The sequence below is a fragment of the Mycolicibacterium tusciae genome (assembly GCF_002086795.1).
Classification (GTDB): domain Bacteria; phylum Actinomycetota; class Actinomycetes; order Mycobacteriales; family Mycobacteriaceae; genus Mycobacterium; species Mycobacterium tusciae.
In genome coordinates, this window is record NZ_MVIM01000012.1 from 1 (window position 1) to 114,036 (window position 114,036).

Sequence of the window (114,036 nt, forward strand, 5' to 3'; positions counted from 1 at the left end):
GATGCAGCCTCACCCGGCCCACCCGGGTCACAGCACAACGTAACAACACGAAGTAACTGCACCTACGAACTTAAGGAATCCGATGGCCGGACCGTTGGTGGGCGTCAGAGTCGTCGAACTCGGTGTGTGGGTCGCGGGACCCGCAGCCGGTGGGATCCTGGCGGACTGGGGCGCCGACGTCGTCAAGATCGAGCCGCCGGACGGTGACCCGGCGCGGATGTTCGGCCGAATGCTGGGCATCGAGGACGGCTCGAGTCCGCCCTTCGAAATGGACAACCGCGGAAAGCGCAGCATCGTGCTCGATGTCACGACCGAGGATGATCGTGCGACCGCGCGTGAGTTGTTATGCGGCGCGGACGTTTTCCTGACCAACGTCCGACCGGCGGCGCTGGCGCGGGTGGGGCTGGATTTCGAGGCGGTGGCCGCGGCCAACCCCGCGCTGGTGTACGGCCTGATCACCGGCTACGGCGAACGCGGCCCCGACGCCGACCGTGCCGCCTTCGACGTCGCCGCGTTCTGGGCACGATCGGGCCTTGCGCACCTGCTGACGCGGCCCGGTGACACGCCGCCGTTTCAGCGCGGCGGCATGGGGGACCACACTGCGGGGATGACCTTGGCGGCAGCGGTGTGCGCGGCGCTCGTGGCCCGCGGCCGCACCGGCAGGGGGCAGCTGGTCAGCACGTCGTTGTACCGGCAGGGCGCATACACCGTCAGCTTCGACCTCAACACGTTCTTGATGACGGGCAATCCCATCGCGATCGGCCAGCGTGAGTCGATGGGCAATCCCTGCATGAACAACTACGCCGCCGGTGACGGACGACGCTTCTGGATCGTGGGCCTGCAGGCGGGTCGGCACTGGCCGCCGCTGTGCCGGGCCGTCGGCCGGGCCGACTGGCTGACCGACCCTCGCTATGACACGCCGATGAACCGCGCCGTCAACTCGCGGGAACTGATCGCCGAGCTCGACGCGATCTTCGTAACCAAGCCGCTCGAGGATTGGGCCAAAATCTTTGCGGGCGAACCGGACTTCTTCTGGTCGCCGATCAACTCGCTCGAGGACGTCATGGCCGACGAGCAGTTCTACGCCTCGGGCGGTATCGTGAACGTGCCTGACGGCGAGGGCGGCATATCGATGGTGGCCTCGCCCGCCGACTTCCACGGCACACCGTGGGAACCGCGCTCGCCCGCACCGCAACTGGGGCAGCACACCGACGAGATCCTCGCCGAACTGGCGGACCGGCGCCCCTGATCGACGAGTCGGTCAATCGGTCTCGGGGGCATGGTGCTTGACGCGGGCGGCATGCCGAAGCTGGTTCAGGAAGTCGGCGTCGTCGTCGCTGTGCACGACGTAGTGCGAAATCGCCACGCGCACAGCCGTCGACACGGCCAGGCCGGGATCGGGGCCAGACGCGAGCCGCTCGAGCCGCTGCCGCATCAGCGGTATCACCCGCGACAGCCGTTTGATGACCTGTGCCGGTTCGATGTCGACCATGCGCAGCCCGGGGTAGGACTGCTGGTAGTCGACGATCACCCGCAGTGCCGCATCGAGCTTCTCGCACGCGGGCAGATCAGCGGTGGCCTCGGCCACCGCGGTTTCGTAGAACTGGCGTTCCCACACCACAAATGCCTCGAGTAGTTCCTTCTTGGAGGCGAACCATCGGTAGAGCGTGGGCCGCGACACCCCGGCCTGCGAGGCGACCTCTGACAGGCTGAGCTTGGTCATCCCGTTACGGCCCAGCACCTCCGCGGTAGCGGCAAGAATTCGTTGGCGCGTCGAGCTGTCGACCTCGACCCACGATTCCTGCATCGCCATAGCTTTACAAATTTTTGGCGAAGTGTCACGCTAAATCTGTGACAGCCCCACCTGTGCAGGCGCGTGAGTACAGCCGGTTCGACATCACGTCGCACGACTTCTGGAGTCGGCCCTTCGACGCTCGCGACGAAGTTTTCGCCCTGCTTCGTGCTGGTGACGGCCTCACCTGGCACCGGCCCTTCGATTCGTTGTTTCCGATGGAGGAGCCCGGTTTCTGGGCGTTGACACGTCGCGCCGATATCGCTTTCGTCAGTCAGCATCCGGAGCTGTTCACGTCGGCGCAGGGGGTGGCGCTGAATCCGATGCCTGCCGAGATCCAGCGCTTCGCATCGTTCTTCCTGAGCATGGATCCGCCGCAGCACACCGTGTACCGCAGACTCATCAGCTCGGCGTTCACGCCGCGCAACGTCCGACAGATCGAGGAGCAGATCCACCGCAACGCCGTCGCGATCGTCGACGAACTCGTCGGTGCCGGGAACGTCGACTTCGTGACCGCCTGTTCTGCACGGCTGCCGATGCTGACGATCATGGACATGCTCGGTGTGCCGACCGCCGATCAGCCGGAGGTGGCCTACGCCGCCGAGAAGCTGTTCGGCATGAGCGACGACGAGTACGCGACGGCCGAGGAGCGGGCGGAGGACCCGATAGCGCAGATCACCCTGCTGTCGAACACGGGCGTCGAGCTGGCGCAGTTCCGGCGCAAGAATCCCGGCGACGACCTGATGACGGGAATCGTCAACGCCGAGGTCGACGGCCACCGGCTGACCGACGAAGAGATCGGCGCATTCCTGATCTTGTTGGCGTCGGCAGGGAACGACACCACCAAACAGGCCACGACGCACGCGATGCTGGCCCTGACCGAGAACCCCGCCCAGCGGGACTGGCTGATGGCGGACTTCGACGGCCGGATCGGTTCGGCCGTCGAAGAATTCGTCCGCTGGTCCTCACCGGTACTGCAGTTCGCCCGTTTCGTGACCGAGGACACCGAGATCAACGGAGCGCCGGTACAGGCGGGCGACAAGGTCGGACTGTTCTACTGCTCGGCCAACCGGGACGAAGCGGCCTTCGCCGATCCTGGGGTTTTCGATCTATCGCGTTCACCCAACCCGCATCTCGGCTTCGGCGGCGGCGGGCCACACTTCTGCCTGGGCAGCCAGCTGGCGAAGGCCGAGCTGCGAAACCTGTTCCGGGAGTTGCTGACCCGGTTGACCACCGTCGAGTTCGGTGAGCCCGACCTGCTCTACAGCAATTTCGTCCACGGCGTCAAACGCCTGCCTGCGTTCGTTCGTTAGGAGTCACCATGCGGGTGGAAGTCGATCTGGACAAGTGCACCGGCCACGGCATCTGCGAATCGATCGCCGAGGACGTGTTCGAGGTGGCCGACGACGGCATCGTCATGATCCACGACAACGATCGGCCCGAATCCGACCGCGACCGGATGCAGCAGGCCGTGACCCAATGCCCCGTCGCGGCGCTGCGCCTGACCGACTGAGGACATTTCGCTCGCTGTAGGTCTATGTTTGGCCAATGAAGCCGAGTCGCCTCGCGGCCGTGCTGATCGCCGTCGGCCTGACAATCGGTCTGACCGGATGCAACACGTTCAGGCAGTCGATCGACGAGATCAACTACGTGGCTGAAGCCGCTCCCGCTTTCTCGGTGGTCAATGTTGCACGACCGGACGCCGCACTGGCGAGTGACGCGGTCGTCGCGCAGGCGGGGCACAGCGTCGTCAGGGTCAACAGCCTGGCCCACTCCTGCAACAAGGTCATGTCGGGTAGCGGTTTCGTAACCGCGCCGGGTCGGGTGATGACCAGCGCGCATGTGGTGGCGGGCGGGGATCGCGTCAGCGTCTCGCTGGACGGTCGGGAACTCACCGCCATGGTGGTGATGTTCGACCCGCTCAGCGATATCTCCATCCTCGACGTTCCCGGCCTACAGGCGCCGCCGCTGGACTTCTCTCAAGACACCGCGCCGACTGGCACCGACGCCGTGGTGTTGGGATATCCCAGTGGCGGACCGTTCGTCGCATATCCGGCCAGGGTTCGGGAAGTCGTCGAGATCAAGGTTTCAGACCTCTATCGGGTGCTGGCATTCAGCCGCGAGGTCTATGCAATCAGAGGCAGAGTCGGGCACGGCGATTCCGGCGGACCGCTGATCGACCGTGACGGACGGGTACTCGGCATGACTTTCGGTGCGGCGGTTCACGATCCGGAGATCGGCTTCGTACTCACCGCAAAGCTGATCTACCCACACGCCGTCGATTCCACGGCGATGGAGCCGGTTTCGACCGGCCCCTGTATCAACTGACTGGTCAGCGGACCGGCATCGGCCGGACCAGCACCGACTCCTGAATCGCGCCCACGGGTCCGGACTCGTCGAACAGCGTGCCGATCGTCGCGCCGATGCCGTCGGGGCCGTAGTTGGTCTCGGCGCGGATTCCGATCCACTCGCCCTGCGGAATCCGGTGTACATGCACGACCAGATCGGTGTTCATGAACGTCCACTTCCGGATGTCGAGCTTGGTGCCGATGCCGTTGGCATCGTCGGCGACGGCGAACAGGCGCTCCAGCGCGGTCATGGACTCACCCTTGACGAGGTCGACCTCCGGGCGGATCCAGGACTCGCCGGGCCCGTCGCTCATCGGCTGGGTCAACCACCGCCAATCGAGGCTGTGCACATAGTTGCGGTCCCAGTCCTTCTTCATGTCGCGGCTGTGCGCCTCCGAGAGCGGCCGCAACGGTGGCGCGGACGTGCGAACGACGTCCGCGGTGTCGATCGTCTTCAGCCGCCATCCGCTGGCGCGTGCGACCGGGCGAGGCTCGCCGTCACGACCGGGGGCCAGCATCTCGGCACTGACCAACTCGATCTGCTTGCCGGAGCGCTCGATTCGGGATCGCACCCACAGATCCCCTTCGGCAGGCACAGCACCCAGCAGGTCGATCATCACACGGCTCAGCCTGGTGTCGTCGCGGGCCTCGCATCTCTCCAAAGCGCGCGCCAACAGCGCTGAAACCGGTGCGCCGTGCTGTATCTCGGCCGTCCACGTGCTGCGAACCAGATCGGTCGCCGCAAACTTCTCACCGAGCGGGTCGGCGACATCGACCAACTCGTAGTAGGAATCGCTCACGGCAGCCCGGCTCCCGGGATGTCCACGGTCACCGCGTCGACGCGTGACTCCTTGGTCCCGACCAGCCGTTGCGGATAGGCGTCCGTACTGGACAGCAGGAACAGTGTGCGCCGCTCCGGGCCCCCGAGTGTGCAGGCGATCGCGATGCGTTCGTCCATCTCGATCCGGTCGGTGATGGCGCCGCCTTCCTCGATCCGCTCGAAGGCGTGGGCCAATGTCATCGCCACCCACACCCCGCCCCCAGCATCGAGACAGATGCCGTCCGGCGGGCCGTCGAGTCCCTCGGCGAACACCCTTCGGCCGCCCAGTGATCCGTCGGCCGCGACGGTGAACGCGGTCAGCCGCCGCCCGGTCGACTCGGCCACGATCAGCGTCGTGCGGTCTGCTGTGATCGCCATTCCGTTGGGGAAGTCGAGGTTCTCGGCGACAACGGCGATCGAGCCGTCGGGATCGACCCGTACGATCACCCCACCTTCCCGTGCCTGGGATCCGACGTAAGCGCGGCCCGCGTCGTCGATCACCATGTCGCCGAGCGCCGCGGGAACGAGGTCGGCCAGTTCGGCGACCGGTTCGACGGTGTACCCGTCGTAGCGCAGCAGCCGGCGCTGCTCACCCGAAACGATCAACAGCGTGCCGTCGGGCCGGAACCCCAATCCGGATGGGTGATGGCCGGGCAGCGGGAGGGTGGTCAGGTCGCCACGCAGGTTGACGGTGTGCACCGCCTCGCCCAGCATGTCGGAGAACCACAGCAATCCCTCGAACCACCGAGGACCCTCGCCGAAACAGAAACCTTTGGTCAGTGTCGTCAGCGTCTCGGCACCTTTACAAATCACGCCACAAGTGTCACGCTCGCAGGGTGCGACTGTCAACTAGGTGGCGGGTGTGAAGAAGTTCTACGGCCACACGCTCCTTTATCTCCACGAGACGATTGCGCTGGGTGAAGGCCTAAGCGAGCAGTTCACCGAGGTCTTCAGCGAGGTCTACCACCCGATGATGAAGGCGCTCGGCGCGCGCCTCTTCGCGATGTGGGAGACCACGCCGTACAACGGTCACTGGCCCCAGGCGACGATCATCTGGGAGATCGACGCGTTCGCCGACTACGCCCGCATCGGTAAAGCGCAGGCACCCGGCGGCAGCCATGCCGATGCCGCGGCGACGTGGCGGACGTTTATGTCCGAGATCCGAGCATCCGGTGAGGGCCGGATCATGTACGCCGGAAAGTTCAATAGAACACTCGCTGCGCTGACGGAGTCGAAGTTCTCGGCGGGTCTGGTGATCCAGGAGATCATGCAGACCAAGCCGGGACGGCAGGACGACTACATCCGCGAACTCGAGCGCCTCTACGTGCCGTGGTCGGAAGCCACCGGAAAACGATGGCTCGGATCGTTCATCACGACGTTCAGATTCAACGAGGTCATCCACTATTGGGCGTTGGACGGCGACTGGGACTGCTTCGAGAACCACTACCCGTCGTGGAAGGGCAGCCCGCCCGCCGAGATCGTCACGTGGATGAGCGTCGCGCCCGCGCTGCGCGACGGTTGGGAGGACTCGATTCTGCAGGCGCTGCCCCCGTCGCCGCTGCAATGAATTTCCAAGTGACGCAGCTGATGAAGAACTTCTTCTACGATCCGTTCGACCCCGCGGTGATGGCCGACCCGCTGCCGTACTACCGCGTCCTGCGCGACGACTATCCGGTGTACTACGTCGACAAGTGGGACACCTACGCGCTGTCGCGCTTCGACGACATCTGGCAGGTGCTGTCGATCAACGACGGGACGTTCGTCGCTTCGGAGGGAACTCTACCCGCGGCAACGGTTTTGGCGACGCGCAACGACGGCCCGGTGCCCGATCCGCCGCTTCATCCGCTGCCGTTCCACGCGAACTTCGACGCGCCGATCTACGATTCCGTCCGCCGTTGCACTTCGGGGCCGTTCCGGCCGAAAGCCGTTGCAGCACTGGCAGACCGAATCCGCGTCCTGGCCAACGAGCGGCTCGACGAATTGCTGGCGCGCGGCACCTTCGACCTGACCCAGGACTACGGCGGCATCGTCGCGGCATCGGTGGTCTGCGAATTGGTCGGACTTCCGACCGATCTGGCATCCGATGTGTTGGCCACCGTCAACGCCGGAAGCCTGGCCCAGCCGGGGAGCGGGGTGGAGGTGGCCAACGCGCGGCCCGGCTACCTGGAGTACCTGGTGCCGATCATCGAGCGCAGGCGTGCCGGCGACGGTCCCGAGTTGCCGATCGCCGACAGCCTCATCGGCTACCGCCTGCCGGACGGTTCGGCGCTGTCTGACACGGAGGCCGCCGTGCAGATGCTCGGCGTCTTCATCGGCGGCACGGAAACCGTGCCGAAGATCGTCGCGCACGGCCTCTGGGAACTGGGGCGGCGCCCAGACCAGTTGACCGCCGTACGTGCGGATCTCGACGCAAACGTCCCCGTCGCGCGAGAGGAGATGATCCGCTACTGCGCGCCCGCACAATGGTTCGCCCGCACCTTGCGCAAGCCGTTCACCGTGCACGGGACGACGATGATTCCGGGCCAGCGGGTCGTCACGCTGCTCGCATCGGCCGGTCGCGACGAGCGCGAGTATCCCGATCCCGACGAGTTCATCTGGGATCGCCGGATCGAGCGCCTGCTGGCGTTCGGCCGCGGACAACACTTCTGCCTCGGTGTGCACCTCGCCCGTCTCGAAATCGCGATCATGGTGACCGAATGGCTGAAACGGGTGCCGGACTGGCGCATCATCAGTGAGGGCGCGACGCGCCCGCCGTCCAGCTTCCAGTGGGGCTGGAACAGCGTTCCCGTCGAGGTCCATGTGGAGGTTGTGTGAGGTGTGGGCATACCGACTCGTTGCGCCGTACACCTTTGAACGGCTTGATGTTCCGCCGAAGACCGCCGACGACGTGAGCGACGGTCACGTGCTGCTGCGCTTCATGGCGGCGGGGGTCTGCGGCAGCGACCTGCCGCCGTTCCGCGGTGTGCGCGGCAAGATCGCAGGCGACATGGGGCTGAACGCGGCCGAGATGGTGGGCTTTCCGGTCCACGAGGTCGTCGGCGAAGTGGTGGCGAGCAGGCACAAGGACCACCGGGTGGGTGACCGGGTGGTGGGCTGGGCGTCCGGATTCGACGGGCTGATGGGGTTCGTGGTCGCCGACGGCGACGGCCTGGCACCCTACGATCCCGGCTTGAGCGCCTCACACGCCGTTGCGTTGCAGCCGTTGGCCTGCGTCTTGTACGCGCTCGAGCAGCTGGAGCTCGCGGGCCGACATGTCGCAGTCATAGGGCAGGGGTCGATCGGGCTGCTGTTCTCCTATGCGGCAAAGGCTCTGGGCGCGCGTCATGTGACCGGTATCGACCCCGTCGACCGCGACGGTGTCGGCAAAGAATTCGGTGTCGACACCATTGTCCGCGCCACCAGCGACAGATGGGTGAGCCATTTGGAGCCCGGCGATCAGCCCGACGTCGTCATCGAGGCGGTCGGCCACCAGGTCGCCACGCTCGGCCATGCGATAGACGCCGCGGCGCCGGGCGGCACCGTGCTGTACTTCGGCGTGCCCGACGACGACAGCTATCCGATCAACATGCGCGCCATGCTGCGTAAGAACCTCACGCTCAAGTCCGGTGTGACGCTTGACCGGCGGCGAGTCCTCGACGCGGCCACCGGGTTCGCCAAGGACCATCCGGAGCTGCTGGCCGCCTACGTCACGCACACGTTCGGTATCGACGACGTGCAATCGGCGTTCGACCTTGCCTGCCGGCCGGTGCCGGATCGGGTGAAGATCGCGATCACCGCATGAGAAGCCGGTTGCAGGAGGCGCTCGCCGCGAAGCCGTGTGTGTGGGGCGGATGGGTGGTGGGGCCGACCATCATCGGGCCCGAAGAGTTCGCCAGGGCGGGATATGACTACGTCGGATTCGACGTCCAGCACGGCTATCTCGACGATGCCGATGTCGCATTGCTGCTCCGGCGGCTCGAGCATGTTCCGATTGCGACCGCAGTGCGGTTGCCGTCGGCGGATCCCGCGCCGATCGGTCGTGTTCTCGATGCCGGGACCGACGCGGTGATCGTCGCGATGGTCGAATCGCCCGAAACAGCCGCCGCCGCAGTGGCCGCCACCCGGTACCCGCCGGCGGGGGTGCGCAGCTTCGGCCCGCTGCGTGCCGACATCGGGATCGACCCTGTTGCGCACGAAGACCGCACGAGTGTCTTCGCAATGATCGAGACCGCCCGAGGATTGTCGGCGCTCGACGAGATTTGCGCCGTGCCGGGTCTATCCGGCGTCTACGTCGGCCCGGCCGATCTGGCCATCTCGCTGGGGGAGAACCCGATCAGCGCGCTCAATGCTCCGACGGTGCTCGACGCGATCTCTCGGATCCATTCCGTCGCCTCCGGTGCGGGGCTGGTCCCCGGCATCCACGCCAACGCGGGTAAGCCTGGGAAAGCCATGGCCGAGTTGGGGTTTCGGATGATCACCCTGGCGTCGGAGTCCCAGGCGCTGCGGCGCGGCGCGGCGGCGCACCTCGAGGAGGCGCAGTGAGGTCGACCGAGCGCGTCGCGCTGGTCACCGGTGCGGCACGCGGGCAAGGGGCGGCGATCGTCAGGCGACTGCACACGGACGGCTTTCGGGTAGCCGCGTGCGATCTGCTGACGGATGAGCTCAAGGCCGGCACGAAGGCGTTGGGCGGCGGTGTGCTCGCCGTCGAACTCGACGTGACGTCCGAGCAGCAATGGGACAGCGCGGTGCGGCGGACCGTCGAGGAGTTCGGCGCACTGACCACCCTGGTCAACAACGCGGGTGTTCTGCACCGCGCCTCGTTCGCCGAGGAGACACCCGCAGGCTTCGAGGGGAGCTGGCGCGTCAACTGCCTGGGGCCCTTTCTCGGAATCCGGGCCGCGCTCGAACACCTGCGCCACGCAGATGGCGCCGCGATCGTCAACACGTGCAGCACCGGAGCGATTCGAGCGTTTCCCAACCACGCGGCCTACGGCTCCTCGAAGTGGGCGCTGCGCGGCCTCACCCAGATCGCCGCCGCTGAACTCGCCGACTCGGGCATTCGTGTCAACGCGGTCCTACCCGGACCGGTCGAGACGCCGATGCTCGACCCCGCGACGCAGGCCCGGCTCGCGGAGAAGGGGCGGCTCGGCACACCGATGGAGATCGCCGACGCCGTCGCGTTCCTGGTATCCGAGCATGCATCCTTCATCACCGGTTCCGAACTCGTCGTCGACGGCGGACAGACCCTGCAGATCGGATGACCCCATGACCAAAGCTGTCTCGGTCGGCATCATCGGGGCCGGCCCGGGCGGGCTGGCGCTCGCGATCTTTCTGAAAAAGAACGGTTTTCACGACTTCACGATCTTCGATCGGGAGGACGGCGTCGGCGGCACCTGGCGGATCAACACCTACCCGGGGCTCGCCTGCGACGTGAAGTCACACCTTTACTCGTATTCGTTCGACCTCAACGCCCGCTGGTCCCGGCTCTGGTCCGGGCAACCCGAGATCCTCGAATATTTCGAACGCTGCGCGCAGCGCTACCAACTTGCGCCGCACTTGAAACTGCACACCGAGATCACCTCGGCCCGTTGGCATTCCGACACCCAGACCTGGCAGTTGAGCACCGCGAAGGGCGAGCAGCACACGTTCGACGTGGTGGTATCGGCGATCGGACTGTTCACCCAGCCGGTGCTGCCCGATCTCGTCGAGGAAGAGCCGTTCACCGGAACGCTGATGCACACCGCGCGCTGGGACCACTCCGTCTACCTGACAGACAAGAGTATCGCGGTTCTCGGTACGGGATCGACGGCGGCACAACTGATTCCCGAGGTGGCGAAGGTGGCCAAGAAGGTCTACTCGGTGCAGCGGTCGCCGACGTGGATTCTCCCGAAGCCCGACCGCGCCTACACCGACCGCGAAAAGTGGCTGTTCGCCCGTGTTCCGTTTGCCAAGAAGATCTACCGGACGCGCCTGTGGCTGCGCAGCGAGTCGAACATCAGCGTGATCGAAAACGGCAGTGACAAGACGCACGAGTTCAAGGACATCGCGCTGCGCACTCTCGATGCCGTGGTGCACGATGACGAGTTGCGCCGCAGGCTGACTCCGCGACACCCGTTCGGATGCAAACGGCTGGTCTTCGCGACGGACTATCTGCAGACCTTGACCGAACCCCACGTCGAGGTGGTGTCGAGTCCGGCCCGGGCTTTGCGCGCTCGCTCGTTGGTGACCGGCGACGACCGCCGGCTCGACGTGGACGTGGTGTTGTGCGCGACGGGCTATGCCGCCGCGGACTACCTGGGCCAGATCGACGTCGTCGGCGAGAACCGGATCACGCTGCGGGAAACGTGGCGCGACGGGGCGTTCGCGTACCTCGGCATGTCGGTCCCCGGATTTCCGAACTTCTTCATGCTCTACGGCCCGAACACCAACGTCGGCTCCAACAGCGTCATCTTTATGCTGGAGGCGCAGGCCCACTACATCGTGCGCGCACTGAAGTACATGCGGCGCAAACGGAAAACCTACGTCGCGGTGCGCAGCACGACGATGTCGGACTTCATTGCCAGGATCGACGAGTGGATGCAGGGCACCGTGTGGCTCACCCGGTGCAGCAACTACTTTCGCGCACCCAACGGTCGCGTCGTGACTCAGTGGCCGCGTAGCGCACGCGTCTTCTGGGAGATGACGCGGCGGTTCCGCCCGGCCGAGTATGCCTTCGAACCGCCGACATGCCGGCCCACCGTGGAGGTGCGGTCACACACGACGGTGGCCGAATCGCCGGCGGCGACGTGACATGAACGCCGACGCGGACTTCGCACACCGGCTGGACCCCGCAATGAGCCATCTGGCGGCGGCCCGCTCCGATCTGTCACCGAGCGTGCTCGGCGTGGTCCGCGACTCGTTGAACCAGCGCCGCGCCGAGACCGCGAGAGCGGTCAACACCGCTGGGGTGGAGATCGAGCAGCGCGAAGTCGGCTCGATTCCAGTACGCATATATCGCGGTGCGGGCATCGCGTCGCCCGCGGTGATCTACTGTCACTCAGGGGCTTTCGTGCTCGGAAACCTGGACACCGATCACCGGCAGTGTGTCCAGTTCGCGAGGCAGGGCAGCTGCACCGTGTTCTCCGTCGACTACCGGCTGGCTCCCGAACATCCGCACCCCGCCGCGCTGGAGGACGCAATGGAGGTGCTGACCTGGGTGGCGGAGAACGCTTCCGAGCTAGGTGTGAACGCCGACCGGCTTGCGGTCGCGGGCAGCAGTGCAGGAGCGGCACTGGCCGCTCGGCTAGCGCAGTGCGCCGCCGACGGGGCAGCACCACCGGTCGTGTTCCAGCTTCTGCACCAACCTGTGCTCGACGATCGGCCGACGCCGTCCAAGGACGAGTTCACTGCCACGCCGGGGTTCGACGGACCCGCCGTCGAACAGATGTGGCGCCATTACGTCGGCGACGGTGCGGTCCCCGTCGACGCCGCTCCCGGGCGCATCCGCGAGTTATCAGGTGTCGCAGACGCATTGATCACCTGCTCGGAACTCGACCCGTTGCGCGACGAAGCGCTCGACTACGCGCTGCGGCTCATGTGGGCGGGCGTCGCCACCGAACTGCACGTCTTTCCCGGCACCTGTCACGGGTTCGACTCGCTGCTTCCGGAGTGGGAGACCAGCCAGCGCCTGTTCGAGCTACAGGGGGCTGCGCTACGTAAAGCGCTGTGGTGACCTACGCGCCCAGTTCCCGCGCGACCGCGGCGTGGTACGCGTCGATGTTCGCGGGGTTGACCGTGCGGAAGAAGCCGTCCGGCAGCGGGGCGTGCTTGTATGCCTCGATGGTCATGGTTCGAGCGAACAGCGTGACACCGTCTCCTGGCTGAGTGAAGTGGTACTGCACCGTGATCCGGCCCTCCATGCCTCCGTTGCCATCGCGGTCGTGGCCGAGGCGGCCTACCGAATTGAACATCCACAGCGTGGGGCGCATGGCGATGGCCAGATGCCACGTGAAGATCCGGTCACCGTCGGGTCCGGCCTCGGCCCAGGTATCGCCGACCTTGAGTGGGAGGGTTTGCGGCAACCCTTCGATATGTGCGCTGCCCGGATACGTCTTGGGCCAGTTGGCCGGATCGGTCACGAAGTCGTAGATCGCCTCGGGTGGTTGGCTGAAAGCCGTCTCCGAACGTGTGGTGACGATGCCCACGGGTCATGCTCCTTCGGTCTGCAGCTCGCTGATTCCCATGACCAGCAAGGTGATTCCGACCGCCAAGAGAATGACGGCCGTGACGAGTCCGCTGCGTCGGTGCAGCCACTCCTTGAATCGGTTGAGTTGGTCGTCGGCCCGCGCACCCACCGCCATGTACGCGAGCACCGGAACGGCGACCGTCGAGCTGGCGACCACGGAGTAGTACACGGTTGCCCCGCTCGCGGCGGCGACGCCGATCCCGGCGGTGCCGATCAGCAATCCGGCCGCGGCGGTGGCGGCCAGCATTTTCGGGTTGCCGAGCACGAGGAACATCCCGACCCCCGCGGCGCCGACAGGCGTGAGCCGGCTGAACTTGGCCAGCCATGGCGGTTCCTCGGTCATCCGGTCGCGCCTGAACCAGACCCATATGCCGATCGCGACGAGGATGCCGCCGAGGACGAGCAGAACCCGCGGCGAGACGGGCCGGTTCAGGCCGCCGATCAGCCGAGGTACCTGGAGGAACAGGGCGGTCACCGCGGCGAGGGCGAGCACTCGGCCAACCAGCAGCGCGACACCGTTGGCCAGGGGGCGGTCGGTGTGAAGCACGACGAAGATGGCGATGATGATCGAGAACGGCGATATCGCAACCACCATCGCCGGTGCCAGGAGTTGGCTCAGAACTGTCGACATCAGACGCGACTCTACAGCGGCTTTACAGATCGATCAGAAAGTGTCACGCTCGGAACGTGGACTTCTCCCGCGTCGAATTGTCTGCCGACGACCAGGCCTTCCAGGATGAGCTCCGGGCGCTGCTGAAGACCCTGGTGACCGATGAGGTGATCCGGCGGGACCGCGAGACGGGGGAGAACTTCGACGAAGGCGTTCATCTGGCGCTCGGTGAGGCCGGCTACCTGGCCGCTGAGTTCAACGATGAAGCGGACGGTGGGTTCAGCCGCCTGCGACGCCGGCTCTGGAACCTCGAGATCGGCCGTGCCCACACGCCGTGGTTCCACTGGGGCACGACGGCGATGGTCGCGCGTGCGGTGCGGGACTTCGGCTCCGACGAGCTCAAGGCGGAGGTGCTGGAGCGTGCTCTGTCGGGTCGGATCCGCCTGTGCCTGGGCTACACCGAACCCGAAGGCGGTTCCGATGTCGCCACCTGCAAGACGCGCGCAGTTCGCGACGGTGACGGCTGGATCATCAACGGTTCGAAGATGTTCACCTCCAATGCGCAGAACGCCGCGTACGTCTTCCTGATCACGAACACCGATCCGTCCGCGCCGAAACATCAGAGCCTCACCATGTTCCTGGTCCCATTGGACTCCCCGGGTGTGGAGATCCAGCCGCTGCGCACCGTGGATGGCGACCGCACGAACATCACGTACTACAGCGATGTGCGCGTCGACGACCGGTACCGCGTCGGTGAGGTCAACGGCGGCTGGACCGTGCTGCGGGATGCGCTCCACGACGAGCACGGCACCGTCGAACGCGGAGCCGACGGTCTGCAGAAGATCGCGGCCATGGCCGAGCACCTGGTGTTGCTCGCCGAGGCCATCGACAAGATCGCGCCGTTGGTCGGTGATGACGATGCGGTGAAATACCGGCTGGGACGCGGCATCGCGCGCATGGAGGCGGCGATGAGCACACCGGACATGTTCGGCCGGGTCGCCAACGCGCAAACCATGCGTGACGTGTCGCTGGACCTGATGGACATCCAGGGCACGGTGTCGACGCTGCCCGTCGACGCGCACGGCGCGGCGGCCGACGGGGGAGCCGAGTACGTCTTCCGACTGGCGGGGCCGACCGGTATCTACGGCGGAACGCTCGAGGTGTTCCGCAACATGATCGCCCAGCACGCCCTGGGCCTCGGTCGTCCCGCATACGCACCGCCGGCGAAGCGCTAGTTTTCGTGCGTTGAGTGTGGGCTTGACGCACACATTGGGGCGCAAAAGCGTGCGGGTAACCCACGTTCGGCGAGATGAAGTCAGAGCTTCGCGATCACCTCGGTGGCGAGCAGGTCGAGAGTCTCGTCGGACCCGCGGTCGTGGGTGAACAACACGATCTGGCCGAAACCCAATTCCTGAAGGTCGTGTAACCGGTCGACGATCGCCGGTGGCGTGCCGACGAGACCGCCTTCCTTGAGCCCGAACGCCGGTATGCCGAAACGCTTCTCAGCGAGCTCGCGCACACCGGGCAGAGACGTGTCATCGGCGGCCAGAGCCATCACCGCCTCGATCGACATCACGATCGTCGACGGGTCGCGGCCGATCGCGTCGCACAGCGCCCGCAACGCGGAGATCTTGTGCTCGAGTTCGCCCAACGCGTACGTCGGGACATTCCAGACATCGGCATAGCGCGCGACCAACGGCAGCGTGTACTTCTCGCCGACGCCGCCGACGACGATCGGCGGTCCGGGCTGTTGTGCCGGGCCGGGTTTGATCGGCATGTCCTTGACGACGAAATGCTCTCCGCTGAAATCGATCACCTCGTCGGCGAACGCCTGATGCAGTATCTGCAGCGTCTCGCCGAGGCGTTCGGACCGCTCGGCGAACGTGCCCCACGGCAACCCCAGGCGGGAATGCTCGTCCTCGATGGAACCGCTGCCGATGCCGAGCGCGAGCCTGCCCGCCGAGATCTGATCCAGGGTGGTCACCATCTTGGCCAGCACCGCGGGATGGCGAAATTGGTTGCATAACACCATGTGTCCGACCCGGATACGTTCGGTGCGGCTGAGCAGCGCAGTGGCCAGCGTCCACGCCTCCAACGACGGGTAATCCGGCATGCCGGGTGCGTACAGGTGGTCGTAGAGCCAGATCGAGTCGATTCCGAGTTGCTCACACCTCAGCGTCCGATGCAGCACCTGCTCGTAGGTGAAGCCCATCTGAGGCAGGTACACCCCGATCTCCGGCTTGTTCATGCCCGCAGCTCCAATCGTCCGTGGCTGATGGTCGTCGTGCCGTTCGCCTCTGCTTCGAACGCAAACGAATTGCCCGAGATGTCGAACGCGTTCACGTTCAGATCGCAATCGAGGGGAGTCGGCGACGCGAACCGTCCCGCGACGCGCCGAACCAGGCCCGGATCGTCGACCCCCAAAAGGCCGAGAACGCGGTGGGTGCAGATCGCCATCGTGCACAGCCCGTGGGCGAACACGAAGTCGAAACCTGCTGTGCGCGCGGCGTCGATGTCGAAGTGATGTGCCGACCAGTCGCCGGACACCTCGGCGTAGCGGTGCGCCACATCGGCACCGATGTGGTGGGTCACGGATCCGACCGGACGTGCCCGTGCGTCGTCGGGGAAGCGGTGATCGACGGGTGCGGCCCCGAGATCGACGACGCCGTCGAGGCCGAGCAGCACCATCGTCCACCACTGTTCGGCGGCGAGCGCGCCATCCACGCCCACTTGCTCGAAGTGCATCACGACTTGCGTGCCGGCCCGCGACGTCCGCACCGCCGAAATCTGCGACCACGTCTGCAGCGGCTCACCGGGGAGCAGCGGCCGGTGCAGCACGATGTCGTGTGCGCCGTGCACCCCGCCGCGAACGCGCTGCCAGATCGACTCCGGCAGGTCGCCCCTGGCCGCCTCGTTCGGGGTGAACACCAGGATCACCGGGAACATCGCGGGCGTCGCGAGGCCGTCCAGTACCGATGAGGTCCGGTCGACGGTGGCCGCGGCGTAGCGCGCGATCGTCTCAGGGTCGAGGCGGCCGGCGAACGGGCCGTGCCGGACCGGGGACACCGTCGTCTCGCTCATGCTCGATGACCCTTCTGCGGCCGTGAACCCTGTACATTCCGTGATTCGCATGGTAACGACATTCTCAGAAATCGAGAAGATTGTTCTAGTGTTGAATGCGCGGCTCGGCCGCGCGGAAGCGGAGCACTACATGCGGTTCACGTTCACCCACCCGATGCACAGCCATCCGTACAACCCGGAGTTGGTGACCGGTTCGGGCATCACCACCGTCGCGGCGGCGGCCGAGGCGGCAGGGTTCCACGGTTTCGGGTTCACCGATCACCCGGCGCCGTCGCAGCGATGGCTGGAGTCCGGCGGGCACGACGCGGTGGACCCTTTCGTGGCGATGGGCTACGCCGCGGCGCGGACGACGACGCTGCGGCTGATCCCGAACATCGTCGTGCTGCCGTACCGAAATCCGTTCGTGGTGGCCAAGGCAGGCGCGACGCTCGATCTGCTGTCCGACGGCCGGTTCACCCTCGGGGTCGGTGTCGGCTACCTCAAGCGGGAGTTCACCGCGCTGGGCGTGGACTTCGACGAACGCGCGGCCTTGTTCGAAGAGGCTCTCGAGGTGATCCGGGGCATCTGGACCACCGACGACTTCTTCTATGAGGGAAGACATTTCAGTGCCAAGGGCATCACCGCGCACCCGAGGCCGGTGAGCACACCGCACCCCCCCATCTGGATCGGTGGCAACACCGCTGCCGCGCGCAAGCGCGTCGTCCTGCACGGTGACGGCTGGTGCCCGTTCCCGGCGCCTGCGATGCTCGCGCAGACCGCGCGCACCGCCGTGATGGATGCCGAAGTTCTGGCCGAGGGGGTCGAGGATCTGCGCCGCCGGTTCGACGCCGCGGGCCGGGACTTCACCGGCATCGACATCACGTTCACGAACGCCGACGGCGGCAGCCCCGGCGGTGACGACTTCAACGCCGACGCGTATCTCACCGGTCTGGAAAAGCTTGCGGCGGTGGGTGTCACGTGGGTGCAGGTCGGCCTGCCGGGCGACAACCTGGCGCACGTGTTGGACACCATCGAACGCTTCGGCAGCTCGGTGATCAAGGCCGCGGGTTGAGTGGGGCCGGGCGGCGATCAGGCGGCGATCAGCCTGAGGGGTAGCCGTTCGTGTCGGCGGATGATGTTGTTGAGCGCCCACGTCGGCGGTCCCGACAATTCGATCCGTTCGACACGCTCGGCCAGCGCTCGCAGCATCGCCTGGGTCTCCAACCGCGCCAACCCTTGTCCCGCGCAGGCGTGGGTGCCGTGACCGAACCCGAGGTGGCGAGTGGCGTCGCGCCGGATGTCGAACGTGTCGGCGGCATCCCATTCGAGTTCGTCGCGATTGGCCGAGGAGAAGAGGACCAGGACCTGTGCACCCGCGGGGATCCGGTGTCCGGCGATGTCGGTGTCGACGGTGACGCGGCGGCCGAACGCCCGCAGCGGCGACTCGAAGCGGACGATCTCGTTGACCGCGGCGGGGATGATCCCAGGATCGTCCCTGAGCAGCTGCCACTGGTCGGGGTGCGAGGCGAACAGGTGCAGCGCATTGGAGATCGCGCTGATCGTGGTGTCGAGTGACGGGGCGATGTAGTCGATCATCAGCGGGGCGCACTCGGCGCGGGACACCTTGCCGGCGTCAGCCGCCAGCAGCACCTCGTGGCCGACGCTGCCCTCGATCAGGCTGCGGTCACGCACCACGCGTCGGGCGTAGGCGAGCATGCGAAGGCTTGCCGGTATCGACCTCAGCGCTCGCCTGTTCATCGGGCCGAGGACGTCGAAAGTAGCTGCACCCCAAGGCAGCAGGTCGGTGCGCTGTTCGCGCGGCCAGCCGATCAGGTCGGGTACCACCGCCATCGGTAGTGCGTACGCGAGGTCCTCGACACCGTCCACCTCGCCGCGTCTCAGCGCGGCGTCGACCACTCGGGCGGCCTGCGCCTGAACGTCGTCGTCGATGCCGCGCAGGGCACGGGGCAGTAGGCGGTGCGCGACCAGCTTGCGTCGCTGGTCGTGTTCGGCGCCGTCACTCACCAGCGTGGTGCCGCGGGACAGACGATTGGTCAGCGCGTTGAGCGCCACGCCCTTTTCGGAGGCGAAGGTCGTATCGTCGCGCAGCACCGCCTTGCATTCGGCGAACGTCGGCAACGCGTACACGCGGTGTCTGGACAGCCAGACGACGGGTCCGAGCCCGCGCAGGGCAGCGTAGTGCGGGTACGGGTCGACGATCGCATCGGTGGTGTAGATGTTCGACCCGTAGGTGGGGACGCCGCTGCGCGTTCTAGGCATGGGATCGGACCCTTTTGACGCTTGTGAAGGTCGGGAGCAAGCCATAGATCTGGCGCGCGTCGCGTGCGGCATACATGACCGTGCGGTCCGGCCGCACGATCGCCGCTGCAGCGCGACCGCGGCGAAGCCACTCGGCGAGTTCCGAGCCGGGCGAAGCGATGTGGACGGCGACGCCACGGGCGCCGAGCGTCGAATGCTGCGCGGCAGTCGGTGTCACCGACGTGATGACCGAGAACCCGTTGCCGAGCACGTCGTCGAGCCGGTGGCCGTCGTCGCTGCACACCGTATTCGGGCACAGTGTGCCCGCGAGGTGTCCCGGCACGCGCCTCGATCGCACATAGGCCGAACGACGTAGTGCGGGGGTGCGGCTACCGAGGATCTTGCCGCGCATACCGGGAACGAACCGCAGGCGGGTCACTAGCAGTCGCCGGGCGAGGTTGCCCCATTCCCCGCCTGCTGTCATGGCCCAGCCGACGGTCAACGCGAGCCGAATCATGTGCCGCGCGTGCGGTTGGCGTTCCTGCTCGTAACTGTCGAGCGTGGCCGGCGGAAGCTCGCCGGTGATGACGCCGGCGAGTTTCCACGCCAGGTTCATCGCGTCGCGCAGGCCGGCACCGAGGCCCTGGCCGACGAACGGCGGGGTGAGATGTGCGGCGTCGCCCAACAGGAAGATATTGCCACGTCGCCACCGGTCGGCGATCCGGGCACGAAAGGTGTATTCGGCGACGCGGATCAACTCGATGTCGTCGTCGGTGACGTTCGACGTCCACGGGGCGATCAGCGGACGCAGTGCATGGATGCTCCGGAAGTCGTCGGCCGATTCGCCGGGCAGGAGCCGAAATTCCCAGCGGTACCGCGAGGGTCCGATCCGCATGTACGTACCGGCCCGCATCGGATCGCACACCTGATGCACGCCGTCCCACTGGTCGAGATCGGCGTCGGTGGCCGCATCGACGACGAGCCAGCGCTGGTCGAACTTCATATCGTGCATGCAGCTGCCGATCTGGTTGCGCACGACGCTGTTTGCGCCGTCGCAACCCAGCAGGTAGTCGGTGTTGACGACATGGGTGGAGTCGTCGGTTCGGTCGATGTAGGTGACCCGGACGCGGCCGTCGTGTCGTTCGGCGACGGCGACGACCTCGACGTCGCCTCGCAGTTCGACGCCGGGGTAGCTTTTCAAGTTGGCGCGCAGCAGCGCCTCGAGGTCGGGCTGGTCGAACATGTTGGCCTGCGGAAAACCGTTGACCGACAGTGCGGTGTCGCGGCGGAACTCGGCGAGCACCCGCATCGAGGGGTCGAGCAGACGAAGACCTTGGGCCGGCCGTGAGATCGCGGAGAACTCGTCGGCGATTCCGAGACGCGCGACGATGCGGCAGATCTCGTCGTCGAGATGCACCGCACGCGGCTGTGGATAGACCGCGCCCCACCGTTCGAGGATCAGGCAGCGAATGCCGTACTGCGCCAACAGGGTGGCGACCGTCGCGCCGGTGGGCCCCGCTCCCACGACGACAACGGCAGGCGAATCCTCCGTCGTCACGCATACCTCACGGTGGTGCGCTGCACACCGAGGTCGATGGCGCCGTCGTCGGTCGCGACGCGCAGTTCCACCGAGTCGCCGTCCTTGAGGTATTTCGTGTTCTTGGCCTGCCGCTTGAAGAACACCTTCCACTTGACCGCGGGCGGAAGGAGCGATCCGATCACCTCGATCGGCTTCGGCGGGGCGCTCAACGCGGTCCCGACGGGCGTACCGGTCATCACCAGGTCACCCGCGGCCAGATCCTGGAATCGGGCCAGCGACTTCAGCGCCTGCACGGGCGGGTAGATCATGTCGCCCCCGACGACCATGTCCTGGCGGATCTCGCCGTTGACCCTCAGCTGCAGACGCAGATCGGTGAAGCGCTTGAGTTCGTCGGCGTCGAGCAGCACCAGCGCGGGCCCGACCGGTGTGAACGTCGGATAGGACTTGCCCTCATAGAACTGGGTTTGGGGGAGTTGGATGTCGCGGGCCGAAACATCGTTGGTGACAACGAGTCCGGCGATGTAATCGGACAGCTGGGATTCGGCGATCTCGGTGCCGACGGGGATGTCCCGTCCGATCACCAGACCGATTTCGACCTCGTAGTCCAGAAGCTTCACGTGCTCGGGCTTGACGATGTCGTCGAACGGACCGCTGATCGACGCCGAGGACTTCCGGAAGAAGGTGAGCGGGATCGAGGCGGGGTCCATGCCCGCGTCCTTGACGTGTGATGCGAAGTTCGTCATCTGCGCCACGACGCGGCAGGGCCGAGTCACGGGGGAGATCAGCGTCAATGAATCAACCGGCACGGTCTCGGTGCTGTGGCTCGCCCATTCGATCGCCTCCCGGTCCTGGAGCAGGTCACCGGTGGTGGTCGCGGTGGTGGAGATCCTCGCCGCACCGGTTGGGGTGTGGACCCACCAGGCGTCGGCGGTGCGCAATATGGACGTGGTCATGAGTTGGCTACTTTCATCAGGCCGCGGAGGCGGGTGAGGGTGAATTCGTTGTCGTCGCGCAGGGCGTTGAGGATCGAACGTGCTTCGTGGGGAAGCGCTTTGGGGTTGATGCCGAGGAAGTCCTTGGTGACGGCGGGACCCCACTGAGACAGCCCTGACGCCGTGAACGGAGCCCAGCCCGGCTCCAGGGTGTTGTCGAACATGTCGCCGTCGGCGAAGTGCTCTACAAGGAATCCGTCGGGGTCGCGCCAGTAGTCGAACAGCTGGCTGCCCTGGATGTGGCGCCCGATGCCCCATGAGCGGGAATAGCCACGCTCGCGCAGATATTCGCCGCCGGCGGCGAGCGCGTCGAGGTCACACACCTGGTAGGCCGAGTGCACGTACCGGTTGACCGGTCCCAGCGTCATCGCCAGGGTGTGATGGTCGGCGGGGGCCGTGCCCCGGTCGCAGCGCATGAAGCTCATCACCGGGCCGCGATCGCGTTGGCCCGGGTAGTAGAGGAAGTCACTGACGATCATGCCGAGGTTGTCGAGATACCAGTTCAACGCCTCGGTGTACCGGGTGGAGGAAATGACGACATGCCCGAGTCGCTGAACCCTGGCCGGCGCGCGGCTGGGGCGTTGGGTGGCGTTGGCGCGCGCGACCCGGTCGCCGAAGTTGAAGACGTGCGCCTGCTGGCGCGGCAGGGCGGGCAGCGGGTGCATGCCCGCGACCACCTTGACCGGAATTCCGCTCGGATCGACGAGATCGGTCGACACGCCTCCGATGGATTCGGGGAGTGCGTGGACGCCGATGCCGTTCGCATCGGCGAGGCGTAACACATCGACCTCGTCCTGAGCCGCGAACGCGGTGCCGACGAACCGCGAGCGGGCGCCTCTGCGCAGAATCACGCACGGCGCGCCGGGGTCGGTGCCGCGCAGTTGCACCTCGTCGTGGGTGCGCATCGCAGTGGTGAACCCGAAGGCCTGCGCGAACGCTTCGGCGCGCGAGAGGTCCGGTTTCTCGAACTCCAGCCACGCGATATCGGCGACTTTGATGACCGGATTTCGCGACCTCCCCGGATGCTCGCCGGCCCGGGCCCCGTGCTCGCTGTGCAGGTCGCTGTGGGTGCCGACGGTATCGCCCATGCTGCACCTCCCTCGTGTATCGACACTGACTGACGAAATCGTCACATACGACGCGACACTCAGTCAAGTGGTCCTGACGAAATCGTCAAAAGTGAAGGAACCTGCTACCGTGAGTGGGTGAGTGATCAACCGGACGCGTCGGTCAATCGGCTTGAACGGCGCAAACAGCGCACGCGCGCGGCATTGATCAAGGCGGCGCAGCGATTCATCGCCGCGGGCAAGGTCAACGTCCCAGTCCTGGAGATCACCCAGGCGGCCGATGTGGGAATGGGCTCGTTCTACAACCACTTCGAGAGCAAAGAGCAGCTCTTCGAGGCGGCGATAACCGATGTGCTCGACACCCATGGCGCCCTGCTCGACGAACTCACCTCGTCTATCGAGGACCCCGCCGAAACATTCGCTCGCAGCTACCGGCTGACGGGCCGGCTGTTCCGGCGTCGCCCGCAGGAGAGTCAGATCCTGCTGGCACACGGTATGCAGCTGCTCGCGTCGGAGAAGGGGTTGGCGCCACGCGCCCTGCGTGACATCCGGGAGGCCAATCGGGTCGGGCGATTCACCGTCAGCGATCCCGAACTCGCCTTGGCCATGGCCGGCGGCGCACTGCTGGGGTTGGGCAATCTGTTGCGCAATCAACCCGATCGTGACGACGCCGCGGCCACCGACGCTGTGACAGAGGATATTCTGCGATTGTTCGGTCTGCCCGCCGACGAGGCACGGGAAATCTGCAGTCGTCCGCTCTCGGAACTGGACGCGCTCACTGAACCGGACTCCGCGGCCTAGAACGCCGCCTCGGGCAGTCGCATGATCTCGTCGTCCATGGTTCCGACGATTTCGCGCACCGAGCTGACGATCGGCAGCCTCTGCGAGGCGAAGAACGTCGCAGTCGCGACCTTGCCCTGGTAGAACGCCTCATCACCGCGCGCCGGACCGGCCGTCAGCGCCGCTTGGGCGACGTCCGCGGCTACAAGCAGCCGCCACCCGATGAGCAGATCGCCGACTGCCATCAGGTAGCGCACCGAGGACAGGCCGATCTTGTAGATCTCCGAAGGCTCTTCCGATGCCGCCATCAGGTATCCGGTCAGGCTCGCCGTCATCGCCTGCACATCCTCGAGCGCGACCCGCAACTGATCGGCCTGTGACTTCAGCGCGTCGTCACAGCCGTCGATCGTCTTGCTGATCTGCGTCGCCACATGGGCCAACGCCGCGCCGTTGTCGCGGAAGATCTTGCGGAAGATGAAATCCAGCGCCTGGATCGCAGTCGTGCCCTCATACAGCGAGTCGATTTTCGCGTCGCGGATGTACTGCTCGATCGGATAGTCCTGCAAGAACCCCGACCCGCCGAGCGTCTGCAGCGATTCGGTCAGAATCTCGTAGGCACGTTCGGAGCCGACGCCTTTGACGACCGGCAGCAGCAGGTCGTCGACCCGGTGGGCCATATCGGGATCCGCACCCGAGACATGTTGGGCCACATCACTGTTCTGATGCGCCGCGGCGTACAGATAGAGCGCGCGCAGACCCTCGGCATACGCCTTCTGCGTCATCAGGCTGCGCCGGACATCGGGATGGGCGATGATCGCCACGCGCGGTGCCGTCTTGTCGGTCATCTGAGTCATATCGGCGCCCTGCAGGCGCTCCTTGGCGAAGGCCAGCGCGTTCAGGTACCCGGCCGACAGTGCGCCCGCGGACTTGACGCCGATGGTCATGCGCGCGTTCTCGATCACGGTGAACATCTGCGCGATGCCGTTGTGGATGTCGCCGACCAGATAGCCGACCGCCGGTATTCCGTCCGCGCCGAATGTCAGTTCACATGTCGGCGAGGACTTGATTCCCATCTTGTGCTCCAGGCCAGTCGCGAAAACCCCGTTGCGAGGGCCGAGTTCGAACGTCTCGGGATCGAACAGGAACTTCGGCACGTAGAACAGGCTCAACCCCTTGGTCCCCGGTCCAGCGCCCTCGGGTCTGGCCAGCACGAGGTGAACGATGTTCTCCGCGGTGTCACCGACGTCCCCGCCGGAGATGAAGCGCTTGACGCCTTCGATGTGCCAGGTGCCGTCGGGCTGAGCGATGGCCCTCGTGCGGCCGGCTCCGACATCGGAACCGGCATCGGGCTCGGTGAGCACCATGGTCGACGCCCACCCGCGCGCCACACCCTCTGCGGCCCATCGCTTCTGCTCGTCGGTGCCCTCGATGAACAGCGCGTTGGCCATGGTGGGACCCAGCGCCCACCAAAAGCCGGCGGACGGGTTGGCGGCCACCAGCATCTCGTTGACCGCCCACACCAATGGGGAGGGTGCCGGTACGCCGCCGATCTCCTCGGCGATGCCGATACGCCACCAGTCCGAATCCTTGATGGCCTGCACCGACTTGGCTAATTCCGTTGGCACGCTGACTGAGTGTGTCGCAGGGTCGAATACCGGCGGGTGGCGGTCGGCGGCGGCGAACGATTCCGCGACGGGTCCTTCGGCGAGCCGGGCCACTTCGTCGAGCATGGTGCGTGCGGTGTCTTCGTCAAGGTCGCCGTAGGCGCCGGAGTCCAGAACGGCGCCCAGCCCGAGCACCTCGAAGAGGTTGAACTCGAAATCGCGCACGTTTGCTTTGTAGTGCCCCACCGCTGTTTCCCTTCGCGTCGCGAAACCCATAGAAGTCTGGCTGAGCAGGGAAAACGTACGCAACCGTAACCTACGCCTCCGTAGGGGAACGAGGCCGGACACGGCCGGGACGTGGGCACCAGCCGGTCGGCCGGCTGTCTGATCAGGGTTGGGGCAGGTCGGCTTCCACGTCCAACTTCCCGGGATCGAAGCTGAAAAACCCTCTGATGGAAAGAGATTCGGGTAGCGGATCCTCGTAGCTCCACGCGACGTCGTCGAGGACTTCGCCGCTGCGAACCGCCGACCAGTAGGTCGCGTAACCCTTGTAGTTGCAGTAGCTGCTCGTCTCCGAGCGTCGCAACAGTTCGGTGCGCACGCGCGAAGGGGCGACATAGAGACGGGGCTCCAGCGCGGTTTCGAAGACGATGACGGTGTCGGAGGTGTCCACCAGGATGTCGCCATCGAGGGCGACCCGCAGCCTGCGGCCGGTGGGCCTGCAGTCGACGCGGTGATACGGATTCGGCGGGTAATGGACGAGGCGGCGGCCTTCCTCCAGCCACGCGTCGACCGCATCCCACGGCACCTGGAAGTAGCCCGGCGCCTCGGGCACCGCTTCGGTTGGAAGATCGCCGATCTCGTCGGCCGGGAACGCGTAGCTCAAGGGCCGGTCGGGCCGGTGCACCAACAGCGCCCGCTCGGTGTCGATCACCGCACGACCGTCGCGCAATGCCCGGATTCGCCGTGGGTGCGGTTCGACGAAAACAGTGCCAGCCGCCAACGGCGGTGAGAACCATCCGGCGGGATCCGTGCTCAACGGTCCACGCCCGGTGACCAGACTCATGAACCCAGCTTTACAAAGCTGCGACGAAGTGTCATTTCTTTGGCGAAGTCCTGTGACTTCGCCGATGAAGGAGTGTGATTGGGGCACGCGGGGAACCCGACGGGGGCAGCGACCGAGGGGGAATGTGAAGCGACTGAACGGCGTCGACGCCTTGATGCTGTACACCGAGACACCCGAGATCCACATGCACACGCTGAAGATCGGCGTGCTCGACGTGTCGGGTGTCGACGGTTTCAGCTTCGATCTTTTTCGCCAGGTGGCGTATCCGCGATTGATGGCCCTGAGCCCGCTGCGCTATCAGCTCGTCGACATCCCGATGAAGTTGCATCACCCAATGTGGGTGGAGAACGACGACATCGACCTCGACTATCACCTGCATCAGGTACGCGTGTCCGCACCCGGCGGCCGCCGGGAACTCGATGCGTTGATCGGTGAGATCGCCAGTACGCCTTTGGATCGCAGCCGTCCGCTCTGGGAGATGTACCTCGCCGAGGGACTGGCCGGGAACCGGATCGCGATCATTCACAAGGTGCACCACGTCCTCGCCGACGGTGTCGCATCGGCCAACCAGATGGCCAAGGCGATGGAGCCGCTCCTTTCCGCAACCCCGGCGGTACCGCCACTGGACGACATGCCTCGCACGAGGGGGCACCTGTTGGCCGAGGCAGGCCGCGACCACGTCAGCCTGATCCGGAAGCTGCCCCGACTGGTGAGCGAGACCGCCACCGGCATTTCAAAGGTTCGGCGGCGGTCCAAGGAACGCGGCGATCATCCGGACCTGGCCCGCAACTTCGCGCCACCGCCGAGCTTTGTCAACCACGTCGTGACCCCCACGCGACGGTTCGCCACGGCGCCGCTCGCGCTGTCGGACGTGAAGGAAACGGGGAAGCACCTGGGTGTCACGCTCAACGACGTCGTGCTGGCGACGGTCGCGGGGGCCCTGCGCCGTCTGCAGCTGCGCTACGACGGGCACGCCGAACTGCCTCTGATCGCGGGGGTTCCCGTGAGCACCAACCCGTCGCGGGAGCGATTGACCGGCAACGAATTCACCTACATCACCCCGTCGTTACCGGTCCACATCGACGATCCGCTCGAGCGGGTGCGGCTCACCGCGCTGTCCACGGGCATCGCCAAGGAGAATCACCAACTGCTCGGGCCGGCGGTGCTGCCCGCGTGGATGTCCTACCTTCCGCCGGCCATGGCGCCCGCGGTATTCCGCCGCCAGGCCCGGCGCGTCGAGTCGGCGAGCGTGTTCAATCTGACGGTCTCGAACGTGCCCGGTCCGCGCGAACGCGGCATCATCGAAGGCGCCACGGTCACCGAGATCTACTCCGTCGGGCCGGTGGCCGCCGGAAGCGGCATGAACATCACGGTGTGGAGTTACGTCGACCAGCTTGCGATCTCCGTGCTCACCGACGATGTCACCCTCACCGACCCGCACGAGGCCACCGACGCGATGATCGACGCGTTCGTCGAGATCCGCGAGGCGGCGGGCCTGACCGGCGGGCTGACGGAGGTGGGCGCCGCGATGCCGATGGCCGCCGCAGCGGTTTGAGCAGGGGCTACGTGCGATGACCCGTCGTCCTGGGTTTACAGATCTGCTGAAATCGTTATGCGGACCTGAAAAATGATCCTTTACAGATCCTCAGGAAAGTGTCACGCTTCGTAGGTGCCTTTGCCCCTCGACGAATCGAACGCCATCGGGAGCCGTCGCTATCAGCTGACCGTGGTGGCCGTGAGCACTGTCGACCTGGTCGGATCGGCCGGCGGATGGATGTGTGACAAGGCCAGAGCCGGGTGGGACGTGCGGGTGGTGCTCACCGACGACAGCGACACGCGGCCGCTCGCGATCCTGGGTGCCTCACCGCTGGGCGCTGACGCTGCGCTGCCCGACGTGATGAAGATGGCCTCGCTCGGCGGAGCCTTGGCGCTGAGCGCGGGTGTGCTCGCCGACGAGCGGATTCGTGCCGGCGTGCTCGGGATTTTGAAGCGCGGGTTGACGCAGGTGACGGTGTGGGGTCAGGACTGGCCCGCCGATTTCAGTCGTAAGCCTGACCCGGTCGAGCACAGGCTCAGTTCGGCCGCCCGGGCGTTCAAGGCCCACGCGCTGGGCGCGGCGACGGTATCGAAGATCGCAGGAACCGAGACGCTGTACAGCCTCAGCGCGAACGCACTGCGCCCGTTGCACTCGGTCTAGCCACCAGGTCTAGCGGATCCAGCCGCGGCGGCGCAGCCACCAGTCGCGGCCGACCAGGCCGAGGATCAGCAGCGCGAAGCCGATGAGGAATGCGTCCTCAACACGACCGACGTGGTTGCCGCGCAGCATCGCCAGCAGGAAAAGCGCTGCCACGATGCCGCCGAGGTGGATGGCCTTGTGGTTCTCCTTCGACCAGCCCCACTCAGCGGACGGCACTTCCTCGACATCGATATTGCGGCCGGTGTGTCGCTCGACCTCAGTGGTGGTCACGGCGGCTCCTCGCGGTGGGCGGACAACTGCCGACATTCTGGCATACGCGGTTGTCCGGGGTCTTCCGCGCGCCCGTATGGTCATGCGTCATGGCAGACCAGTTCGACGGACGAGTCGCTTTCATCACCGGCGCGGCGCGGGGTCAGGGTCGTGCGCACGCTGTGCGGTTCGCCGAGGAGGGTGCCGACATCATCGCGCTGGATCTGTGCGATCAGATCGACAGCGTCGCCTATCCGATGGCGACACCCGAGGATCTCGACGAGACGGTCAAGCTGGTCGAGAAGACCGGACGCCGAATCGTAGCCGAGCGCGCGGACGTCCGCGATCTCGAAGCGCTGAAGGCCGTTGTGGCCAATGGGGTTGCCGAGTTCGGTCGCATCGACTTCGTGCTCGCCAATGCGGGGATCCTGCCGGCCGCCGGTGAACCGGGTAGCCAGATCGGGGCGTTCGTCGACGCGGTGAACGTCATGCTCAACGGCGTCCACTTCACGATCGTCGCCGCGCTGCCCGCGATGCTCGAGCACGGGGACGGCGGCGCCATCGTGATCACCAGCTCAGCGGCGGGATTCCGGCCGGTCACGGTCGACTTCGGCACCGCCAGCCACGGTGCGGCGGGTTACACCGCCGCCAAGCACGGCGTGATCGGATTGATGCGACACTTCGCAATAGCGCTGGCCGAGAAGAACATTCGTGTCAATACGGTCCATCCCGGTGGGGTGGCGACGCCGATGATCTACAACGAGGCGATGGCACAGTGGTCTGTGGAGCACCCGAATTTCAGCCCGTCGCAGCAACCGCTGCTGGACAACCCGCCCGTAGAGCCTGAGGTCATCAGCGACACCATGGTCTACCTGTGCGGGGAGTCCGGTCGATACCTCACCGGGGTGGCGCTGCCGGTCGACGGCGGACAGATCATCAAGTGATCTCGCCGTAGCGGCGCAGCGCCTCGGCTCGTTCCTCCTTGTGATCGACGATCGGATCGGGGTAGTCCTCGTCGATTTCGGGAACCCACCGCCGCACGTATTCGCCGTCGGGATCGAACTTCTCGCCCTGCGTCGTCGGGTTGAACACCCGGAAATAGGGTGCCGCGTCGGTACCGCAGCCCGCGGCCCACTGCCAGCCGTGCTGGTTGTTCGCCATGTCCCCGTCGACCAATTGGTCGAGGAACCAGCGGGCCCCCCACTGCCAGGGCAGGTGCAGGTCCTTCACCAGAAACGACGCCACGATCATCCGCACGCGGTTGTGCATGAAGCCGGTTTCAGCGAGCTGCCGCATACCGGCGTCGACGATCGGGAACCCGGTGCGGCCGGCCTTCCATGCGTCGAACAGCTTGCGTGCGTTCTTGTCGTCGTCGACCTGAATCTCGTCGAACGCCTTGTTCCAGTTCCACCATGCGCTGTCCGGCCATTCGTTGAGCACCGCGGCGTAGAAGTCGCGGAACGCCAGCTCACGCAGATAGGCCTGGGCGCCTGCGCCTGCGCCTGCGCCATCGCCGAGGTCGGCGGCCATGGTGCGCGGGTGGATGGCGCCGAACTTCAGATGCGCCGACATGCGGCTGGTAGCGGGTAGGTCCGGCCGGTTGCGATCCTTGTCGTATCCCTCGAGTTGCTTGCGCACGAACGACTTCCACTGACGCCGGGCCGCGCCCTCTCCGGCGGGCAGCTCCAATTCGACACCCCCGTCGGGGATCTGAACCCTGCCGGGCACATCGCCGGGATCAATCCACTTCGCGGATTTGGGTCCGGACGACGCGGGTGGCCGCCAACCGTGCTTGCGCCACGCTGCGTAGAACGGGGTGAACACCTTGTAGGGCGTGCCGTCGTCCTTGGTGACGCGTCCCGGCGATACCAGGTAGGGCGACCCCGACTCTTCGAGGGAAACATCACCAAGGGCGTCGCGCACCGCATCGTCGCGTCGCCGCCCGAACGGCGTGTAGTCCCCGGACACGTGGACCGAGGACGCGCCGATCGCTTTCACCAATGCCGGAATGCGTTTCTCCGGGCGGCCGCGGCTTACGTGCAGGCGCCCGTCGAGGCTGTCGTGCAGATCGCGAAGCGCGTCATACAGGTACTGCAGCCGTCGTTGCCCGGCCGATGCCTTCAGCCGCGGGTCCAGCACGTAGCAGGCGAGGACGTCGCTGTCGGCGGCCACGGCGTCCAGCAGGGCCGGGTGGTCGTGCAGCCTTAGATCGCGCCTGAACCACAACAGTGTGGGCATGGCATTGATGCTGCCCGAATTTCCCGGTAGAGAAACAGGATGCAGTTTTGGTCGGGCACTCCGTTCATGAAAACGTCAGAAATCCTGCCGCTGGCACGCATGCTCGACGAGGCCGGTTACGACGGCATGGTGACTGCCGACCACCTCATCTATCCCCGTAACCTCTCCTCGCCCTACCCGGACCATCCCAGCGGAAAGCCTCCGTGGGAACCCGAGACGGCGTGGCCGGACTGCTGGGTGCAGATCGGCGCGATGGCGGCGGTCACGAGCCGGCTGCGCTTTTCCAACGCGGTGTACGTCGCTCCCGCACGGCCGCTGCTGGAGGTGGCCAAACAGGTCGCCACGGCCGCTGTGCTTTCACAGGGGCGGGTGTCGCTCGCCGTGGGTGTCGGGTGGATGCGCGAGGAGTACGAGATGCTGGGCCAGGATTTCACGACCCGCGGTAAACGGCTCAACGAGATGATCCCGGCATTGCGCGCACTGTGGGGTGGCGGCTGGGTGTCCTGGAGTGGGGAGTACTACCAGGTGCCCGAGATGATGATCGAGCCTCATCCGGAGACATCCGTCCCCATTCATTGCGGCGGTGAATCGGAAGCGGCGCTGCGGCGTGCGGCCCGGCTGTGCGACGGCTGGGTGGGCTACGCCTACGGGTGGGACGAAGCGGTCTCCTATGCGGACAAGATCACCAAGCTGCGCCATGAATATGGCAGGGCCAGTGAGCCTTTCGACATCATGCTGGCGTTGATGGAACCACCGTCGCCGGATCTCTACAAACGGGCGCAGGACGCAGGCATCACCGCTGTGATGTGCGCCCCGTGGATGGGCGCGGACCTGCCTGGTGACGGCGTCGAGCGCTACCGCGAGCCCATCGAGCGGTTTGCGGAGGAGATCATCGGAAAGGTGCGGTGAGCATGAGGGCCAGCGAGAAGCCGGAGGCGGATCGCGCATGAGTTTTGAAGGCAACGAGATCCGCGATCTCGTGCACTGCCTCTATGCGGCCATCGACCGAAATGACCGGGCGACGCTCGAGGCCGTGGTGTCGCAGCGGGTGGTCGTGGAGGTCGGCGGTGAGGGACCGGTCGGATGGCACGAATGGATCGGCCGCCTGGACGAATTCTTCACGGCCTTTCCCGACGGGCGCCACGAACTCGACGAGGTACTCGTGGACGGGTCCCACGGCGTATCCCGGTGCCGGTTCGTGGGCACTCATACCGGCCCGTTCCGTGGCATCGCGCCGACCGGGAAACCGGTAACGGTGGCCGGCATCCACATCGACCGGTTTCAGGGCGACATGCTCGTCACCCACCGCGGACAGCTCGACATGCACGGGCTTTATCAGCAGCTGCAGGGCGAATAGGCGCGGCGGGTCAGTCCTGCGGATCGAAGCGAAAGACCGCCAGTTCGCCCGCAAGAGCTTCGAATTCGTCCGGCGTGCCCTCGCGCACCAGTCCCGACCGCTTGGCGAATCCAACTCCGACCGGAACCTCGACGGCGAAGCTGCGCAGCACTGGAGCCGCATCGGCGGCGTTCAGTTCGACGATCTTGACCCGTCGGGATCGACGGCCCCGGGTGAGCGTTCCCGCCCCTGCCGCGCGCGCGTTGGCCGCCCAGTCGGCGCCGGGATAGCCCGCGACGGTGTAGAGACGGCCGTTGTGGGTGAACGGTGTCATCGGCGTGCTGCGCAACTTGCCCGACTTTCGGCCCGGCACCGTCAGAATCTGCGACGGGCCTGCCGGTATGCCCAGTTTCTGAATCGCCTTGACGAACCGATTCATCGGTTTGAGGTACCACGGTGGACGAAGTTCAGACATGTTCTTTGCCTTGACGATTCGTGAACTGATCTTGATTCGCCGAAACAGTATCGGCGAATGATTCGGCGGGACGGCCCAGGATCTTCTCGACTTCGTGGGTCACCAACGCAGGCGTGTCGACCGTCGCTGCCAGCAGCGCGATATAGGCGTCGGCGAATTCGGCCGCAAAACCCATGTCGACGAAGCGGTTCCGCACCTGGTCGGCCGGGACTTCGCGGTAAGACAGCCGGCGGCCGAGGACGCCGCCGATCACGTCGACCAGCTCGGCGTTCGTGAGGGCTTGTGGCCCGGTCAATGGAATCCGACGGCCGACAAGCTCATCGCTGAGTAGGGCGCGGGCTGCAACGGCGGACACGTCGCGGTCGGAGATCGGTGCGGTCGACGCGTGCGCGAACGGGCCGGTGACGACGTCGACCGCCTGAATCTGGGGAGCCCACATGCTGAAGAAGTTCGAAACGAACACAGTGGGACGCAGGCTCACCCACTCGAGGCCGGAGTCGACGGCGAGCTGTTCGACCTCCTTGTTGCGGTCTCCACGAAAGCGCGAGGGCTGCCGCGAGAAATCGTCGTCGGCGTTGATCGCCGACAGTGCCACCAGACGGGTGACGCCTGCCCCCTGGGTGGCCTGCACGACCGAAGCGAGTTCGTCGCCAAGCGCACGCGAGTTGAGAAACACCGCGGACGCCCCGTCGATGCCCGCGGTGGCAGAGGACACCACCTGGACCCCGTCCGGAAAGTGTGCGGCGCTCGGATCGCGGGTGACCGCGCGGACCACGGCTCCAGCGCTGACGAGTTGCGTGACAAGGGGGCGACCGACGTTGCCGGTTGCGCCCGTGACGAGAATTGGGTTCATGGCAGCTAGGACGGGGCGGCCACCGAAAAAGTTACGCCGTGTTGTGTCGGCGGCCCGTAACTTTCCGTCGTCGTGTCTCGTCCTTGAATCATGAGCGGTTCAGCGTCGATCGACGCCGCGTGGCGCGAACACCGTCCCTATCTGGTGAACCTCGCCTATCAGATGCTCGGCGACGTCGGCGGGGCCGAGGACATCGCGCAGGAGGCGTTCCTGCGGCTCGCGCGTGCCGATACCGCGCAGATCGACGACCTCCGTGCCTGGCTGACCGTCGTTGCCGGACGACTCTGCCTCGACCAGATCCGCTCGGCGCGCGCCCGCCGCGAATACCCCGACGCCTCCGGTGCGCTCGACACCGCGACCTCACCCGACCTCGATCCGGCCGACCGGGTCACCCTCGACGATGACATTCGTGCGGCGCTGCTGGAAGTGCTGCGTCGGCTCAGCCCAGGGGAGCGCGTCGCATTCGTACTCCACGACGTCTTCCAACTGCCGTTCGAGGAGGTCGCCGAGACGGTCGGCAGGCCCGTCGGTACCTGCAGGCAATTGGCCCGACGAGCCAGGGCGAAGTTCTCCGATGCATCGCCGCGGCTGGCCGAGGTCGGCGGCGTCGAACATCAGCTGGTCACCGAGAAGTTCATCACCGCATGCGCCAACGGAGACCTGCAGGGGCTTACGGCCATCCTGGATCCGTCGGTGTGGGGGGTCGGCACGATAATCGGCGAGGGGGCCCCGCCGCCTCAGATCAACCACGGTCCGGAGGAGGTCGCGGTCAATCTGCTGCGCTATGTCGGACGGGGAGCCACGCTGGTCACCGGACCGGTGGGGCAGGAGGCGGTTCTCGCATTCATGGAGCGCCGTCTGTTCGCCGTGCTGGTTTTCACGTTGCGGGACAGCAGGATTCTCAAGATCGAGGCATCTGTGGATCCTTCGGCCGCGCAACCCCGCTGAACGCACGGAAAGCAGCCCGGCCGGGGGTGCCGGGCTGCTCTCCTGATTAAACTGTGCCGCAACTCAATTCATCGGCGGCATCAGGACGGTGTCGATCATGTAGACGGTGGCGTTCGCCGTCTGCACCCCACCGCAGACCACGGATGCGTCGTTGACCCGCAGGTCGTTGCCCATGCCGGTGACGGTCACGTCGGCGCCCTGCACGGTCTTGTGGGTCCCGGCGACCTGCGCGGGACCAGCCTGACCGGGAACCACGTGGTAGGTCAGGATGCTGGTGAGCAGGGGAGCATCGGTCTTGAGCTTCTCGATGGTCGCCGGATCGATCTTCGCGAACGCAGCATCGGTGGGAGCGAACACCGTGAACTGGCCGCCGTTGAGGGTGTCGACGAGGTTCACCTGCGGATTCAATTGTCCGGAAATCGCTTTGGTAAGCGTGGTCAGCATCGGGTTGTTCGACGCGGCCACGGCTACCGGGTCCATTGCCATGCCCTGAACAGAGCCGGGACCCGTCGGCACCTGCTGCGCGTAGGCCGAACAGCCGGTCCCGACCATCTCGGCTTGCGCGCTCGTCGCCGTGCCGAGGGACAGTCCGATAGCGGCAATCGCGGCGAAGCCGACCCCCAAAGTTTTCCTTGCGTACATGTGATTCGCTTCCTTTCGTTGGGGACGGCTTATGCCGCCTCGTTTTTCACGTCATGAGGTATTCGGAACCGTGCGCGGTGCGGATGGGTCATCAGCCGTAGGTAAACGAAAAGATTTGCAATCCGGCGGGTACAGCGACGTCGAGTCGTCCGCGTCTGACGTCGGGATCAGCGGCGATCTGATGCAGTGTCGGCGGGCCGCTGACAGACACGGTGGATTTCGCGCCGTTGCGGGTGACGGTCAAGGTCCCGTTGCCGCCGGCCACGATGTAGACGTCTTTGGCGTGATAGTTCAGCGCGATACCGGAGTTGTCGCCCCGCGACGTCGCACCCTGGTAGTCGAGCGCCCAGTCGCCGGTCAGCGCAAAGCTGTCGTCGGGAAGTTGTTGTGGATAGCTGAAATTGAAGGATCCCTCGTCGTACGTGCCGGTGCCGCCGTAGTTGACCACCTTGCCGACACTGAGATACGTCTCGGGCGTCGTCTCCTCCGATGGAGTCATGTCTTGGGCGTCGACCGGTGGCGGCAACTGCGCCGAAGGGTTGGCCTCCGAGATCAGCTGGCGCATCAGGCGCTCGGTGACGTCGTAGTCGCCCTCTCCGAACTTGATATGGCGCACGGTCCCCGACGCGTCGATGAGGTACTTGGCCGGCCAGTAGCGGTTGCGGTAGTTCGTCCACGTCGAATAGCCGTTGTCCAACGCGACGGGATAGGTGATGCCCAGATCTTGTGCGCCAGAGGCCACGTTGCCTTCGACCCGTTCGAAGGCGTACTCCGGCGTGTGCACGCCGATCACCTCGAAACCGACGTCGCGATAGGTGTCGTACCAGTCGACGAGGTGCGGGGCGGCGCGCTGGCAGTTGATGCACGAGTACGCCCAGAAGTCGACGAGTACCACCTTGCCGCGCAAGGACTTCAGGTCCACCGCCGAGCCGTTCGGGGTGTTCAGCCACGCGGTGATGTTCTTGATGTCCGGTGCGGTGCCGCAGCTTTCCAGCTCAGGTGCGCCGTTGCTGCAGTTCGCCAGCTCTCTGTTCTGATCGTTGACCAGGCCTGCCAGGTTGAGCTTCTCGCGGATCTGCTCGTCGCCGCCGACGCGCTCCTGCAGCGTGCTGGTGTAGTCCGGGATCGCGCGCTGCAAGGCGGCGGGCACATTGAACGCGAGGGCCACGGCCAGCAGGATGGTCACAATGCCTGCGGTGACACGGATCTCGCGCTGGCGGCGCCGGAACGCCGCCACCCGCTCGGCGACACGACGGCCTGCCAGAGCGAAGAACAGCAGTGGAAGCGCCGCGCCGACGGCGAACGCCAGGGTCAGCACGATGGTGGGAAGGCCGATCGTTCCCGTCGCTCCCGCGATGACGATGGCTGCCAGCACCGGTCCGGCGCACGGTACGTACAGCACACCCAGCGCGAGGCCGAGACCGAAACCGCTACTGCCGGAGCCGAACTGCTTTTGCGGCAGTTTGGAGAACGGTTTCTCCAGCAGCGCCTCGAATTTCGGGAAGATCAAACCGGTGCCGATCATCACCAACGCGATCAGCGCGACCCACCGGATGGCATCCTGCGGCAGGCGCAGCAGCGAGAGCAGTGCGGAGCCCGCCAACGTGACCACGCTGAAACTCAAGACCAGCCCCGCGATCACCCGGTAGGGCCGCAACCGGTCAGACAGTGCGGGCTTGGTGGCGACCGCCACGGCGCCTGCACCGCCGGACTCGTCGGCACCTGTGCCTTGCGTGCCGGAGAAGAAGATCACCGGAAGGACGGGAAGGATGCACGGCGAGATGCCGGTGATCAATCCGCCCAAAAAGCCGATGAGTGCGAGCGTGAACATGGCCGTTTCCTAGATACGACGAGCTGGGCCCACCCGGAGTCGGGGGGCCCAGCTCGCGAGAAGAGGTGAGAAGGGGCCTAGCTGGCCGGGGGCATCAGCACGGTGTCGATCATGTAGACCGTCGCATTGGCGGTCTGCACACCTCCGCACACCAATCCGGCGTCATTGACCTTCAGTTCGGGACCGGCTCCGGTGACGTTCACCGATCCGCCCTCGAGGGTCTTGTGCTCACCGGCGACCGCCGAGGGGCTGGCCTGGCCCTCAACCACGTGATAGGTCAGGATGCTGGTCAGCAGATCCGAATCGGTCTTCAACGTCTCGAGAGTGGCCGCATCGATCTTGGCAAAGGCGTCGTCGGTCGGCGCGAACACCGTCAGCGCGGGATTGCTGTTCAGCGTTTCGACGAGGTTCACGTCGGGATTGAGCTGACCCGACAGCGCCTGTGTCAGCGTCTTGAGCATCGGGTTGTTGGACGCCGCGACCGCGACTGGATCCTGCGCCATGCCCGTCACCGATCCCGGGCCCTCCGGCACCTGCTCGGCGTACGCCGCACAGCCGTTCCCCACGAGGTTCGCGGCGGGATCGGCCATCGCGGTGGTGGGCGATGCGGGTGCCGACGATGTCATGGTCGCTGTAGCGGCCGACGTGGTGGACTCGGCCTCTGATGATGCCTCGGACGAACTGTCGCTGGAGCACGAGACTGCGCCGAAGATTGCGAGTGCGCCCAGGCCGGCAGCGGCGACCGTCTTACGGTGAAGTGTTCTCATGGGTTCCCATCCCTTGTGTCGGACGACGGTGTTGCCGTCCTTTGGTTGACGAGGGGGATTCGATGTGACGTGACGCACGGATTGCCGACTCGCCGAGTGGTCACATTTGCGTCACATTTGGCGCCGTCGAGCGGTCGCAGCCCCGGCGGACGGGACTGTGGCATACCCGGAGCGTCACAATGGTTCGGTGACCAACAGGCAGCGCGTGCTGATCCTCGGGAGTACCGGGTCGATCGGCACCCAGGCGCTGGAGGTCATCGCCGCCAACCCGGACCGCTTTGAGGTCGTGGGCCTGGCGGCGCGTGGCGGCAACCCGCGCCTACTGGCCCAGCAGCTCGCCGAGACCGGGGTGACGAACGTCGCCATTGCCGACGAGGCATCCGCCGCGCAGGTCGGTGATGTGACCTATGCGGGACCCGACGCCGCCACCCACCTCGTCGAGAACACCGAAGCGGACGTCGTGCTCAACGCACTCGTCGGCGCGCTCGGCCTCAAACCCACGCTGGCCGCCTTGAACAGCGGCGCCAGGCTCGCGCTCGCCAACAAGGAGTCACTGGTCGCGGGCGGGCCGCTGGTGCTCAAGGCGGCAAAACCCGGCCAGATCGTCCCCGTGGACTCCGAACACTCCGCGATGGCGCAGTGCCTGCGCGGAGGCACCGGAGACGAAGTCGCGAAAATCGTGCTCACCGCATCGGGTGGGCCCTTCCTGGGCTGGTCGGCAGGCGATCTCGACTCCGTCACCCCCGAACAGGCGGGCAAGCACCCGACCTGGTCGATGGGCCCGATGAACACGCTCAACTCGGCCACCCTGGTGAACAAGGGCCTCGAACTGATCGAAACGCATCTGCTATTCGGCATCGACTACACCCGCATCGAGGTGGTCGTGCATCCGCAGTCGATCGTTCACTCCATGGTCACCTTCACCGACGGTTCGACGCTGGCCCAGGCCAGCCCGCCCGATATGAAGCTGCCGATTGCGCTGGCACTGGGCTGGCCGGCCCGGGTGCCCGCCGCGGCGTCGGCTTGCGACTTCCGCACCGCCTCGACCTGGGAGTTCCTGCCGCTGGATGACGAGGTGTTTCCGGCCGTCGACCTCGCCAGGCAGGCCGGCCAGCGCGGAGGTTGCCTCACCGCGGTGTACAACGCAGCGAATGAGGAGGCCGCGGCCGCCTTCCTCGAAGGGAGCATCCGATTTCCGGCCATTGTGGGAACAATCGCCGAGGTCCTGCGTGCTGCCGACCAGTGGGCCGCTGAACCCGCTACCGTGGATGAGGTACTCGATGCTCAGCGCTGGGCCCGCGACCGGGCAAAGCGCCAAGTCGAGCGGGAGATTTCAAGAAAAGGACTACTCACCAAATGATGTTCGTGCTCGGCATCATCGCGTTCGCGTTGTGCATCCTCTTGTCGGTTGCACTGCACGAATGCGGCCACATGTGGGTGGCGCGCGCCACCGGGATGAAGGTGCGTCGCTACTTCGTCGGCTTCGGACCGACGCTTTGGTCGACGCGGCGGCCCAACAAGCTGGGTGAAACCGAGTACGGAGTCAAAGCCATCCCGTTGGGCGGCTTCTGCGACATCGCGGGAATGACCTCGGTCGACGAAATCGCACCCGAGGACCGGCAGTACGCGATGTACAGGCAGAAGACGTGGAAACGCACCGCCGTGCTGGCCGCCGGCCCCGCCATGAACTTCGTCGTCGGCCTCGTGCTCATCTATGCCATCGCGGTGATCTGGGGACTGCCCAACCTGCATCCGCCAACCCAGGCCATCGTCGGTGAAACCGGTTGTGTCGCAGCGCAAATCAGCAAGGACGAGGTGGCTGACTGCACCGGTCCCGGACCGGCCGCCGAGGCCGGCATTCGCGCCGGCGATGTGATCGTCAAGGTGGGCGACACGCCCGTCAGCACCTTCGACGAAGCCAGGACCGCACTGCAGCAGGCCTCCGGAGCGACCACCGTCGTCTACGAGCGGGACGGACAGCCCGCCAGCGCGGTCGTCGATGTCACCCGCACGCAGCGGTTCACCGGCGACAGCGACCAGCCCTCGACCGTCGGCGCCATCGGCATCGCCGCCGCGTACTTCGGGCCGACGCAGTACAACCCGTTGTCTGCGGTCCCGGCCACCTTCGCGTTCACCGGGGACCTGGCCGTCGAACTCGGCAAGTCGCTGGCCAAGATCCCGACCAAGATCGGTGCGCTGGTGCACTCGATCGGCGGCGGGGAGCGTGACCCGGAGACGCCGATCAGCGTCGTCGGCGCCAGCATCATCGGCGGCGACACCGTGGACGCCGGGCTGTGGGTCGCGTTCTGGTTCTTCCTGGCCCAGCTCAACTTCGTGCTTGGCGCGATCAACCTGGTGCCGCTGCTGCCCTTCGATGGCGGGCACATCGCCGTTGCGTGGTACGAGAAGATCCGCAATTTGATCCGGTCGGCGCGCGGCAAGGTGGCCGCGGCACCCGTCAACTACCTCAAGCTGATGCCGGCCACCTACGTCATTTTGTTCGTAGTGGTCGGATACATGCTGCTGACCGTCACCGCTGACCTGGTCAACCCGATCAGGTTGTTCCAGTAGGAGAAGAAGTCGTGGCCTCCACCCAAAGCATTGGTCTGGGGATACCGGCGCCGCCGGCGCCGACCCTGTCCCCGCGCCGCAGGACGCGCCAGCTCATGGTGGGCGACGTCGGCGTGGGTAGTGACTATCCGATCGCGGTGCAGTCGATGTGCACCACGAAGACACACGACATCAACGCGACGCTGCAGCAGATCGCCGAGCTGACGGCCTCGGGCTGCGACATCGTGCGCGTCGCGTGCCCGCGACAGGAAGACGCCGACGCGCTGCCCGCGATCGCGAAGAAATCGCAGATCCCCGTCATCGCCGACATCCACTTCCAGCCCAAGTACATCTTCGCCGCAATCGACGCGGGCTGTGCGGCGGTGCGCGTGAATCCCGGCAACATCAAGGAATTCGACGGCCGGGTCGGGGAAGTCGCCAAAGCCGCAGGGGCGGCGGGCATTCCGATCCGTATCGGCGTCAACGCCGGCTCCCTGGACAAGCGATTCATGGAGAAGTACGGCAAGGCCACGCCGGAGGCGCTGGTCGAGTCCGCGCTCTGGGAGGCCTCGCTGTTCGAGGAGCACGGCTTCGGCGATATCAAGATCAGCGTCAAGCACAACGACCCCGTGGTCATGGTGGCGGCCTACGAACTGCTGGCATCCAAGAGCGACTACCCGCTGCACCTTGGCGTGACCGAGGCCGGGCCGGCGTTCCAGGGCACCATCAAGTCCGCCGTCGCGTTCGGGGCGCTGCTGTCCAAGGGCATCGGCGACACCATCCGTGTCTCGCTGTCCGCGCCGCCCGCCGAAGAGGTCAAGGTCGGTAACCAGATCCTCGAATCGCTGAATCTGCGGCCGCGTGGTCTGGAGATCGTGTCGTGCCCGTCGTGTGGCCGCGCGCAGGTCGACGTCTACACCCTGGCCAACGAGGTGACCGCGGGCCTGGAGGGCATGGAGATTCCGCTGCGCGTCGCGGTGATGGGCTGCGTCGTCAACGGGCCGGGTGAGGCGCGCGAGGCCGACCTCGGCGTGGCGTCCGGCAACGGTAAGGGCCAGATCTTCGTCAAGGGTGAGGTCATCAAGACCGTCCCCGAGCACCTGATCGTCGAGACGCTGATCGAAGAGGCGATGCGAATCGCCGAAGAAATGGGTCCGGCGTCCGGATCAGACGCCAGCGGTTCGCCGGTAGTGACCGTAAGCTGAGGGATGGCCCTGTGAGCACGGAGCCGCTCCGGCGGCGACATCGGATCGGGGTCACCGCACCGTCACGGATCGGTTAGAAAGAGTCTCCATGTCGGCTCCTCCGCTGTTTCGCCGCGTCGATGAACGACGGGTTTCATTGGTACGCGAAGCGGGGGAGGTGTACCGCGTCCTGGACGAGGATCCGGTCGGCAGCTGCATGGTGGCGTCGCGCGTGGTCGAGCACGGCATCGAGCCCGCGGCGATCGGCGGCGAGCTGTGGACCCGTCGGCGCCCCACCGAATCCCTCTGTTACGCAGGGGCGAACCTGATCCCGCTGCGCGGCGGCGTCGATGACATGTACGCGTTCGCCGACAAGGCGATGAGCACCGCTCGGCGTTGCTCGTCTTTGGTCGGCCGCGCCGAGATGGTGCTCCCGATGTGGCAGCGGCTCGAGCATGCCTGGGGCGCGGCCCGCGACGTGCGTGAGCATCAACCGCTGATGGCGCTGAGCACTCCGCCCATCTGCGCGATCGACCCGAATGTCCGCCAGGTGCGCGCCGACGAGCTCGATTCATACCTGGTCGCGGCCATCGACATGTTCATCGGCGAGGTGGGCATCGACCCGCGGATCGGTGACGGCGGCCGCGGTTACCGGCGCCGCGTCGCGGGATTGATCGCCGCCGGCCGCGCGTGGGCCCGCTTCGAACGGGGCCAGGTGGTCTTCAAGGCGGAGGTCGGATCCCAGTCGCCGTCCGTCGGGCAGATTCAGGGCGTGTGGGTCCATCCCGATTGGCGCGGCCACGGAATCGGCACCGCGGGGACGGCGACCCTGGCCGCGGCGGTGGTCCGCGGTGGGCGCACCGCGAGCCTGTACGTGAACAGCTTCAACACCGTCGCCCGCGCCACCTATGACCGGATCGGCTTCACACAGGTCGGCACGTTCGCGACCGTTCTGCTCGACTGATTCCGGGTGCCTCTACGCTCGGGGAATGACCGATGACGATCCAAGAGTCGAACGCCGCGAGATCGCCGATGCGCTGATGCGCGCGCTCGAACGGCGCCACGAGCTCCTCGATGTCGTCGTCAAAGCCGAGGACTACGACGCCGCGATCGGGGCAATCGCAAGCCATCTCGGCACTTCGACCGCCGCTGCCGAGGCCGTGCTGCGGTTGTCTTTCGATCGGCTCACCAAGGTTTCGCGCCGGAGAATCGCGGCCGAACTCGAGGACCTCAACAATCAGCTGACCTTCACCAGGGGTGAGCCCGCGAGGCGGGTCGATGCCATCGTGCTGCGGCCCTTCGCCGCCGACGCCGATCGCGACATCTTCGCCGCGCGCACCGCCGACGTGCAGGAGGCGGGCGACGGTTCGCGGGCGCCCGCCGGAGAACTCGAGCACGAGATACAGGCCGGGCTGCAGCGCGTCGACGCCGAGGATGCGGCATGGCTGGTCGCGATCCACGGTCCGCAGAAGATCGGCATGGTCTTCGGCGATCTTGTGGCCGGTGAGGTCAACGTCCGGATCTGGATCCACCCGGACTACCGCAAGCAGGGCTACGGCACCGCGGTGCTTCGCAAGTCGCGCTCGGAGATGGCCGCCTTTTTCCCTGCCGTGCCGTTGGTGGTGCGGGCTCCGGCAGCGGGCCCGTAGCCCGCGTCGAAATCAATTCGTGGAATTCGTTGCGCGCCTCCACGATCTTGAGGTCTCGGATTCGTAACATCTGCCTCAATGGCAACTTCAGTATCACGTGTTACCGCCCTCCTGATGGTCGCGGCGGTGGTCATCGCCTTCGGGCCGGCCTGTACACCCAAGCCCGACGGGCCCGAGCCGACGGCTGAGCAGTTCTTCGCCGCGTTGATCGCCGGGGACACCGGGGCCGCCGCCGAATTGAGCGACCGACCCGCGGATGCGCGCCAAGCGCTCAACAATGCGTGGGCCGGCCTGCAGGCAACCCACCTCGACGCGCAGATCCTCAGCTCGAAGTACGCCGAGGACACCGGCAGTGTCGCCTACCGCTACACCTGGCATCTGCCCAAGGACCGCACGTGGACCTACGACGGGCAGCTCAACATGGTCCGCAACGAGGGCCGCTGGGAAGTGCGCTGGAGTGCCACCGGGGTGCACCCGAAGCTCGGCGAGAACCAGACGCTGGCGCTGCGCGCCGACCCGCCGCGACGGGCCTCGGTCAACGAACGTGGCGGCACCGACGTCCTGGTGCCCGGCTACCTCTACAACATCTCGCTCGACGCGCAGGCGGCGGCCGGTTCGCTGATGACGACGTCGCGCGCGGTCGTCGATGCGCTGCGGCCGTTCGACAACACACTGGGCCCGCAGCGCCTCGCCGAGCAGGCGAGTTCGTCGAAAAAGCCGATGTACCTGATCACGCTTCGGCAGTCCGACCACGACCGGGTGGCGGGCGCGATCGGAGCGCTGCCGGGCGTGGTGATCACGGCGCAGGCCGAATTGCTGCCGACCGATGAGACATTCGCGCCCGCGATCGTCAACGAGGTCAAGAAGGCGGTGGTCGACGAGCTCGACGGCCAAGCGGGATGGCGCGTGGTGAGCGTCAATCAGAACAACGTCGACGTCGACGTGCTCAACGAGGTGGCGGGCGAGCCGGCGCCATCGATCACGATCAGTCTCGACCGTGCCGTGCAGAATGCCGCGCAGAACGCCGTCAACTTCACCGGCAAGCCCGCGATGATCGTGGCGATCAAGCCATCCACCGGCGAGATCCTGGCTGTCTCGCAGAACGCCTCGGCCAACGCGCAGGGGCCGCTGGCCACCACGGGCCTCTACCCGCCGGGGTCGACGTTCAAGATGGTCACCGCGGGGGCGGCGATGGAGCGTGACATGGCCACTCCCAATACGCTGCTGCCCTGCCCGGGCACCATGGACATCGGCCATCGCACCGTGCCCAATTACGGCGGGTTCGATCTCGGCACCGTGCCGATGTCGCGGGCGTTCGCCAGTTCGTGCAACACGACCTTCGCGGAACTGGCGAGCCGGATGCCGCCGCGCGGGTTGACGCAGGCAGCCGCGAAGTACGGCATCGGCACGGATTACGCGATCGAGGGTATGACCACCGTCACCGGCTCGGTACCGCCGACGGTGGACCTCGCCGAACGCACCGAGGACGGCTTTGGACAGGGCAAGGTCGTCGTCAGCCCCTTCGGCATGGCGCTGGCCGCAGCGACGGTCGCAGCCGGGAAAACGCCTGTGCCACAACTGATCGAAGGCCGCCATACCCAGGTCACCGGTGACCTGACGCCGATAAGTCCGAAGATTCTCGACGGCTTGCGGCCGATGATGCGGTTGGTTGTCACCAACGGCACCGCCAAGGATCTCCAGGGCGCGGGTGACGTGCGGGGTAAGACCGGGGAGGCGGAGTTCGCGGGTGGCTCGCATTCGTGGTTCGCCGGGTACCGCGGTGACATGGCGTTCGCGGCGCTGATCGTCGGCGGCGGATCCTCGGAGTACGCGGTGCGGATGCTCAAGTTGATGTTCGACTCGCTGCCGCCGAGCTACCTGGCCTGAGCCCGCACGGGTTCGATCCCAACCGGCCGCGGCGGTACCGTTGAACCGTTATGACAGGGCTCGATGACCAACGTGGGATGCGCATCTCCGACGCGCAGGCAGCGATGCGCATCTCCGATGCGGATCGCAACGGGACGTTGCGCCGGCTGCACAACGCCGTCGCCCTCGGGTTGATCGACATCGACGAATTCGAAGAGCGCTCGGCGCTGGTGTCGAGTGCGCGGCTGCACACCGACCTCGACAACCTCGTCGGTGATCTGCCTGGACCTGGCGCAATCGTCACGACGGCCACCGACCGCGTGGAGTTGCGGGGCGTGCTCGGCTCGCTCAAGCGCCAGGGGGAGTGGATCGTGCCGACGCGGTTGGCGTTACATCGGCGGGTCGGCTCGGTTGACCTCGACCTGACCAAGGCGCGCTTCGCGGGGTCCATCGTCGTGGTGGAACTCGACCTGAAGTTCGGTGGGCTCGACCTTCGGCTGCCCGACGGCGCCAGCGCATCGATCGACGACGTCGAGGTGGTCGTCGGCAGCGCTCACGATCACCGCAAGGACGCACCCGCCGAAGGCAATCCGCACGTCATCCTCACCGGAAAGGTGGTCTGCGGGTCCGTCGACATTCGTGGGCCACGCAAAGGCTTGCGTTTCGGGCGTATCACTTGAGCGGCTCGTCGGGGACCCCGAACCGCTGCTGATATTCGCGCACCTGCTCACGCACCGCTCCGGCGTCAAGCCCCGTGTCGTCCCACGTGTAGCGGCCACCGCCACCATCGCCGGGGTGAGCGGCCAGGAACGCGCGCATCTTCTGCTCGGCCGTGGGCGAAAGTTCGCGTCCGAGTTCGGCATACAGCGCGCGAATGGTGGCGAACGGGTCGCGGACGAAATCGGCGAACTGTACGTCCACGATCCGATGTCCGGCCAGCGCCTCTGAATCCCGCAGTTTCATCCCCCGTTCGAGGCCGACCACGATCTCTTCGCATGACTGCCCTGCGCAGTCGGTGATCGAACTGTCGTCGGATGCGAGACGACGCAGGTGGTGGGTCAGTGCGCTGATCGACGAGATCACGTTGAGCGGGTCGCGGTGGTTCTGCACGATGAGCGCGTCGGGATATTCGGCGACCAGCGCGTCGAGCTGCCACAGATGCGCGGGCGACTTCAACAGCCAGAAACAGGCCCCGCCGGGCACCCCGGATTGCAAGTGCTGCAGGAACGTTCGGTGATAGCGATAGGCAGGCCGGTGGTCGGCGTCGTACAGGAGCCACCGGTAGTACGTCGGCAGGCGGTACTGCACGGAGAAGATCATGCTGCAGAACTGTCCCGCGGTGATCCGTACGCATTCCTGGCCATGAAGCGCGCCCATCGGATGGAACGCCAGGAGCCCGGGAACGATCTGCTCTGACATCTCGATGCTCGCCTGGGTTTCGGCGATGCGGGGGTCAGTGGCATACGTCTCCGGCCGGGGCAGGGGGTGTGGGTTGTCCACCTCCCAGGTCAGTGGGGGCCGCAGCTCGGGGTCCTGCGCGAGGAGGTCGAACAGGATGGTGGTGCCGGTGCGTGGCTGCCCGACGATGAATATGGGCCTGCTGATCTGCTGCGCGGCGACGGCGGGATTCTCCTTGCGCCACTTGGTGATCTGCAGTCGGCTGACCATGGGCCGGATGATGTCGAGCACCGCGATCTCGACGCCGAGATCGTTCAGGCGTGCCTCGGTGACCAGTCCGTCGCACAACAGGTTCAGCCCTTCGCGCCAGCTGTCGTCGCCGCCGAAGTCGTCGCTGGCCGCCATCTCGCACGCCTGCTCGACGAGCAGGCCGGGCTGGAAACGCTCGCCGCTCACGACACGTCCCCGCCGTGCCGGACGCTGGTCTGGACGTCCGGCGGGGCGGGGTTGTCGAGCCACCGCAGCACGATGAAGCCGCGGCGCCGACCGCCGGTATCCAGCCAGTGGCCGTGACCGAAGTCTTTGGCCCCGATGGCGATTCGCACGGTACCGTTGTCGCCCGGCGCGACCCCCTTGTTGGTGACGGAGCTATGGCGATGCCGAGGCTCCAGGCACTCGTGCCAGATGCTCTCCAGCGTCACGTTCCAGTACCGCGTGTTGGGTGGCTGGATCTCGAGTACGAGCGACTCGTCGGGCTCGAGCCCAAAGGTGCCGATCATGTAGAGGTTGTCGGGTGTGGTGTCCGCGCCACCGAGTTCGGCGGCCTCGGCGGTCATCAGTTTGTTCGGCTGGTCGAGCAGTTCGGGTTTGATCGTGCGGTGCATCGTGGCCAGCTTGACGATCGTCCATGCCATCGCGGTGAACTGTTGTGCAGCAACGTCATCGGTGATCGGCCGCAGCGGATCGGGATCGAGGGATTCGATATGCATGGTGGCGGGCTCTTCGATCGCGAAGTCGCCGATGTACTCGCGGACGACGATCGACGAGGCGTCCTCCGGGATGGACACCCATTGGGCCGAACCGAGCACTTGGCCCGACGGCTCGGTGGGGGAGAACAGCAATTCGAACCTGCCGGAGTCGAGTACGAGGTCGGTGTCGCTGACGTATCCCGACATGCGTCGTGGCGTCAGGCCGGTGCCGGCAAGCACTTGGTAGCCGAGGTAGGCGGTGGTGCCGCGGGTGCCGGTGACGCGGTAGGCGCGATCGCCGCGGATCATCGCCAACAGGTAGCGGCCGTCGGGGTTGGGGCCCCCGATCATCCGGGTGTCGGAGCACATGTCGAAGAATGCCGGACGTTCGGGGTCGGCCTGGACGGACAGTTCCGAGCACAGTCCGATGATCTTCGCGACGACCTGAAGGCCCTCGATGAGCTCCCGCTCGTCGATTGCGTCCGCGGTCACCGACTTGGTGAGGTCGGCCAGCATCTGTTGAACCAACTGCCAGGATTCCAGGGTTTTCGGCGCGGCCGTGTTGCCATCGATGTCCACAGTGAGACATAGTCTCATCATGGACGTCGTCTCACCAGAGAATTCGCGGGAAAGTCTGACGGTCCGCAGGCAGCGGGCCACGCGATCCCGCATCGCGACGGCGGCGGCACAGCGAGTCGCCGAAAACGGCCTGGCCGGGGTGACGGTCGAGCAGATCGCGGCGGCGGCCGAGGTCGGGCGCGCGACGTTCTTCCGGTATTTCAGCTCAAAGGAGGACGCCGTCGCCGAGGGGATGACAACGCGGTGGCTGGATGCGATCACGGCGGTCATCGCCAAGCAGCCTGCGGGGTTGTCGGCGAGCGACGCGGTGATCGCGGGGTTCGGCGACCTGGGTGACGGCTTCGAGGCGATCAGCGCCCAGGTCCGTGACCTGGCCATATTGACCCGGTCATCGCCCGCGCTCAGCGCGTGGACGCTGCAGATCTATCTGCGCTACGAGGCCGTCATCGCGGACTTGGTGGCCCCGCGTATCGGTGATCTGACCGCCGACGACCCGCGGCCGAGGCTCATCGGTGCATTGGCCATGGCCTCGGTGCGGATCGCACTGGACGACTGGCTGCTGCACGGCGGATCGCTGCCTGTCCGCGTGCGGTCGGCGTTGTCGGCGCTGCGCGTCGACTAGTCAGATCACCGCTTGAACAGCTGAGTGCCGGTGCGCACCAGCCGCTCCCACCCGGCCGGGCGGCCGACGAGCTTGCCGATGAGCGGCGTCGAATCGAAATAGGAAACTCGTTCGGCGACAAGGCCGTCGGTGAAGGTGAACCGGTCGACGGCGTCCCAGGCGATGGGCTTGCCGCCGTATGTGCCGCTGAGCGTGAACTCGATGAACACCTCGTGACCGCCATGACCGACGCGATGCACGTCGGCATGCAGGTCGGGAATCAGGGCGAACAGTCGCTGAAATGCCTCGCGGCAGGCCTGCTTGCCGCGAAGGGTGCCCATCATCGGCTGGGTCAGCACGATGTCCTCGCTCCATAGCGCCTCGTGCTTGGCCAGATCGGGTGTGCGCCACGTCGCGGCGAACTGTTCGGCGAATCGGGCGGCGAACTGCTCGTCTACCTCGTCGATGGTCATGACCGTCGAATGTAGTGGCCGCCGCCGACTATTCTGGCGTCATGCCTGTTCGTACCGCCCTTCGTCCCGGCGTGGTGTCACCGACGCTGCCCGTGCCCCGCTCGATCGTGCGCCCCGAATACGTGGGTAAGGCGACCGCGCAGGAGGGTAGCGAGCCGTGGGTGCAAACCCCCGAGGTGATCGAGAAGATGCGCGTCGCCGGACGCATCGCCGCCGCGGCGCTGGCCGAGGCGGGTAAGGCCGTCGCGCCGGGCGTCACCACCGACGAGCTCGACCGCATTGCGCACGAGTACATGATCGACCACGGCGCCTACCCGTCGACGCTGGGCTACAAGGGCTACCCGAAGTCCTGCTGCACCTCACTGAACGAGATCATCTGCCACGGCATCCCCGACTCGACCGTGATCGAGGACGGCGACATCGTCAACATCGACGTCACCGCCTTCATCGACGGTGTCCACGGCGACACCAACGCCACCTTCCTGGCGGGGGACGTGTCCGAGGAGCACCGGCTGCTCGTCGAGCGCACCCAAGAGGCCACCATGCGCGCGATCAAGGCCGTCAAGCCGGGACGTGCCCTGTCGGTCGTCGGCCGTGTCATCGAGTCGTACGCAAACCGGTTCGGCTACAACGTGGTTCGTGACTTCACCGGCCACGGCATCGGCACCACATTCCACAACGGCCTGGTGGTGCTGCACTACGACCAACCCGCCGTGCAGACGGTGCTCGAACCGGGAATGACGTTCACGATCGAGCCGATGATCAACCTCGGTGCGTTGGACTACGAGATCTGGGACGACGACTGGACCGTCGCGACCAAGGACAAGAAGTGGACCGCGCAGTTCGAGCACACGCTGGTGGTCACCGAGGACGGCGCCGAGATCCTGACCCAGTTGTGACTGGACACTTCGCGGGTGTGAAACCACTGCGACTTTTCGGCCGAATTTTCGCAGTGAGTTCACACCCGGTGTCATGAGCGGAGCGCTGCTCGTGGCCGGCACCACCTCCGACGCCGGCAAGTCCATGGTCGTCGCGGGGCTGTGTCGCCTGTTGGTCCGCAAGGGGATTCGCGTCGCCCCCTTCAAGGCGCAGAACATGTCGAACAATTCTGCGGTTACGGTCGAGGGCGGGGAGATCGGCCGGGCCCAGGCCATGCAGGCCCGCGCGGCGGGCTTGGCTCCGAGCGTGCGTTTCAACCCGGTGCTGCTCAAACCGGGCAGCGACCGCACCTCGCAACTGGTGGTCCGCGGAATAGCGGTGGACACTGTGGGCGCCGGGGATTATTTCACCCACCGCGAACAGCTGGCGACCGTGGTTGCCGACGAATTGCGATCTCTGAGAACAGACTTCGATGTCGTGATAGTTGAAGGCGCCGGCTCGCCCGCCGAGATCAACCTGCGCGCGACCGACATCGCGAACATGGGGCTGGCCCGTGCCGCGCAGCTGCCGGTCGTGGTCGTCGGCGACATCGACCGCGGCGGACTGCTGGCCCATCTGTACGGCACGGTCGCCGTGCTCGAACCCGACGATCAGCGACTCATCTGCGGGTTCCTCGTCAACAAGTTCCGCGGCGACCCCGCACTGCTGGCGCCGGGCCTCACGCAGCTGCAGGAGCTGACCGGCCGACCGACCTATGGCGTGATCCCATACAGCGAGGGGCTGTGGATGGACGCCGAGGATTCCGTTTCCGTGCTCACCCATCGCGTGGTCGGCGATCCGCAGCGCCCCCGCGGGCAGGACTGGCTGCGAGTCGCCGCCGTCCGGCTGCCGCGCATCTCCAACTCGACCGACGTCGAGGCCCTGGCCTGCGAGCCCGGAGTGCTGGTGCGCTGGGCAGGGGACCCCGCCGACCTGGCAGACGCCGACGTCGTCGTCATCCCCGGTAGCAAGGCCACCGTCGCCGACCTGACGTGGTTGCGGGAGCGCGGCCTGGCAGACGCCATCCAGGCGCACAGCCGACTGGGAAAGCCCGTGCTCGGCGTGTGCGGCGGATTCCAGATGCTCTGCCGTCGCATCGACGACACCGTGGAGTCGGAGGCGGGCACCGTCGACGGGCTCGCGCTGCTCGACGCCGACATCGCGTTCGCACCCGTGAAAACGTTGCGCCACCACGAAGCCCCGTTGCACGGCTACGAAATTCACCACGGTCTCCTCAGCCGCTCAACCGAAGACGACTGGCTGGGCGTGGGGATTCGCAACGGCGACGTATACGGCACCCATTGGCACGGCCTGCTCGACAACGACGATGTGCGACGGCAATGGCTCAACGAGGTCGCGGCCGCCGCAGGGCGAAGTGAATTCGTCGTCGCCCGCGACGTCGACGTCCGCGCGCGCCGCGACGCCCAACTCGACGTGATGGCCGACCTGATCACCAGCCACGTCGACGTCGACGCCGTGGTCGCCTTGCTGCACAACGGTCCGCCGAAACTGCCGTCGATCGCCACTAGGCTGGCTCCATGACCTGGCGCAATATGCTGGTCCTCTTCGCCACGGCACTGCTGGTGGGTAGCTGCGCCCACCCGATTGCGGGCACGGCGACCTGGCCCGGCGCCCGGCTCGAGAACGTGCTGCTCACCCCCGCCGACTTCCCATCGGGCGTGCAGTTCGAACGCATCAACCGCGAGCCCGGCCAGGCCGACGGCGCGGGCGCGCCGCCTGCAATGCTGTCGCGCCCGGAGGGCTGCTCGGAGGGGCTGACGCGGGCGATCGCCGATTCGGCCGAGCGCGGACCCGGAAGCGCCGCTGAGTACCTCGTCGCCTATGACGGCGCTCGGATGGTCATCACGGTGTTGACGTGGCGACTGGACCTCGAGAAGTTGGCGGCGGTCGCCGATCGGTGCGCAAAGTACGAGACGTTCTTCGATTCGTCGACGCCCGGCATACCGATGACGACGACGCGACTGCAGACGTCGCGCGCCGACGCGCTCGTATACGAGCAGACCATGCGGTTGAGAGGCCAAACGGACAGCGTCTACTTCTCGTTCGAGAACATCGGGAACACCGCGGTGTTCGGAGTCGCTTTCCCGACACCCAACTCGTCGATCCCCGTCAAAGGTTCGCTGCCGCAAACGTTTCTGGAGACAACGGCAAAGCAGGCCCAGCGCGCACAATCTGCGTGAACACCGTGTTTGCTCAAGGCGAAAACGACCCGCTCTCAGGTGACCGCCTGTAGCGTGGCGAAATGCCGCCGACCACAGTCACCGTCGACGGGTTCGGTGTGTCCGTCGACGTGGGCGGCCCCGAAAAAGGGTCCGTCGTCGTGGTCCTCGGTGCCGCCCACCATGCACCCGCGGCGTACGAACCGGTATGTCAACGGCTGCACACCGCGTCCCTGCGAACTGTGGTCATCGCACCGGACCCGCGGCTGACCGCCAAGACGGTGATCGAGGTCCTCGACGCGCTCGACGTGAAGTGGGCGTTGTTGGTCGGTGACCGCGTCGGCGGGGAATTGGCATGGGAGCTCGCTGCGACGCGGTTGGACCGGTTCATCGGGCTGGTGGTGATCGACCGCGGCCACCCGCGCGTCGCCGACCCCTCCGGTGTGGTCCGCGACGACCATTGCCCGCCGGTGGAAATGAACACCACTGCGTTGGTCAGTACGCCCGCCGCACGCGCGGTGGCCAAAGCCAGCCAGCGCTACGTGTACGGCGACTACCGGATGGTCGACCTACTCGGCAGGCGCAATGCTCAGGAGTCCACGGCGCAGCTCGCCGCCGAGATCGTGATGCGCACGAGCACCTGGTAGGTCTAGCCGGTGGGCACCTCGTCGGGTGTCCAGGCCTGCGGCAACGCGGGACTGCCCGGGAAGAGGAAGTCGACGAAAGCCTTTGCGGTGGGCTGGGGCTCGTGGTTGGCCAGCCCGGGACGCTCGTTGGCTTCGATGAACACGTAGTCGGGTGCGGTGACGTCGGGAACCAACAGGTCGATGCCGGTCACCGGAATGCCGATCGCGTCGGCGGCCTTCACGGCGACCTCGCTCAGATGCGGGTTCACCTTCGCGGTCACATCGTGGATCGTGCCGCCCTGATGCAGGTTCGCCGTTCGACGTACGCGCAGGGTGCGCCCTTCGGGCAGTACGTCGTCGAACGAGAAGCCCGCCTCGGCGACCGTCGCCTCGGTGACCTCGTCCATCGGAATGCGCGATTCGCCGCCGGTGGCGGCCGCGCGGCGTCGGCTCTGCGCCTCGATGAGTTCGCGAATCGTGTGGTGGCCGGTGCCGATGATTTCGGCGGGCTTGCGTAGTGCAGCGGCCACCACCTTGCCGTCGATCACCACCAACCGCAGATCGTCGCCGGGTGCGCGCTGCTCGATCAGCACGTTCGGGTGCTCTTCCCGCGCCCGCGCCAGGGCCGCGTCCAACTCGTCGGTGCTGTTGACCCCGACGGTGATGCCCTTGCCCTGCTCCCCGCGGGTCGGTTTGACGACGACGTCGCCGACCTCTTCGAGGAAGGCGTGGTCGTGTTCGTCGAATGTGGCCAGACGTCCCTTGGGCACCAGGATCCCGGCCTCGGACACCAGACGTCGGGTCAGCCTCTTGTCGTCGCATCGTGCCATCGCCACCGCGGAGGTGTACTCCGACAACGACTCCCGCGTGATGACACTGCGACCGCCATGTGACAGGCGCATCTCGCCGGCTCCCGCGTCGAGGACCTCGACCCAGATCCCGCGGCGCATCGCCTCGTCGGCGATGATCCGCGCATACGGGTTCAGATCGTCGACGGTCTCCGGGGGATGGGTGAACAGCGGTTCGTTGATCGCGTTCTTCCGTTTGACGGCCATGACCGGAACGCGCTCGAAACCCAGCTTCTCGTACAGGCCGATGGCGGCATCGTTGTCGTGCGCCACCGACAGGTCCATGTAGGCCCGGCCACGTTTGCGGTACAGCGCGGCCAGCGCGCGGGTGAGTGCCGCGCCGACACCCGGCAGGCTGGTCGTCGGATCGACGGCCAGCGTCCACAGGCTCGAACCGTTCTCCGGGTCGTCGAACAACCGCTTGTGGTCGACCCCGGTGACGGTGCCGACCAACGATCCGTCGTCGTCGCGTACCGCCACCAGGTAGTCGAGCGCATCGCGGTCTTCGCTGTTGTCCCACAGCACCTCGACGGGTGCGGGCACCATTCCGCAGCGCATGTAGACCCGGTTGATGTCCTCGGCCTCCTCGGGACGCTCCAGCGACCGGACGGTGAACCCGGTGGGCGCCGTGCGCTGCGCGTTGTCGTCGGAGAACCGCAGCCGATAGGTGTGACTGGGGTCGATGAACAACTCGGCGGGCGCCATCGCGACGAGGACGTGTGGCTCTCGGGCGTACATGCAGATGTCGCGACGACCATGCCCCTCTTGCCGCAACACCTCGGCGAGCTTCGCCGGGTCCGCGAACGTCTGCCCGAATATCAGTCGGCCCCAGCCCATTTCGACGGCCACGTCGTCGGCCATCGCGTCGACCAAGTGTTGGGGCGACGCGTCGTGCAGGCCGAGAGTGATCGCTTCGGTGCTTTCGGGGTTCAAGGCGGTCACGCCGCCGTCCCGTTGATCCCGTGGCGCTGCAGCCACAGTTCCAGCAATCCGAGCTGCCAGAGTTCGTTGCCCCGCAGCGGGGTCAGGCGACCGTTCGGGTCGGCCAGCAGGTGGTCGACCGCATCGGGACGGAACAGCCCGCGTTCCTTGGCGACCGGAGCGTAGAGCGCATCGCGCACCAGCTCGAGGTACGGACCCTCCAGGTGGGTCAGCGCCGGCACCGGGAAGTAACCCTTGGGACGATCGATGACTTCGGCGGGGATCACCCGTCGGGCAGCCTGCTTGAGCACGCCCTTGCCGTCGTGTGCGATTTTCAGCGCGGGTGGGCACGTGGCGGCCAACTCGACGAGCTCGTGATCCAGGAATGGCACCCGGCCCTCCAGGCCCCAGGCCATCGTCATGTTGTCGACACGCTTGACCGGGTCGTCCACCAGCATCACCGTGGTGTCGAGCCGAAGGGCGCGGTCGATGCCGGTGGCCGCGCCGCGGTGCGCGAAGTGCTCGGTGACGAACTCCCCGCTGGGGTCGCTTTCCACGAGATAGTCCGACGAGACGAGTGCGGCGACGCCGGCGGCGTCACGGTCGAAGAACGCGGCGCGATAGCTGGCCACCGCACTGTCCAGCGAGGTGGCGTCGGCCATCGGCGGATACCAGTGGTAGCCGGCGAACACCTCGTCGGCGCCCTGCCCGGACTGGACCACCTTGACGTACTTGGCCACTTCTTGGCTGAGCAGATAGAACGCGACGCAGTCGTGGCTGACCATCGGCTCACTCATGGCGCCGATCGCGCCGTCGAGCGCGGGCAGCATCCGGTCGGTGCCGATGTTGATCTGATGGTGGTCGGTGCCGAATCGCTCGGCGATGATGTCGGAGTACGTGAACTCGTCGCCGGCCACGCCGCCCACCGACTCGAAGCCGATGGAGAAGGTCGCCAGACCATGCTGGCCCGCCTCGGCGAGCAGTCCGACGATCAGGCTGGAGTCGACCCCGCCGGAGAGCAGGCATCCGACGGGCACATCGGCGACCAGCCGGCGGTCGACCGCGACGCGCAGTGACTCCAGAACCGCGTCCTCCCAGTCACGTTCGGACCAGTCGGCGCGATCGGCGTGCGGGGTGAAGTCGGGTTCCCAGTACGTGGTCGTCGTGCGCCGGCCATCGGGCTCGATCGCGACCAGGGTCGCGGGCGGCACCTTGCTCACGCCGCGCAAGATCGTCCGCGGCGGCGGGACGACGGAGTGGAACGACAGGTAGTGATGAAGCGCCAACGGATCGATGCGGGTGTCGACGCCGCCGCCGGCGAGCAGTGCGGGCAGTGACGACGCGAACCGGATCCGCGATGCGTCCTCGGTGAGATACAGCGGTTTGATGCCCAGCCGATCGCGGCCGAGCAGCACCCGTCCGCTGTCGCGTTCGACGATCGCGAACGCGAACATGCCGTAGAGGCGGTCGACGAAACGGTCGCCCCAGTGGTGGTAGGCCTTGAGCAACACCTCGGTGTCGCTGTGCGAGAAGAAGCGGTACCCGTGCTGCTCGCTCAGCTCGCGGCGCAACTGCTTGTAGTTGTAGATGCAGCCGTTCCACGCAATGGCCAGCCCGAGTTCGGAGTCGACCATCGGCTGCGCGCCGGCCTCGGACAGATCGATGATTTTCAGGCGACGATGACCCAGCGCGACCCTGCCCTGCGACCACACGCCTGCGGCGTCAGGACCCCGCCGCTCCATGGCCTCGGCCATGGCCGAGACCGCGGTGATATCAGGTGAATGGCCGTCGAGTCGCACCTCGCCGGTGGCTCCGCACACGCATGGAACTCTACCCGAGTTGACGGATGGGAAACCTGGTCGCCACCTCAGCGACGTGTGAGCTAGGAAACACCCTCCAACTGTTCACCCGTTTCGTCTACCTGCTTGATCGGGCCGGTGAACCACTTCTTCACCGACACGTGCCAGTAGATGTAGAGCAGGATCAGCACGCCGCCGACCAGAAGCGGGGTGTAGTTGACGTACTTCCACTCGAAGGCGTCCCCCCACGGCACACCGCCCGAGGATGTCGGGAACATCGCGATGATCGAGGTGATGATGATCTCGACGACAGCGACGGGAGCCATCCACTTGTGGTGGCCCCGCAGGTTCCACCGACCCACCTTGAACTCGTCGCCCATCCGCCAGCGCAGGTAGATGGGCACCGCGAAGCACAGATACAGGCCGACGACGCCGATCGAGACCACCGCGAAGAAGGCCACCGGGACCGGGGCGCCGTTGATGTCGACCTCGACGAGCGCGGGGAGCGTGATCGTGGCCGCGAGGACTGCGGTGACGATGACACCGTTGGCGGGAATCTTGTTCTTGCTCACCTTCGACCACAGCTGGTGGCCGGGAACCGCACGGTCGCGGCTGAACGCGAACAACATCCGCGACGCGCTCGTCTGGCACGCCGTGGTGCAGAAGAACTGCCCGGCCGTCGAGATCAGCAGGATGATCGCGACCCACTGCGAGTCCAGCGCCTGGTTGAAGATCCCGACGACCGCACCACCGCCTGCGGACACCGCATCGGAGTCGTTGACGGCGAACAGGAACGTCAACAGCAGGATCCAGCCGCCGATCGCCGAGTAGAAGATGGACCGCCAAATGCCCTTGGCTGCACCGTCTGCCGCACTCTTGGTCTCCTCGGACAGATGCGCCGATGCGTCGTAGCCGGTGATCGTGTACTGCGTCAGGATCGCCGAGATCGGCAGCACGAACAGCAATACACCGATTCCGGACATCTCGCCGCCGAACATCCCGCTGTTGTTGATGGTCTTGGCGAATACGTCCGAGAAGCTGGCGTGCTGTTCGGGCAGCAGCCAGAGGATCAGGATCACCGTCGCCGCGCCCGCGACGTGCCACCAGACCGAGATGTTGTTGATGACGGCGAGCAAGTGCGACGAGAAGATGTTGATGGTCGCCGAGATGGCCAGGATGATCACGAACAGCACGAACGTCCGAGTCAGGCTGTATCCCGCGAGCCAGGTCTCACTGAAAGTGCCGAGCGTGAGGTCGAGGAACGTCGCGCAGCCGTACGCCACCGAGGCCAAGATGGCGATCAATCCGATCAGATTGAGCCAGCCGGTGTAGAAACCGGCCTTGGGGCCGCCGAGTTTGGCTGCCCACCAATAGATTCCGCCCGATGTCGGATACGCCGACACGAGTTCGGACATGCACAACCCGATGATGAGGATGAACACCGAGACGATCGGCCAACCCCAGGCGATCGCGGCGGGGCCGCCGTTGTTCCAGCCGAGGCCGAAGGAGGTGAAGCAGCCCGCCAGGATCGAGATGATCGAGAACGAGATGGCGAAGTTCGAGAAGCCCGACCACGACCGGTTCAGTTCCTGGACGTAGCCGAGGCTGGCGAGATGTCGTTCGTCCTCATTGAGATATTCGTGACCTTCTGGCACGGCGGGTTCTCCTTCGCGATTCTCGAGCGCTTCGCGGCTTGCAGTGGGACGGGACTCGCGCTCACTGAGTAGGGACAATAGAGTGCCATTGGTCGGCTGTCCTACCTTTGCAATGACATTTCTGTTAAGGAATACCGAGAAGGCCCCGCCGAGCAAATTCCAATGGTTGGCTGCCCGTCATCGTCGGTACTCGAGAGGAAGGTTCCGCAATGAGCCAGAACCCCGGCATGTTGTCGCAAGCCGACCTCGAAAAGCTGGTGGCCAACGGGGACATCGACACCGTCATCCTGGCGTTCTGCGATATGCAGGGGCGGCTCACCGGCAAGCGGGTGTCGGCGCGATTGTTCGTCGAAGACGTCGCTGAGCATGGGGCGGAGTGCTGCAACTACCTGTTGGCCGTCGACGTCGACATGAACACCGTCGACGGCTACGCGATGTCGAGTTGGCAAACCGGCTACGGCGACATGGTGATGAAGCCTGACTTCTCGACGCTGCGACGCGTGCCATGGCTGCCGGGCACCGCGCTGGTGATGGCAGACCTGGAGCGCGTCGACGGCGACCCGGTGACCCCGGCGCCACGCAGCATCCTCAACCGCCAGATCGACCGGCTGTCCGAGCTCGGTCTGGTGCCCTACGTGGGGACCGAGCTCGAGTTCATGGTGTTCGAGGATTCGTACCGCGACGCGTGGACGAAGGGGTACCGGAACATGACGGCGGCCTCGGATTACAACGTCGACTACGCGATGCACGCGTCGACCCGAATGGAGCCGCTGCTTCGCGACATCAGGCTCGGCATGACCGGCGCGGGAATGTACTGCGAGGGCGTGAAGGGCGAATGCAACCTCGGGCAGCAGGAGATCGCCTTCCGCTACGACCACGCGAGGGTGACGTGTGACAACCACACGATCTACAAGAACGGCGCCAAGGAGATTGCCGATCAGCACGGCAAGAGCCTGACATTCATGGCGAAATTCGATGAGCGCGAAGGCAACAGCTGTCACATCCACATTTCGTTGCGCGGCATCGAGGACGGCGAGCCGAAGGTTCCCGTGTTCGCCGACCCCGGCGCATCGGACGGAATGTCGACGATGTTCCGCAGCTTCATCGCCGGCCAGCTGGCGACGCTGCGTGAGCTGACGCTGTTCTATGCACCGAACATCAACTCCTACAAGCGATTCGCCGAGGGCAGCTTCGCGCCTACGGCCATCGCGTGGGGGATGGATAACCGAACGTGCGCGCTGCGCGTGGTGGGGCACGGTCCGGGCATGCGGGTGGAATGCCGCGCGCCCGGCGGCGACGTCAACCAGTACCTCGCGGTGTCGGCGCTGATCGCCGGCGGCCTGTACGGTATCGAGCACGAGCTGGAACTGCCGGAACCGTTCGAGGGCAACGCTTATACGAGTGGCGCCGAAAGCCTTCCGACCACGCTGACCGAGGCCGCGGCGCTGTTCGAGAAGTCCGAAGTGGCCCGTGCGGCGTTCGGCGACGACGTCGTGGAGCACTATCTCAACAACGCCCGCGTCGAACTCACCGCGTACAACGCGGCCGTGACGGACTGGGAAAGGGTGCGGGGCTTTGAGCGGCTTTGACGCGAGAAGCGAAGGCGGAACCGGGGCGAGCGAAGCGACGGGAGAGAGAGCGCGCACATCCCGCCCGGTCGTCGGGCTGACCACGTATCTGCAGCAGGCGCAAACGGGGGTGTGGGACGTGCGCGCCAGCTTCCTGCCCGCCATCTATTTCGAGGGAGTCGGGCTGGCGGGCGGAATCTCGGTACTGCTGCCGCCGCAGCACGTGGACGACGAGATCGTCGACCGCGTGCTCGACGGACTCGATGGGCTGATCATCACCGGCGGGCGCGACGTCGACCCTGACGCCTACGGTCAGGATCCGCACCCTGCCACCGATGAGGCCAACGAAGACAACCGTCGGCGTGACGGATGGGAATTCGAGCTCCTCAGGGGCGCTATTCGGCGCGGCCTGCCCGTCCTCGGAATCTGCCGCGGCGCCCAGGTGGTCAACGTCGCACTCGGCGGCACCCTGCACCAGCATCTGCCTGAAGTACTCGGCCACACCCGCCACCAGCAGGGCAACGCGGTGTTCTCGACGTCGTCGGTGCGCACCGTGCCCGGTACCCGGCTGGCGGCGCTGATCGGGGAGTCGTCGGACGCGCAGTGCTACCACCATCAGGCCCTCGACCGCCTCGGTGAAGGTCTGATCGTCAGCGCCCAGGACGACGACGGCGTCATCGAGGCCGTCGAGATCTCCGGTGACCACTTCCTTTTGGCGGTGCAGTGGCATCCCGAGGAACGGCTGGACGATCTGCGCTTGTTCGCCGCATTGGTCGAGGCAGCCGCAACGTATTCGAGAGAAAAGGTGACCGCGTGACGGCGAGTGAGCTGATCAACCCCGCGACCGAGGAACTGCTGCGCACCGTCGAGCAGACCAGCCTCGCGGGTGTCGACGACGCAGTGGCACGCGCCAAGGCCGCGCAACGCGATTGGGCGCGTCTGGCACCCGGCGACCGGGCCGCCGCCTTGCGGTCGTTCGCCGCCGCGATCGACGCGCACGTCGACGAGCTGGCCGCGCTGGAGGTCGCCAACTCCGGGCATCCGATCGGCAATGCGACGTGGGAGGCGGGCCACGTCCGCGACGTGCTGCAGTTCTACTCCGCGACACCGGAACGGTTGTCGGGCAAACAGATTCCAGTGGCCGGCGGCCTGGACATCACCTTCAACGAGCCGCTGGGCGTCATCGGGGTGATCACGCCGTGGAATTTCCCGATGCCCATCGCGGTGTGGGGATTCGCACCGGCCTTGGCCGCCGGGAACGCGGTACTGGTCAAACCCGCTGAATGGACACCGCTGACCACGATCCGGATAGGCGAACTCGCCGTCGAGGCCGGCCTGCCTCCCGACCTGTTCCAGGTGTTGCCCGGAAAGGGGTCGGTGGTCGGTGAGCGGTTCGTCACCCATCCCGATGTACGCAAGATCGTCTTCACCGGTTCCACCGAGGTCGGCACCCGCGTGATGGCGGGCGCCGCGGCTCAGGTCAAGAGGGTCACCCTCGAGCTGGGCGGCAAGAGCGCGAACATCGTGTTCGACGATTGCGATCTGGACAAGGCCGCGGCCACCGCGCCCTACGGGGTTTTCGACAACGCCGGGCAGGACTGCTGTGCACGCAGCCGGATCCTGGTGCAGCGCAACGTCTACGACCGGTTCATGGAGCTGCTTGAACCCGCGGTCAAGGGCATCGCAGTCGGTGATCCGGCTGCCAAGGGCACCGAGATGGGCCCGCTGGTGTCGAAGTCGCATTGGGAGTCCGTGGCTTCCTACGTGCCCGACGACGCACCGGTCGCGTTCCGCGGCGACGCGCCGTCGGGGCCCGGCTACTGGTTCCCCCCGACCGTGCTGATCCCGGAGCGCTCCGACCGCACGGTGCGCGAAGAGATCTTCGGGCCGGTCGTCGCGGTGCTGCCGTTCGAGGACGAGGCCGACGCCATTGAGCTCGCCAACGACACCCCCTACGGCCTTTCGGGGTCGATCTGGACGGACAACCTGTCGCGGGCCATCCGGGTCTCGCGTGCGGTGGAGTCTGGCAACCTGTCCGTCAATTCACACTCGTCGGTGCGGTACAACACGCCCTTCGGTGGGTTCAAGCAATCAGGTCTTGGCCGTGAACTCGGCCCCGATGCGCCGCTGTCATTCACTGAAACCAAGAACGTCTTCTACGCGATCGGAGATGCGTGATGGATCTGACCCAGCGACTGGCGGGCAAGGTCGCCGTGATCACCGGCGGCGCCAGCGGGATCGGGCTGGCGAGCGCCAAGCGGATGCGCGCCGAAGGCGCCACCATCGTCATCGGTGACATCGATCCGACGACCGGGAAGTCCGTTGCGGACGACCTCAACGGAACCTTCGTCCAGGTGGATGTCTCAGATCAGGCCGCGGTGGATGCCCTGTTCGATACTGCCGCCGAGACGCACGGTTCTGTCGACATCGCCTTCAACAACGCAGGTATCAGCCCGCCCGAAGACGACCTCATCGAGACCACGGGCATCGACGCATGGCAACGGGTGCAGGACATCAACCTGAAGTCGGTGTTCTTCTGTTCCAAAGCCGCACTGCGCCACATGGTTCCGCAGCAGAAAGGTTCGATCATCAACACCGCGTCGTTCGTCGCAGTGATGGGGTCGGCGACATCGCAGATCTCCTACACCGCATCCAAGGGCGGCGTCCTTGCGATGTCCCGTGAACTGGGAGTGCAGTTCGCGCGTCAAGGGATTCGCGTGAACGCGCTGTGCCCCGGACCGGTGAACACGCCGCTGCTGCAGGAACTGTTCGCGAAGGATCCCGAACGCGCGGCGCGCCGGCTGGTCCACATTCCCGTCGGCCGGTTCGCCGAGCCGGAGGAGCTGGCCGCGGCCGTCGCATTCCTGGCCAGCGACGACTCCTCGTTCATCACGGGGTCGACCTTCCTGGTCGACGGCGGCATCAGCTCGGCGTACGTGACCCCCCTCTAGAAGTCGGTGCGAATCATGACTGCCGATCCGGACATCCCGCTGGCGAGCGAAGCTCTGCTGCGCCCGGTTCGGCCCGGGAACGCGTTCGAGGACACGGTCGGAAGGCTCCTGCAGACCATCCGGCTCGGCGTGCTCGCCCCCGGCGAATCGCTGCCGCCGGAGCGCGAGCTGGCATCGCGGCTGGGCGTCAGCCGCGACACCGTGCGGGAGGCCATCAAGTCGCTGGCCGACGCCGGATATCTGGTGTCGCGGCGAGGCCGGTACGGCGGCACCTTCCTCGCCGACGAGTTGCCGAGGCACACCCAGGACACCGACGCGGTAACACGCGCCCAGATCGACGACGCGTTGCGGCTGCGGGAGATCCTCGAGGTCGGAGCCGCGCGGCTGGCCGCCAACCGGACCCTGACGGCACCCGAACGCGAGGAGCTGTGGGCGCGTCTGCGTGATGTTCGCGGCGCCGCGCCCGGCGACTACCGCCGACTGGATTCGAGGCTGCATCTCGCCATCGCCGAGGCGGCCGGATCGCCGTCGTTGGTGCCTTTGGTGGCCGAGAACAGGATGCGCCTCAACGTCTTGCTGGACCAGATCCCGTTGTTGCCGCGCAACATCGCCCACTCCGACGAGCAACACGAGGCGATCGTGATGGCGATCCTGGCCGGCGACAGTGAGGGTGCGGCGTCGGCCATGCTCGCCCACGTCGAAGGCTCGGCCACCCTGCTGCACGGATTCCTGGACTGATGCGATGCCGGCGCAAACACGAACGTCATCGCGGTCATTCGGGGTGCCAAGGGGGTTAGATTTGACAGATGGCGGAAGCAGGTGGCCACGCGGGCGTCGATGCGGTGGTGCGACGGGCATCGTCGGCGCTCGCCGACGTCGACACCGGCGGCTGGGCGCAGCGGTTCGACCTGCTCTCCGACCCGCATCGGCTGGAGATCCTGCTCGTCCTGCACCGCGCACCCGGCATCAACGTCGGCGACCTTGCCTCGGTGCTCGGACGGTCCGAGAACGCCGTGTCGCAGGCGCTGCGGGTATTGCGCCAGCAGGGCTGGGTGAGCTCCACCCGGGTCGGTCGTGCGGTGAGCTACCGCCTCGAGGACGAGATCGTGCACGACCTGTTGCACTGGATCGGCGCGCGGCACGGCTGAAGGACGGCGCATGCCGCTGACACTCACCGATGAACAACTCAACGAGATGTTCGACCAGCTTCCGGCGTTGGCCGGGCGGCCGCGCCGACTCGATGAGCTTCCGGGCGGACTGACCAACCGCAACGTCAAGATCACGACGCCCGACGCGGTCTACGTGGCACGCTGCACCGACGCGTCGTCGGGCTTGCTGGGAATCGACCGGGACCGCGAGTGCTACAACACCCGCGCCGCCGAACAGGCAGGCGTCGGCGCGCCGGTCATTGACTACCGCCCCGACCTCGGCATCCTGCTGCTCGGTTATCTCGAGGGAAAAACACTGTCCAACGACGACTTTCAACGGCCGGGGGTGATCGCGAAGGCGGCCGCGGCGGTGCGTACCCTGCACTCCGGACCGCGATTCCGCGGTCGATTCGACATGTTCGAACTCCAGCCGGCATATCTGAAAACCGTGCTGGACAAGGGATTCCGTATACCCGACGATTACCTCGACCATGCGGACACCTTCAACGACATCGCCAGGGTCCTGGCGGTCACCGATGAACAGACGGTGCCGTGCAACAATGATCTGCTCGCCGGCAACTTCATCGAGGACGGCGACCGGATCTGGCTGATCGACTACGAATACTCAGGCAACAACGATCCGTGCTTCGAGCTGGGAAACACCTGGGCCGAGTGCGGATTGTCCACCGACCAACTCGACGAGTTCGTCACGGCGTACTACGGGCAGCGGCTGCGCAATAAGGTCGCGCGAGCGCACTTGCAGGGCATCGTCGGAAAATACGGCTGGACGTTGTGGGGCTGCATACAGAACGGTTCGAGTGCAATCGATTTCGACTTCTGGGGATGGGCGATGGAACGTTATGAGGGTGCGGTGGCCGAGTTCAAGGGACCGAACCTGGCTCGGCTGCTCGACGATGCGCAGGCTGCCGACTGATGGCGACTGAGCTGCCCGGCCGTGCCCAGGTCGTCATCATCGGCGGCGGCGTCATCGGCACCAGTGTGGCCTACCATCTGACGAAACTGGGCCTCACCGATGTCGTGCTGCTCGAACAGGGGCAGCTGTCGAGCGGAACGACGTGGCACGCCGCGGGACTGGTAGGGCAGTTGCGCGCCTCGGAGAGCGCGACGCGTCTGGTGCAGTACTCGACACAGCTGTACGCGGAGCTGGAAAACGAGACGGGTCTGTCGGCGGGCTACAAGCGGTGCGGGGGAGTCACGGTCGCGCGCACCGAGGACCGGATGACCCAGTTGCGCCGCACGGCCGCCAGCGCCGAGGCATTCAACATGGAATGCGAACTGCTCAGCCCCGAACAGGCACTCGAGCACTATCCGGTGATGCGCGTCGACGACCTCGTCGGCGCGATCTGGTTGCCGGGCGACGGCAAGGCCAACCCGACCGACCTGACGTTCGCGCTGGCCAAGGGGGCACGGATGCGTGGTGCCCGAATCTGCGAAAAGACCAGGGTGCTCGACGTGCTCACCACTGCGGGCCGGGTGTCCGGCGTGCGCACGGACGCCGGCGACGTCGAGGCCGAGATCGTCGTCAACTGTGCGGGGCAGTGGGCGAAGCAGATCGGTGCGATGGCAGGGGTCAACGTTCCGCTGCACTCGGCCGAGCATTTCTACGTCGTCTCCGAACGCATCGACGGTGTGCACCCCGACCTACCGATCCTGCGCGATCCCGACGGCTACACCTACTTCAAGGAGGAGGTCGGCGGACTGGTCATCGGGGGTTTCGAACCCGAGGCGAAGCCGTGGGTGTCACCGGATCAGATCCCGTACCCGTTCGAGTTCCAGCTTCTGGACGAGGACTGGGAGCACTTCGAGATCCTGATGAACAGTGCGCTGCTGCGCATCCCCGCGCTCGAGGTGACGGGTATCAAGAAGTTCTACAACGGGCCGGAGAGCTTCACGCCCGATAATCAGTTCATCCTCGGAGCAGCGCCCGAGCTCGAAAACTTCTTCGTCGGTGCGGGATTCAACTCCGTCGGTATCGCCACCGCCGGTGGAGCCGGCCGTGCGCTCGCAGAGTGGATCGCCAACGGCGCACCGACCGGCGACCTGACGGGCGTCGACATCCGCCGATTCGCACCGTTCAACGGCAACAGCAGGTGGCTGCACGACCGCGTCGCCGAAGTGCTCGGATTGCATTACGAGGTGCCCTGGCCCAACAGAGAGATGACGACCGCCCGGCCGTTCCGGAGATCACCGGTGCACCACCTGATCGACGCCGCGAACGCCAACTTCGGCAGCCGGATGGGGTGGGAGCGAGCCAACTTCTTCGCGCCCCCCGGTGTAGCGCCGACGATCGAATACACCTGGGGCAAGCCGAATTGGTTGCCGTGGTCCGCCGCGGAGCAGTCCAACACCAGGACCAACGTCACGGTGTTCGACCAGACCTCGTTCTCGAAATACATCCTGGCCGGGAAGGACGCCGAGACGGCATTGCAGTGGCTGTGCACCGCAGACGTCGCGGTGCCGGTTGGCCGATCGGTGTACACCGGCATGCTCAACGAACGGGGTACCTACGAATCGGACGTGACGGTCACCAGGACCGGCACAGAGGAGTTCCTGATCGTCAGCAGTGCGGCCACCACCGAACGCGACAAGGACCACATCCGGTCGAACCTGCGTGGTGCCAATGCATCGCTGGTCGACGTGACATCGGCGTATGCGGTATTCGGCGTCATGGGACCCAACTCGCGCGATCTGGTTGCGAGCCTCACCTCGGCTGATCTCTCCGACGAGGTTTTTCCGTTCGGCACCAGCCAGGAGATCGCGCTCGGATACGCGACGGTACGGGCCACGCGCATCACCTACGTCGGCGAATTGGGTTGGGAGCTCTATGTTCCCGCCGAGTTCGCGGTCGGTGTCTACGAAGATCTGATGTCGGAGGGAGCACCGTTCGGTGTTGGGCGCGGCGGCTATTACGCGATCGAATCGCTGCGATTGGAGAAGGGCTATCGCGCCTTCGGCCGCGAGCTGACCCCCAGCGAAACGCCGGTTGAGGCGGGTCTGTTGTTCGCATGCAAGCTCAAGTCCGATATCCCGTTCCTCGGACGGGCGGCCGTCGAGAAAGCCAAGGCCGAGGGGCCGCGCAAGCGGCTCGTCGGATTCCAGGTCGACGACTCCGAAGCGATGCTGTGGGGCGGCGAGCTGATCCGGCGCGACGGCGTCGTGGCGGGTCAAGTCACGTCGGCGGCATGGGGGGAGACCATCGGCGCCTGCGTCGGGCTGGCTTACGTACGGCGGCCCGATGACGGCGTGGTCGACGCGAATTGGGTGAACTTCGGGGACTATCAGGTCAACGTCGGCGGTCGGCTGTACCCGATCTCGGTGTCGCTTCGGCCGCTGTACGACCCGTCCAACGAGCGGATTCGCCCCTAGCCGCGGCGGTCTGCGGAAAGCTGTACCCCGTGACGGTGGAGTTCCGGCTGCTCGGCGACGTCGAGGTCCGACTCGACGGGCAGAAGCTCGACGTGGGCCACGCCCGCCAGCGCTGTGTTCTGGTCGCGCTCCTCGTCGACGTCAACCACGCTGTCACCGCGGATCAGCTCATCGACCGGGTGTGGGCGAGCGAGACGCCGTCCAGGTCCCGTAACGCACTGGCCGCCTATATATCGCGCTTGCGCCAGTCGCTCGGGGGCGCCGACGATGTGGCGATCGTGCGGAGTCCCGGTGGCTACGCCCTTCAGGCCGACCCGTTGACCGTTGACCTGTATCGCTTCAGGCGGTCGGTTGAAGCAGCCCGTGCACTGGCGGACCCCGCCGCATCGGCCACCGCATTCGACGCCGCACTGAAACTCTGGCGCGGTGAGCCTTTCACCGCACTGGACACCCCGTGGATGAACGATGTCCGGGACTCGATTCTGCTGGAGCGGTTTTCGGCGATGCTCGACCGCAACGACGCTGCGCTGCGTGCCGGTCGTCATACCCAACTGCTCGGCGAGCTGACGGCGGCCGCGCTGACTCATCCGCTTGACGAGCGGTTGGCCGGGCAGCTGATGCTCGCGCAATACCGCAGCGGCATACAAGGCGAAGCCCTTGAGACGTATCGGAACACGCGCGAAAGGCTCGTTGACGAACTCGGTGTCGATCCCAGCCCGTTGCTGCAATCGGTACACCAGCAAATCCTCGATGGTGAGCCGGCACTACCGGTGCGCGTCGCCACGCGCCCATGGGCGGGACTTCCGCGACGCACCACCAGCTTCGTCGGTCGGGGACGCGATATCTCGGACGTCTGCGCGGCGCTGGCCGACAGTCCGCTGGTGACACTGACCGGCGTCGGCGGAGTGGGGAAGACGCGATTGGCGCTGGAAGCGGCCGAGCGAGAACAGGCACGTTTCGCCGACGGTGTGTCGATCTGCGAACTGGCGCCGATCGAGGACGGATCGGCCGTGACACATGCGGTCGCGGCGGCGCTGCGCCTACAGCAGCAGCAGGGGCTCGGTATCGACGACACGGTCGTCGAGTACCTCCGCGCACACAACATGCTGCTGGTCATCGATAACTGCGAACACGTCCTGGAAGATGCGGCGCTGCTGCTCGACCGGATAACGGGCGAGTGCGCCGGGATCACGGTGCTGGCCACCAGCAGGGAAGCGCTCGGTCTTGCCGGGGAGCGCATCATTGCTGTCGAGCCACTACCCGTCGACGACGCGACGGAACTGTTCGCCGATCGGGCGAAGGCGACGCGGTCTGATTTCGACCTCGAACGCGAACCGGTCGGGGCGGTGGCCGAGATCTGCAGACGGCTCGATGGCCTGCCCTTGGCAATCGAATTGGCCGCGGCCCGGATGCGCGCGATGAGCAGCCTCGAGGTGGCCCGCCGGCTGGACCGTCTACGACTGCTGGCCGGCGGGGCGCGCGGCACCCATCCACGCCAGCAGAGCCTTTCGGCGACCATCGATTGGTCCTATCACCTTCTCTCAGAGCCCGAGCGGACCCTGTTCGCGCGGCTGTCGGTCTTTGCGGGCGGTTTCGACATCGAAGCCGCCCACGGCGTCTGCAGTGACGAGGGAGCCGACGAGGACGACACTCTCGAACTGCTGACGGGACTCATCGACAAGTCAATGGTCACCGCACGCGGAGGCACGCGAACTTCGCGGTACGGCATCCTGGAGACCCTGCGTGCATACGGTCGGGACCGCTTGCGGGACAGCAACCTTGATGCGCAACACGCGAAGCGTCATTCGGTCTACTTCACGGTGCTGGCCGAGCGTGCCGCTGCGGGCACCCAAGGGCGCGACGAGCAGATGTGGGTCGAGCGGATGCTGCCCGACTACGATAATCTGCGCACCGCGTTCGAGCATTTGATGGCGGCATCCGACCTCGACACCGCGCTACGGCTGGTCACGTCACTGCCCGAATTCGTCCATCTGCGAATAGGTTACGAGTCATCCGGCTGGGCCCAACGTCTCGTCGAGTTGGCCGACAGCAACCACCCTCTGTATGTCGCAGCCGTCGGTTTCGCCGCGCGGGGCGCGTGGAACCGCGGTGACTTCACCGCAGCGTTGTCGCTGGCCTCGCTTGCGCACGGACGAGTACCGGGGCGAGGTAACGGACGCGTCGCTTATCCGGGTGACGTGCTGGCCGACGTCGCTCTCTACCAGGGCGATGCGGCTACGGCCTTGGCGCACTACGACAGTGAGGTGACGCGCGCCCGCCGCGGTGACGATCCGATTCGATTGGTGTGGACGCTGTTCTACGTGTCGATCTGCCATGCCGCGATGCGCAACCCGCATGACGGCATCGATGCCGCGGAGGAATCTCTGCGAGTGGCAGAGGAAACCGCGAATCCGACGGCGCGGTCCATGGGGCGTTACGCCCTTGGTCTGGTGCTCAAGAAATCCGATCCGGACCGGGCGCTGGAATTGTTCGACAGCGCCGCCGAACTCGCCGCGTCGGTGCAGAACTTCTGGTGGCACGGGATCGCGTTGATGGAGGCGGCGGCTACCCGCGCGGTGCACGGCGATCCGGCGAGCGCGGCGCAGGCTCTCATCGAGGTGCTCGACCACTGGGACCGGGTGGGCGACTGGAGTCAGCAGTGGCTCAACGTGCGCTACGTCGCGCGCTTTCTGTCCCGGATGGGTGACCACGACGATGCGCTCGCCCTGCACCACGCGCTGGTCGCCGTCGGCAGGTTGTCGCCACTGGCCCCGGATCAGGTGATCGGTGAGCCGCCGCAGGAGCCGCTCAACCCCGCCGAGGCCGTCGCGCGGGCCCGCATGAGTCTTGTTCGCCGCGTCGCGCATGTGCCCCAGCCGCCGGCACCGTAGCTTTTCTGCCCCTGAGCTGGGCATTTCACGATCCTTCAACGTCTGCCGAACCCACCTTCGCGATGGTTGTGCCGTCAACAGTTCGCGGCACGAGCCGGCGGGCACAAGCAGAGGAAAAATCATGGGAAAACGCACAACGCTCAAACGAGCGATCACCGCCGGGCTCCTGTCGGCGACCATCGCAACACCGGCAGTCCTCGGACTCAACGCGGGTCCTGCCGCTGCCAGGCCTATTGAGAGCCCCAACTGTCGGGCCATCGCCCAGGCGGTCGACAGCAGCATTCATATGGCTCACCAAGCAGACCTTCAAGGCGACCAGGCGGCTCGGGACGGCCATCTCAGAGACGCTGCCCGCGCTCACGCGAATTACAACAGGAAGTGCCTGTAGACACCGTCGGGCCAGGCGGGTCTCAAACCTCCCGCCTGGTTCAGCACACGATGTTTCCGTCGGTTCGGGCACAAACCATTCAAGGAGAAGGAATTATGACCACCATCGAAGAACACGAATTGGACCGTCAGCTCAAGGCCAAGCACCGGGCGCTGTGGGCGTCGGGAGATTACGCGGCCGTCGCCGCGGAACTCATTCCCGCGCTGGGTGTCGAACTCGTCCGCGCGAGCGGCGTGAAGCAGGGTGACCACGTCCTGGACGTGGCCGCGGGCTCGGGTAACGCCGCCATTCCCGCCGCCGAGGCGGGCGCGATCGTCACGGCGAGCGATCTGACGCCGGAGCTGTTCGACGCCGGACGTGCCATTGCCACGCGCCGGGGGGTCGAGCTGGAATGGGTGGAAGCGGATGCGGAGGCTCTTCCGTTCGCCGACAACAGCTTCGACGCCGTCATCTCGTGTGTCGGTGTGATGTTCGCGCCGCACCACCAGGCGGCCGCCGACGAATTGGTCCGGGTCACCCGTCGTGGCGGCACGATCGCCTTGCTGAGCTGGACGCCCGAAGGGTTCATCGGCAACCTGTTCAAGACGATGAAGCCGTATGCCCCGCCGCCTCCGCCGGGAGCCAGCCCCGCCCCGTTGTGGGGTTCGGAGGACCACGTCCGCGAGTTGTTCGGAGATCGTGTCAGCGATCTGACCATGTGGCGGCAGACCGTGATGCTCGACCACTGCACCGAGCCCACGCATTTCCGGGAGTACTGGAAGAGCAACTACGGGCCGACGATCGCCGCATACAAGTTCAATGCGGACGCCCCCGACCGGATCGAGGCCCTCGATCGCGACTTCCTCGAGTTCCTCACCAGCTGGAACCGGGGTGACGATCAGCGCGCCGTCTGGGAGGCCGAATATCTGTTGACCACCGCGACCAAGCGTTAGGACGGTTGACACCCACACATGAACATCTGTTCAGCTAGACAGGTGTTCGGTGTGGGTTCTAGGCTCACCTGGTGGTTGTGAATACGGTCGCCATGCACATGAGCGACGGCATCGTCAACGCGCCGACATCGGTGATCTTCGGGTTCATCGCCGTGGCCGCCATCGGATTGTGCGCGGCGAAAGCACGCACCGAACTCGACGAACGCACGGTGCCGCTGGCCGGTCTCGTCGCGGCGTTCATCTTCGCCGTGCAGATGGTCAATTTCCCGATCCTGCCCGGCGTCAGCGGGCACCTGCTCGGCGGCGCACTGGCCGCGATCCTGGTCGGCCCCTACACCGGTGCGCTGTGCATCGCGATCGTCTTGATCGTGCAGTCGCTGCTGTTCGCCGACGGCGGGATCACCGCGTTGGGCACCAACATCACCAACATGGCCGTCGTCGGCGTCGCCATGGGGTACGGGACAGCCGTCGCGCTGTACGCGATCGCGCGGCGGCGCAAAGCCGATCTGCCGGTCCCCGCGCTCGGCGTCATCGCGTTCATCGCCGCAGTGATCGGAACGGTCTGCGCGGCAATGGCATTTGTCGTCGAATACGCCATCGGGGGCGCCGGCGCGACCTCGCTCGGCACAGTGACCGCCTACATGTTCGGCACGCACGTGCTGATCGGCGTCGGGGAAGGACTGATCACTGCTGTCACGGTGATGGCCGTGGCACGCTCGCGCCCCGACCTCGTCTATCTGATGCGCAGCGCCCGGACGGCGGTGCCGGCATGAAGCGATGGTCGTTCTGGCTTGCATTTGCGGCCGCCACCCTGCTGATCGCGGGGGTTGTCTCGTACTTCGCGAGTTCCAGCCCAGACGGGTTGGACTCCGCGACGCTGCAGGGCTGTGAGGTGACTGAAACTGTCGACGGTGAACGGCTCACCGGTGACTGCATCGCTCAACACGCGTCCGAGCACGCCCTGTCCACGTCACCGCTGGCCGACTACTCCATCGGCGGACAGGACGGCACCGGCGGGATCGCGGGCATCATCGGCGTCGTGGTCACCGTGGTGATCGCAGGCTCGGCCTTCTGGCTGATCGCACGAAGCCGACGGTCTGCCGGCGACGAGCAGTCCTGACGCATGGGTGCTGGCGCGCATCCGCTGTATCGCCACGACGAGTCGGCCGTACACCGGACACCCGCCGAGGTGAAGATCGTCTGTCTGCTGGTGTTCGTCCTCGCCGTCGTCGCCACGCCCCGGGAAATGTTCTGGCCGTTTGCGATATACGCCGTGATCATCGTCGCGACGTGGCGTCTCGCGCGGATACCGCTGCGGTGGGTGTTGCCGCGCATGCTGATCGAGGCGCCGTTTCTGGTGCTCGCCGTCCTCTTGCCGTTCGCCGAGGGCGGGCAGCGCATCGATGTTGCGGGACTGCAGCTTTCGGTAGCCGGACTGTGGGCGGCGTGGGGCATCGTCGTCAAGGGCACACTCGGTGTGGCGGCCGCGTTGACCCTCGCCGCGACCACATCCGCAACCGAGCTACCCGCCGCGCTGAGCCGGCTGGCAGTTCCCGCGGTGGTGACATCGGTGCTGGTGCTGATGATCCGTTACATCGACCTGCTCGCGGCTGAGGTGAGCCGTATGCGGATGGCCAGGATCGCGCGCGGTGACTCGCCGCGGGCGCTGCATCAGGCCCGCGCGGTCGCGACTGGCATCGGAGCGTTGTTCCTGCGCTCCTACGAACGCGGCGAGCGGGTGTACGCCTCGATGCTGTCACGTGGATTCGACGGTAGGGCACCGGATCTCGCGGTGATCGGCGCTCCACCGAGGGCGGTGGCGTCGCAGTGGGTGGTGGCGATGCTGCCGGCTGCCGCGGCGGTCGTCGTATCGGTGGCGGCGTGGGTGACGCTGTGAGCGCGATCCGCGTCGAGACGCTGCGCCACGTCTATCCGGACGGGCAGGTGGCCCTCGACGGCGTCGACCTCGAGGTGGCCGATGGCGAACGGGTCGCGGTGCTCGGCCCAAACGGGGCGGGCAAGACGACGTTGATGTTGCATCTCAACGGTGTGCTGACCGCGACGACCGGGTCGGTGCAGATCAGCGGAATCCCGCTGAACCGCAAGAGCCTTCACGACATCCGCAGGCGCGTCGGTTTGGTCTTCCAGGACCCCGACGACCAGTTGTTCATGCCGACGGTCGCGCAGGACGTCGCTTTCGGTCCGGCGAATTTCGGGCTGCGCGGTGAGGAGCTCGCCGCCCGGGTGGCGAGCGCGCTCGAGGTCGTGTCGTTGACCGAAGACGCCGAACGTAGTCCCACCCATCTGTCGGCGGGTCAGCGGCGCAGGGCGGCATTGGCCACCGTGCTGGCGTGCCAGCCGGACATCCTCGTGCTCGACGAGCCCTCGGCGAACCTGGACCCGGTGGCGCGGCGCGAACTGGCCGAGACGCTCTCGGGGCTGAACGCCACCATGTTGATCGTCACGCATGACCTGCCCTATGCGGCACAGCTGTGCGACCGGGCCGTGGTGATGGACGGTGGCGTCATCGTCGCGGACGGCGCGATCACCGACATTCTGTCCGATTCGGAATTGCTTGCCTCGCACCGCCTCGAGCTGCCGTGGGGCTTCTCGGTCAAAGGTCGTTGAGGCGACGGAACGTCGACCCTCGCAGGACGCCGCTGCTCAAAGCCCTAGCCGCTCCAGGGCATCGTCGAACTCCTCGAGCGCAACCTTCTCGCTCTTGCCTTCAGCGATCGCACGCTCGTAGATCGAGTACATCCGGGGTCCGTGGGCTGCGAAGCGTGCCGACCACGCCTGCGCATCACGTCGCCAGTAGCCGACCACGTCCAATTGATCTGCTGCCCAGCCATACTCGTGGCGCAGCAATTTGCGGACCTTGCGCGCCTCGGACGCCTCACCTGCGAACCAGCAGTATCCGAGGCCGCTCGCCGGGCAGTTTCGCGCGACCAGGCGCGCCAAAACGCTGTCCGTCAGACCGTTTCCGGTGCCGACGGAGCTGACGAGTCGCACCGTGGCGCGCTTGGGCAGGTAGTCGAGGTCGTCCTCGTCGGGCACCTCCACGATCGCGACCGTGTGGCTATGCGCGGGCTGTTCGATCAGCCGCGCGAGCGCGGGCAATCCGGCAAGGTCGGCGACGAGGACGTGGCGATCGGCATCACGTGGGGGCTGGAACCAGGATTTGGCGTGGGCGAGTTCGACACGGTCTCCGGGCGCGGCGCCGGTCGCCCACCGCATTCCCGCCGCGTCACCCCCGCGGGCGGTGCGATCACCGACGTGCAGGACGACGTCAACGGTGACGCGGCAGGCCGACGGGTCGTGCTCCCGGACGGAATAGGTCCGGGCCGCCCGACCGTCATCATCGGTTGTGCCGAAATAGATTCCGAGCGCTGTGTCCCCGAACCGTGGCAGCTGCAGGAGGCTCAGCTCGGGGGCATGGATGACCACCCGCTGCATATTCCGGCCCAACGGCGCCGACTGCACCACCGAGCCCGCCACCGCGGGGGCGGTCAATGGCGCTTGGACGGCGGCCAGGGCGGTTCGCCGCAGAGTGCCAGCAGTGCATTCTCGATCACTTCGGGCAGTGCGGGATGGATCCAGTACTGGCCGCGCGCCATGTCCTGTGCCGCCAGGTCGAAGTTCATCGCCTGGATCAGCGGCTGAATCAGCGACGACGCCTGGTGTCCCATGATGTGCGCGCCGAGTATCAGGCCGCTGTCGTCGTCGACGATGATCTTCGCGATGCCCGTCGTATCCTCCATGGCCCAGCCGTACGCGACGTCGCCGTAATCCTGAATCTTGACCTTGATATTCAAACCTTTTGCCCGCGCTTGGTTTTCAGTCAGCCCGACGCTCGCGATCTGCGGGTCGGTGAAGACGGCCGAGGGCACATTGCGATGGTCGGACGGCATGAGCGCGTCGGTGTCGTCCCAGTCCTGCAGGAGATTGTGTTTCACGCGGCGCGCCTCATGATTGGCCACATGCTTGAGCTGATAGTCCGACGACACGTCGCCGAGTGCGAACACGTTGCGCGCGGTGGTGCGCTGGAACTCGTCGACGACGACCTGTCCATTGGCATTGACCTTGACACCGGCCAATTCTGCGTCGAGCCGATCCCCGTTGGGAACGCGCCCAGTGGCGACGAGCAGCGCGTCGCCCCGCACCTTCGAGCCGTCCGTGCAGGTGATCTCGACACCGTCGCCGACGTTGTGCGCGTCGGCCAGCTCGTGGTGATTGCGGATCTCCCATTTCCTCGACGCGATGTCGGTGAACCGCATGGCGATATCGTCGTCGTGGCCGCGCAGCAGGGTGCTGCCGCGGATCATCAGCGTCACGTGGCTGCCGAGCGCCGAGAAGATATGGGCGAACTCGCAGGCGATGAAACCACCGCCGATGATGATCAAGTGCTCGGGCACGTCCGCGATACGCATGATGGTGTCGCTGGTGTGATAGCTCACCCCGCATGCCGTCACGGCGTCGGGCGCGATGGCTCTGGAGCCCGCCGCGATCACCACCTGATCGGCGGTGAATTCGTCGCCGTCGTCGGTGCGCAAGGCATAGCGGCCGTCGGGCTTCGATTTCGCGAAACGCGCGTGGCTACCGAAGACCTCGACGTTCGGTGAGGACCGCCGATAGTTCTCGCCGCCGTCTGCGATCGGATCGATGCGGCCGAACACTCGGGACACGATGTCTGGCCACCGCACCCCGTCGAGATGGGCGTCGATGCCGTAACGCGATGACTCCCTTACCTCTTGGGCGACACCGGCGGCGTAGACGAACATCTTGGTCGGGATGCAGCCAACGTTGAGACACGTCCCGCCGAACACGCCCTGTTCGCAGATCGCCACCCGTCGGTCGTGGTAGCGCTCATCGAGGATCGAGTTGCCCGAACCGGTTCCGATGATTGCGATGTCGAAGTGAGTCATCTGGTCACCCCTCGGTCGGGTTGCGTCGTCGACCCTGCGACGTGGGCGTCAAGCCAACGGTCCAATTCGTCGTAGGCGGCTTGGCGCGCTTCGGGAACGGAGAGAAACACGTCATGCTTGGCGTCGGTGATCGGCACGACGGTGCTCCGGTTGCCGATGCAGCCGGCCCAGCGGGCGATCTGGTTGACGTCGAGCACGGCGTCCCCGCGCTGGATGACGTCCGGGTCGGACACCTCGCGCACGCTGCGATCCGACCGCAGGATCAGGTTGGGCACACCGACGTCGAGCCCGCGGTGAAGTTTGGCGTGGCCGCGCCGGATGGCGTGGATCCAGCCGAACGTCACCGGGAATCCGCCGATGGGCTTCCATCTGAGGTCGTAGTCGAATTCGCCCGAGTAGTCGCGGTGCAGCGTCGAGCCGTAGCCACCCTCCGGGACCGGTGCGCGCACCACGGTCTTCTTGCGAACTCGGGACAGCGCCGCGATCGCCGCTCCGGTGGGAGCGGCGCGCAGGAACGCCGGACCCTGCAGATCCAGCCAGGGGCTGTTCAGCACCAACCCGCTGACACGGTTGCGCTGCGTCAATCCGTGACTGCGGAGGCGGTCCAGGAACAATGACACGATGAGCCCGCCCGCGGAGTGCCCGTAGACGAGCACGTCGGCCGACGTCTCGGTGTTGATAACGCCCAACGCGCGGATCAGCTCGTGGTCGTAGCGGGCCAGGTCGGTGGTGAAGTGAGGTGTCTGGCCCTCCCGCCACGATCGCCCGCATTTGTGCAGATCCAGCGCGTAGAACGCAAACCCGCGATCGGTCAGGTGATCCGCCAGTTCGGTGTGGAAGAAGTAGTCGGTGAAACCGTGTACCACCAGCACGGCACGGGTGGCCGACGGGTTGACGGCGCCGCGGCGCACCAGCGTGGCGACCAGCAGCCCTTCTCCGTCGGGGTCGGGCCCCAACTCGAACGTCTGTTGCCGGTAGCCAGCCAGCACATCCGCCGTCCACTCGGTCACCCAGATGAGCTTAGTCGTGGCTCGCGGCCCACCTGGGGCGACGGCCGGAGATGGCCGGGGCTAACCTGAAATCCGCCAGGCAGGACCAAACCGAGCATGGAGGATGATCGACCGGGTGGCTGACCCGCAGGTAGCCGTGGACTCGGTAGTCGAGGACCACGTGGGGGCGGTGAGCGCCCGATGACGGTCGCGCTACGCCGAAGCTGGGCCAAGGATCTGGACGCCGCGACGCTCTACGAACTGCTGAAGTTGCGCGTCGAGGTCTTCGTCGTCGAACAGGCCACCCCGTACCCGGAACTGGATGGGCGCGATCTGCTCACCGAGACCCGCCACTTCTGGCTCGAAAGGGCCGACGGAGAGGTCATCTGCACACTGCGGCTGATGGAAGAACATCCCGGCGGCCAGAAGGGCTTTCGCATCGGCCGCGTCTGCACCAAGCGAGAGGCGCGCGGCCAGGGGCACACCACCCGACTGCTGCAGGCGGCACTCGCCGAGGTCGGCGACTACCCGTGCCGCATCAACGCGCAGACCTACCTCGAGGAGATGTACGCCCACCACGGATTCGTCCGCGACGGGGCCGAATTCCTCGACGACGGCATCCCGCACGTCCCCATGGTCAAGTCATGACGGTCTACCCGTTCAGCGCGATCGTCGGCCATGACCGCCTGCGCCTGGCGCTGCTGCTGTGTGCGGTGCGCCCGGAGATCGGTGGCGTGCTGATCCGCGGCGAGAAAGGCACGGCGAAGTCGACTGCCGTGCGCGGCTTGGCCGAGGTGCTGGCCGCGGTGGACGGGGCCGCGCTGGTCGAATTGCCCATCGGGGCGACCGAGGACCGTGTCGTCGGCTCGATTGACCTGCAGAAGGTGCTGCGCGACGGTGAGCATGCGTTCTCGCCCGGGCTGCTGGCCCGTGCGCACGGCGGAGTTCTCTACGTCGACGAGGTCAATCTGCTGCACGACCACCTCGTCGACGTGCTTCTGGACGCCGCCGCGATGGGGCGGGTGCACGTCGAGCGCGACGGCGTCTCGCACAGCCACGACGCGCGGTTCGTACTTGTCGGGACCATGAATCCCGAAGAGGGCGAACTGCGCCCCCAGCTGCTCGACCGGTTCGGCCTCACCGTCGACGTGCACGCCTCCCGTGATGTCGATGTACGGGTCGAGGTCGTCCGGCAACGGATGGCTTTCGAGGCGGACCCGGCCGGGTTCGCCGAACTCTATGCCGAGGCCGACGCCGAACTGGTCGGCCGCATTGCCTCGGCGCGCGACAGATTGAGCTCGGTGACGTTGCCGGACAGCGAGTTACGGCGGATCGCAGCCCTCTGCGCGGCGTTCGACGTCGACGGTATGCGCGCTGATCTGGTGGTGGCCAGGACGGCGGTTGCGCACGCCGCGTGGCGCGGTGCCGACACGGTCGCCGAGGAAGACATCCGGGTGGCCGCCGAACTCGCGTTGCCGCACCGGCGACGTCGCGACCCGTTCGACGATCCCGGTCTGGATCCCGAACAGCTCGATGAAGCGATGCAACAGGCGGGGGAGTCTGCCGACCCGGACCCGGAGCCGGAGCCCGACCCACCCGGCGGCGGCGAGACCTCGCCCCGTGATTCATCGGATCAGGCTGCGCCACAGGGAAATTCGAGTTCATCCACTCAACCCAGCGCAGCGCCGTCCGCGGTGTTCCGCACCCGAACGCTCGTCGTCCCCGGCGTGGGCGACGGGGCGCCTGGACGCAGATCCCGGGCACGCAACCGCACGGGCACCGTCATCTCGTCGACCACACACGCAAACGAGGGACACGGACTGCACGTATTCGGGACGCTGCTCGCCGCGGCCGAACACCAGCGGGTGCCCGGGCGTCCGCGGCCCACGGTGGACGACGTGCGTCACGCCGTTCGGGAAGGGCGGGAAGGCAATCTGGTGATCTTCGTCGTAGACGCGTCGGGATCGATGGCCGCCCGCGACCGGATGTCGGCGGTCAGCGGAGCCGCGCTGTCGCTGTTGCGCGACGCGTATCAGCGGCGCGACAAGGTCGCCGTCATCACGTTCCGCCAGACCGATGCCCGGTTGCTGCTGCCGCCGACGACGTCGGTGCACATCGCGAGCCGCCGCCTGGCCCGTTTCGACACCGGCGGCAAAACTCCTTTGGCGCAAGGGCTGCTGGCCGCGCGTGACGTGGTGGTTCGGGAGAAGGCGCGGGACCGGGCACGCCGCAGTCTGGTGGTGGTGCTGACCGACGGCCGAGCCACCGGCGGTCCTGATCCGCTGGGACGCGCACGGGAGGCGGCCGCCCGGCTGGTGGCCGAAGGTGCGACCGCCGTGGTGGTCGACTGCGAGACTTCCTATGTGCGATTGGGTTTGGCCGAGCAACTGGCCGGCCACCTGGGTGCTCCCGCGGTGCGGCTGGCGCACCTGCGCGCGGATAACCTCACCGACGTCGTCCGCACCGCCGCCTAAGTTATGGGCCCACAACGAAGTTAGGGGAGGGAGGTACCCATGCCTCAGGGTCAACCGGCCACCGTCCCCGAGGACGGGCTGACCACCCGCGCTCGACGCAACGCCCCACTGCTCGCGGTGCACACCGGTGCAGGCAAGGGCAAGTCGACCGCCGCGTTCGGAATGGCGTTGCGGGCGTGGAATCAGGGCTTTTCCGTGGCGGTGTTCCAGTTCGTCAAGAGCGCCAAATGGAAGGTCGGCGAAGAGGCGGCCTTCGGCCAGCTGGGTCGGCTGCACGACGAGCACGGGGTCGGCGGCGCCGTCGAATGGCACAAGATGGGTGCGGGCTGGTCGTGGTCGCGTAAGCACGGCAACGAAGACGATCACGCGGCCGCCGCGGCCGACGGCTGGGCAGAGATCACCCGCCGCCTCGCCGAGGAACGCCACGACTTCTATGTGCTCGACGAGTTCACCTATCCGCTGAAGTGGGGCTGGATCGACGTCGACGGAGTGATCGAGGTGCTGACGCGAAGGCCCGGTACCCAGCATGTGGTCATCACCGGCCGCGACGCCCCGCAGAAACTGCTCGACGCCGCGGACCTCGTCACCGAGATGACCAAGGTCAAACACCCGATGGACGCCGGCCGCAAGGGCCAAAAGGGCATCGAATGGTGAGTACCCCCGCCGTGGTCATCGCCGCCCCGGCATCCGGCGGTGGAAAGACCACTGTGGCAACGGGTTTGATGGGTGCCCTACGGAAGGCGGGCTACTCCGTCGCGCCGTTCAAGGTCGGGCCCGACTTCATCGACCCCGGATACCACGCACTGGCCGCACAGCGCCCCGGCCGCAACCTCGACCCGGTGCTGGTCGGCGAACATCGCATCGGCCCGCTGTATCGGCATGGCAGCGCCGCGGCCGACATCGCAGTCGTCGAGGGCGTGATGGGCCTGTTCGACGGGCGGATCGCCGACGGCTTCACGGGCCTCGCCGAAGGGTCCACCGCGCACGTGGCGGCCCTGCTCGGTGCGCCGGTGATCCTGGTGGTCGACGCACGTGGCCAGAGTCACAGCGCCGCCGCACTGCTGCACGGCTTCTCGACGTTCGACTCGACGATCCGGGTTGCCGGCGTCATCCTCAACCGGGTCGGGTCAGCGCGCCACGAGGAGGTGCTGCGGCAGGCGTGTGAACACGCCGGGCTGACGGTGTTCGGCGCCATCCCGAGAGTCGACGAGTTATCCGTTCCGTCAAGACATCTCGGCCTCGTGACAGCCGTCGAGCACGGCATCCGGGCCCGTACCGCGGTGGCGGCGATGATCGGCCGCGTCGAACGTCACGTCGACCTGTCGGCGATCGCCGAGATCGCGGCCAGCCGAGTCGCCGACGAGCCCTGGGATCCCGCGGCCGGGGGTCCCGTCACCGAGGACGTGACGGTGGCGCTCGCCGCGGGCAAGGCGTTCAGCTTCGGTTACGCCGAGCACCGCGAACTGCTAGTGGGAAGCGGCGCCGACGTCGTGGAATTCGACCCGCTGACCGAACCGCTGCCGCCGCGGACCGCGGCACTCGTCCTACCCGGCGGCTTCCCGGAACAGTTCGGTACCGAACTGTCGGGCAATGCGGTTGTGCGGCAACAGATCAAGAGCCTCGCCGCATCCGGTGCACCGGTGCACGCCGAATGTGCCGGGCTGGCTTATCTGGTCGACGATCTCGACGGGCAGCCGATGTGTGGTGTGCTGTCCGGCTCGGCACACTTCACCGACCGCCTGACGCTGGGCTACCGCAACGCCGTCGCGGTAACCGAATCGCCGCTGTACGAAATCGGGGACCGTGCCGTCGGTCACGAATTCCATCGCACTGCAGTGGAATTCACCAAAGAATATGCACCAGCCTGGGTGTTCGGCGACCGCCCGGCCAACCGGACCGAAGACGGTGCGGTAGACGGCGGTGTGCACGCGAGCTACCTGCATACCCATCCGGCCGCACACCCGCAAGCGATATCGCGCTTCGTCGCCGCGGCGGAGTCGAGTTTCTACTCCAGCCACCACAACCTCTAAACTCGGCAGGTGACCGAGAACGCCTACCTCGTCGGCCTGCGCCTTGGTGGCAGGAAGGTCGTCGTCGTCGGAGGCGGCACCGTGGCGCAACGGCGGCTCCCGCTGCTGGTGGCCAATGGCGCCGACGTGCACGTCATCTCCCGCAGCGCCACTCCGGCGGTCGAGGCCATGGATGGAATCACGTTGGAACTCAGAGAGTTTCGTGACGGCGATCTGAACGGCGCCTGGTACGCGATCGCGGCGACCGACGATCCGGCCGTCAACGCCGCCGTCGTCGCCGAGGCCGAACGGAACCGGATCTTCTGTGTGCGGGCCGACGTCGCCCGCGAGGGCACCGCGGTGACCCCCGCCTCGTTCGAGTACGAAGGCCTGGCCGTCGGGGTGCTCGCAGGTGGAGACCACCGCCGGTCGGCGGCGATCCGGTCGGCTGTCCACGAGGCCCTGCAGCAGGGGCTCATCGCCGGCGAGACGCCGGGTGTGCTGCCCGGTGGGGTGGCGTTGGTCGGCGGCGGCCCCGGCGATCCCGAACTGATCACCGTGCGCGGCAGGCGCATGCTGGCCCAGGCCGACGTCGTCGTCGCAGACCGCCTGGCGCCGCCGGAACTGCTCGCCGAGCTCTCGCCGCATGTCGAGGTCATCGACGCCGCCAAGATCCCGTACGGGCGCGCCATGGCCCAGGACGCCATCAACGAGGTGCTCGTCGACCGGGCCAGGGCCGGCAAGTTCGTGGTGCGGCTCAAGGGCGGCGATCCGTTCGTGTTCGCGCGGGGCTACGAAGAGGTGATCGCGTGTGCCGACGCGGGGATTCCCGTCACAGTCGTGCCGGGTGTGACAAGTGCCATAGCGGTGCCCGCGCTGGCGGGCGTTCCCGTCACTCATCGAGGGGTCACCCACGAGTTCGTCGTGGTCAGCGGGCATGTTGCGCCTGACCACCCCGAATCGTTAGTGAATTGGAATGCGCTGGCCCAGATGTCGGGCACGATTGTGCTGCTGATGGCCGTCGAGCGCATCGAGCAGTTCGCCAAGGCGCTGCTGGACGGTGGGCGACCTGCAGAAACGCCGGTCCTGGTCGTACAGCACGGCACCACGGCAGCGCAGCGGACCCTGCGAGCCACCCTCGGCGACGCCGCCGAACGCATCCGCGAAGACGGCGTGCGCCCCCCGGCGATCATCGTGATCGGCCCCGTGGCGGCCTTCGGCGGTTAAAGGATTCTTAAGATTACTGTAAGGTAACCCGCATGACGGCTCTCAATGACGCCGAGCGGGCAGCCATGTTTCGCGACGCCGAAGGTGGGGCAAACCGGTCGTTACCTATGAATGTGGGCTACCCCGGCCAGGAGCGAACCGGCAGGTACCCGGCTTGGCTGCCTTCGCGGCGGTTCATCGCCGCGGTCATCGCGATCGGTGGCATGCAGCTGCTTGCCACCATGGACAGCACCGTCGCGATCGTCGCGCTTCCTAAGATCCAAGACGAGCTAAGCCTCTCCGACGCTGGTCGCAGCTGGGTTATCACCGCATACGTTCTGACGTTCGGCGGGCTGATGCTGCTCGGTGGCCGCCTCGGCGACGTCATCGGGCGCAAGCGCACCTTCATCGTCGGCGTCGCGCTGTTCACCATCGCCTCGGTGCTGTGCGGTCTCGCCTGGAACGAGGCGACCCTGGTCACCGCCCGGTTGCTGCAGGGTGTGGGCGCGGCGATCGCGTCGCCGACCGCTCTGGCGCTGATCGCGACCACGTTCCCGAAGGGACCCGCGCGCAACGCCGCGACCGCGATCTTCGCCGCCATGACGGGCATCGGATCCGTCATGGGCCTCATCGTCGGCGGCGCGCTGACCGAGGTGTCCTGGCGCTGGGCATTCCTCATCAACATCCCCATCGGGCTGCTGATGATCCACCTGGCCCGCAGGACGCTGCGCGAAACGCACCGTGAGCGGCTGAAGCTCGACGCCACCGGCGCGATCCTGGCCACGCTCGGCTGCACCGCCGCGGTGTTCGCGTTCTCGATGGGGCCCGAGCAGGGCTGGGTGTCGCCGCTGACCGTCGGCTCCGGTCTGGCCGCTTGCACGTTCCTGCTGGCGTTCGTCTACGTCGAGCGCACCGCCGAGAACCCGGTGATGCCGCTGGAACTGTTCAAGGACCGCAACCGCGTTGCGACGTTCGCCGCGGTGTTCCTGGCCGGCGGAGTGATGTTCACGCTGACCGTGCTGATCGGTCTGTACGTCCAGGACGTGATGGGCTACAGCCCGCTGAGGGCAGGCGTCGGGTTCATCCCGTTCGTGGTCGCGCTCGGGATCGGCCTCGGCGTGTCGTCGCAGCTGGTGCAGAAGTTCCCGCCGCGGTGGCTGGTGATCGCCGGCGGTGTTCTGGTGCTCGGTGCGATGATCTACGGCTCCACGCTGGATGCCAACATCCCGTACTTCCCGAACCTGGTCATCCCGATCACGATCGGTGGCTTGGGCATCGGGATGATCGTGGTCCCGCTGATGCTGTCGGCGATCGCCGGCGTCGGCTTCGACCAGATCGGCCCGGTGTCGGCGATCGCGCTGATGCTGCAGAACCTCGGCGGTCCGGTCGTGCTGGCCATCATCCAGGCCGTCATCACGTCGCGCACCCTCTACCTGGGCGGTACCAACGGCCCGGTCAAGGACATGGACGCCGCGCAGTTGCACGCCCTGGATCAGGGCTATACCTACGGTCTGCTGTGGGTCGCCGCGGTCGCGGTGATCGTCGGCGCCGTCGCCCTGTTCATCGGCTACAACGCCTCGCAGGTGGCGCACGCGCAGGAAGTCAAGGACGCGATCGACCAGGGCGAGCTCTAGAGCTGTGACTTCGGTGTAGTTGGTCGCGCACACCGCAACTGACTCCACCCGATTCTCCGGTCGGTAGGCTGGCAAGCCATGTCTGCGGTGGGCGGTTCCTCAGGGTCGGACCGGGCCACCAAACCGCTGTCGTCATCGGTGCTGGGCCCGGCGATCATCGCGATCACCGGCATGCAGCTCATGTCGACGCTCGACGGCACCATCGTCATCGTCGCGCTGCCTCGAATGCAGGCCGATCTCGGCCTCTCCGACCCCGGCAAGAGCTGGGTCATCACCGCATACGTCCTCGCCTTCGGTGGGCTGCTGCTGCTCGGCGGGCGCATCGGCGACGCCATCGGCCACAAACGCGCGTTCCTGTCCGGCGTCGGCGTGTTCACAATCGCGTCGTTGGTGTGCGGGCTGTCCACCGACGGCGTCACGCTGATCGTCGCGCGTGCGGTGCAGGGCACCGGTGCGGCGATCGCCGCACCGACGGGCCTGGCCCTGATTGCGACGACGTACGCGGTCGGGCAGGCCCGTAATCGCGCGATGGCGGTGTCGGCCGCGATGCAGGGCATCGGTTCGGTCCTGGGGCTAGTGCTCGGCGGCGCCTTGACCGTCGTCTCGTGGCGACTGGCGTTCCTGATCAACATTCCGATCGGCATCGTGATCATCATCGTCGCCGTCCTGAAGGTCAACGAGACGCATCACGAACGGCTGAAGCTCGATGTCACCGGCGCCATCCTGGCCACCCTGGGTTGCACCTCGGCGGTCCTGGTGTTCACGCAGGGCCCACCGCGAGGCTGGGTCGACCCGTGGGTGATCGGCGCGGGCGTCGCCTCGGCGATCTTCTTCATCGCGTTCCTGATCGTCGAGCGCCAGGCCGACCACCCGATCGTGCCGTTCTCGGTGTTCGACAACCGCAACCGGGTGATGACCTTCATCTCGCTGTTCCTCGCGGGCGGCGTCATGTTGACGCTCAGCGTGATGGTCGGCCTGCTCGTGCAGGATGTGCTCGGCTACTCACCGTTGCGCGCGGGCGTGAGTTTCATCCCGTTTGCGATCGCGTTCGGCATCGGCAGCATCGTGGCGGCCAAGTTCGCGCCACATGTCGCGCCGCGCTGGCTGATCCTCGGCGGCGGGTTGTTCGTGCTCGTCGCCATGCTCTACGGCTCGACGCTGGACCGCGACGTCCCGTACTTTCCGGACCTGTTCGGACTCGTCATCGTCGGTGGCTTCGGCATCGGCGCGATCGCGGTGATCCTGCCGTTGTGTGCGATCGCCGGGGTGGGACCGAAGGAGATCGGCCCGGTGTCGTCGATCACGCTGATGGTGCAGAACCTCGGCGGTCCAGTGGTCCTGGTCGTGATCCAGGCCGTGCAGACCTCCCGCACGCTCTATCTCGGCGGTACGACGGGTCCGGTCAAGGACATGACGCCCGCGCAGCTTGATGCGCTGGGCTACGGCTACACCTACTCGTTGCTCTGGGTCGCAGGCGTTGCGGTGATCGTCGGCGTCACGGCGTTCTGGATCGGATTCTCGGCACGTCAGATCGCGGCCGCTCAGCACACCCGCGAGGCGGTCGAGGCGGGCGAGCTCTAAGGGCGCGCCGGTCAGTAAGGTTGGCGGCTGTGATCACCCGCATGTCGCAGCTGTTCCTGCGCACCCTGCGTGACAACCCGGCCGACGCCGAGGTTGCCAGCCACAAGTTGTTGATCCGGGCGGGCTACGTCCGCCCGATCGGCCCCGGGCTGTACAGCTGGCTGCCGCTGGGTCTGCGCGTGCTGCGCAAGATCGAGGCGGTCGTCCGCACCGAGATGAACCGTATCGGCGGGCAGGAGATTCTGTTCCCCGCGCTGCTGCCCAAGGCGCCCTACGAGGTCACGAATCGCTGGACCGAATACGGCGACGGCGTCTTCCGGCTGCAGGACCGCAGGCGCAACGACTACATGCTGGGGCCGACGCACGAAGAGTTCTTCACCATGACGGTGAAGGGGGAGTACAGCAGCTACAAGGATTTCCCGCTGCTGCTGTTCCAGATCCAGACGAAGTATCGCGACGAGGCGCGCCCGCGGGCCGGCATCCTGCGGGGGCGTGAGTTCGTCATGAAGGATTCGTATTCGTTCGACGTCGACGACGACGGACTGCGGGCGCAGTATCAGGCGCATCGCGCTGCGTACCAACGCATCTTCGACACGCTGGGCGTGGAGTACGTGATCGTCTCGGCGGTGTCCGGCGCCATGGGCGGCAGTGCGTCCGAGGAGTTCCTGGCCGAAAGCGACATCGGCGAGGACACGTTCGTGCGCTGCGATGAATCCGGCTATGCCGCCAACGTGGAGGCCGTCACGACGGCAGTCCCGGACGCGCTGCCGATCGAGGGTCAGCCCGACGCCAGGGTGTACGACACCCCGGACACGCCCACGATCGCGACGCTCGTCGCTTGGGCCAACTCGGTGTTGGACCGCGAGGTCACCGCCGCGGACACGCTCAAGAACGTGATGCTGAAGACCCGGGTGCCCGGTGGTGACTGGGAGCTGCTGGCCGTCGGCGTGCCCGGCGATCGCGAGGTCGACGACAAGCGGTTGGGCGCCGCGCTGGAACCGGCCGAGTACGCGCTGCTCGACGACGCCGACTTCGCCAAGCACCCATTCCTGGTCAAAGGCTATATCGGCCCGAAAGCGTTGCTGGCCAACAAAGTTCGTTTCCTGGTCGACCCGAGGGTGGTCGACGGCACGTCGTGGATCACCGGCGCCGACGAACCGGGAAAGCACGTGGTGGGCCTGGTCGCCGGACGGGACTTCGTCGCCGACGGCACGATCGAGGCGGCCGAGGTGCGCGACGGTGATCCGTCACCCGACGGTGCAGGACCCCTGGTGTCGGCCCGCGGAATCGAGATCGGCCACATCTTCCAGTTGGGCCGCAAGTACACCGATGCGTTCGAGGCCGATGTGCTCGGCGAGAACGGAAAGCCGGTGCGCCTGACCATGGGGTCCTACGGCATCGGGGTGTCGCGGCTGGTCGCGGTGATCGCGGAACAGCACCACGACGAGCTGGGACTGCGCTGGCCGTCGTCGGTGTCCCCGTTCGACCTGCACGTCGTCATCGCCAACAAGGACGACGCCGCCCGCGCCGGCGCCGAAGAGCTGGCCACCGCGTTGGACGCCCAAGGTCTGGAGGTGCTGCTCGATGACCGGAAAGCCTCACCTGGAATCAAATTCAAGGACGCCGAGCTACTCGGTGTGCCGTGGATCGTGGTGGTCGGCCGCGGCTGGGCCGACGGCGTCGTGGAGTTGCGCAACCGATTAACCGGCGAAAACCGGGAAATCCCAATCGAAAACGCGGCCACTGACATCTGGACGGCACTGCGAACCTGAGTGCTCTGCGCGCCGGGTCGGGTCTATTCAGAGCCGCCGGGGAAGGCGACGGTGATCGGCGTCGTGCCCAGAGCGCGGGTCCATCGTGCCGCCCTGACGGCGCAATCCGTCAGCGCGCCCACCGCGAACGCGCGCTCCTTCTCGTCGGTGGCCTGTTCCACGACGGCCCGCCAGGCGACCGCGGAGTCTTCCTCCATTCGCACCGCGAGATTGGCCGCATCGGTGGGGTTGTCCACCTCCATCGGCAACTCGTACCCTGCCGCGGGCAGCGGGGCGTCCACGGAACGCCCCTGCAGCATCGCCAACGCCTCTTCGCGCTGTTGGCGGTGCGCGGCCATCGACGACGACACGAGATAGTTCAGGTCGGGGACGGAATGAGCCGACACGATCCCGTAGCCGTAGATCGACGCCTGCGCGGTCGCGATCGCGTCGAACAGCGCGGCGTCGGCGGCGTTCTGCGGCCGCGACGGGCTGGTGGGTTCGGCGGCCCGCGACGACGTCGTCGTCGAGGGTGTCGGTTCGGGGGACGTCATCGCGCGCTCCCCGGCGGAACCAGTGCCACGGTGTAGGCCGCGGTGCATGCCGCGGCGATCGAGCCCAACAGGCCGGCTCGGTAACCCGACATCTTGGTCGCCAGCTCGGTCGCGCTGGCCGCGGACTGCGTCAGCGCGGAGATGACGTCCTTCACAGTCGGGGCAGCGGACGGCGCTGCCGTCGTGCTGGTCGGGGTGGCGGTGGGCGCATCCGTCCCGCGCATCCTGACCAGTTCGTCGGTCAGCGCCTGGGCGTGCGCCGCTCGCTCGGACGCGACGGCGTTCAAGGCCTCGACGATGTCGCCGCGTGCGGCGGCCGCCGCGTCGGTGGCCAATTGGCTGTCGGTGCGGGCCCGTTCGAGTTGGGCGGCCAGCTCGTCGACCTCGGGAGGCGGTTCCGACGAACCGCATGCGGCCACCGACGCGCCGATCAATGCCAAGGCCGCCGTACCGATCAGCACTCGCCGCCTGCTGACGGTCGGGTTCGGGCTCGGCACGTGCAACATCTTGCCATTGCAGCGACCGCCGACGCCCACCGCGCTTTTGCCGGTTGCCGCGGCGGCGCTGGCGTATCGTTGAAAGGCGGTTTCAGTGTCCAAGTGCCAGGACACGCCGAACCTGTGTCCGAACAATTCAAGATGAGGAGCTCGCCGTGACAGAGCGGTCTGCGGGATTACCTTCGCAGCAGCAGGTCATCGAGCTGCTTGGTGGCGAATTCGCGCGCGCAGGCTACGACATCGAAGACGTCACTATTGACGCCGCCGCACGTCCGCCCCGCATCACGGTGGTGGCCGATAGCGACGACGGTCTGAATCTGGATTCGGCCGCCGCACTGTCACGGTCCGCATCCGAACTCTTGGACCGGGTCGACGGCGACGCGACGCCATACGTCCTCGAGGTCACGTCGCCAGGAGTGGACCGCCCGCTGACCACCGAGAAGCACTTCCGCCGCGCGCGCGGCCGCAAGGTCGAGCTGACGCTCGCCGATGGTGCCGAATTGACTGGCAGATTAGCTGAAACCAGCGATGGCACCGTGCGATTGGTGATACGTAAAGGGCGTGGTGCCGATCTGTCGGTCCGTGAGCTGTCGATGGAAGACATCGCCAAAGCGGTTGTACAGGTTGAGTTTTCACCTCCGAACAAGCGTGAGTTGGAGCTGACCGGTCAAGCTGGGAAGGGGGGCCCGCGGTGAACATCGACATGGCGGCATTGCACGCCATTGAGGCTGACAAAGGGATTTCGGTCGACGTCGTCGTCGAGACCATCAAGTCGGCGCTGCTGACGGCATACCGCCACACCGAGGGGCACGAGGCGGACGCGCGCATCGAGATCGACCGCAAGACTGGCGTCGTGCAGGTGCTCGCGCGAGAAACCGACGAGGACGGCAACGTCATCTCCGAATGGGACGACACGCCAGAGGGTTTCGGCCGTATCGCGGCGACCACCGCGCGTCAGGTGATCCTGCAGCGGTTGCGCGATGCCGAGAACGAGAAGAATTACGGCGAGTTCTCGGCCCGCGAGGGTGACATCGTCGCCGGTGTCATCCAGCGCGATGCCCGAGCCAATGCGCGAGGCCTCGTCGTCGTCCGCATGGGCAGTGAGACCAAGGGATCCGAAGGCGTCATCCCGTCGGCCGAACAGGTGCCGGGGGAGCGCTACGAACACGGCGACCGCCTGCGTTGCTATGTCGTCGGCGTCACCCGCGGCGCACGCGAGCCGTTGATCACGCTGTCGCGCACCCACCCCAACCTGGTGCGCAAGTTGTTCTCGCTGGAGGTCCCCGAGATCGCCGAAGGGTCGGTCGAGATCGTGGCGGTCGCCCGCGAGGCCGGCCACCGGTCCAAGATCGCGGTGACGTCGCGGGTGCCGGGGCTCAACGCCAAGGGCGCCTGCATCGGTCCCATGGGCCAGCGGGTACGCAACGTGATGAGCGAGCTGTCCGGCGAGAAGATCGACATCATCGACTTCGACCCCGACCCGGCGAAGTTCGTGGCCAACGCGCTCTCGCCGGCCAAGGTCGTGTCGGTGAGCGTCATCGACGAGGCCGCTCGCGCCGCCCGCGTCGTCGTGCCGGATTTCCAGCTGTCGCTCGCGATCGGCAAGGAAGGGCAAAACGCTCGGCTCGCGGCCCGGCTGACGGGTTGGCGTATCGACATCCGCAGCGATGCAGAGGCCGTACCGGCTGGATGACCCGCCGTTGGTGCCGCGACCGATCGGCACGGACGCCATTTAGGTGCATCGACCAGGTATGGCTAGACTGAACCGTGATCCAGCGCGAGACTCCGGCTTCGCCGCATAAACGACCAGAGGGACCGGTCCGTACGTGCGTCGGCTGCCGGAAGCGAGAGCTGGCCGTCGAACTGCTTCGTGTAGTGGCTGCGGACGGCGGGAATGGCGACTGTGCCGTGACCGTTGACACCGCCAGAAAGCTGCCGGGGCGGGGTGCCTGGTTGCATCCCGATCCGCAGTGTCTAGACGCAGCAATCCGACGGCGAGCATTCGTCCGAGCGTTACGGATCACCGGTTCACCGGACACCACCGCGGTGCAAGAGCACTTGAGCGCAGTTCGAGGCGCTGAAGTGGCCGCGCACCAAGGCGACAGGACAGGTAGCGAAGAACATGAGCACACCGTGAAGTCTCGATGACCATGCGTCATAGCTAACCCGAGGCGCGGCGCCGACCACCGCTGCCGCCTCCTAGACAGGAGTTGTAGTGGCAGGTAAGGCCCGTGTACACGAGTTGGCAAAAGAGCTCGGTGTCACCAGTAAGGAAGTTCTCGCCCGCCTGAGCGATCAGGGCGAATTCGTCAAATCCGCGTCCTCCACTGTGGAGGCCCCCGTTGCGCGCCGGTTGCGCGAATCCTTCGGCGGCGGCAAACCCGCCGCGGAAAAGGCCCCGGCAAGTGGCAATGGTTCGTCGGCCGGCGCGCCGGCCAAGCCCGCCGCGACGACCGCAAAGCCCGGCGCTCCCAAGCCGGCGGCGCCTGCGCCTCCGCCCGCGCCCGCAGCACCCGCGGAGCCTGCGGCACCCCCGGCAGCCGCTGCGACGCCGCAACCCGCGGCCCCGCCGGCCGCACCCCCCGCTCAGCCTGGCCCGACCCCGGGTGCGACGCCCGGTCCGCGGCCAGGCCCGGCGCCCAAGCCCGCCGCGCGGGCCCCGCGCGTCGGCAACAATCCTTTCTCGTCCCAGACGCCGGTCGAGCGGCCGGCTCCGCGTCCGCAGGCACCCCGTCCGGGTGCCCCGCGGCCAGGGGCTCCTCGCCCGGGCATGTCGCCGGGCAATATGCCGCCGCGTCCGGCCGGACCCCGGCCAGGTGTCGGCGCCGGCGGCGGTCGCCCCGGCGGCCCGCGTCCCGGTCCAGGTGGCCGTGGTCCCGGCGGCGGCGCCGGTGGCGGTCGCCCCGGCGGTCCTGGTGGCGGCGGCGGTGGTGGTAACTACCGCGGCGGTGGCGCCGGGGGTGGCGGCGGCGCGCCCGCGGGCGGCGGCGGCGGTTTCCGCGGTCGTCCCGGTGGCGGTGGCCGTCCCGGGCAGCGCGGTGGAGCCGCAGGTGCCTTCGGCCGTCCCGGCGGTGCGCCCAAGCGAGGACGCAAGTCGAAGCGGGCGAAACGCGCCGAATACGAGAACATGCAGGCGCCCGTCGTCGGTGGCGTGCGGTTGCCGCACGGCAATGGCGAGACCATCCGGTTGGCTCGCGGTGCTTCGCTGGTGGACTTCGCCGAGAAGATCGACGCGAACCCGGCAGCCCTGGTGCAGGCGCTGTTCAACCTCGGCGAGATGGTGACCGCGACGCAGTCCGTCGGCGACGAGACGCTCGAACTGCTCGGCGGCGAGATGAACTACGTCGTGCAGGTCGTGTCCCCGGAGGACGAGGACCGCGAACTGCTGGAGTCCTTCGACCTCACCTACGGCGAGGACGAAGGCGGCGAGGACGATCTCGAGCAGCGGCCTCCGGTCGTCACCGTCATGGGTCACGTCGACCACGGCAAGACCCGACTGCTCGACACCATCCGTAACGCCAGCGTGCGTGAGGGCGAGGCCGGCGGCATCACCCAGCACATCGGCGCTTACCAGGTTGCCGTCGAACACGACGGCAGCGAACGTCCGATCACCTTCATCGACACCCCGGGCCACGAGGCGTTCACCGCCATGCGTGCGCGCGGTGCGAAGGCCACCGACATCGCGATCCTGGTCGTCGCGGCCGACGACGGCGTCATGCCGCAGACGGTGGAGGCCATCAACCACGCACAAGCGGCCGACGTGCCGATTGTGGTGGCGGTCAACAAGATCGACAAAGAGGGCGCCGACCCGTCCAAGATCCGGGCCCAGCTCACCGAGTACAACCTGGTGGCTGAGGACTTCGGTGGCGACACGATGTTCGTCGACATCTCGGCGAAGCAGGGCACGAACATCCAGGCGCTGCTCGAGGCGGTGCTGCTGACCGCAGATGCCGCACTCGACCTGCGGGCGAACCCCGATATGGAAGCCCAGGGTGTGGCCATCGAGGCGCACCTGGACCGCGGTCGCGGACCGGTTGCCACGGTGCTCATCCAGCGCGGCACGCTGCGCGTCGGTGACTCGATCGTGGCCGGCGACGCGTATGGCCGCGTCCGGCGCATGGTCGACGAACACGGCGCGGATGTCGAAGAGGCGCTGCCGTCACGCCCGGTGCAGGTTGTCGGGTTCACGTCGGTGCCCGGCGCCGGTGACAACCTGCTTGTCGTCGACGAGGACCGCATCGCCCGGCAGATCGCCGACCGGCGCAGCGCGCGCAAGCGCAACGCACTGGCCGCGCGCACGCGCAAGCGGATCAGCCTGGACGATCTCGATGCAGCGTTGAAGGAGACGTCGCAGCTGAACTTGATCCTCAAGGGCGACAACTCCGGCACCGTCGAGGCGCTGGAAGAGGCCCTGCTGGGTATCGAGATCGACGACGAGGTCGAGCTGCGTGTCATCGACCGCGGCGTCGGTGGTGTCACCGAGACCAACGTCAACCTGGCGTCGGCTTCGGATGCGATCATCATCGGCTTCAACGTCCGTGCCGAGGGCAAGGCCACCGAGCTGGCCAACCGCGAGGGCGTCGACATCCGGTACTACTCGGTGATCTACCAGGCCATCGACGAGATCCAGAGTGCGCTCAAAGGCATGCTCAAACCGGTCTACGAGGAGAAGGAGCTCGGCCGCGCCGAGATCCGCGCGATCTTCCGTTCGTCGAAGGTCGGCAACATCGCCGGTTGCCTCGTCACCTCCGGTCTCATCCGGCGCAACGCGAAGGCGCGACTGCTTCGCGACAACGTCGTGGTGGCCGAGACCGTCACGATCTCGTCGTTGCGACGGGAGAAGGACGACGTCACCGAGGTGCGCGACGGCTACGAGTGTGGTCTCACGCTGACGTACTCCGACATCAAGGAAGGCGACGTGATCGAGGCGTACGAGCTCGTCGAGAAGGAACGCACGTGATGAGCCGCTCAGGCGAAGAACAGAGGGCCTGAGCATGCCTGATCCGGCACGGGCACGCCGGCTGGCCAAGCGCATATCCGAGATCGTCGCCACGGCGATCGAGTACGAGATCAAGGATCCGCGACTGGCCGGCGTGACGATCACCGACGCCAAGGTGACGAACGACCTGCACGACGCCACGCTGTACTACACCGTGCTGGGCAGTTCGCTCGACGAGGAGCCGGATTACGCCGGCGCGGAGGCCGGCCTGTCGAAGGCGACGGGTGTGCTGCGCTCGAGGGTGGGAGCGGCGCTTGGCGTGCGCTTCACCCCGACCTTGGCGTTCGCGCGGGACACCGTGCCCGATGCGGCGAACCGGATGGAGGAGCTGCTGGCTCGCGCGCGCGCCGCGGATGAGGATTTGGCGAGAGTTCGTGAAGGTGCCCAGCACGCCGGGGATGCTGACCCGTACCGTGTAGAAGGGGCGCTGGGAAGCGGTGGGGACCGAGACGACGAGTTCGACGCTGAGGACACCGGTGACCGCGATCGACAAAGCGACTGACGCACCAGCCAAGGGCGACCGGATAGACGCCCGCGGCGCGGCCGACCTGCTGGCCGCGGCACACAGTGTCAGTGTCGTGTGCCACGTGTATCCCGACGCGGACACGTTGGGCGCCGGTTTGGCTTTGGCGCTGGTGCTCGACAATTCGGGCAAAACCGTTCAGGTCAGCTTCGCCGCACCGGCCGAGCTGCCCGAATCGCTGCAGACACTGCCCGGCGCACACCTTCTCGTCGAACCCGGCGCGATGCTCCGTGACGCCGATCTGGTGGTGACCGTCGACATCCCCAGCGTCAATCGCCTCGGTGCACTGAGTGAGCTGGCCGACCCCGACCGCGAGGTGTTGGTCATCGACCACCACGCCTCCAACCTGATGTTCGGCACCGCCAACTTCGTCGACCCCTCCGCGGACTCCACCACCATGCTGGTGGCCGAACTCCTCGACGCCTGGGGCAAGCCGATCGATCTCGGCGTAGCGCACTGTTTGTACGCCGGGCTCACCACCGACACCGGTTCATTCCGCTGGGCCAGCGCCCGCGCGCACCGGCTGGCCGCCCGGCTCGTCGAGTTGGGCGTGGACAACGCCTCGATTAGCCGGACCCTGCTCGACACGCACCCGTTCGCGTGGTTGCCGATGCTGTCGCGCGTGCTGGCGTCGGCGCAACTGCTGCCTGACGCCGCCGACGGTCGCGGCCTGGTGTATACCGTTGTGGGACACCAGGAATGGGCGAAGGCGCGGCCGGAGGAAGTCGAGAGCATCGTCGACATCGTGCGCACGACGCAGCAGGCCGAGGTGGCCGCGGTCTTCAAGGAGATCGAGCCCGGGCACTGGTCGGTGTCGATGCGCTCGAAGTCCTACGACCTGGCGACGCTCGCCAGCACGTTCGGCGGCGGTGGGCACCGACAGGCGGCCGGCTATTCGGCGAACGGGTCCGCCGACGACGTCGTCCGGGCGCTCCGCGAGGCCCTCCGCTGACTCTGTCTGCGCGCGCCTCCATCAGCCGGCACATTGACTGAACCGGCCGACGGCCCGGCGGTCCCGACTGGGCCCACGCGTCAGCCGGGGATGACCGGCCGCCGCATCGCCGGCCTGGCGCTACCGGCTCTCGGGGTGCTGGCCGCAGAGCCGATGTATCTGCTGTTCGACATCGCCATCGTCGGCCGTCTGGGTGCCCTGCCGCTGGCCGGCCTCGCCATCGGCGGGCTGATCCTGGCGACGCTCAGCTCCCAGATGACGTTCTTGTCCTACGGCACCACCGCGCGCTCGGCGCGGTTCTTCGGGGCCGGCGATCGCCGGGCCGCGGTCGGTGAAGGCCTGCAGGCGACGTGGCTGGCACTGGGTCTGGGCATGGTGATCGTCGTCGCGGTCCAGCTCGGCGCTGTACCGCTCGTATCAGCGCTGGCCGGGGCTTCGGAGGGCGGCGAGATCGCGGACGAGGCCCTGCCGTGGGTCCGCATCGCGATTTTCGGCGTTCCGGCGATCCTCATATCGGCGGCGGGCAACGGGTGGATGCGCGGCGTGCAGGACACCGTGCGCCCGCTGCGCTATGTCGTGACGGGGTTCGTGTTGTCGGCCGTGCTGTGCCCACTGCTGGTGTATGGCTGGCTGGGGATGCCGAGGCTCGAACTCGAGGGCTCGGCGTTGGCCAACCTCGTCGGGCAGTGGCTCGCTGCGCTCCTCTTCCTGCGCGCCCTGTACGTGGAGCGGGTGTCCAGGCGGATCGATCCGGCGATCCTGCGGGCACAGGTCGTGCTGGGGCGTGATCTGCTGTTGCGCACCTTGGCCTTCCAGGCGTGCTTCGTCTCCGCGGGCGCTGTCGCCGCCAGGTTCGGGGCCGCGGCGGTCGCGGCGCACCAGGTGGTCCTGCAGCTGTGGAATTTCCTTGCCCTGGTGCTGGACTCGCTGGCGATCGCCGCACAGTCGCTGGTGGGTGCCGCGCTGGGCGCGGGTCAGCTGGCGCACGCAAGATCGGTGGCGTGGCGGGTCACGATCTTCTCCACCCTCGCCTCCGCGCTGCTGGCAGGTGTGTTCGCCGTCGGCGCCTCGGTCATCCCGAGCATTTTCACCGACGACCGTTCGGTGCTCGACGCGATTGGCGTCCCGTGGTGGTTCATGGTCGCTCAATTGCCGGTCGCCGGAATCGTTTTCGCGCTCGACGGCGTGCTGCTGGGTGCCGGTGACGCCAAGTTCATGCGCAATGCCACATTGATCAGTGCGCTGGTCGGGTTCCTGCCGTTGATCTGGCTGTCGCTGGGTTACGGCTGGGGCCTGCTCGGTATCTGGGCCGGGCTGTCGACGTTCATGGTGCTGCGGCTCGTGTTCGTCGGCTGGCGGGCGTTCTCCGGACGCTGGCTGGTGCCGGGCACTGGTTAGGCTGACTGCCATGAAACGGCTCGCAATCGCCCTTGCCGCCGGCGCAGCGGCAAGTTTGGTCGCGGCGCCGTCGGCGGCAGCGGAGCCGACCGTCGGCACCGCGGTCTACGTGCAGATCCGCCAGTCGTTCGCCCCGGTCGACGGTGACGACCAGTGCGTCGGCACGTCAGCGCTCGGGCCCGTTCGCCGAGGATCGTCGGTGGTCCTCTCCGAGGGCGGCATTGCGACCGATAGCCCCAAAGTGGCCGTCGGTCAGTTCTACCGCTCTCGGCTCTCCGACGGCGTCTGCGAGGCGCTGTACATCACGAGCGCGCCGATGAGGCCGGCCTTCAACGTCCAGTTCGCCGGCCCCGGCGGTGAGTTGAGTCCGACGTTCGGCCCCACCCCGTCCGAGCCCGTCACGTATCAGCCGGGAATCGAGCAGGTGGTCAAGGTCGACATCGACCTTCCCCCCGGTCCCTGAATCATTGCGCGACGCGCGCGATCACCGACCAACCGAACGGATTCGTGCGCACCTCGATACGTTCGAAACCCGCTGCCTCCAAACGGGATTTCAGTGTCGACGGGTCGACGGGGTTGTACGTGTCGCCTTCGTGATGCGCCTCGAGCTCGGCGCTGGCCAGGCTGTCGCTGGCGACCAGCGCGGCACCTGGCTGAAGAACACGGGCGACTTCGGCGAACAGCCGGTCCTGCAACTCGATGGTCGGAACGTGATGCAGCATCGTGAAACACGCTGCGCCGGTGAACCGGTCGTCCTCGTACGTCAAGGCCGTCGCATCGCCGCGCACGATTTCGACACTGGCTACATCGGCGAATCGGTCGGTCAGCATCGCTGCAAGCTGCTCGTCGATCTCGACCGAGGTCAGCTTGGGCACCGACTCGCTGAGCACGTCGGTGGTAGCGCCATAGCCGGGGCCGACCTCCAAAACGTCGTCACCCAAATCGGTTTCGCCCAGCGCCCACGGCAGGATGACCTCGCGAATCATCTGACGCCACTCGTCGCTGCCGCAGCGCTCATGGGCCTCGTTCACCGGACCTGCGCCCTTCCGCGTTCGAACACCGCGGCGCGGTTGGCCGCGATGTCGTCTCCGCTGGCCGAGCGCATCCACGCGATCGCCGAGTCGGCCTCGAGCGCCAGGCCCTCGGCGGTGCCGGCTTCGTCGATGCGGTGATAGGACGCCAGCAGGGCCCGCACCGCCTTCTGGTTGTTGCCGACGATCGACGCCGCCACCCTGCGTGCGGCGGGCATCAGCTCGTCGTGCGGCACGACCTCGGTGACCAGACCGGCGCGCAGAGCCTCGGTGGCCGAGAGGTAATCACCGGTCATGCTCATCCGGCGCGCCATTCCGACTCCGACCTTCTGCGGTAGCCGCACGGACAAACCCCAGGTCGGCAGCAGCCCTACCCGGGCGTGGGTGTCGGCGAACCGGGCGTTCTCCGAGGCGATGAGGATGTCGCAGTACAGCGCGAGCTCCAGTCCGCCCGTCACCGCCGCGCCGTTGATCGCGCCGATCACCGGCTTGGTCATCAAGGGCCACTTCGGCGAGATGTCGGGCAGCTCGGTGGTGTCGCCGAGTTCCTTGAGGTCCAGTCCCGCGCAGAACACCGGGTCGCTGCCGGTGAAGATGACGACGTCGACGTCGTCGGCGCTCTCCGCATCCCGCAGCGCTTGGAAGAACTCGGTGCGAAGCGCCGAGGACAGGGCGTTGCGGGCCTGCGGGCGGTTCAGCGTCAGCGTCCGCACCCGATCCTGGGTGTCGATCAGCAGGATGTCGGTGTTGTTGGGGTCTGTCATGGCACGAACCTATCGTGGAGTCATGTGCCGAAACATCACCGAGCTACGCGGACTGGAGCCGGCAGCCACCGCAGAGGAAATCGAAGCGGCCTCACGTCAGTACGTCCGCAAGGTCAGCGGAATCACGCGGCCGTCCGAGGCGAACGTCGAAGCCTTCGAGGAGGCCGTCGCCGAGGTCACCGCGATCACCACCCGGCTGTTGGCCGGGCTGGCGCCACGACGCCAACCGCCCAAGACAATTCCACCGTTGCGGCGTCCCGAGGTGCGTGCGCGCATCGAGGCCCGAGCCGCCGGCACCGGGTGACCGCGCAGACGCTGACCCAGCCCGCACTCAAGGAGTGGAGCGCGGCGGTGCACGGCCTGCTCGACGGCAGGCAGACGGTGCTGCTGCGCAAGGGCGGCATCCACGAGAAGAGGTTCGCACTCAGCGCATCACGCTTCTTGTTCTTTCCCACGCTCGCCCACAGCCATATCGAGCGGGTAAGGCCTGAACACCACGACCTGCTCGACGCCGCGGCCGCCGACAGCACCGAGGCCGAGGTCGTCCTGCGGGCCGGCGCCAAAGTCGTCGCCGCCATCGAGGTGGGCCAGCCCGAAAGCCTCGACGAGATCGAGGCGCTGCACATCTGGACCGCCGCATCGGTGCGGGCTGATCGGCTGGACTTCCGGCCCAAGCACCGTCTCACCGTGCTGGTGGTGCAGGCCAGCCCGTTGCGGGAACCCGTGCGGCTAACGCGTACGCCCGAGTACGCCGGCTGTAAGAGCTGGGTGCCGCTGCCCGTCGATCCGGACTGGGCACCGCCGGTGCACTCGGCGGAAGCGCTCGAGGATGTCGCCGAGCAGGTTCGCCGAGCCGTCGGCTGAGGTTGCTTTGCTGTAATCGCGGGAATCGGACCCTCTATTTGAATTGGATATGAGGTACGCGACGCGCGCTCGATCGCTCCCTAAATTGAATGTTGTACCGAAAACACGTCGACGAATTCGTCGATTGTCTGGCACAACAGGAAATGGATGAGGGAGAAGAGAATGAGCACCAAACCGCGTACTTTCGCAATGCTGTTGGGCGCCGGAGCGGTTGCCGCCGCCATCGCGTCGGCACCGGGCGCCGCTGCCGCAAGCGTGACGAGCACGCATGATTCTGGTGGTAGCACGACAACGCAGCGCCCCGGCCACGTGTCGATCCATACGACGCCGCCGATGGTCTCGCCGCCAAAGGTGTGGGGTTCCCACTCGTCGCCGCTTTTTGTTTTGGGTGACTGACCGTATGAGATGGCAGGCGAAAGGGCGCATAGCCGTTCGCCTGCCATCTGTCGTTAGGATATGCGTTTTATATGAATTACTTGCATTTCACGAATTCCGCACATACCGGTCGATGATCGTGTTTGCTCAGCGACCTGAAGGCGCATCTGGGCCTGCGGGCAGCACGAGCCGCGACACCCCACCCTCGCCGAGGTGCACGGTATGCGTCGACACCATGAGCTCTCGCGCGCTGACCAGAGGCTCGTTGGTACCGAGATTGCGTACGAACCGCGGATGCGAGCCGCCGGCGACCAGCACCCGGATCCGCGAGCCGGCGCGGAACCGGTGGGCGGTCGCGTCCAGTTCGATGCGGACGGTGCGGGGATCACCCGAAGCCGTTGCGCTGCGGCGGTATCCGTCGCTCACGTTGCGGGAGACGCCCTTGGCGTCGACTTCACTGATGCGGACGAACACGTCGTGGTACGGGTTGTCGCAGGAATGCGTCAACTCGACCACCGGCGTCCCGACGACATACAGATCTGCAGGCAGCCGGTCGCCGGTGAAGCACAGCACGTCGGGCCGCTCGGCGAGTTTCGCGTCCTTGCGGTAGCCACCCTCGGGTGCGAGCATCCGGCCGCCGACCGTGGGGGTCGGATCCACCGGGTTGTACGTGAATCGGGTCGGGGATGCGGTGTCGGGCGGCACTGCGTCGCCGAGGCGGCCGGTGGGTTGGAGGTAGAGCACTCGCTCGGGCATCGCCGGCGGCCACTCCGGCAGGTCGGTCCAGCCCTTGCCGTTCACTTCGATGCGGACTGGACTGCGCGTCGTTCCTTTGCCGCCGAGGTGTGCGTCGAACCAATCCAGCGATTCGCGCGTCACCGTCGCAGCGCCTTTGTACATGACCTGTGCGTGCGTCCACGAGCCGATGGTCGCGGCGACGTCGACCCCGCGCCGCTTCAGCGCGTCGTACTGCGTGAGTGTCTGCTCCAGAAACAGGTCCTGCCAGCCGCCGATCAGTAACACCGGGATATCGGCGCGCTGCAGCGCATCCCACGCGCTCCTGTCGGTCCAGTACGGGTCGTCGGCCTCGGGATGGCTGAGCCATTCCTCCCACCACGTCGCGCCCTTGCCCAGCAGCGCGCGGCCGGCATCTCCTGCCGGGAGCCCGCTCGTCGCCCGACTCAACGCACGCCGGGCGCGTAACTGCCGGATCGTCGAACGCAGTTTCGGACCCTCCTGGCGGGCAACCAGGTCGCTCCAGCCGAGGAAGTCGTTCAGTGCGAACGAGCCGGTACCCCAACGCGGGCCGCTGGGATCGTGCAGGCCCACCGTGATGACGGCGGCCTTCATCTCCGGCGGCGGGTCGGCGAGCAGGGCCCACTGGGTGAAGCCGAGATACGACAGGCCGATGGTGGCGAACGAGCCGGTGAACCATGGTTGGAGCCTCAGCCACGCGACGGTGTCCGCACCGTCGGACTTCTCGTGGACCATCGGAACGAAGTCTCCACCGGAGCCGAATGTGCCACGCACACTTTGGAACACCACGTGGTAACCGCGTGCGGCGTACACGCCGGCGTACATCGAGGAGAACGGGAAGCCTCGGCCGTAAGGACAGCGCACCAACAGCGTGCCCGTCGGATGGGGAGTCGCCGGCTCGTAGTGATCGGCGAGCAGTTCGACACCGTCGCGCATCGGCACCCGCACGGTGTGCACCGAATATTCGGTCGTCTGCGGGGGCAGGTGAAGCAGTCGGCTCAGGGTCCGGTCGCGGAATGTCCCTAATTTGCCTCGGGACGGCGTGGAGGTGGCATTGTCGGAGACCGCGGTCATCTCACGCACGCTACGCGGGCGGCGCATCGTCGTCCTCGATAGCACCGATCACCTTGGCCATCACCCACCCGATCGCACGCGTCGCATCGGTCCCGTCGATGCCCCATACCCCCACCAACCGCTCATAACTCGGCACGTTCCACAGCACGTCCAGGAGGGCCGCCGCCATCTGCTGCTGGGCGGCCGACCATGCGGGAGCAGACGCCGACACTGCCCGTACGAGCGCTTCGCGCCTACGGGCGTCGACGCCGACGAATGTCGGATCCTGCGGCGTGTCAACGGATTTCCGTACGGAGAATCGTTGCAAGGACGCGAACACCCTGGCCGTCACATCGTCGATGTTGGTCAGGTCGACATTCTCGTAGGAGATGCCCGCCTCGGATTCCAGTCGTTGCATGACCGCGTCGTGCAGATGTCGTTCGGTGGGGAAGTGCCGGTAGACGGTCCGCTCTCCGACGCCCGCGCGTTCGGCCACCGCCTTGAACGTCAGATCTCGCCAGTTCCAGGAGTCGAAGACGTGTACCAATTCGCTGCCGGCCGCGACGATGCGCTCCCGCGTTTGGGCCGCCTTCTGCTGGCGCGCCCGGTTGTCGTAGGTGCGCCGCGCTATTGACGACTCGGTCATAATAGTGACAGTGTACTGTCACTAAATTGACTGTGCCGAAGGGGGAGGTGCACCGTGCCTTCGCTCGACGACCTGACCGGCGCCGCGGTGCGACGCACCGGACTCGACGACTTCGGTGACGACTCCTTCCGCGAGGGCCTGGGGATTCTCGTGCGCGCTCTGGGCGAGGAAGCGCGACTGAACGCCCGCGGCGAAGCGTTCGTCTACGACCGCATCGGACTGCACCTGTGCCAGCGGTTACAGGTCGAGGACTGGTATCGCCGTCATCCCGAGATCGACGACGAGCAGATCGAGGCACCGTTGTTCGGACTCGGTCTGCCCCGCACCGGGTCGACGGCGCTGTCGTTCCTGCTTGCCCGCGATCCACACATTCGCTACCTGCGCAGTTGGGAGTCCACCCGGCCGTGCCCGCCCCCCTCGACGGTGCAGGGTGACGATCCGAGAATCCCGCTTGAGGCACGGCCCGTCGTTGTCGGCAGCAGGCAACACGTGCCCACCGATGTTGCGGGGCCGATGGAATGCCTCGATCTGATGGCGCTCGACTTCAAATCGCAGATGTTCCAGGCGTTCGCGCAGATACCGTCGTACTCCGAATGGCTGCTGGACCGGGCCGACTTCACGTCCACCTACCAGTACGAGCGTCGCGTGCTCAAGCTGCTGCAGTGGGGTGAGCCGACACGACCGTGGCGGTTGAAGTCACCAGCCCACGTGATCTCCCTCGGCTTCCTCGACCGGGTGTTCCCGGATGCCCGATTCGTGATGACCCACCGCGATCCGACCGACGTGATGCTCTCGGTCGCCGATGTCTACGCCGACATCGTCTCCGGATTCAGCGATGACGTCGACCGCCGGTATCTGGGCGAGCTCAACGTCAAACAATGGTCGACGGGCATCGACCGCGTGCTGAAGTTCCGCACCGGAGGAGCCGATGATCGCTTCTTCGACATCGACTTTCGAGCCATGCAGGACGACCCGATCGGCGAGGTGCGCCGGCTGTATGCCTGGCTCGGGGCGCCCGTCAGCAATGAGTTCGAGGACGGCATGCGCGCGTGGTGGGCCGAGAACGCCGAGAACCACGAACCACACCCGAAAGCCGACCCGCAGGCATTCGGTATGGACCCCAATGCGATTCGGCCGCTGTTCGCCACCTACGTCGACACCTACCTGGGAGGTTCGCATGGCAATTGACCTGACCGGCGGCATCGACACCGAGCGCGAATACATGTTCGCGCAGCGGCCGGACAACCCGGAGATGCGGGATTCGGTGAGTTTCTGGGTCGTCGACGAGGACGGCAGTGTGGGGTTGCCACGCATCGGTGTCGAAGCGGTCGCCGCGAACTGGGAGTCGCACGGCGTCCAGGTGAACGTCGCGTTCGCCGATGGGCGCGTGTACCGACTGCGTGACGAGGGCCCGAGAGTGCCGTCCATCGGATCGGACGATAGGCCGTCGGTCCTGGGCGCCGGCCCGCTCGCGTTCACGTGCGTCAAGCCGTTCGACGTGTGGACGATGACGTTCGACGGAAAAGCCGACGCGACGTCGTCGGCCGCCCTGATCGCGGGCCGCAAGGACGGGCCGTCGGTCGACCTGCGATTCGAGGTCGAGGCGACCATGGCGGTGCCGCCGTGGGTGCAGGGCGCACTGCAGGCCGATGCGGATGCGCAGTTGAAGACGTCGATCGTCGGCGATCTGATGGGAGGACCCCGCTACGAGCAGCTGTTCCGGGCGACGGGCTCGGTGCACGTGGCCGGCGAGCAGCACGCGTTCGCGGGAAGCGGCCTCCGGATCCGTCGCCAGGGCGTGCGCCGTCTCGAGGGGTTCTGGGGCCACTGCTGGCAGTCGGCGCTCTTTCCGGGTGGACGGGCTTTCGGCTATATCGCCTACCCGCAGCGGCCCGACGGTGAGCCCGCGTTCAACGAGGGCTATCTGTTCGGCGGTGACGGTGAGCTGATCCCGGCGCGCGCCGTGCAGGCGCCGTGGCTGACACGTCTGGAGCCCAAGGGGGAGGACGTCTCGGTCGTGCTGGAAACCGAGCGCGGCACCGTGCACATCGAGGGCGAGACCGTGGTGTCGACGCATGACATCACGGACCCCAGCGAGGTGCCCGCCGACATGCTCGAGCAGATGGCGAATTGGACCTTTCCGGCGCTACAGCAGGCCGGTGTGCGGTACCGCTGGGACGGTGAGGAAACCATCGGAATGCTCGAACGCTCGAGTCCGATGGACAAGATCACTCGTTAGAGGGGCCTTGGAAGATGTAGTGCGGCACCAGCTCGTGGGCGCGCTGCAGGTTGGTCTGCATGCAGTCCGGTTGCGGGTTGGAGTAGATCGTCGAGAAGAAGATCGTCTGTTGGATCAAGCCGTAGTCGGTGTCGAATCCGATGGCGCAGGTGACCCACCAGCGGTTGTTCCAGTCGGTCGGCTTCATGACCCACCACTGCGCGGCGCGGTGGCCGTCGATGTCGAGTTGGATGGCATCCGCCGGAAGGGCCTCTTCGAACGTCTTCCACACGAAGGCCTCGACGGTCATCTGGTAGTTGCCCGCGTCGTACTTGCACCGCATCCCTTCCTCGGGAATTGGCGGCGTGAAGGTCAGGCCGAGGGAACCCATCACGTCGAGCGGGAGGTCACGGCACGGGTTGAACGGATCCGGATCGGTGATGTCGATGACCGGATATTTGATGCTGGTTGTGACGTTGGTCATCGGAATATCCGACGCGCGCACCTGCATGGGTCCGCCGGGGTTGGACTGGCCGACCGCGATCACCGCTGCGACGAGCGCACACAGCGCTGCGAGAACGCGCAGCTTGGCGATCATTACACCCCCTGCTGTCGTGGCGGCGGGGCCGCCGGCCTCTGGTCGGATCCTGCCCGGGGAGTGTAGCGGCCCGAAGTCAGGGTCCGAAGCGGAAAAGAGAACATGTTCTAGTTGGGTTGCGAGAGCGCTCGTCGCCCGCACGTAGGCTGGAGGGCTGTGACACGCGACGGTAGGCAGCCCACCCTGTGGGCGATCAGCGACCTTCACACCGGTCACACGGGCAACAAGCCCATCACCGAGTCGCTGCACCCGTCCACGCCCGACGACTGGCTGATCGTGGCCGGCGACGTCGGTGAACGCACCGACGAGATCTATTGGGCCTTGGACTTGCTGCGGAAGCGCTTCGCCAAGGTGATCTGGGTGCCGGGCAATCACGAGCTGTGGACCACCAACCGCGACCCGATGCAGATCTTCGGCAAAGCCCGCTACGACTACCTGGTCGACGTCTGCGACCAGATGGGCGTCATCACCCCCGAGCACCCGTTCCCCGTGTGGACGGAAGAGGGCGGCCCGGCGACGATCGTGCCGATGTTCCTGCTCTACGACTACACGTTCCTTCCCGAGGGGGCAGCGACCAAGGCCGAGGGGCTGGCCATCGCCCGCGAGCGCAACATCGTGGGCACCGACGAGTACCTGTTGTCGGCCGAGCCGTACGCCACCCGCGACGCATGGTGTCGCGACCGGGTCGCCTCGACCCGCAAGCGGCTCGAGGACCTCGACTGGATGACTCCCAACATCCTGGTGAACCACTTCCCGTTGGTCCGCGAACCGTGCGACGCGATGTTCTACCCGGAGTTCGCGCTGTGGTGCGGCACCACGGCGACCGCCGACTGGCACACCCGCTACAACGCGCTGTGCTCGGTGTACGGCCACCTGCACATCCCGCGCACCACGTGGTACGACGGGGTTCGCCACGAGGAAGTGTCGGTCGGATACCCGCGGGAGTGGCGGCGCCGCAAGCCATATCGCTGGCTGCGGCAGATACTCCCCGACCCGAAGTACGCGCCCGGTTATCTCAACGAATTCGGCGGGCACTTCGAGATCACGCAGGAGATGCGCGAGCACGCCCAGAAGATGCAGCAGCGCATCCAGGCCAGGTACTGATGACGGTCATGGCGACCCTGCTCTCCGGCGTGCTGCCCGACCACGCCCATGCGCTGGCCGCGGCGGAGATGTACACCGACCCACCGGAACTCGCACCGCTGCCCGAAGAAGAGCCGCTGATCGCGAAGTCGGTGGCCAAGCGGCGCAACGAGTTCATCACCGTGCGTTACTGCGCACGTGAGGCGCTTGGCGAGCTCGGTATTGCGCCCGTACCGATCCTCAAGGGGGAGAAGGGCGAACCTTGCTGGCCCACGGGCGTCGTCGGCAGCCTCACGCACTGTGAGGGCTTCCGAGGCGCGGCCGTGGCCCGGCACGACGCGATCCGCTCCGTCGGTATCGACGCCGAGCCGCACGACGTCCTCCCCACCGGCGTGCTCGACGCCATCAGTCTGCCGGGGGAGCGCGCTGAGTTACAGGCGCTTCCAAACGGACTGCATTGGGACCGAATCCTGTTCTGCGCCAAGGAAGCCACCTACAAAGCGTGGTTCCCGGTCACCAACCGCTGGCTGGGATTCGAGGACGCACACATCACGTTCGACGTCGACGGCACCGGCATGGCGGGCGGATTCGAATCACGGATCCTCATCGACCCGTCTGCACCGTCGGGGCCACCGCTGCAAACGCTGGCGGGCCGGTGGTCGGTACGCGACGGTCTCGCGCTCACGGCGATAGTGCTGTGACCGAAGCTGGTCTTGTCGTCGTGGACAAGCCGGCGGGGATGACGAGCCACGACGTGGTGGGCCGCTGCAGGCGGATCTTCGGCACCCGAAAGGTTGGTCACGCCGGCACTCTCGACCCGATGGCCACGGGGGTGCTGGTGGTCGGTATCGGACGGGCCACCAAGATCCTGGGCATGCTGACGGCGACCGACAAGTCGTACGCCGCGACGATCCGGCTGGGTCAGACTACCTCGACCGAAGACGCTGAAGGCGAAGTGCTGCAGACGGTTTCGGCCTCTGGAGTTGATGAGGCGCAGATCGAGACAGCGGTGGCCGCGTTGCGCGGTGAGATCGATCAGATTCCGTCGGCAGTGAGCGCCATCAAGGTCGCCGGGCAGCGGGCCTACAAGCTGGCCCGCGAGGGACAAACCGTCGAGCTCGCGCCGCGCAGGGTGCGCATCGAGCGGTTCGACGTGCTATCCGTTCGGCATGAGGGCGATCTCGTCGACGTGGACGTCGAAGTGGACTGCTCCAGCGGCACCTACATCCGCGCGCTGGCTCGCGACGTCGGCGCCGCGCTCGGCGTCGGTGGACATCTCACCGCACTGCGCCGGACCCGGGTCGGCACGTTCGAGCTGGATCAGGCCGTCGGTTTGGAGGACCTCGCCGAACGCCCGCGCCTGTCGTACACGCTCGACGAGGCGTGCCTGCTGGCGTTCCCGCGTCGCGACCTGTCTGCTGAAGAAACCGAGGACACCCGCCATGGCCGGCCGCTGAAAGTCGCTGGTATTGAAGGCGTTTACGCGGCAACCGCAGCCGACGGACGGGTCATCGCGCTGCTGAGAGACGACGCGATCCGCACCAAATCGGTGGTCGTGCTGCGACCAGCCACCCTCTAGCGGTCGCGGGCGGGCAGACTGACGGCGCCGACCCTCAGCCGACCACCCAAATAGCTTCTGCCGCAGGGTTTCCCAACTCCACAGTGGTGCCCTTTTCGTGTTCATCCGCATCGGCGGACTTGACCGCCACCGAGATCATGCCCGCGAAGTCGCGGCGGGCCAGCACCAGCAGCCGCGAATCCAGGCTGATGCCGACACTGTCGAAATACCGCAGCATCTCCGGGTCGGAGTCCGAAATCCGGGCGACGGTTCCGGTGTCACCGTCGCGGCAGACCGACAGCTGGCGGGCGTCCGGGGTGGGGACTCGGCCGTCGGAGGCGGGAATCGGATCGCCGTGCGGGTCGCGCGTCGGATAGCCGAGCTTGGCGTCGATGCGTTCGAGCATCCGCTCGGACACCGCGTGCTCGAGCACCTCGGCCTCGTCGTGCACCTCGTCCCAGCTGTATCCGAGTTCGCGGACGAGGAAGGTCTCCATGAGCCGGTGCCTGCGGACCATCGCGAGAGCGGCCGCGCGGCCGGCATCGGTCAGTGTCACGGCGCCGTACTTCTCGTGATCGACCAGGCCCTGATCGGCCAGCTTGCGCACCGACTCCGACGCCGTACTGGCGGATACGCCGAGCCGCTCGGCCAACATCTTGGTGCTGACCTTCTCGTGCGACCACTCTTGGGCAGTCCAGATCACCTTCAGGTAATCCTGGGCGACCATCGTCAAGTCGCGCGGATCACCGTTCACGCTTACGAAGTTTAGGCAGTTGTCACCTGATCTGGCGATCTAGCGCGGCCGTGGCGACGCGTGCGCCGTAGGCTTGCGCTGTGCAGCGCTGGCGGGGACAGGACGAGATCCCGACGGACTGGGGCCGATGTGTCGTCACCATCGGCGTGTTCGACGGTGTTCATCGAGGCCATCAGGAGCTGATCAACCACGCGGTGAAGGCGGGCCGGTCCCGCGGCGTGCCGACGGTGTTGATGACCTTCGACCCACATCCCATGGAGGTCGTCTTCCCCGGCAGTCATCCCGCCCAGCTCACGACACTCACCAGGCGGGCCGAGTTGGTCGAGGACATGGGCATCGACGTGTTCCTGGTCATGCCGTTCACCTCGGATTTCATGAAACTCACACCCGAGCGCTACGTCCACGAACTGCTGGTCGAGCGGCTGCACGTCGTCGAGGTCGTGGTCGGGGAGAACTTCACGTTCGGCAAGAAGGCGGCCGGCAACGTCGACCTGCTGCGCAAAGCGGGAGACCGGTTCGGCTTCGCGGTCGAAAGCATGTCCCTGGTATCTGAGGCCGCCGCCACCAACAGCGAGGAAACCGTCACGTTCTCGTCGACCTATATCCGGTCCTGCGTGGACGCCGGTGACATGGTCGCCGCTACCGAGGCTCTGGGGCGTCCGCACCGCGTCGAGGGTGTCGTGGTCCGCGGCGACGGACGCGGCAGGGTCCTGGGCTTTCCGACGGCCAACGTGGCGCCGCCGATGTACTCGGCCATTCCCGCCGACGGCGTCTACGCGGCATGGTTCACGGTGCTCGGCCACGGCCCCATTGCGGGCGCCGTCGTCCCAGGTGAGCGCTACCAGGCAGCCGTCTCGGTCGGCACCAACCCCACGTTCTCCGGGCGTACCCGCACCGTGGAGGCGTTCGTCCTCGATACGTCCGCCGATCTGTACGGCCAGCACGTGGCGGTAGATTTCGTTGCGCGCATCCGCGGGCAGGAGAAATTCGCCAAGGTCGAGGAACTGGTCACCGCGATGGGTGCCGACACCGAACGGGCGCGCACCATCCTGGCAGCGCACTAGGCCGGGCAATTTCGCAGCTCAGCGAGGTGCTCGATTTCGCGGTCGGCCACCGGCGCGGTAGACTCCTGGCCGACCGAGCGTGTGCTGCAGTTCGCGGTGGCTGCGCTTATTTGGGGGCCCAGGGGCCTCATGTTCGCGGACTGAAATAGATGGAGTTGTTTCGTGGCGCTCACTGTCGAACAGAAAAAGACCATTCTGGGCGAGTACGGCCTGCATGACACCGACACCGGCTCGCCGGAGGCTCAGGTCGCGCTGCTGACCAAGCGCATCGCCGACCTGACCGAGCATCTGAAGATGCACAAGCACGACCACCACTCGCGACGTGGACTGCTGCTGCTGGTCGGCCGTCGACGCCGCCTGCTCAAGTACGTCGCGCAGGTCGACGTGGCGCGCTACCGCTCGTTGATCGAGCGCCTTGGGCTGCGTCGCTGACGCGACGCGGGTGCGGAACCTGGCCGCGATCGTCGTAGCGGCGATCGTCGTTTTGGGGGGTTTGACGGGGTGTTCTTCCTCGTCCACGACGGATCTTGCGGTCGGGGACTGCCTGAAGACGGGTGGCACTCCGGAGCGGCCGGAAGTGACCAGGGTCGAATGCGGAAGCCCGGAGTCCAATTTCAAGGTGGCCGCCACGGCCGAGGACAGCGACCATTGCCCGGCGGATGTCGACTCTTACTACTCGATGAAGGGCACGTTCTCCGACACCAGCACCACGATCTGCATGGATATCGACTGGGTCGTCGGCGACTGCATGAGCATTGATCCGAACAACGACAAGGATCCGCTGCGGGTCGACTGCGACGATTCCTCGGTGCCCAACCGGCAACGCGCCACCGAGGTGCTGGACAGCGTCGCCAACGTCGACCAGTGCGCAAGCGGCGTCGGCTATCCCTATGACGAGCGCAACTTCACCGTATGCGTGGAGGATGTGGCCTGAGGGTCCCGCGGATTTCGGGCCGTACCTGCTGCAATGTAGGATGGCTGAGTTCGACAGCCGGTTTCGGCTCGAATGTTCGGGTGCGGTGATCGCAGTTCCGCGAGCGCCGTTCCCGCGTGTCACATCGGATGTGCTGGATCAACGACATGCCCGATCGCACGGTCTTCGGTAGTGGCTGCCGGGTCCGATACCCGACAGCTTCGATCGATGGCCGTGGCCCAGTCGAGGCCGGTGATTCACCCTCTGTGGCAACGCGAAAACAGTTGAACAGTGAAGACTGTGAACCAGAGAGGCCATACGGACACCTATGTCTGTAGTTGAACTTGAAGACGGCGTGTACGAATCCACCGCCGTGATCGACAACGGGAGCTTCGGCTCCCGCACCATCCGTTTCGAGACCGGCCGGCTTGCCAAGCAGGCCGCCGGCTCTGTCGTCGCCTACCTCGACGACGAGACCATGTTGCTGTCGGCCACCACGGCCAGCAAGCAGCCCAAAGAACATTTCGACTTCTTCCCCTTGACCATCGACGTCGAGGAGCGGATGTATGCCGCGGGTCGCATCCCGGGTTCGTTCTTCCGCCGTGAGGGCCGGCCGTCGACGGACGCGATCCTGACCTGCCGCCTCATCGATCGGCCGCTGCGCCCGACCTTCGTTTCGGGTCTGCGCAACGAGATCCAGGTCGTCGTCACCGTGATGAGCCTGGATCCCAAGGATCTGTACGACGTGCTGGCGATCAACGCCGCATCGGCGTCGACCCAGATCTCCGGCCTGCCGTTCGCCGGCCCGGTCGGTGGCGTGCGCGTCGCGCTGATCGACGGCCAGTGGGTCGCGTTCCCGACCATCGAGCAGCTCGAGGGAGCCGTGTTCGACATGGTGGTCGCCGGCCGCAAAACCGCCGATGACGTCGCGATCATGATGGTCGAGGCCGAGGCGACCGACAAGGTCATCGAGCTCGTCGCCGGTGGCGCGGGTGCTCCGACCGAGGCGGTCGTCGCCGAGGGTCTCGAAGCCGCCAAGCCGTTCATCGCCGCACTGTGCACCGCGCAGGAGGCGCTCGCCGAGAAGGCCGCCAAGCCGACGGCCGACTACCCGGTGTTCCCCGACTACCAGGACGACGTGTTCGAAAGCGTCTCGGCGGTGGCCACCGACGAGCTGTCGAAGGCGCTGACCATCGCGGGTAAGGAAGAGCGCGACGATCGCACCAGCGAGATCAAGGTCGAGGTGCTCGACCGGTTGGCCGACCAGTACGCCGGCCGCGAGAAGGAGATCGGCGCAGCGTTCCGATCGCTCACCAAAAAGCTTGTGCGCCAGCGCATCCTGACAGACCACTTCCGCATCGACGGCCGCGGCATTACCGATATCCGCGCCCTGGGCGCCGAGGTGGCCGTCGTGCCGCGGGCGCATGGCAGCGCGCTGTTCGAGCGTGGCGAGACCCAGATCATGGGTGTCACCACGCTGGACATGGTCAAGATGGCCCAGCAGATCGACTCGCTGGGACCCGAGACCAGCAAGCGGTACATGCATCACTACAACTTCCCGCCGTATTCGACCGGTGAGACCGGTCGCGTCGGTTCGCCCAAGCGTCGCGAGATCGGCCACGGCGCCCTTGCCGAGCGGGCGCTGATGCCCGTGCTGCCGAGCGTCGAGGAGTTCCCGTACGCGATCCGCCAGGTGTCAGAGGCGCTGAGCTCCAACGGATCGACCTCGATGGGTTCGGTGTGTGCGTCGACGCTGTCGCTGCTGAACGCCGGTGTGCCGCTGAAGGCGCCGGTTGCGGGTATCGCGATGGGTCTCGTGTCCGATGACGTGGAAGTTGACGGCGGCGGTACCGAGCGGCGCTTCGTCACTCTCACCGACATCCTGGGTGCCGAGGATGCGTTCGGCGACATGGACTTCAAGTGCGCAGGCACCAAGGAGTTCGTCACCGCGCTGCAGCTCGACACCAAGCTCGACGGCATCCCGTCGCAGGTGCTGGCCGGCGCGCTGGCGCAGGCCAAGGACGCGCGTCTGACGATTCTCGAGGTGATGGCCGAGGCCATCGACGAGCCCGATGAGATGAGCCCGTATGCACCGCGGATCACCACGATCAAGGTTCCGGTCGACAAGATCGGCGAGGTGATCGGGCCCAAGGGCAAGATGATCAACTCGATCACCGAGGAGACCGGTGCGTCGATCTCGATCGAGGACGACGGCACCGTGTTCGTCGGCGCCTCCAACGGTGAAGCGGCACAGGCTGCGATCGACAAGATCAACGCGATCGCCAACCCGCAGCTGCCCAAGATCGGTGAGCGGTTCCTCGGAACGGTGGTGAAGACAACCGATTTCGGTGCGTTCGTATCGCTGCTTCCGGGCCGGGACGGCTTGGTGCACATCTCCAAGCTCGGCCGCGGCAAGCGGATCGCCAAGGTCGAGGACGTGGTGAAGGTCGGCGACAAGCTGCGCGTCGAGATCGCCGATATCGACAACCGTGGAAAGATCTCGCTGGTCCTCGTCGCCGAAGACGAAGCAGCTGAAGCATCCCCTGATGCCGCGCCAGCAGATGCCGCAGCAGCCACGAGCTAGGGCTTTGCGTCGCGGCGCACGCGGCGATCAATCGTCTGCGGCGGTGCGGCGCACCGTATTGCCCGGTGGCCTGCGCGTGGTCACCGAGTACGTCCCGTCGGTGCATTCGGCATCGGTCGGGGTGTGGGTCGACGTCGGGTCCCGTGACGAGGGGCCCAGCGTGGCCGGTGCGGCGCACTTCCTGGAGCATCTGCTGTTCAAGTCGACGCCGACGCGATCCGCGGTCGACATCGCGCAGGCGGTGGACGCTGTCGGTGGCGAGCTGAACGCGTTCACCGCCCGTGAGCACACGTGCTACTACGCGCATGTGCTCGACACCGACCTCGAATTGGCCGTCGACCTGGTGGCCGACGTGGTGCTGCGGGGGCGTTGTGCCGCACACGATGTCGAGATCGAGCGTGCCGTCGTGCTCGAGGAGATCGCGATGCGCGACGACGATCCCGAGGACACCCTCGGTGACGTCTTCCTGTCGGCGATGTTCGGCGCGCATCCTGTCGGGCGGCCGGTGATCGGCAGCGCGGAGTCGATCGCGTCCATGACCAGGACGCAACTGCATTCGTTCCACATGCGGCGCTATACGCCGGAGCGGATGGTGGTGGCGGTCGCGGGAAATGTGGACCACCACGAGGTCGTGTCGCTGGTGCGTGAACACTTCGGTCCTCGCCTGGTGCGCGGCCGCAAGCCGGTGGCCCCGCGCAAGGGCACCGGTCGCGTTACGGGCCGGCCGACGCTGGAGATCGTCAACAAGGACGCCGAGCAGACCCATCTGTCGCTGGGCGTCCGGACCCCGGGCAGGCACTGGGAGCATCGGTGGGCGTTGTCGGTGCTCAACACCGCTTTGGGCGGTGGCCTGAGTTCCCGTCTGTTCCAACAGATTCGGGAAACGCGCGGGTTGGCGTACTCGGTCTACTCGACGGTGGACACGTTTTCCGACAGCGGTGCGCTGTCGATCTATGCCGCGTGCCTTCCCGAGCGTTTCGCAGAAGTCGTCCGGGTGACCGTCGATGTGCTCGAGGACGTGGCCCGTGATGGCATCACCGAGACCGAATACCGGATCGCGAAGGGCTCGATGCGCGGCGGACTGGTGCTCGGACTGGAGGATTCGGGTTCCCGGATGAACAGGATC

112 protein-coding genes and 1 pseudogene (1 of these 113 only partly in view) are annotated in these 114,036 nt (G+C 66.5%); 75 read left to right on the forward strand and 38 right to left on the reverse strand.

Going from position 1 to position 114,036, the window contains the following annotated elements; genetic code table 11:
* The first annotated feature begins 82 nt into the window (after positions 1–82).
* Positions 83–1,249: a CaiB/BaiF CoA transferase family protein gene (locus tag BST47_RS20385; RefSeq protein ID WP_083127468.1), complete on the forward strand. Its 1,167-nt coding sequence runs from the start codon at positions 83–85 to the stop codon at positions 1,247–1,249.
* Between the two features lie 12 nt (positions 1,250–1,261).
* Here the strand turns inward: BST47_RS20385 and BST47_RS20390 are convergent, their stop codons facing one another.
* Entirely contained in the window at positions 1,262–1,807 is a 546-nt protein-coding gene (locus tag BST47_RS20390; protein ID WP_083127618.1) for a TetR/AcrR family transcriptional regulator, read from the reverse strand.
* A 44-nt stretch (positions 1,808–1,851) separates the two neighbouring features.
* Between BST47_RS20390 and BST47_RS20395 the strand changes: the two genes are divergently transcribed.
* From BST47_RS20395 to BST47_RS20405, 3 genes are read left to right on the forward strand one after another with little or no spacing between them, the layout of a single operon-like run.
* Positions 1,852–3,105 carry a cytochrome P450 gene (locus BST47_RS20395; RefSeq protein WP_083127469.1) on the forward strand — a complete coding sequence of 418 codons (1,254 nt, stop codon included), beginning with the start codon at positions 1,852–1,854 and terminating at the stop codon, positions 3,103–3,105.
* Positions 3,106–3,113: 8 nt separating this feature from the next.
* Positions 3,114–3,305, forward strand: coding sequence for a ferredoxin (locus tag BST47_RS20400; RefSeq protein ID WP_083127470.1), 192 nt, complete (start codon positions 3,114–3,116; stop codon positions 3,303–3,305).
* A gap of 35 nt (positions 3,306–3,340) precedes the next feature.
* Entirely contained in the window at positions 3,341–4,120 is a 780-nt protein-coding gene (locus BST47_RS20405) for a MarP family serine protease (protein ID WP_107529034.1), read from the forward strand.
* Between the two features lie 4 nt (positions 4,121–4,124).
* Here BST47_RS20405 and BST47_RS20410 read toward each other — a convergent pair whose 3' ends face one another.
* Together BST47_RS20410 and BST47_RS20415 are read right to left on the reverse strand one after the other, a co-directional pair.
* Positions 4,125–4,940, reverse strand: coding sequence for a thioesterase family protein (locus BST47_RS20410; RefSeq protein ID WP_083127471.1), 816 nt, complete (start codon positions 4,938–4,940; stop codon positions 4,125–4,127).
* The gene (locus BST47_RS20415; protein ID WP_207568649.1) at positions 4,937–5,773 is read right to left on the reverse strand and encodes an SMP-30/gluconolactonase/LRE family protein; all 837 of its coding nucleotides are present in this window, start codon (positions 5,771–5,773) and stop codon (positions 4,937–4,939) included. Before BST47_RS20415 ends, BST47_RS20410 begins: the two co-directional genes overlap by 4 nt.
* Before the next feature lie 49 nt (positions 5,774–5,822).
* Here BST47_RS20415 and BST47_RS20420 point away from each other — a divergent pair, with 49 nt between their 5' ends.
* The 8 genes and pseudogenes from BST47_RS20420 (at position 5,823) to BST47_RS20450 (ending at position 12,650) form a co-directional block, all read left to right on the forward strand.
* Positions 5,823–6,527, forward strand: coding sequence for an NIPSNAP family protein (locus BST47_RS20420; protein ID WP_083127620.1), 705 nt, complete (start codon positions 5,823–5,825; stop codon positions 6,525–6,527).
* A 350-nt stretch (positions 6,528–6,877) separates the two neighbouring features.
* Positions 6,878–7,033: pseudogene (locus BST47_RS31665) on the forward strand (cytochrome P450); the annotation flags it as partial.
* Positions 7,034–7,135: 102 nt separating this feature from the next.
* On the forward strand, positions 7,136–7,774 hold the full coding sequence (locus tag BST47_RS31670) for a cytochrome P450 (protein ID WP_420094050.1): 639 nt from the start codon (positions 7,136–7,138) through the stop codon (positions 7,772–7,774).
* Position 7,775: 1 nt separating this feature from the next.
* Complete coding sequence (locus tag BST47_RS20430) at positions 7,776–8,741, forward strand: zinc-binding dehydrogenase (protein WP_083127473.1); 966 nt, start codon at positions 7,776–7,778, stop codon at positions 8,739–8,741.
* A complete protein-coding gene (locus tag BST47_RS20435; protein WP_083127474.1) occupies positions 8,738–9,481 on the forward strand; it encodes an HpcH/HpaI aldolase family protein in 744 nt (247 codons plus the stop codon). The genes BST47_RS20430 and BST47_RS20435 overlap by 4 nt, the downstream gene beginning before the upstream one ends.
* Positions 9,478–10,200 carry an SDR family NAD(P)-dependent oxidoreductase gene (locus BST47_RS20440; RefSeq protein ID WP_083127475.1) on the forward strand — a complete coding sequence of 241 codons (723 nt, stop codon included), beginning with the start codon at positions 9,478–9,480 and terminating at the stop codon, positions 10,198–10,200. The genes BST47_RS20435 and BST47_RS20440 overlap by 4 nt, the downstream gene beginning before the upstream one ends.
* 4 nt (positions 10,201–10,204) lie before the next feature.
* Complete coding sequence (locus tag BST47_RS20445) at positions 10,205–11,728, forward strand: flavin-containing monooxygenase (protein WP_083127476.1); 1,524 nt, start codon at positions 10,205–10,207, stop codon at positions 11,726–11,728.
* A 1-nt stretch (position 11,729) separates the two neighbouring features.
* Complete coding sequence (locus tag BST47_RS20450) at positions 11,730–12,650, forward strand: alpha/beta hydrolase (RefSeq protein WP_083127477.1); 921 nt, start codon at positions 11,730–11,732, stop codon at positions 12,648–12,650.
* Position 12,651: 1 nt separating this feature from the next.
* Here the strand turns inward: BST47_RS20450 and BST47_RS20455 are convergent, their stop codons facing one another.
* Complete coding sequence (locus BST47_RS20455; RefSeq protein ID WP_083127478.1) at positions 12,652–13,122, reverse strand: SRPBCC family protein; 471 nt, start codon at positions 13,120–13,122, stop codon at positions 12,652–12,654.
* A gap of 3 nt (positions 13,123–13,125) precedes the next feature.
* Positions 13,126–13,794, reverse strand: coding sequence for a GAP family protein (locus BST47_RS20460; RefSeq protein ID WP_207568650.1), 669 nt, complete (start codon positions 13,792–13,794; stop codon positions 13,126–13,128).
* A 56-nt stretch (positions 13,795–13,850) separates the two neighbouring features.
* On the opposite strand from BST47_RS20460, the gene BST47_RS20465 reads away from it, so the two are divergent.
* A complete protein-coding gene (locus tag BST47_RS20465; protein WP_083127479.1) occupies positions 13,851–15,008 on the forward strand; it encodes an acyl-CoA dehydrogenase family protein in 1,158 nt (385 codons plus the stop codon).
* An 80-nt stretch (positions 15,009–15,088) separates the two neighbouring features.
* Here BST47_RS20465 and BST47_RS20470 read toward each other — a convergent pair whose 3' ends face one another.
* Together BST47_RS20470 and BST47_RS20475 are read right to left on the reverse strand one after the other, a co-directional pair.
* Complete coding sequence (locus tag BST47_RS20470) at positions 15,089–16,021, reverse strand: LLM class flavin-dependent oxidoreductase (RefSeq protein WP_083127480.1); 933 nt, start codon at positions 16,019–16,021, stop codon at positions 15,089–15,091.
* Positions 16,018–16,854: a MaoC/PaaZ C-terminal domain-containing protein gene (locus BST47_RS20475; protein ID WP_083127481.1), complete on the reverse strand. Its 837-nt coding sequence runs from the start codon at positions 16,852–16,854 to the stop codon at positions 16,018–16,020. The genes BST47_RS20470 and BST47_RS20475 overlap by 4 nt, the downstream gene beginning before the upstream one ends.
* Positions 16,855–16,984: 130 nt before the next feature.
* On the opposite strand from BST47_RS20475, the gene BST47_RS20480 reads away from it, so the two are divergent.
* Positions 16,985–17,905, forward strand: coding sequence for an LLM class F420-dependent oxidoreductase (locus BST47_RS20480; protein WP_083127622.1), 921 nt, complete (start codon positions 16,985–16,987; stop codon positions 17,903–17,905).
* A 17-nt stretch (positions 17,906–17,922) separates the two neighbouring features.
* On the opposite strand, the gene BST47_RS20485 is transcribed toward BST47_RS20480, so the two are convergent.
* Genes BST47_RS20485 through BST47_RS20500 form a run of 4 tightly spaced genes read right to left on the reverse strand, consistent with a single transcriptional unit; the run spans position 17,923 to position 22,712 of the window.
* Positions 17,923–19,113: a cytochrome P450 gene (locus BST47_RS20485; RefSeq protein ID WP_083127482.1), complete on the reverse strand. Its 1,191-nt coding sequence runs from the start codon at positions 19,111–19,113 to the stop codon at positions 17,923–17,925.
* Complete coding sequence (mhpA, locus tag BST47_RS20490) at positions 19,106–20,650, reverse strand: bifunctional 3-(3-hydroxy-phenyl)propionate/3-hydroxycinnamic acid hydroxylase MhpA (RefSeq protein WP_083127483.1); 1,545 nt, start codon at positions 20,648–20,650, stop codon at positions 19,106–19,108. Before mhpA ends, BST47_RS20485 begins: the two co-directional genes overlap by 8 nt.
* Positions 20,647–21,585, reverse strand: a complete 939-nt coding sequence (locus tag BST47_RS20495) for a fumarylacetoacetate hydrolase family protein (protein WP_083127484.1) — start codon at positions 21,583–21,585, stop codon at positions 20,647–20,649. The genes mhpA and BST47_RS20495 overlap by 4 nt, the downstream gene beginning before the upstream one ends.
* Positions 21,582–22,712, reverse strand: coding sequence for a VOC family protein (locus BST47_RS20500; protein ID WP_083127485.1), 1,131 nt, complete (start codon positions 22,710–22,712; stop codon positions 21,582–21,584). Before BST47_RS20500 ends, BST47_RS20495 begins: the two co-directional genes overlap by 4 nt.
* 117 nt (positions 22,713–22,829) lie before the next feature.
* Between BST47_RS20500 and BST47_RS20505 the strand changes: the two genes are divergently transcribed.
* A complete protein-coding gene (locus BST47_RS20505; RefSeq protein ID WP_083127486.1) occupies positions 22,830–23,492 on the forward strand; it encodes a TetR/AcrR family transcriptional regulator in 663 nt (220 codons plus the stop codon).
* Here the strand turns inward: BST47_RS20505 and BST47_RS20510 are convergent.
* Positions 23,489–25,321, reverse strand: coding sequence for an acyl-CoA dehydrogenase (locus BST47_RS20510; protein WP_083127487.1), 1,833 nt, complete (start codon positions 25,319–25,321; stop codon positions 23,489–23,491). The genes BST47_RS20505 and BST47_RS20510 overlap by 4 nt on opposite strands.
* A 142-nt stretch (positions 25,322–25,463) precedes the next feature.
* Positions 25,464–26,141, reverse strand: a complete 678-nt coding sequence (locus BST47_RS20515) for a DUF427 domain-containing protein (RefSeq protein WP_083127488.1) — start codon at positions 26,139–26,141, stop codon at positions 25,464–25,466.
* A gap of 124 nt (positions 26,142–26,265) precedes the next feature.
* Here BST47_RS20515 and BST47_RS20520 point away from each other — a divergent pair, with 124 nt between their 5' ends.
* Positions 26,266–27,696: a WS/DGAT/MGAT family O-acyltransferase gene (locus BST47_RS20520; RefSeq protein ID WP_165799831.1), complete on the forward strand. Its 1,431-nt coding sequence runs from the start codon at positions 26,266–26,268 to the stop codon at positions 27,694–27,696.
* A 114-nt stretch (positions 27,697–27,810) separates the two neighbouring features.
* Positions 27,811–28,338, forward strand: coding sequence for a hypothetical protein (locus BST47_RS20525; protein WP_083127490.1), 528 nt, complete (start codon positions 27,811–27,813; stop codon positions 28,336–28,338).
* A 9-nt stretch (positions 28,339–28,347) separates the two neighbouring features.
* On the opposite strand, the gene BST47_RS20530 is transcribed toward BST47_RS20525, so the two are convergent.
* Positions 28,348–28,608 (reverse strand): DUF2631 domain-containing protein, encoded by a 261-nt coding sequence (locus tag BST47_RS20530; protein WP_083127491.1) that lies wholly within the window; start codon positions 28,606–28,608, stop codon positions 28,348–28,350.
* An 89-nt stretch (positions 28,609–28,697) separates the two neighbouring features.
* Between BST47_RS20530 and BST47_RS20535 the strand changes: the two genes are divergently transcribed.
* The gene (locus tag BST47_RS20535) at positions 28,698–29,531 is read left to right on the forward strand and encodes a mycofactocin-coupled SDR family oxidoreductase (protein WP_083127492.1); all 834 of its coding nucleotides are present in this window, start codon (positions 28,698–28,700) and stop codon (positions 29,529–29,531) included.
* Here BST47_RS20535 and BST47_RS20540 read toward each other — a convergent pair.
* Positions 29,524–30,825, reverse strand: a complete 1,302-nt coding sequence (locus BST47_RS20540; RefSeq protein ID WP_083127493.1) for a cryptochrome/photolyase family protein — start codon at positions 30,823–30,825, stop codon at positions 29,524–29,526. The two genes, BST47_RS20535 and BST47_RS20540, sit on opposite strands and share 8 nt — an antisense overlap.
* A gap of 39 nt (positions 30,826–30,864) precedes the next feature.
* On the opposite strand from BST47_RS20540, the gene BST47_RS20545 reads away from it, so the two are divergent.
* The gene (locus BST47_RS20545) at positions 30,865–31,734 is read left to right on the forward strand and encodes a TIGR03619 family F420-dependent LLM class oxidoreductase (RefSeq protein WP_083127494.1); all 870 of its coding nucleotides are present in this window, start codon (positions 30,865–30,867) and stop codon (positions 31,732–31,734) included.
* Between the two features lie 37 nt (positions 31,735–31,771).
* A complete protein-coding gene (locus BST47_RS20550; RefSeq protein WP_083127495.1) occupies positions 31,772–32,182 on the forward strand; it encodes an ester cyclase in 411 nt (136 codons plus the stop codon).
* Positions 32,183–32,192: 10 nt separating this feature from the next.
* On the opposite strand, the gene BST47_RS20555 is transcribed toward BST47_RS20550, so the two are convergent.
* Together BST47_RS20555 and BST47_RS20560 are read right to left on the reverse strand one after the other, a co-directional pair.
* Positions 32,193–32,636, reverse strand: a complete 444-nt coding sequence (locus BST47_RS20555; protein WP_083127496.1) for a nitroreductase family deazaflavin-dependent oxidoreductase — start codon at positions 32,634–32,636, stop codon at positions 32,193–32,195.
* Positions 32,629–33,489 (reverse strand): NmrA family NAD(P)-binding protein, encoded by an 861-nt coding sequence (locus tag BST47_RS20560; RefSeq protein ID WP_083127497.1) that lies wholly within the window; start codon positions 33,487–33,489, stop codon positions 32,629–32,631. The genes BST47_RS20555 and BST47_RS20560 overlap by 8 nt, the downstream gene beginning before the upstream one ends.
* A gap of 90 nt (positions 33,490–33,579) precedes the next feature.
* On the opposite strand from BST47_RS20560, the gene sigI reads away from it, so the two are divergent.
* Positions 33,580–34,437, forward strand: a complete 858-nt coding sequence (gene sigI, locus BST47_RS20565) for an RNA polymerase sigma factor SigI (protein WP_083127498.1) — start codon at positions 33,580–33,582, stop codon at positions 34,435–34,437.
* Between the two features lie 63 nt (positions 34,438–34,500).
* On the opposite strand, the gene BST47_RS20570 is transcribed toward sigI, so the two are convergent.
* The 3 genes from BST47_RS20570 to BST47_RS20580 all read right to left on the reverse strand — a co-directional run bounded on the left by BST47_RS20570 (position 34,501) and on the right by BST47_RS20580 (position 37,677).
* Positions 34,501–35,079 carry a fasciclin domain-containing protein gene (locus tag BST47_RS20570; RefSeq protein WP_083127499.1) on the reverse strand — a complete coding sequence of 193 codons (579 nt, stop codon included), beginning with the start codon at positions 35,077–35,079 and terminating at the stop codon, positions 34,501–34,503.
* A gap of 91 nt (positions 35,080–35,170) precedes the next feature.
* Positions 35,171–36,910: a cytochrome c biogenesis protein DipZ gene (locus BST47_RS20575; protein WP_083127500.1), complete on the reverse strand. Its 1,740-nt coding sequence runs from the start codon at positions 36,908–36,910 to the stop codon at positions 35,171–35,173.
* A 77-nt stretch (positions 36,911–36,987) separates the two neighbouring features.
* Positions 36,988–37,677: a fasciclin domain-containing protein gene (locus BST47_RS20580; RefSeq protein WP_083127501.1), complete on the reverse strand. Its 690-nt coding sequence runs from the start codon at positions 37,675–37,677 to the stop codon at positions 36,988–36,990.
* 187 nt (positions 37,678–37,864) lie between these two features.
* Between BST47_RS20580 and dxr the strand changes: the two genes are divergently transcribed.
* From dxr to BST47_RS20615, 7 genes are all read left to right on the forward strand, one after another.
* Positions 37,865–39,037 carry a 1-deoxy-D-xylulose-5-phosphate reductoisomerase gene (dxr, locus tag BST47_RS20585; protein ID WP_083127623.1) on the forward strand — a complete coding sequence of 391 codons (1,173 nt, stop codon included), beginning with the start codon at positions 37,865–37,867 and terminating at the stop codon, positions 39,035–39,037.
* Positions 39,034–40,248 carry a M50 family metallopeptidase gene (locus BST47_RS20590; protein ID WP_083127502.1) on the forward strand — a complete coding sequence of 405 codons (1,215 nt, stop codon included), beginning with the start codon at positions 39,034–39,036 and terminating at the stop codon, positions 40,246–40,248. Before dxr ends, BST47_RS20590 begins: the two co-directional genes overlap by 4 nt.
* Positions 40,249–40,259: 11 nt before the next feature.
* Positions 40,260–41,432 carry a flavodoxin-dependent (E)-4-hydroxy-3-methylbut-2-enyl-diphosphate synthase gene (gene ispG, locus BST47_RS20595; RefSeq protein ID WP_083127503.1) on the forward strand — a complete coding sequence of 391 codons (1,173 nt, stop codon included), beginning with the start codon at positions 40,260–40,262 and terminating at the stop codon, positions 41,430–41,432.
* An 88-nt stretch (positions 41,433–41,520) separates the two neighbouring features.
* Positions 41,521–42,375, forward strand: coding sequence for a GNAT family N-acetyltransferase (locus BST47_RS20600; protein ID WP_083127504.1), 855 nt, complete (start codon positions 41,521–41,523; stop codon positions 42,373–42,375).
* Positions 42,376–42,400: 25 nt separating this feature from the next.
* Positions 42,401–43,060: a GNAT family N-acetyltransferase gene (locus tag BST47_RS20605; protein WP_083127505.1), complete on the forward strand. Its 660-nt coding sequence runs from the start codon at positions 42,401–42,403 to the stop codon at positions 43,058–43,060.
* A 78-nt stretch (positions 43,061–43,138) separates the two neighbouring features.
* Positions 43,139–44,947 (forward strand): penicillin-binding transpeptidase domain-containing protein, encoded by a 1,809-nt coding sequence (locus BST47_RS20610; protein ID WP_083127506.1) that lies wholly within the window; start codon positions 43,139–43,141, stop codon positions 44,945–44,947.
* A 50-nt stretch (positions 44,948–44,997) separates the two neighbouring features.
* Positions 44,998–45,606, forward strand: a complete 609-nt coding sequence (locus tag BST47_RS20615; protein ID WP_083127507.1) for a DUF1707 SHOCT-like domain-containing protein — start codon at positions 44,998–45,000, stop codon at positions 45,604–45,606.
* Here BST47_RS20615 and BST47_RS20620 read toward each other — a convergent pair.
* Positions 45,599–46,729 (reverse strand): sulfotransferase family protein, encoded by a 1,131-nt coding sequence (locus BST47_RS20620; protein WP_083127624.1) that lies wholly within the window; start codon positions 46,727–46,729, stop codon positions 45,599–45,601. The genes BST47_RS20615 and BST47_RS20620 overlap by 8 nt on opposite strands.
* Positions 46,730–46,776: 47 nt before the next feature.
* Positions 46,777–47,808 carry a DUF1214 domain-containing protein gene (locus tag BST47_RS20625; protein WP_234809800.1) on the reverse strand — a complete coding sequence of 344 codons (1,032 nt, stop codon included), beginning with the start codon at positions 47,806–47,808 and terminating at the stop codon, positions 46,777–46,779.
* 82 nt (positions 47,809–47,890) lie between these two features.
* Between BST47_RS20625 and BST47_RS20630 the strand changes: the two genes are divergently transcribed.
* The gene (locus BST47_RS20630; RefSeq protein ID WP_083127508.1) at positions 47,891–48,493 is read left to right on the forward strand and encodes a TetR family transcriptional regulator; all 603 of its coding nucleotides are present in this window, start codon (positions 47,891–47,893) and stop codon (positions 48,491–48,493) included.
* 5 nt (positions 48,494–48,498) lie between these two features.
* Here BST47_RS20630 and BST47_RS20635 read toward each other — a convergent pair whose 3' ends face one another.
* A complete protein-coding gene (locus BST47_RS20635) occupies positions 48,499–48,945 on the reverse strand; it encodes a nuclear transport factor 2 family protein (RefSeq protein ID WP_083127509.1) in 447 nt (148 codons plus the stop codon).
* A gap of 41 nt (positions 48,946–48,986) precedes the next feature.
* Between BST47_RS20635 and map the strand changes: the two genes are divergently transcribed.
* The 4 genes from map (at position 48,987) to BST47_RS20655 (ending at position 52,690) form a co-directional block, all read left to right on the forward strand.
* On the forward strand, positions 48,987–49,844 hold the full coding sequence (map, locus tag BST47_RS20640) for a type I methionyl aminopeptidase (RefSeq protein ID WP_083127626.1): 858 nt from the start codon (positions 48,987–48,989) through the stop codon (positions 49,842–49,844).
* A 73-nt stretch (positions 49,845–49,917) separates the two neighbouring features.
* Positions 49,918–51,405: a cobyric acid synthase gene (locus tag BST47_RS20645; protein WP_083127510.1), complete on the forward strand. Its 1,488-nt coding sequence runs from the start codon at positions 49,918–49,920 to the stop codon at positions 51,403–51,405.
* Positions 51,402–52,064, forward strand: coding sequence for a hypothetical protein (locus BST47_RS20650; RefSeq protein ID WP_083127511.1), 663 nt, complete (start codon positions 51,402–51,404; stop codon positions 52,062–52,064). Before BST47_RS20645 ends, BST47_RS20650 begins: the two co-directional genes overlap by 4 nt.
* A 62-nt stretch (positions 52,065–52,126) precedes the next feature.
* Positions 52,127–52,690, forward strand: coding sequence for an alpha/beta fold hydrolase (locus BST47_RS20655; RefSeq protein ID WP_083127512.1), 564 nt, complete (start codon positions 52,127–52,129; stop codon positions 52,688–52,690).
* 2 nt (positions 52,691–52,692) lie between these two features.
* On the opposite strand, the gene ngg is transcribed toward BST47_RS20655, so the two are convergent.
* From ngg to BST47_RS20670, 3 genes are all read right to left on the reverse strand, one after another.
* Positions 52,693–54,459, reverse strand: coding sequence for an N-acetylglutaminylglutamine synthetase (gene ngg, locus BST47_RS20660; protein ID WP_107529035.1), 1,767 nt, complete (start codon positions 54,457–54,459; stop codon positions 52,693–52,695).
* Positions 54,456–56,258 (reverse strand): N-acetylglutaminylglutamine amidotransferase, encoded by a 1,803-nt coding sequence (locus BST47_RS20665; RefSeq protein WP_083127514.1) that lies wholly within the window; start codon positions 56,256–56,258, stop codon positions 54,456–54,458. Before BST47_RS20665 ends, ngg begins: the two co-directional genes overlap by 4 nt.
* A 62-nt stretch (positions 56,259–56,320) precedes the next feature.
* Positions 56,321–57,892: an amino acid permease gene (locus BST47_RS20670; protein ID WP_083127515.1), complete on the reverse strand. Its 1,572-nt coding sequence runs from the start codon at positions 57,890–57,892 to the stop codon at positions 56,321–56,323.
* A 209-nt stretch (positions 57,893–58,101) separates the two neighbouring features.
* On the opposite strand from BST47_RS20670, the gene BST47_RS20675 reads away from it, so the two are divergent.
* The 14 genes from BST47_RS20675 to BST47_RS20740 all read left to right on the forward strand — a co-directional run bounded on the left by BST47_RS20675 (position 58,102) and on the right by BST47_RS20740 (position 73,785).
* Positions 58,102–59,481 carry a glutamine synthetase family protein gene (locus tag BST47_RS20675; RefSeq protein ID WP_083127516.1) on the forward strand — a complete coding sequence of 460 codons (1,380 nt, stop codon included), beginning with the start codon at positions 58,102–58,104 and terminating at the stop codon, positions 59,479–59,481.
* A 76-nt stretch (positions 59,482–59,557) separates the two neighbouring features.
* On the forward strand, positions 59,558–60,277 hold the full coding sequence (locus BST47_RS20680) for a gamma-glutamyl-gamma-aminobutyrate hydrolase family protein (protein WP_234809801.1): 720 nt from the start codon (positions 59,558–59,560) through the stop codon (positions 60,275–60,277).
* Positions 60,274–61,638 carry an aldehyde dehydrogenase family protein gene (locus BST47_RS20685; RefSeq protein WP_083127518.1) on the forward strand — a complete coding sequence of 455 codons (1,365 nt, stop codon included), beginning with the start codon at positions 60,274–60,276 and terminating at the stop codon, positions 61,636–61,638. Before BST47_RS20680 ends, BST47_RS20685 begins: the two co-directional genes overlap by 4 nt.
* The gene (locus tag BST47_RS20690; protein ID WP_174262006.1) at positions 61,635–62,411 is read left to right on the forward strand and encodes a 3-oxoacyl-ACP reductase; all 777 of its coding nucleotides are present in this window, start codon (positions 61,635–61,637) and stop codon (positions 62,409–62,411) included. Before BST47_RS20685 ends, BST47_RS20690 begins: the two co-directional genes overlap by 4 nt.
* A gap of 15 nt (positions 62,412–62,426) precedes the next feature.
* Complete coding sequence (locus tag BST47_RS20695) at positions 62,427–63,149, forward strand: FadR/GntR family transcriptional regulator (RefSeq protein WP_083127627.1); 723 nt, start codon at positions 62,427–62,429, stop codon at positions 63,147–63,149.
* Between the two features lie 68 nt (positions 63,150–63,217).
* Positions 63,218–63,559 (forward strand): ArsR/SmtB family transcription factor, encoded by a 342-nt coding sequence (locus tag BST47_RS20700; RefSeq protein ID WP_083127520.1) that lies wholly within the window; start codon positions 63,218–63,220, stop codon positions 63,557–63,559.
* A 10-nt stretch (positions 63,560–63,569) separates the two neighbouring features.
* Positions 63,570–64,493, forward strand: a complete 924-nt coding sequence (locus BST47_RS20705) for a phosphotransferase (RefSeq protein ID WP_083127521.1) — start codon at positions 63,570–63,572, stop codon at positions 64,491–64,493.
* Positions 64,493–66,946, forward strand: a complete 2,454-nt coding sequence (locus BST47_RS20710) for a GcvT family protein (RefSeq protein WP_083127522.1) — start codon at positions 64,493–64,495, stop codon at positions 66,944–66,946. Before BST47_RS20705 ends, BST47_RS20710 begins: the two co-directional genes overlap by 1 nt.
* 29 nt (positions 66,947–66,975) lie before the next feature.
* Entirely contained in the window at positions 66,976–69,837 is a 2,862-nt protein-coding gene (locus tag BST47_RS20715) for an AfsR/SARP family transcriptional regulator (RefSeq protein WP_083127523.1), read from the forward strand.
* A gap of 483 nt (positions 69,838–70,320) precedes the next feature.
* Positions 70,321–71,157, forward strand: a complete 837-nt coding sequence (locus BST47_RS20720; RefSeq protein WP_083127524.1) for a class I SAM-dependent methyltransferase — start codon at positions 70,321–70,323, stop codon at positions 71,155–71,157.
* 92 nt (positions 71,158–71,249) lie between these two features.
* Positions 71,250–71,930 carry an energy-coupling factor ABC transporter permease gene (locus BST47_RS20725; protein WP_083127628.1) on the forward strand — a complete coding sequence of 227 codons (681 nt, stop codon included), beginning with the start codon at positions 71,250–71,252 and terminating at the stop codon, positions 71,928–71,930.
* A complete protein-coding gene (locus BST47_RS20730) occupies positions 71,927–72,277 on the forward strand; it encodes a PDGLE domain-containing protein (protein WP_083127525.1) in 351 nt (116 codons plus the stop codon). Before BST47_RS20725 ends, BST47_RS20730 begins: the two co-directional genes overlap by 4 nt.
* Before the next feature lie 3 nt (positions 72,278–72,280).
* A complete protein-coding gene (gene cbiQ, locus BST47_RS20735; RefSeq protein WP_083127526.1) occupies positions 72,281–73,054 on the forward strand; it encodes a cobalt ECF transporter T component CbiQ in 774 nt (257 codons plus the stop codon).
* Positions 73,039–73,785, forward strand: coding sequence for an energy-coupling factor ABC transporter ATP-binding protein (locus BST47_RS20740; protein WP_083127527.1), 747 nt, complete (start codon positions 73,039–73,041; stop codon positions 73,783–73,785). The genes cbiQ and BST47_RS20740 overlap by 16 nt, the downstream gene beginning before the upstream one ends.
* Positions 73,786–73,821: 36 nt before the next feature.
* Here BST47_RS20740 and BST47_RS20745 read toward each other — a convergent pair whose 3' ends face one another.
* Genes BST47_RS20745 through BST47_RS20755 form a run of 3 tightly spaced genes read right to left on the reverse strand, consistent with a single transcriptional unit; the run spans position 73,822 to position 77,092 of the window.
* Entirely contained in the window at positions 73,822–74,670 is an 849-nt protein-coding gene (locus tag BST47_RS20745) for a siderophore-interacting protein (RefSeq protein ID WP_234809798.1), read from the reverse strand.
* Entirely contained in the window at positions 74,667–76,082 is a 1,416-nt protein-coding gene (mtr, locus tag BST47_RS20750; RefSeq protein WP_083127528.1) for a mycothione reductase, read from the reverse strand. Before mtr ends, BST47_RS20745 begins: the two co-directional genes overlap by 4 nt.
* On the reverse strand, positions 76,079–77,092 hold the full coding sequence (locus tag BST47_RS20755) for an alpha/beta hydrolase (RefSeq protein ID WP_083127529.1): 1,014 nt from the start codon (positions 77,090–77,092) through the stop codon (positions 76,079–76,081). Before BST47_RS20755 ends, mtr begins: the two co-directional genes overlap by 4 nt.
* Positions 77,093–77,272: 180 nt before the next feature.
* On the opposite strand from BST47_RS20755, the gene BST47_RS20760 reads away from it, so the two are divergent.
* The 8 genes from BST47_RS20760 (at position 77,273) to BST47_RS20795 (ending at position 87,747) form a co-directional block, all read left to right on the forward strand.
* Positions 77,273–77,719, forward strand: coding sequence for a GNAT family N-acetyltransferase (locus BST47_RS20760; protein WP_083127530.1), 447 nt, complete (start codon positions 77,273–77,275; stop codon positions 77,717–77,719).
* Positions 77,716–79,545, forward strand: a complete 1,830-nt coding sequence (locus tag BST47_RS20765) for a magnesium chelatase subunit D family protein (RefSeq protein ID WP_083127531.1) — start codon at positions 77,716–77,718, stop codon at positions 79,543–79,545. The genes BST47_RS20760 and BST47_RS20765 overlap by 4 nt, the downstream gene beginning before the upstream one ends.
* A 39-nt stretch (positions 79,546–79,584) precedes the next feature.
* Positions 79,585–80,199, forward strand: coding sequence for a cob(I)yrinic acid a,c-diamide adenosyltransferase (gene cobO, locus BST47_RS20770; RefSeq protein WP_083127532.1), 615 nt, complete (start codon positions 79,585–79,587; stop codon positions 80,197–80,199).
* Positions 80,193–81,575: a cobyrinic acid a,c-diamide synthase CobB gene (locus BST47_RS20775; protein ID WP_420094049.1), complete on the forward strand. Its 1,383-nt coding sequence runs from the start codon at positions 80,193–80,195 to the stop codon at positions 81,573–81,575. Before cobO ends, BST47_RS20775 begins: the two co-directional genes overlap by 7 nt.
* A 9-nt stretch (positions 81,576–81,584) precedes the next feature.
* Positions 81,585–82,781: a uroporphyrinogen-III C-methyltransferase gene (cobA, locus tag BST47_RS20780; RefSeq protein ID WP_083127534.1), complete on the forward strand. Its 1,197-nt coding sequence runs from the start codon at positions 81,585–81,587 to the stop codon at positions 82,779–82,781.
* A gap of 107 nt (positions 82,782–82,888) precedes the next feature.
* On the forward strand, positions 82,889–84,394 hold the full coding sequence (locus BST47_RS20785) for an MFS transporter (protein WP_234809802.1): 1,506 nt from the start codon (positions 82,889–82,891) through the stop codon (positions 84,392–84,394).
* 78 nt (positions 84,395–84,472) lie between these two features.
* Positions 84,473–85,975, forward strand: coding sequence for an MFS transporter (locus tag BST47_RS20790; RefSeq protein WP_083127536.1), 1,503 nt, complete (start codon positions 84,473–84,475; stop codon positions 85,973–85,975).
* Between the two features lie 29 nt (positions 85,976–86,004).
* Positions 86,005–87,747: a proline--tRNA ligase gene (locus tag BST47_RS20795; RefSeq protein ID WP_083127537.1), complete on the forward strand. Its 1,743-nt coding sequence runs from the start codon at positions 86,005–86,007 to the stop codon at positions 87,745–87,747.
* A 23-nt stretch (positions 87,748–87,770) separates the two neighbouring features.
* Here BST47_RS20795 and BST47_RS20800 read toward each other — a convergent pair whose 3' ends face one another.
* Together BST47_RS20800 and BST47_RS20805 are read right to left on the reverse strand one after the other, a co-directional pair.
* Positions 87,771–88,280 carry a ferritin-like domain-containing protein gene (locus BST47_RS20800; RefSeq protein WP_083127538.1) on the reverse strand — a complete coding sequence of 170 codons (510 nt, stop codon included), beginning with the start codon at positions 88,278–88,280 and terminating at the stop codon, positions 87,771–87,773.
* Positions 88,277–88,786 (reverse strand): hypothetical protein, encoded by a 510-nt coding sequence (locus BST47_RS20805; protein WP_207568652.1) that lies wholly within the window; start codon positions 88,784–88,786, stop codon positions 88,277–88,279. The genes BST47_RS20800 and BST47_RS20805 overlap by 4 nt, the downstream gene beginning before the upstream one ends.
* 146 nt (positions 88,787–88,932) lie before the next feature.
* Here BST47_RS20805 and rimP point away from each other — a divergent pair, with 146 nt between their 5' ends.
* From rimP to BST47_RS20845, 8 genes are all read left to right on the forward strand, one after another.
* Positions 88,933–89,472, forward strand: coding sequence for a ribosome maturation factor RimP (gene rimP, locus BST47_RS20810; RefSeq protein ID WP_083127539.1), 540 nt, complete (start codon positions 88,933–88,935; stop codon positions 89,470–89,472).
* On the forward strand, positions 89,469–90,470 hold the full coding sequence (gene nusA / locus BST47_RS20815; RefSeq protein WP_083127540.1) for a transcription termination factor NusA: 1,002 nt from the start codon (positions 89,469–89,471) through the stop codon (positions 90,468–90,470). The genes rimP and nusA overlap by 4 nt, the downstream gene beginning before the upstream one ends.
* 74 nt (positions 90,471–90,544) lie before the next feature.
* Entirely contained in the window at positions 90,545–90,925 is a 381-nt protein-coding gene (locus BST47_RS20820; RefSeq protein ID WP_083127541.1) for a YlxR family protein, read from the forward strand.
* 67 nt (positions 90,926–90,992) lie between these two features.
* Positions 90,993–93,737, forward strand: coding sequence for a translation initiation factor IF-2 (gene infB / locus BST47_RS20825; RefSeq protein ID WP_083127542.1), 2,745 nt, complete (start codon positions 90,993–90,995; stop codon positions 93,735–93,737).
* Positions 93,738–93,771: 34 nt separating this feature from the next.
* Positions 93,772–94,278: a 30S ribosome-binding factor RbfA gene (rbfA, locus tag BST47_RS20830; RefSeq protein WP_083127543.1), complete on the forward strand. Its 507-nt coding sequence runs from the start codon at positions 93,772–93,774 to the stop codon at positions 94,276–94,278.
* Positions 94,253–95,251 (forward strand): DHH family phosphoesterase, encoded by a 999-nt coding sequence (locus tag BST47_RS20835; protein WP_083127544.1) that lies wholly within the window; start codon positions 94,253–94,255, stop codon positions 95,249–95,251. Before rbfA ends, BST47_RS20835 begins: the two co-directional genes overlap by 26 nt.
* A gap of 33 nt (positions 95,252–95,284) precedes the next feature.
* Entirely contained in the window at positions 95,285–96,649 is a 1,365-nt protein-coding gene (locus BST47_RS20840; protein ID WP_083127545.1) for an MATE family efflux transporter, read from the forward strand.
* 10 nt (positions 96,650–96,659) lie between these two features.
* Positions 96,660–97,112 carry a hypothetical protein gene (locus BST47_RS20845; protein WP_083127546.1) on the forward strand — a complete coding sequence of 151 codons (453 nt, stop codon included), beginning with the start codon at positions 96,660–96,662 and terminating at the stop codon, positions 97,110–97,112.
* 1 nt (position 97,113) lies between these two features.
* On the opposite strand, the gene BST47_RS20850 is transcribed toward BST47_RS20845, so the two are convergent.
* The gene (locus BST47_RS20850; protein WP_083127547.1) at positions 97,114–97,680 is read right to left on the reverse strand and encodes a class I SAM-dependent methyltransferase; all 567 of its coding nucleotides are present in this window, start codon (positions 97,678–97,680) and stop codon (positions 97,114–97,116) included.
* Complete coding sequence (locus BST47_RS20855) at positions 97,677–98,444, reverse strand: enoyl-CoA hydratase (RefSeq protein ID WP_083127548.1); 768 nt, start codon at positions 98,442–98,444, stop codon at positions 97,677–97,679. Before BST47_RS20855 ends, BST47_RS20850 begins: the two co-directional genes overlap by 4 nt.
* Before the next feature lie 22 nt (positions 98,445–98,466).
* Between BST47_RS20855 and BST47_RS20860 the strand changes: the two genes are divergently transcribed.
* The gene (locus BST47_RS20860; RefSeq protein WP_083127631.1) at positions 98,467–98,748 is read left to right on the forward strand and encodes a DUF2277 domain-containing protein; all 282 of its coding nucleotides are present in this window, start codon (positions 98,467–98,469) and stop codon (positions 98,746–98,748) included.
* A gap of 11 nt (positions 98,749–98,759) precedes the next feature.
* A complete protein-coding gene (locus BST47_RS20865) occupies positions 98,760–99,308 on the forward strand; it encodes a DUF1802 family protein (RefSeq protein ID WP_420094051.1) in 549 nt (182 codons plus the stop codon).
* 80 nt (positions 99,309–99,388) lie between these two features.
* On the opposite strand, the gene BST47_RS20870 is transcribed toward BST47_RS20865, so the two are convergent.
* The 3 genes from BST47_RS20870 to BST47_RS20880 all read right to left on the reverse strand — a co-directional run bounded on the left by BST47_RS20870 (position 99,389) and on the right by BST47_RS20880 (position 102,138).
* Positions 99,389–99,751, reverse strand: a complete 363-nt coding sequence (locus tag BST47_RS20870; RefSeq protein WP_083127550.1) for a hypothetical protein — start codon at positions 99,749–99,751, stop codon at positions 99,389–99,391.
* Positions 99,752–99,830: 79 nt separating this feature from the next.
* Positions 99,831–101,513 (reverse strand): CocE/NonD family hydrolase, encoded by a 1,683-nt coding sequence (locus BST47_RS20875; protein ID WP_083127632.1) that lies wholly within the window; start codon positions 101,511–101,513, stop codon positions 99,831–99,833.
* 10 nt (positions 101,514–101,523) lie between these two features.
* The gene (locus BST47_RS20880; protein ID WP_083127551.1) at positions 101,524–102,138 is read right to left on the reverse strand and encodes a TetR/AcrR family transcriptional regulator; all 615 of its coding nucleotides are present in this window, start codon (positions 102,136–102,138) and stop codon (positions 101,524–101,526) included.
* 54 nt (positions 102,139–102,192) lie between these two features.
* Between BST47_RS20880 and BST47_RS20885 the strand changes: the two genes are divergently transcribed.
* Both BST47_RS20885 and BST47_RS20890 read left to right on the forward strand, forming a co-directional pair.
* Positions 102,193–103,326, forward strand: a complete 1,134-nt coding sequence (locus BST47_RS20885; RefSeq protein WP_083127552.1) for a sulfotransferase family protein — start codon at positions 102,193–102,195, stop codon at positions 103,324–103,326.
* Positions 103,316–104,377, forward strand: coding sequence for a DUF7064 domain-containing protein (locus BST47_RS20890; RefSeq protein WP_083127553.1), 1,062 nt, complete (start codon positions 103,316–103,318; stop codon positions 104,375–104,377). The genes BST47_RS20885 and BST47_RS20890 overlap by 11 nt, the downstream gene beginning before the upstream one ends.
* Here the strand turns inward: BST47_RS20890 and BST47_RS20895 are convergent.
* Positions 104,367–104,954, reverse strand: a complete 588-nt coding sequence (locus BST47_RS20895) for a DUF3558 domain-containing protein (protein ID WP_083127554.1) — start codon at positions 104,952–104,954, stop codon at positions 104,367–104,369. The genes BST47_RS20890 and BST47_RS20895 overlap by 11 nt on opposite strands.
* A gap of 156 nt (positions 104,955–105,110) precedes the next feature.
* Between BST47_RS20895 and BST47_RS20900 the strand changes: the two genes are divergently transcribed.
* The 3 genes from BST47_RS20900 to truB are packed head-to-tail and all read left to right on the forward strand — an operon-like array spanning position 105,111 to position 107,616.
* Positions 105,111–106,058 carry an ACP phosphodiesterase PptH gene (locus BST47_RS20900; RefSeq protein ID WP_083127555.1) on the forward strand — a complete coding sequence of 316 codons (948 nt, stop codon included), beginning with the start codon at positions 105,111–105,113 and terminating at the stop codon, positions 106,056–106,058.
* The gene (gene pptT, locus BST47_RS20905) at positions 106,058–106,738 is read left to right on the forward strand and encodes a 4'-phosphopantetheinyl transferase PptT (protein ID WP_083127556.1); all 681 of its coding nucleotides are present in this window, start codon (positions 106,058–106,060) and stop codon (positions 106,736–106,738) included. The genes BST47_RS20900 and pptT overlap by 1 nt, the downstream gene beginning before the upstream one ends.
* Positions 106,735–107,616 (forward strand): tRNA pseudouridine(55) synthase TruB, encoded by an 882-nt coding sequence (gene truB / locus BST47_RS20910; protein WP_083127557.1) that lies wholly within the window; start codon positions 106,735–106,737, stop codon positions 107,614–107,616. Before pptT ends, truB begins: the two co-directional genes overlap by 4 nt.
* Before the next feature lie 34 nt (positions 107,617–107,650).
* On the opposite strand, the gene mntR is transcribed toward truB, so the two are convergent.
* Positions 107,651–108,322 carry a manganese-binding transcriptional regulator MntR gene (gene mntR, locus BST47_RS20915; protein ID WP_083127633.1) on the reverse strand — a complete coding sequence of 224 codons (672 nt, stop codon included), beginning with the start codon at positions 108,320–108,322 and terminating at the stop codon, positions 107,651–107,653.
* Positions 108,323–108,429: 107 nt separating this feature from the next.
* On the opposite strand from mntR, the gene BST47_RS20920 reads away from it, so the two are divergent.
* From BST47_RS20920 to BST47_RS20940, 5 genes are all read left to right on the forward strand, one after another.
* Complete coding sequence (locus BST47_RS20920; protein ID WP_083127558.1) at positions 108,430–109,413, forward strand: bifunctional riboflavin kinase/FAD synthetase; 984 nt, start codon at positions 108,430–108,432, stop codon at positions 109,411–109,413.
* A gap of 162 nt (positions 109,414–109,575) precedes the next feature.
* Positions 109,576–109,845, forward strand: a complete 270-nt coding sequence (gene rpsO, locus BST47_RS20925; protein ID WP_083127559.1) for a 30S ribosomal protein S15 — start codon at positions 109,576–109,578, stop codon at positions 109,843–109,845.
* Positions 109,846–109,855: 10 nt separating this feature from the next.
* Positions 109,856–110,347: an LppU family putative lipoprotein gene (lppU, locus tag BST47_RS20930; protein ID WP_083127634.1), complete on the forward strand. Its 492-nt coding sequence runs from the start codon at positions 109,856–109,858 to the stop codon at positions 110,345–110,347.
* A 307-nt stretch (positions 110,348–110,654) separates the two neighbouring features.
* A complete protein-coding gene (locus BST47_RS20935) occupies positions 110,655–112,910 on the forward strand; it encodes a polyribonucleotide nucleotidyltransferase (protein ID WP_083127560.1) in 2,256 nt (751 codons plus the stop codon).
* Positions 112,888–114,036: the 5' portion of a M16 family metallopeptidase gene (locus BST47_RS20940; RefSeq protein ID WP_083127635.1), read on the forward strand. The gene runs 192 nt beyond the window's last position; the window shows 1,149 of its 1,341 coding nt (coding positions 1–1,149); it begins with the start codon at positions 112,888–112,890; its stop codon lies beyond the right edge, outside the window. The genes BST47_RS20935 and BST47_RS20940 overlap by 23 nt, the downstream gene beginning before the upstream one ends.

Excerpts from the sequence above, each read along its gene's own strand:
- BST47_RS20570 (WP_083127499.1), bottom strand. The coding sequence starts at position 35,079 with ATGTACGCAAGGAAAACTTTGGGGGTCGGCTTCGCCGCGATTGCCGCT.
- BST47_RS20895 (WP_083127554.1), bottom strand. The coding sequence starts at position 104,954 with ATGATCGCCAAGCTGCGCGTTCTCGCAGCGCTGTGTGCGCTCGTCGCA.
- rbfA (WP_083127543.1), top strand. The coding sequence starts at position 93,772 with ATGCCTGATCCGGCACGGGCACGCCGGCTGGCCAAGCGCATATCCGAG.
- BST47_RS20785 (WP_234809802.1), top strand. The coding sequence starts at position 82,889 with ATGAATGTGGGCTACCCCGGCCAGGAGCGAACCGGCAGGTACCCGGCT.
- BST47_RS20765 (WP_083127531.1), top strand. The coding sequence starts at position 77,716 with ATGACGGTCTACCCGTTCAGCGCGATCGTCGGCCATGACCGCCTGCGC.
- BST47_RS20720 (WP_083127524.1), top strand. The coding sequence starts at position 70,321 with ATGACCACCATCGAAGAACACGAATTGGACCGTCAGCTCAAGGCCAAG.
- BST47_RS20580 (WP_083127501.1), bottom strand. The coding sequence starts at position 37,677 with ATGAGAACACTTCACCGTAAGACGGTCGCCGCTGCCGGCCTGGGCGCA.
- BST47_RS20700 (WP_083127520.1), top strand. The coding sequence starts at position 63,218 with ATGGCGGAAGCAGGTGGCCACGCGGGCGTCGATGCGGTGGTGCGACGG.
- BST47_RS20435 (WP_083127474.1), top strand. The coding sequence starts at position 8,738 with ATGAGAAGCCGGTTGCAGGAGGCGCTCGCCGCGAAGCCGTGTGTGTGG.
- BST47_RS20480 (WP_083127622.1), top strand. The coding sequence starts at position 16,985 with ATGCGGTTCACGTTCACCCACCCGATGCACAGCCATCCGTACAACCCG.
- BST47_RS20695 (WP_083127627.1), top strand. The coding sequence starts at position 62,427 with ATGACTGCCGATCCGGACATCCCGCTGGCGAGCGAAGCTCTGCTGCGC.
- BST47_RS20405 (WP_107529034.1), top strand. The coding sequence starts at position 3,341 with ATGAAGCCGAGTCGCCTCGCGGCCGTGCTGATCGCCGTCGGCCTGACA.
- BST47_RS20650 (WP_083127511.1), top strand. The coding sequence starts at position 51,402 with ATGACCTGGCGCAATATGCTGGTCCTCTTCGCCACGGCACTGCTGGTG.
- map (WP_083127626.1), top strand. The coding sequence starts at position 48,987 with ATGCCTGTTCGTACCGCCCTTCGTCCCGGCGTGGTGTCACCGACGCTG.
- BST47_RS20845 (WP_083127546.1), top strand. The coding sequence starts at position 96,660 with ATGAAACGGCTCGCAATCGCCCTTGCCGCCGGCGCAGCGGCAAGTTTG.
- BST47_RS20590 (WP_083127502.1), top strand. The coding sequence starts at position 39,034 with ATGATGTTCGTGCTCGGCATCATCGCGTTCGCGTTGTGCATCCTCTTG.
- BST47_RS20935 (WP_083127560.1), top strand. The coding sequence starts at position 110,655 with ATGTCTGTAGTTGAACTTGAAGACGGCGTGTACGAATCCACCGCCGTG.
- BST47_RS20760 (WP_083127530.1), top strand. The coding sequence starts at position 77,273 with ATGACGGTCGCGCTACGCCGAAGCTGGGCCAAGGATCTGGACGCCGCG.
- BST47_RS20855 (WP_083127548.1), bottom strand. The coding sequence starts at position 98,444 with ATGACAGACCCCAACAACACCGACATCCTGCTGATCGACACCCAGGAT.
- BST47_RS20390 (WP_083127618.1), bottom strand. The coding sequence starts at position 1,807 with ATGCAGGAATCGTGGGTCGAGGTCGACAGCTCGACGCGCCAACGAATT.
- BST47_RS20575 (WP_083127500.1), bottom strand. The coding sequence starts at position 36,910 with ATGTTCACGCTCGCACTCATCGGCTTTTTGGGCGGATTGATCACCGGC.
- BST47_RS20880 (WP_083127551.1), bottom strand. The coding sequence starts at position 102,138 with ATGACCGAGTCGTCAATAGCGCGGCGCACCTACGACAACCGGGCGCGC.
- cbiQ (WP_083127526.1), top strand. The coding sequence starts at position 72,281 with ATGGGTGCTGGCGCGCATCCGCTGTATCGCCACGACGAGTCGGCCGTA.
- BST47_RS20515 (WP_083127488.1), bottom strand. The coding sequence starts at position 26,141 with ATGAGTCTGGTCACCGGGCGTGGACCGTTGAGCACGGATCCCGCCGGA.
- pptT (WP_083127556.1), top strand. The coding sequence starts at position 106,058 with ATGACGGTCATGGCGACCCTGCTCTCCGGCGTGCTGCCCGACCACGCC.
- BST47_RS20610 (WP_083127506.1), top strand. The coding sequence starts at position 43,139 with ATGGCAACTTCAGTATCACGTGTTACCGCCCTCCTGATGGTCGCGGCG.
- BST47_RS20560 (WP_083127497.1), bottom strand. The coding sequence starts at position 33,489 with ATGAACCCAATTCTCGTCACGGGCGCAACCGGCAACGTCGGTCGCCCC.
- BST47_RS20545 (WP_083127494.1), top strand. The coding sequence starts at position 30,865 with ATGCAGTTTTGGTCGGGCACTCCGTTCATGAAAACGTCAGAAATCCTG.
- BST47_RS20400 (WP_083127470.1), top strand. The coding sequence starts at position 3,114 with ATGCGGGTGGAAGTCGATCTGGACAAGTGCACCGGCCACGGCATCTGC.
- BST47_RS20605 (WP_083127505.1), top strand. The coding sequence starts at position 42,401 with ATGACCGATGACGATCCAAGAGTCGAACGCCGCGAGATCGCCGATGCG.
- BST47_RS20500 (WP_083127485.1), bottom strand. The coding sequence starts at position 22,712 with ATGGGCGATACCGTCGGCACCCACAGCGACCTGCACAGCGAGCACGGG.
- BST47_RS20555 (WP_083127496.1), bottom strand. The coding sequence starts at position 32,636 with ATGTCTGAACTTCGTCCACCGTGGTACCTCAAACCGATGAATCGGTTC.
- BST47_RS20450 (WP_083127477.1), top strand. The coding sequence starts at position 11,730 with ATGAACGCCGACGCGGACTTCGCACACCGGCTGGACCCCGCAATGAGC.
- BST47_RS20385 (WP_083127468.1), top strand. The coding sequence starts at position 83 with ATGGCCGGACCGTTGGTGGGCGTCAGAGTCGTCGAACTCGGTGTGTGG.
- BST47_RS20600 (WP_083127504.1), top strand. The coding sequence starts at position 41,521 with ATGTCGGCTCCTCCGCTGTTTCGCCGCGTCGATGAACGACGGGTTTCA.
- mntR (WP_083127633.1), bottom strand. The coding sequence starts at position 108,322 with ATGGTCGCCCAGGATTACCTGAAGGTGATCTGGACTGCCCAAGAGTGG.
- BST47_RS20875 (WP_083127632.1), bottom strand. The coding sequence starts at position 101,513 with ATGACCGCGGTCTCCGACAATGCCACCTCCACGCCGTCCCGAGGCAAA.
- BST47_RS20805 (WP_207568652.1), bottom strand. The coding sequence starts at position 88,786 with ATGTTGCACGTGCCGAGCCCGAACCCGACCGTCAGCAGGCGGCGAGTG.
- BST47_RS20630 (WP_083127508.1), top strand. The coding sequence starts at position 47,891 with ATGGACGTCGTCTCACCAGAGAATTCGCGGGAAAGTCTGACGGTCCGC.
- BST47_RS20725 (WP_083127628.1), top strand. The coding sequence starts at position 71,250 with ATGCACATGAGCGACGGCATCGTCAACGCGCCGACATCGGTGATCTTC.
- BST47_RS20635 (WP_083127509.1), bottom strand. The coding sequence starts at position 48,945 with ATGACCATCGACGAGGTAGACGAGCAGTTCGCCGCCCGATTCGCCGAA.
- BST47_RS20535 (WP_083127492.1), top strand. The coding sequence starts at position 28,698 with ATGGCAGACCAGTTCGACGGACGAGTCGCTTTCATCACCGGCGCGGCG.
- BST47_RS20485 (WP_083127482.1), bottom strand. The coding sequence starts at position 19,113 with ATGCCTAGAACGCGCAGCGGCGTCCCCACCTACGGGTCGAACATCTAC.
- BST47_RS20675 (WP_083127516.1), top strand. The coding sequence starts at position 58,102 with ATGAGCCAGAACCCCGGCATGTTGTCGCAAGCCGACCTCGAAAAGCTG.
- BST47_RS20790 (WP_083127536.1), top strand. The coding sequence starts at position 84,473 with ATGTCTGCGGTGGGCGGTTCCTCAGGGTCGGACCGGGCCACCAAACCG.
- BST47_RS20445 (WP_083127476.1), top strand. The coding sequence starts at position 10,205 with ATGACCAAAGCTGTCTCGGTCGGCATCATCGGGGCCGGCCCGGGCGGG.
- BST47_RS20860 (WP_083127631.1), top strand. The coding sequence starts at position 98,467 with ATGTGCCGAAACATCACCGAGCTACGCGGACTGGAGCCGGCAGCCACC.
- cobO (WP_083127532.1), top strand. The coding sequence starts at position 79,585 with ATGCCTCAGGGTCAACCGGCCACCGTCCCCGAGGACGGGCTGACCACC.
- BST47_RS20550 (WP_083127495.1), top strand. The coding sequence starts at position 31,772 with ATGAGTTTTGAAGGCAACGAGATCCGCGATCTCGTGCACTGCCTCTAT.
- BST47_RS20775 (WP_420094049.1), top strand. The coding sequence starts at position 80,193 with ATGGTGAGTACCCCCGCCGTGGTCATCGCCGCCCCGGCATCCGGCGGT.
- BST47_RS20870 (WP_083127550.1), bottom strand. The coding sequence starts at position 99,751 with ATGGCAGGCGAACGGCTATGCGCCCTTTCGCCTGCCATCTCATACGGT.
- BST47_RS20655 (WP_083127512.1), top strand. The coding sequence starts at position 52,127 with ATGCCGCCGACCACAGTCACCGTCGACGGGTTCGGTGTGTCCGTCGAC.
- BST47_RS20615 (WP_083127507.1), top strand. The coding sequence starts at position 44,998 with ATGACAGGGCTCGATGACCAACGTGGGATGCGCATCTCCGACGCGCAG.
- BST47_RS20730 (WP_083127525.1), top strand. The coding sequence starts at position 71,927 with ATGAAGCGATGGTCGTTCTGGCTTGCATTTGCGGCCGCCACCCTGCTG.
- BST47_RS20460 (WP_207568650.1), bottom strand. The coding sequence starts at position 13,794 with ATGTCGACAGTTCTGAGCCAACTCCTGGCACCGGCGATGGTGGTTGCG.
- BST47_RS20800 (WP_083127538.1), bottom strand. The coding sequence starts at position 88,280 with ATGACGTCCCCCGAACCGACACCCTCGACGACGACGTCGTCGCGGGCC.
- BST47_RS20475 (WP_083127481.1), bottom strand. The coding sequence starts at position 16,854 with ATGAGCGAGACGACGGTGTCCCCGGTCCGGCACGGCCCGTTCGCCGGC.
- BST47_RS20540 (WP_083127493.1), bottom strand. The coding sequence starts at position 30,825 with ATGCCCACACTGTTGTGGTTCAGGCGCGATCTAAGGCTGCACGACCAC.
- BST47_RS20645 (WP_083127510.1), top strand. The coding sequence starts at position 49,918 with ATGAGCGGAGCGCTGCTCGTGGCCGGCACCACCTCCGACGCCGGCAAG.
- mtr (WP_083127528.1), bottom strand. The coding sequence starts at position 76,082 with ATGACTCACTTCGACATCGCAATCATCGGAACCGGTTCGGGCAACTCG.
- BST47_RS20890 (WP_083127553.1), top strand. The coding sequence starts at position 103,316 with ATGGCAATTGACCTGACCGGCGGCATCGACACCGAGCGCGAATACATG.
- BST47_RS20705 (WP_083127521.1), top strand. The coding sequence starts at position 63,570 with ATGCCGCTGACACTCACCGATGAACAACTCAACGAGATGTTCGACCAG.
- sigI (WP_083127498.1), top strand. The coding sequence starts at position 33,580 with ATGAGCGGTTCAGCGTCGATCGACGCCGCGTGGCGCGAACACCGTCCC.
- BST47_RS20710 (WP_083127522.1), top strand. The coding sequence starts at position 64,493 with ATGGCGACTGAGCTGCCCGGCCGTGCCCAGGTCGTCATCATCGGCGGC.
- BST47_RS20495 (WP_083127484.1), bottom strand. The coding sequence starts at position 21,585 with ATGACCACGTCCATATTGCGCACCGCCGACGCCTGGTGGGTCCACACC.
- BST47_RS20620 (WP_083127624.1), bottom strand. The coding sequence starts at position 46,729 with ATGGCGGCCAGCGACGACTTCGGCGGCGACGACAGCTGGCGCGAAGGG.
- BST47_RS20470 (WP_083127480.1), bottom strand. The coding sequence starts at position 16,021 with ATGAACAAGCCGGAGATCGGGGTGTACCTGCCTCAGATGGGCTTCACC.
- BST47_RS20625 (WP_234809800.1), bottom strand. The coding sequence starts at position 47,808 with ATGCTGGCCGACCTCACCAAGTCGGTGACCGCGGACGCAATCGACGAG.